A 113,185-nucleotide genomic window follows, 5' to 3' on the forward strand; every position below is an offset into this window, starting at 1 on the left:
TTTGCCGGCCAGCTTCTTTCCACGGGCCTGAAGACGCGGCCGAAGGAGGTCCTGCGCCGCATACAGATGATTTATCAAATGCCCGACAACGCCCTGAATCCGCACCAAACGGTCGAAGAAGTCATAGCTCGGCCGCTCGAATTCTACCTCGGCCTCAAGGGCGCGCGGAGGGATCGCCGGATCGGCGAACTTATGCACATGGTCGAGATGAGCGAAGATTTTCTGGAACGCCTGCCTGGCGAGCTGTCGGGTGGCCAAAAACAGCGCGTCTGCATTGCCCGCGCGTTGGCTGCCGATCCGGAGCTTATCATCTGCGACGAGATCACGTCCGCGCTCGACCAGATCGTCCAAGAGGAAATTCTCAAGCTTCTCATTCGTCTCCAACGTGAACTCGGAATAAGCTACATTTTCATCACCCATGACATTGCTACCGTGCGCGCGATAGCCGACGAAATCGTCGTCATACATCAGGGCAAAGTCGTTGAACAGGGATTGAAGAGCGAAGTTCTCACGCCACCGCACGCGGCCTACACCGAACGGCTTTTGTCCTCTGTTCCGGAAATGAATCCGGACTGGCTGACAAGGCTGCTGGCCAGTCGGAAAATCTGACTTCGCAAGGCGGACAGGAAGAGAGCGTCGTCCCGCCGCGATCTCCTCCGCATGAGTTTCGAGCGCGAAGTGGCCCGCGTCGAAGAAATGTACCCTCGCACGGGGAATATCGCGCCTGAAGGCTTCAGCGCCGCGCGGCAAGAAAAACGGATCGTCTTTCCCGAGACCGCCAGGCAGCGTGGCTTGTGAGTCCGAAAGTAATTTTGGAAAGGTCGGGTAAAGCGTGCTCTTGTAGTCGCTTAACAAATCCAGCTGAATCTCGCCCGCGCCATCGCGTGCTAAATAAAAATTGTCGAGCCTAGCTGTCCAGCATCCAGATCGCCTTGCTGGGACCATCTCCCAGAACGGCAAAGCGTACGAGGCGGGGCTGAGCGAGGGTTTTGATCCCGTTCGCACCTATTGGCAAGAGCCGTCTGCAGCAAACCGAGCGGCGCTCCGCAGCTTCCTCGCGGAGACAACTCGCTGGCAGCACACATGGTGAGCCTGATAAAGCTGTGATCTCGCCGGATGGCTATATCCGTGGCGACTCGACCTCGACTGGCGCTGGCATCAAATGGCACTGCATCTCAGCATCAATCCGGACGCTCATGCGATCCGCGAGCTCGACCAGATGCATTAGGGTGTCGAGATGGCTCGCAAGGGCGGTGTCCCTGCTAAGCGGGTCCTGAACGCGATGCGCTTGGCGGCTTTCCTTGCGCATCTCGTACGGCGCAGGCAAACGTCCTAACCTGCTTGTACGCCCAGCCTATCAGCGCAGGAGTCCATCCTTCTCAAAATCTTCCCAGCCGCGCAAACTGGAGTGCGAGTTCTCATCGGGGCCATACCCAGCTGAAGCTGCAGTTCCGCGACCGCTTCCTTGAGCGCGTTTCATAGCGGCTTTCCCCGCGGCTCGCCGCCTATTCTCTGCAACTGTCGCTGCGTCCTGTTCGCGCCAGACCGTAACTAGGTCCCGGTCAAGCACATCCTCTACGTGCTGCGGGTCGAACACGTGAAAGGTGATGTTCCTTGCCCGCCCGCGGAGTTTCACCGTTTTCGTCCCGGCGCTTTGCAAGCGACCATCTTTCAACCAGCGGTGCCGTTCAGCCGTCGAGATCGTCAGTATGTCCTCAATTTCACGGGGAATTACGGGCAGGTTTTCGATCTTCTGCATTGCTTTGGCTACGATCCCGAATGCCACCTGCACATCTGTCTCGGCGCCTTCAGACAGCCGCAGGGTAAGCACGCGGGACTCGATATGGAGCAGTTTCATGAACTCCGTTGGAAGGCGGGCGCGTATTTCGAGAAAAATACCCTTCGCTCTGACGGAAGATCCAAGCGTTGCAGCCGGGCTTAAGGGCCACTCTCCAATCAGCTTCTCTGTTGCTTTGTTTTTTCGGCGCGTGGACATGCCCCCTTATATAGGTCACCGATTGTCGGCAGCGATGAGCCGATCGCGAAGCCAACGTGAGTTCTAACCTGCCAGCGGTCTGAACACGATGTCCTACAGGCGCAACCCGTGCTTAGCACGGTCTATTCCTTGCTGGCCGACAACATTCGGCAGGCTGGCGTCGCTCAGCGACGTCCGCTCCGCAGGAATCTCGCCGTGGCTATATCCATGGCGTGCTGGGCGCAAGCGGTTGGTCGCAGAGCCGTAGTCGTGATTTGGTTTGGTCAGCGCTGGAATGACGCTGCTGTCACTTTTCCGCTTCAGAGGAAATGTGGCGTCGCCATCCTTCTCGCCCGATAAAATGCGCGGATTGGCGCTTGAGACACCGTTGTTCTTTCCGCCTTTGTGGTGCTTTTCTGATTGGCCTCGCGCGTCTGCTTCAGGCTCTTTGCCAGAACGCTTGCCAACTTTATTGTCGTCGGAATTTTTCGCCATCAGGGCTCTCCTTTGCGAAGCAATGGCAACTCTTCGGTCGGTCTGAGGTTCCGGGACCCGCCTGCTTCGCGACGACGGGAATGGCGCCGCGAAATCTATTCCGACATTTGTCACCGTCCGGAACAAACCTTCCGCCAGGAGGTTGGAGTTCATCGTCCTCTTCAGCCAAGGAACCTCAGCATGAGAATCAAACTACGCGTGGCGTCGCTGTCGATCGGCACCGCCATGGCCTTTGTACAGCCTGCCTTGTCAGCAGAAACGGCCCAGGATTTCGTCACGAAGGCCGCGATCGGCGGGATGTTCGAAGTGCAGTCCAGCAAGGTCGCTCAAGACAAGCTCCAAGATCGGACCCTCAAGGATTTCGCTCAGAAAATGATCTCCGACCATGGTGCTGCGAACGGCAAGCTCGAAACTATTGCCGGCGAACAAAAATTGCAGGTGCCCTCCGACCTCGACGCTGCCCACAAGAGCGAAGTCGACAAGTTGCAGTCAGCTGCCGCGCCAGTCGATGCACCGTATGCCGACATGCAGAAGGCGGCGCATGCCGACGCTGTAAGCCTGTTTGAAAGCTACGCCAAGGACGGCGACAATGCCGCTCTCAAGTCGTTTGCAAACGAGACGTTGCCGACGCTCAAAATGCATCAGGAGATGATCGGCAAGGTCGCGGCTGGCGCTCCTGCCGCCGATAGCACCGCGCCAGCCGTGTCCAATGCGGACACCACAAATCCTGCAGCGCCGGTGCCTGGTGCCAACAGCTTCACCGAGGACCAGGCCAAGAGCGCCATCGAGAAGGCAGGTTACTCGGACGTCTCCGCCCTGACGAAGGATGACAAGGGCATCTGGCGTGGAACCGCGAGCAAGGACGGCAAATCCGTACCAATCGCTCTCGACTTCCAAGGCAACGTCGTTGCCGGCAACAATTGATCACAACCAAGGACAAATTAGATGAAAACCGTAACAGGCCTCTTCGACAACTACGATCAAGCAAGCGACGCTGTGGGCGAGCTTGAAGCCACAGGCGTTCCGCACGACGATATCAGCATCGTGGCCAATAACTCGGGCGGCTGGCACACAGGCGAAGCGTCTAAGGCTGGCGAGGATGCGGCAGCCGGGGCTGGTGTCGGTGCTGTTATCGGCGGGGCCGGCGGCCTGCTCACCGGCCTTGGCCTGATGGCGATACCTGGTGTCGGTCCCGTGGTTGCCGCAGGCTGGCTGGCAGCTACTGCGGTGGGCGCGGTTGGCGGTGCTGCGGTTGGTGGCGCCGCTGGTGGCATCATAGGCGCGATGACGGAGTCCGGTGTGCCTGAAAACGACGCACATGTTTATGCCGAAGGCGTTCGGCGTGGCGGAACTATGGTCACAGCCAGGGTCGAAGACGATCTTGTCCCGAACGCGGAACAGATCCTGAAGCAATATGATTCCGTAGACATCGCCGGCCGGCGAAACGAATACGAAGCAGGCGGCTGGACTGGCTTCGATCCAACGGCGGATGTCTACCCAGCAGATGACCTGGAACGCGCCAGAGGTCGTCGCAACGTTTGAGTTGAAATGACAAGTTCGGCTACAGCCGCCTTGTCCTACCTTCGCGATGTGCAGCCACGCTCTCACCCAGCCGCGATCGTCCCTGAGCAGTGAGCAAGAAGTTCGCGCCCAGCTCAGGGTCGAGCCGGTTCAAAAGCGATCTGGTCGCTGCCCTGTCGGGGCTTCGAAAAGTCCGGGTCGTCCCTAATTCTTCGCGCAGATCGCGATGCAACCAAAATCAAGCTCCGTCGTTTTGTCCGGTTCGCTATGGGGGGCGTCTTGGCAGGATTGAATGAGGACACGACGACGAGCGCTGTGTCGCGCAGCGCCGGTGAAATGGCCAACCGCATCGGCTCGTTCGCGTGGAGCGAAACGGCGATCGGGCCAGCATCATCCTGGCCAACAGAGCTCAAGACACTCGTCGATCTGATCCTCAACTCTGCACAGCCCATGTTTGTCGTCTGGGGCGCTGAGCGCATCTGGCTCTACAACGATGCGTTTCTACCTATACTGGGCCGGAAGCATCCAAGTGCTCTCGGGCTTCCCAGCCAACAGGTGTGGGCTGAAGCATGGGACATGATCGGCCCGATGTTCGATCGGGTTTTTGGAGGCGAGTCCGTGCACATGGATGACCTTGCAATCCGGATCGACAAGCATGGCGCGCCGGAAGAGGCGCATTTCGCGTTTTCCTATAACCCGATCCTGGAGCCGACCGCCGGCCGGGTCGGAGGGCTTTTTGGCGTTTGCACGGAAACGACGGACCGGTTTCTTGCCGAGATGCGCGAGCGCCTTGCTGCCGAACGGCAGATCCATCTGTTCGAACAGGCGCCCGGGTTCATCATCATCATGCGGGGTCGCAACCACGTGGTGGAATTCGTGAATGACGCGCATCGTCATGTATTCAACAGTGGCGATTGGCTAGGAAAACCCATCCGAGATGCGTTTCCGAGCCTTGAAGGACAGGGGTTCTTCGAGCAGTTGGATAACGTTCTCAACGGTGGCAAGACATTTGAAGCGCAAGGCGTTCCGGTGCGCTTTCGTCGCTCCCCGGAAAGCCAGGAAGAGGCCCGCTATCTGACCTTCATCTACGCGCCGCTTTACGACGGCAGCAGCACCGTTACGGGAATACTCTGTGAGGGGTTCGACGTGACCGAGACATACCGCGCGCGAAAAAGAAGCGCTGCGCTCGCCGAACTCGGAGACGTGGTGCGTCTAATTGAAGACCCGGATGACCTTGCCTACGCCGCAGCCGAAATCATCGGTAGGGAGCTCGAGGTGAGCCGAGCCGGCTACGGCACGATTGATCTGGCGAAAGAAACCATTTCGATCGAACGCGATTGGAACGCGCCTGGCATCAAAAGCCTGGCGGGAGTGCTGCATTTTCGCGACTATGGCACCTATATCGATGACCTCAAACGAGGCATCACCGTTGTCTTCGAGGATGCGGACAAGGATCCGCGCACAAGCCATAATGCGGCAGCGCTAAAAGCAATTAGCGCCCAATCCTTGATCAACATGCCGGTCACCGAAAAGGGTGGCTTTGTGGCGCTCCTCTACCTCAACCACAACAGGCCCCGGCGCTGGTCTGAAGAAGAGATCGAGTTCGTTCGCGAGATGGCGGAGCGAACGCGTACGGCGGTTGAACGACGGCGAGCGCAGGCAGAATTGCGCCAGAACGAAAGCCGGTTGCGCTTCCTCGATGCACTGGGAAAGGAAACGTCAAAAAGTACAGACGCAGACGCGGTCCTTGAGATCACCACCAGGATGCTGGGCAAGCGTCTCGGCGTCGCGATCTGTGCATACGCCGATATGGACCCCGACCAGGACCACTTCACGATCCGGGGAGATTGGCATCGGCAAGGCTCTTCCAGCATTGTCGGTCACTATAGCCTCGAAGCCTTTGGGCAACTCGCCGTTCTCAGACTTCATCAGGGACTGCCACTGATAATCAATGACAATCGTGTCGAGCTGGCACCGGAGGAAGCGGCCACGTTCCAGAACATCGGTATTGCCGCGACCATTTGCATGCCCCTCGTCAAGGAGGGGCGTCTTACGGCATTAATGGCAATCCATGACAACGTGCCACGGGTCTGGACCCCGAATGAGCTGGCGCTTCTGACCGAGGTCACCGAACGGTCCTGGGCGCATATCGAACGCGTAAGGTCGGATCAAGGCGCTGCCGAAACTGCAGAAAGGCTGAGTCTTGCAACCCGGGCGGCCGCCATCGGGACCTGGGACTATGATCCTGTTGCCAATCATTTGCGTTGGGACACACGGTGCCGTGCGCTTTTTGGCATCGCCTCGAGCTCCGATGTTTCTTATGAGGCGTCCTTTCTCGCAGGACTACATCCAGATGACCGCGATCGCGCGGACGAAGCTGTGAGAAAGGCCCTCTCGCCCGACAGCCTCCACCCTTTCAACATTGAGTATCGAACAATTGGCTTGGAGGACGGGATCGAACGATGGGTGGCGGCAAGCGGTCACGCCATTTTCGAAGACGAAAAGGCGATTCGCTTCATCGGCACCGTGATCGATGTTTCCGACCGCAAGAAAGCCGAGCGCCATCTTAAGATCGTGAACGATACCGGTGCGGCCGTCGCGGCCGAGTTCAATCTCGACAAGATCGTCCAGATTACAACCGACGCCGGCGTCCAGCTGTGCGGAGCACAGTTCGGCGCTTTTTTCTACAATGTCCTCGATGATCAGGGCGGCAGCTACCTGCTCTATGCCCTCTCCGGTGCCCCGCGTTCGGCATTCGAGAACTACCCGATGCCGCGTGCCACGGCGGTGTTCGAACCCACGTTCCTTGGTACGGCCGTGGTTCGTTCAGACGATATTATGAAGGACCCGCGCTATGGCAAGAATTCGCCGCGAAAAGGCATGCCGGAAGGCCACCTGCCCGTGCGCTCATATTTGGCGGTGCCCGTCGTCTCGAACTCCGGTGAGGTTCTGGGCGGGCTGTTCTTCGGCCATGCCGAAATTGGAAAGTTTCTGCCTGAGCACGAGAGTGCCCTGCTAGGTATTGCCGGACATGCCGCCACGGCAATCGACAATGCAAGGCTGTTCCAGGCGGCCGAACGAGAGCTCGCTGAACGACGACGCGCGGAGGCCGCGCTGCAGACGCTCAATTCCACCCTTGAACAACGCGTGATCGAGGAGGTTGCGGAGCGGTCGAAGGCGGAGGAGCAGTTGCGACAGGTGCAGAAGATGGAGGCCGTGGGCCAGCTGACCGGCGGCATCGCCCACGACTTCAACAACATGCTTGCCGTCATCATCGGTGGGCTCAATCTGCTTCAGCGCAAACTGTCGAAAGGCGAGACGGATGTTGGCCGCTTTGTTGAAGGCGCGATGGATGGAGCACATCGCGCCGCCGCCCTGACACAGCGGTTGCTGGCCTTCTCACGACAGCAACCACTCAAGCCAGAGCCAATCAATGCAAACCGCTTGATGGGCGGCATGACCGATCTCCTTATGCGAACGCTGGGCGAGACCATCAAGGTCGAGACTGCCTTCGGCGCCGGCCTCTGGCAGGTCGAGACGGATCCCGGACAGTTGGAAAGCGCCCTTCTCAATCTCTCTGTCAACGCGCGGGATGCAATGCCGAAGGGCGGCAAGCTGACCTTCGAAACGTCAAACGCGTACGTAGACGAGCGATACGCTCGCGAGTCCGCCATCGCCGCCGGACAGTTCGTATTGATTGCTGTGACCGACACAGGCACGGGAATGTCTGCAGAAGTTCTCGCCAAGGCTTTCGACCCCTTCTACACCACCAAGAGTGTCGGCAAGGGCACGGGGCTTGGTCTGAGCCAAGTCTATGGCTTCGTGCGACAGTCCGGCGGAAACGTCAAAATCTACTCAGAACCGGACGTTGGCACGACGGTGAAGATTTACCTGCCGAGATATTACGGCAGTGCCGAGCCGGATGCCGACCAGACGCAGCCCAGATCGATCGATGGCGGCCTCGCGAGCGAGGTCGTCATGGTGGTGGAAGATGAAGATCGCGTGCGTGCGGTTTCCGCCGAAGCGCTGCGTGAGCTTGGCTACACGGTTGTTGAGGTCAGCGGACCCAGCGAGGCCATCAAGATGATCGAGGCCGGGCAGGAATTGTCGCTGTTGTTCACCGATGTCGTGATGCCGGAGATGTCCGGGCGTCAGCTTGTCGATTTGCTGCGCAAGAAGAACCCGAAGTTGAAGGTCCTCTACACCACCGGCTACACACGCAACGCCATCGTTCACAATGGCATTCTCGATCCCGGCACGCAGCTGTTGCCAAAACCCTTCAGCCTTGAAGACCTTGCCGAAAAGGTGCGGACCATTCTCGACACCCCTTCCTAGGCAGTCAGTCAGGCACGACCGCCGCAGGGCAAACCGGCGGTGCAGAGGAACGATACAAACGCAGCGTCGTTTGCCCTGAACTGAAACAGGGCTAGATAAAATGGTTTCGCCGCGTGCTGTGTGGAAGGGATTGAGAACAGCACATTGTCGACCGACGCACCACCATCATCAGGGTTGGCTTCGCCTAACCTCCGAGAGTTCTCAGGCGAGCAAGGGCAAGGTAAGGCTCGCTTGACGAGGGCCGCCTGGCAGCCAGACGGGCTCACCGCCAACTTTGAAGCTGGGACGCGTTCGAGGACGAGGAATTGTTGCGCTGACAACGAATAGGAACCTTTCGAGCCGTCTTGCGGACGAAACAGCTTGCTGGCTGGACGCGACACTCGCATTGACGCGGTCCAGTAGTAAAGTTCGTTCGGAACTCCCATCGGATGACAGCGTTCTCGCTCAATCTCTCCACCGGCTCGACGGCATCAGGGATTTTCTAATAGTTGATGCTTGCGGCAGGTGGTGCGCTACATCGCCTGCCGAAGAATTGCGACCGCCATGGTTGGAAGCAGGACGAAATGAGATCAATCGTGGCGATTCCGGCACCGCGATGACAGGAAAATCAGCAGTCATGCAAAGCGCTCAGCAGCCATGGGCTTCGGCTCGCTGGACAAGTGGTGGGTAAAGTACGGTCCCTCAGAAGTAAGCGTCCCTTCGCTCAGCTTGGCGGCGATCCTATTGCGAGTTGGGCAAGCCAGGCAGCATCTGCCTCAGCACACGATCGTGGAGGAAGACATGGTGAAAGATAGCCGCGGCGGCGTGCAGGCTGGCGAGCCATATGAGGGCATCGCCGAGCGTGCCATGGATCTCGGCAAGGGATGCGCCGGGGCCCCATGCGCCAAGGAATGGACCAAGGGCGCCGATGCCGTATACCGTGACCGGGTGGCTGCCAAACCATGCGCCGAGCATCGCCGACGCGGGGACGGCGAAGAGCAGCGCGTAGAGCGCCCAATGCGTTGTCTTTGCCGCGACGTCCATCCAGAGAGGCATGGGCGGCGACTCCGGAATACGGTCGAAAAAACGCCAGGCCAGGCGTATGACGAGCAGCACGAAAACGGTGAACCCGAGCGATTCATGAAGCTGCAGGGTGGCAGCGTTGGCCGGCGCATAGACGCGCGTTGGAGGACCGCCTTGCGAGACAAGGAAGGCTACGAGTACGAGCAGCGCGGTAAGCCAATGAATAGCCTGGGCGAGGCTGCCGTAGCGAATTCTTGTACCAGCTAGCGACATGAAAGGGCTCCGAAACGGTATCGGAGACTATTTTCTCCGAACCTGGCGTTAATGTGCCTGTGCAGCAATTGTTTATTCAAGCACAACGAAGTTTCGATGCGGCTGAGCCGACGGAGCGGCCCGAACGAGGAAGAGCGTGCTTAGTGATCGTCGATTGGCCACGTCGAGAGCGTTCAGCGGCGCGCGGGGCAGTATCCAAGAAACCTGTGGCCGTCCAAAAGCGCCCCCCAGGATGCGATCCATCAGTTGACTTCAACGAGGCGATGCCCGGCACGGTGACGCCGTTTACTACGTCGCGGACCAGACTGGACAAGAAGGTATCGTCTCGAAGCGCCGGGATAGTCTCTATCGCAGCGGCCCGACGATGAGCTGACGAAAGATCAAGTGCTACGATGAAAAGGAGATGGACATCATTGGCGTTCAGCGCGATCGGGGAGGCGGCAAGGGTTCTTATGGCTGACAACAGCCGCTATCTCGGCACCGGTAACGTCAATCTCTAGATATCGACAAGCGCTTGTGGGACCTAAAACTAATGACAATGATATTCGCCGGTCTTGTGGTTCGTATGGCACCCGTTGCTATCAGTGCCGCCACTATGCGCATAGGCATTGGTCACAAGAGCCATAGTCAAAGCGGTCAACGCGGCCATAATTGCTGTTTTCATATTCCCCTCCGAAGTAATGTCGGCACCAAAGCACTATTCGTGCGTCGGCACAACGCCTGGGGAGAACGTTTCTCGCGTTCGGCAAAAGAAGTTGGCCGGCGCCAGGGTGGGAGCTGTTGGGCTGTGCGGCGCCGGCCAAGCGGACATCAGGTCCGCCGCCCAACACACATCGACGATTCTTCCAGGCGAAGTTATGGTGTGATCACGGAAGAACAGAAGCTGCTACCTTTCGTGGGCTGATACCGCGACACCCTTCGCCGGCAGCTTTCCGAGCTAAGGGACGGTGAACAGGTGCCTGGGCGCGGTTGCGACCGCGCGATCGGTGCTTCAGTCGGCATGAAGCCCGTCAGCAGCGACAAAAGATGCTATCAACCAAACGCATAAAACTCACCGGTACATACATCGGCTACTTGGGTTTCTCCTCAGGCTTTTCATCCCCGAAAGAATTGCCTCCCAGGTGCGGCTCGATATCCGAAGCTTGACGATTCTATCCCACATCCGCCTCATGTCCGCACCCTCAGCGCCTGCTCCAGCCTGTCGGCAATCTGTGTGACGATATAGGCAATCACCATATAGATCACGACGGCAATCACGAAGGCTTCGAGGTAGTAGTAGTTCAGCGCGGCGGTCAACTGGGACTGGGCGAAGATATCGACAACCTCGATGGCGAATCCGAGAGAAAGGGCCTTCATGATGACCATCATCGAAGTCGTCAGGTCAGGAATTGCCGTGAGAGCCACCTGGGGAAATAGGATCCGTCGGAACAGTTGGCCGCCCGTATAGCCCAGCGAATGGGCTGCGTCCGACTGACCGGTGTCGAATGCATTCAGGGCTCCCTTGATAATCTCCGATTGGAACGCGGCGACACAGCCGGTAATCGCAACTACAAGGATGACCCAATTGGGGGTTTCGTGGGCGTTGAAGTTGATCCCCAGCAATGAGAACAGGAACTGGAATGCGGGCGGCAGACCGAAATAGGCGAGGAAAATAACGATGACCATCGGAACGCCCTTGAAGACGATCTTGTAAGTCATGATGAGCTCTCGCAGCACCGGTACCCGTCTGTATTCGATAAGTGCGAATATGCTGCCGACTATCGTCGACAGGACGAAAATCATGAGCGCCATTCCAATCGTCACGGGTACGGCACTCAGAATTTCCTGCGTGTCCTGGAGCAAAATATCGGTATCAAACATGGTTGAATACCCTTACGTCAGACGCTCGCGAGGAGCTGGTTCTTGATCGGGGTTGTTGGCGTCGCCTCAGGCGCTTGCATCGGTGATCGAAGCTCGAAGAAGCGCACGATGAGCCATGCGACCAGGCACATCAGCGAATAGATGACCGCCAGGACGAGATAGGTTTCGAACTGGAATTGGTTGTAGTCTCGCTCCATGATCAGATGCGCAGTCGCCATGATGTCGGCCGCCCCGATGTACATGACCAGCGCAACGTTATGGATCAGGTAGATGACGGAGTTCCCATAGCCCGGCAAAGCGAAGTGCACCGCTTGCGGGCCGACGACGCGAGTAATTTTCTGTCGGAACGTATATCCAAGGCTGTCGGCCGCATCGTGCTGGCCGCGATCGACGGCCAGGTATGCAGGCCGCATGACTTCCGACAGATAGCCGCCGTGGTAGAGGCTCAACCCCACCATGGCAGCCATCGTCGCCGAAATAAAATCTTTGGCGCCGAACAGGATCACCAACAGCGGAAGCCCATAAAACGCGACGAACAACTGCAGTACGACAGGAACGCTCCGGGCATAGGACACGTAGAGGTCCACCAGGTGACTGATGACTGGCACCCTGCGGACCCGGAGGGTTGTCGCGATGAGAGCCAGGCAGAACCCGGAAATGAGGGCTGTAAACGTGATGGCGAGCGTCAGCGGCAGTGCCGAGAGCAACTCGGGAATCATAGCAGATACATCCACTTTGAACGCTCCTTCTTGCAATTCAGCCTTGCCGCTGACTAGCGAATATGGTCGCCGACGGCCGTGCTATTTCATGTACTGGACGATGCCCTCGCCGAACCACTTCTGCGAGAGCTTTTCGATCGTGCCGTCGTCTTTCAATTCCTTGAGAACCTTGTTCACATCGTCGGCCAGAACCTTGTTCTCGTCAGATCGGTGGATCAGCATGTAGGTGTTGTTGCTGAACACTGGCTCGGACGCCACGATATCGAGTTTCTTTTGCTCGATGACGGTCTGCTCACCGAGATTCGACGGCAGGACGAGAGCGTCGAACTTGCCGTTCTGAACTTCGTCCAGCCGGTTCGGGTAGGGGATACCGGCACTCGATGCCGTGACATCGAGCTTGTATTCCGGGTTTTCTTTCTGCCAATTCATGATGAACTTGTAGGTTCCACCGCCGGCCGTGGTCGGAACGATCCTCTTGCCGACCAGGTCTTTCATTTCCTTAATGCCGCTGTCTTTCTTGCTGTAAATCTTCATCAGGCTGGCGCCCATGGGATTTTCCGGAATGAGGAACTGCTTGGAGCGTTCGGGCGACTTGTAGTAGCCACCGACCGCGATGTCGTACTTGCCCGTGGCGAGGCCGGTTTCCTGGGCAATGTCGGAGACGCCTTCCATTTCGAACTTATACTGCGGCAGCTTTGCGTTGATCGCCTTCAGAAGATCGGGCTCATAGCCTTGCGGCTCGACGCCGATCGCGCCCCATGCCAGCGGCTTGGATTCGGCAGAGGTGGCGATCTTGATCGTCCGAACGGTCTGGCCATGGCTGATCCCCGCTGTTGCAAGGGCAATTGCGATGCCGCCAGCGATGGCCAGGGCATAGCGGCGAGAAAAACTGGATGTGATTGCAGACATTTCTTAGGTTCCCTTCTTGTTGAGCTATTGAAAAGCGAGTTCCGACTGCAGGAATTGGGCAAGTCGCGGGCTGGAAGGTGCATCGAAGATTTCAGCCGGGCTGCCATCGGCGGCAACCACGCCACGATCCATGAAGACAATCCGGTTGGAGATGTTCTTTGCGAATTGCATCTCGTGGGTCACAAGCAGCGAAGTGATCCCTGACGAGGTGACATCCTTGATCACCTTTAGAACTTCACCGACGAGCTCGGGATCCAGCGATGACGTAGGCTCATCGAAGAGTATCACGTCGGGGCGAACCGCCAGGGCGCGCGCGATGCCGGTGCGCTGGAGCTGGCCGCCCGACAGTTGGGAGGGATAGCTATCTCGCTTCGGGGTGAGGCCGACCCGCTCGAGCTCCCGCAAGGCGATCTCCCGCGCCTCATCTGCGGACTTGCGCTGCACGATCACCAGGGGATCCATCAGGTTCTGCAGGACCGTCATGTTCTTGAAGACGTTGAATTGCTGAAAGACCATCGCCGTTCGCAACCGGATCGCCTGGACAGCGGTCTTGTCGGCACGCTGGTAATCCATCCGAATCTGATCGAACGCGATGGTTCCTGAGGACGGCTTGGCAAGGTAGTTGATGCATTTCAGCAACGTGGTCTTGCCGGTGCCGCTGGGGCCGATGATCGACACCACGTCACCCCGCTTTACCGAGAGATTGACGCCGTTCAGAACCTGCGTGCTTCCGTAGGACAGCTTTATATCTTTGAGTTCAAGCATTCTGGTTGGTGCCCTTCACAGTGTGGGACGGAGTGCCTTGACCGCATGCGACATCATCACCCGCTCTCCGCATGGCCGAGAACGTGCATCAGCCGGTTTGCCCAGCCGAAGATCGATATGGCGTGGATCAGATCGATGATCTCGCGGTCATCCATGCCAACTGATCGAAGCGCGGCGATGTCGTCTGCCGTCGCTTCCGACGGCGCCGCCGACAGGCGGCGGGCAAAGCTGTAGATTGCCGCATCGCGTTGGCCGAGCGCTTCAGGTTTGTCGAGATAAAGTGCGGTGACCACTTGGTCGCTCTTGGTCAACTCCGCATGCCGGCGGGCGTGGACAACGGCACAGAATTTGCAGCCATTGACGATCGAGGCCCCCAATGCGCCAAGTTCGCGGTCGGGACGGGCGAGCCCGCCTTCGACATACATGATTGCGTTGAACAGAACCGTGCGGGCAAGATAGCTCTCTGGGTCATGCGCAAGGGTGCGCACATATTCCGAAACTTTCTTGGCCGAAGGCGTAACCTTCATCGCTTCAAGCTGTTCCGGCGTGGCTTCGGATAGCTTGACCGGCGCGATGTATGGCTGCCAGTTCAGCGGCTTCAGGCGCACCGAGGAAATCATGCCGACCTCATCAATCGCAAGCCGGTCGCTACCCGCGTCTGGAAGTTGACGAAGGCAATCAGTTCGGAGAGCGCGACGATCTGAGGATTGCTCAATCCGGCCTGGGCGAGCAGGGCGATGTCGCTCGCCTCGGCCTTTTTTGGCGTCACCGTGACCAGGTCGGCGTGCCGGGCGATAGTCGCCAATGGTTCTTCCAGAGCCGTCTCGCCCTGGGCTACAGCCAGAAGCTGCTCTGTAGGATCAAGCTGATCCAGCTGAACATCATATTCGGCCACCAGGACCGGATCGGCATTCAGGGCGGCCATGCGACGGGCAAGAGCAACACGCAAATTCGGCGCCAGCCCCTGATCGTTTGCCGGGTGCAGCACCGAGAGGCGACATTCCTCGGCCCCTCGCACGAATTCGGGCCGAAACCGCCGTGCAGCGAAAAGGGCATCGTCCGGTGAAAGACCCGCTGCCTTGTCCATTGCGTCAATCACAGCGCGGCCTCCTTGTGCAACAAGGGTGTTGAATCGACCCACTCGTCGCCCAGAAGTTCGGGCGTGTCGTAGGCGATCAGATTGGCGAAGTGGGTTTCGACATCCTCGGCAAACAGCGATGCGGCAATGCCGCGCACAAGACGGTCGGCACCGGCGCTGACGGCCGGGATGTCGCCGGAGACCTTGCCGTGCGTTAGCATGGCGGCGTCGTTGAAGCAGTGGATATGTGCAAGCATCGGGCAGGAGCCGGGGACGCGTTCGCGAAACTCGAAGGCAGGACCGAGATCCGGCGCGTCCGACATGCCTGCACGACCCGGCCCCATATCCGGCCTATATCGGCCATCCGACCAGGTGCGGATATGTGGGGCGATCGCCGCGAATTCCGGGCGGCCGTTGAAGTCATTTGAAAAACCGGTTGCCGCGATCAGGAAGTCGTAGCGCATCAGCCCTTGTGTGGTTTCGATCAGCAGGCCCTCCGGATCTTCCCTTACCGCAACGATGCCGCAGTCGAGAAAGAACCGGGCATTCGCGTGGCGAGACACGCGAAGCGTGGATGAACGCGGCGGCGGCGTCTGGGTGGAGGCGGTGTAGTCGAAGAACTTCCACTTCCAGGCATCGGGCAATTCATGCATGCCGAGTACGACACCCGGGCTGCCGATGCCGGTCAGCTTGTTGATGCGCGGCATCTCCTTGCGCCGGATCAACATGTCGACAGAACCGGCGCCCGCCTCGAGTGCGGTCGCAGCATTGTCCATGGAAGAGGCACCGGCGCCGATAACTGCCACACGCTTGCCTTTCAGCGCATCGAAATCGATGTCGTCGGCAGAATGGGCCCAATAGGCGCGATCGATCCCGTTGAGGAAATCGGGTACGGCAATACCGCCCAGACCGGAGCGACCGGTGGCCAGAACCAGACGACGGGTGAGAACCCGGCCGGATTCCGCGCCTTCGATATCGATCGCAATCAGATCACCAACGGGTTCGACGGCGGTCATGCGCACGCTGTTGCGCAATGGCAGAGCCAGGACCTTGCGGTACCAGACCAGGTAATCCATCCACTGGCCCTTGGGGATTTTGTCCAGCGACCGCCAGGCCTCAACGCCCCATTGCGCCGTGAACCAGGCGCGGAACGTCAATTGCGGCAGGCCGAGCGACGGACCGTGCAGGGTTTTCGGCGACCGGAGCGTTTGCATGCGGGCAAACGTTACCCACGGCCCTTCGAGCCCTGCCGGAGCCGCGTCATAGGCGACGACATTGGTTATCCCCGTCAGCACCAGCTTTGCCGTGGCAGCAAGTCCACACATGCCGGCGCCGATCACCACGACGTCACGGACAGGGACACCATCGTGCGAACGTGCCGGGACCCATGGCCTGGCAGGCAGTTCGAGGAAGTCGAGATCCTGCGCCAGCTGTGCCTCGAGCGCGGCAAGACTTGTCAAAATTGGCGCGGTGGGGGAATGCTTCATATCCCCGTTCCGTGATTTGTGGCGGATGCAGGATCGGTCACCAGTTGGCCGGCCAAGGCCGGATCGAGTTTCTTGAAGCCGACTATCGATCGTTCAGCCACCGCTTCGACCGCCTCCATCAACGCCTGTGCGACTGGACGAAGGGGACGTTTTTCGGCAGCCACAACCCCCCAATAAAAGAGAACGGTCGCGTCAATCGGGCGGATGGCGACCCCTGGCAAGGCCACGCCATAGGCGGTGAGGGGATCAATGACAGCGGCAACGCCGGTCCGGCGCACAAGCTGCAACGCGCCATAGGCAGTATTCGTCCGGATCACTGGCCCGGTGTCGATACCCCTGGCGGCCAATGCCTTGGAGACGTGCAGTTGGAAACGCAGCGGGTTGAGCAAGGTAGCGACGCGACGGCCGGCAAAGGCCGAAAGCGGTATGACGTCGAGTTCTGCCAGCGGATCGTCCTCCCGCACAGCAGCAACATCGGGCGCCGAATAGAGCCGCAGGACATCCAGGCCGGGTGTATCGAGCGGCAGGCTTGAAAAGCCGATCTCGGCACGACCGCTGCGCACTTCCTGGGCCACGATGGAGGGAAGAAACTGTCCGAGATGTGTCTCGTGCGGAAGCTCGATACCCTTGAGCTCGGCCATGGCCGTCGGGATCAGGCCAGTGCCGATCGCGGAGGTTGTGACAATCTGCAGGATCCGACCCCGGCCGGCGGCGATCATCTTGGCCCGCGCCGCGAGTTCGGTGAAGGACATCAGCAGTCGCCGCGCTTCTTCTTCAAATGCGACACCCTCTTCAGATAGCTGCACCCGTCGACCGACCCGGTGCAGCAATTCGAAGCCAAGTTCGCCCTCAAGATCCTGAATGGTGCGTGTCACCGCAGGTTGGGAACGCCCGAGCATGTCAGCCGCCTTGGTAATGCTGCCGCTGGCAGCCACCGCAAGGAAGGTCTGAAGGTCCCGAGTTTCCATATTCTCCCTACATGTGAAATACGTATGATTGACATCGTCTCATTCATTTTTGATATATGTCAAGCGGAAACTAATGTTCTCAGCGGCGCTTGCCGGCTCAGAGCCGGAGCCCTTGATCGAAACGGCTGGGGGCAACCGAGGTGACTCCAATTCGAAACCTCGTGATGAAAAAACTTGTAGGCCGGGACTACAAGGATTCTCGAACCATAAAGCCTGCAACAGGAGGAATGTTATGCGCGTGAGTATTCTAGGCGCCGGAGCAATTGCCTATGGCCTTGCGGCCTATTTGGCACAATCGGGACACTCGCCAACACTTTGGTCACCGTCGGGACACCGCACCAGAACGTTGGCTACTGGCGAATTGTTGAAGGCGACGGGGGATATCGAGGCGACGGTGCCGGTGCGCATTGCCAAGGATTGCAGAGATGCTATCGAGCACGCGGACGTGGTGGTGATCGCGCTTCCGGCTTACGGCCACAAGATGGTGATGGACGCCGCCGTCCCTCATCTGGCAGATGGAATTCCGGTCATCATCAGTTCGCATAGTTCGTTCGGGGCTCTGTATCTCTGGAAGCGGTTGGCCGAGCGCAAGGTCAGGTTGCCGATCGTCGTTTGGGGCACAACGCTACTGACTGGCCGCCAGCTCGGATCAACCGAAGTCAATGTCACTTCCATTCGCCAGAAGCTTGATGTTGCGACGCTGCCTTTCGATGCGCTCGACCAAGGGTACGAGCTTTGCACGGCCTTGTTCGGCAATCGTTTCGTCAAGCGGGATGGTCTGCTGGCGATTGCGCTCAGCAACCTCAATCCGCAGAACCATCTGGGAATTGCCCTTCTCAATCTCACACGCATGGAAAAGGCCGAGCAGTGGAGCCAAGGGGGAAATGTCACTCCTGCCGTTGGTCGCTTGATCGAGGCTCTGGATGCCGAACGGTTGGCCATCGCTGCCCATTTCGGTATCGCGGTTCGTACGGTCCAGGAACATTTTTCATTGTCGTTTCATGTGCCCATGAGCACTGTTTCGGACATGAACCAGGAGATGGATCGTCTAGGCCGCGGCGGGTTTGGCCCGACAACCATCCAGAGCCGCTATATTCTCGAGGATGTTCCGTTCGGCCTGCTACCGACTGCCGTTCTGGGGAAGATCAGCGGAAATCCGGCGACACTCCATGAATCCGGAATTTCCATCTTGTCGGCGGCTTATGGCCGGGATCTCAAGGGAGATAATGATATTCTTCCTGCGCTCGGCATCGAGGAAATGACAAAGGCGGATCTTGAAACCCTTTGCCGCAAAGGGTTATAACAGCTTCCAGTGCGCTGTAGCCCAGCTGCAGTGAATATTCTCCCAGCCCGGCATCGGCAGGGTCCTTGGCCGCAGGCAGCGTCTCTGCACGATCAGGAAGGATGATTGAAGCGACGAGCGCGTTGCGCGATCAGGGCGCTATCCATCGGTGTTGGGTGGCATAGGCCTCATTGCCAACCATTGCTCATGCGACATCGTTGGCAGGTCAAACTGGTGGCGGGTGGTCGAATAACCGTGTCCACCCATTCTGCCGACGGCGTCTAGCGCGAGTTGATCGATATAGAAACGCTCCTGGTCAACAAGATCCTCACGAATGTGCATCCGCATAACTTGACCAAGGACAATCTCGCGCGACTTACCCAGGCCAAGCGTCAAATGTCGGCGGCATTCGAAGGCTATAGGCGCTTCGAAAATGTAGGGGCATTGGACCGTCTCACCGGGCACAGGCGTCAGTCCGGCCTCGGCCAGTTCGTCAATGTGGGAAGGAAATGGGACGGCACAGACGTTCATGGCGTCAACCAGCGCATGGTCCACGATGTTGACTGTGAATTCCTCAGTCAGTCGGATGTTGAGCGTCGTATCTTTGAAGGACATGTCATTATGGTTCTCCACACCCAGGGCTAGGATTGGAGGATCGGCCGAGAGGCAATTGAAGAAGCTGTAGGGCGCAGCATTGACAGTCCCGTCGGGGTGTCGTGTGGTCACCAGAGCGATTGGCCGAGGCACCACTGCCCCGATCAGCAGCTTGTAGCGTTCGCGTGCCGAGATGCGGGCGAAGTCGATGCTCACGCGGCTCCGCTGCCCCACCGGCTCGGGCTGGGGGTTGAGCATTATATCCTCCTGAATTTTGCCAAGCTGCTTGAGAGTTGGTCACCCTGCCTGAGCGTATGTACTCAGGATGGAGCGAACGTCGGGCTCAGTTTGATCGCTGATTTGCGCCCGAGCCTCGAGTGCCTCGAGATGGTGTTCCATCGCATGCATGGCGCGCTCGGGATTGTGTTGGCGCAGCGCCTGAATGATTTCGACGTGTTCGTCGACGCCGCACTGATCGGAGTGCGGACGGCTGTACAAGGCTAGGATCAGCGAACAGCGCGATACAATCTCGCTGACATAACGGGTCAGCGGCTTCGATCCCGTGAGTTCGGCCAGCAGAATGTGGAATTCGCCCGCCAGCCGTATCGATAATGGTCCGCTCGTGTTTACTGCGTCCCTTTCAAGTTTGACGTGGCCCTCAAGTGCCGCAAATTGAGCGGGTGTGATCTTTCGCGAAAGCCGGTCCACTACCTCGCGCTCCAGGCAGCGTCGTAGGGAAAATATATCTAACGCTTCCTCGAGCGTCGGTTCGGCGACGCAGGCTCCGCGATTATTCCTCACCTCCACCAGGCCTTCGGCACTCAGTCGGACAAGCGCGTTTCGTACGCTGGTCCGGCTAACGCCGAACTGCTCGCCGATGGCGTCTTCGGGCAATTTCATACCGGGGCGAAGCGCCTGCTCAATGATGGCGCGACGCAGCGACAAGTAGACGTTTTCGGCTCGACTCGATTTGGTCATCGCATCCCCCTAAGCTCCCGCAACTTATCGATCAAGATATATTTTTGTCAATATGGGATACGATTTATCTTGAAATAGGTATACAATTATGCGGTAGTTACGTACACGGACCTGCAGGCGCGGCCGTCGCCGTGCCGCAGACGATAGGCTGCCTCTGGGAGGAGCGCACCGCATGACAACCAATTTGTTGATTAGAAATGTGCGCCCGATGGCTGGCGCCAATGTGGATATTCTTATTGAGAATGGCCGCATTACCCGCGTCGAGCCGGAGCTTTCACCTTTGGGCGGGCTGGTGGAGGACGGCGGAGGTCGCATCGTCGTTCCGGGCTTGGTCGAAGCGCACACCCACCTCGACAAATCGATGATCGGAATGGCGTGGTATCGCAATGAAGTCGGCCCTCGCTTGATAGACAAGATCGAGACCGAGCGTGAAGCCAAGATCCGCTTGGGTATCGATCCGGTCCGCCAGTCGCGTCGACAGGCGCTTGCCTCAGTGGCGCAAGGCACCACCCATATCCGTAGCCACGTCGATATCGACACCGTGCACGGCCTTGCCGGTGTAGAGGGCGTCATGCGCACTCGTGACGAGCTACGAGACCTCGTCGATATTGAGATCGTCGCCTTTCCTCAAGGCGGTATGATGATCCGGCCTGGCACTGTCGAACTTATGCGACGGGCGTTGGAAATGGGCGCCGAGGTGGTCGGCGGGCTGGACCCTGCTGGGGTTGATCGCGATCCCAAAGGGCACCTCGATGCAATTTTCGACCTCGCTCAACGCTTTGGCCGGCCCATAGATATACATTTGCACGAAGCGGGAGAGCTTGGCGCCTTTTCGCTCGAACTCATCATCGAACGCACCCGTGCACTCGGCATGCAGGGAAGGGTGGCAGTCAGCCATGCCTTCTGTCTCGGCATGCACGATGCCGATTATGTCGGCCGACTAATCGACGAGTTGGCGGAGCTTTCGATCCATATTCTTACCACCGGGCCGGCATCGCAGCCGTCGCCTCCGGTCGCCAAATTGCGATCTGCTGGAGTGGTCGTCGGCGCCGGAAATGACGGCATCCGTGACATCTGGGGACCTTACGGCAGTGGTGACATGCTGGAACGCGCGATGTTTGTCGGCTTGCGCAACAATTTTCGCCGCGACGATGAACTCGAATGGGCCCTCGACGTCTGCACGCGCGGCGGTGCCGGAGTTCTTGCGCTGGAAAGGTACGGCCTGATGCCCGGCTGCTGGGGGGACATGGTTTTGGTGGAAGGCGAGACACTCGCCGATGCCGTCGTGTCCCACCGGCCGCGCGCGTTGGTCGTCAAGCGCGGCAAGGTCGTCGCGCGAGGCGGGGTTGCGGTGCAGACCTCACCTGCGCAAATGAGCACAAAAACTTATTAGAAGGGATACGATGTCTAAATTAAATTGTATACAATAATGTGATATGTCTATACAAAAAAGGCCCCAGTGCCTTTCGAGGCAACCTAGGCCCCAGGGAACAATAAGCAACGAGAGGAGCAATCATGTCATTCAACAGGCGTACATTTCTGCAGATCGGATCAGGGGCGTTAGGACTCGCAATAACCGATGCTACCTTCACCAAATTTGCCTTTGCCGAGGGGGCGGCGGGCACATTGCGAGTGGCGATCGCCAAACCCGCGGGCAATCTTGATCCGCAGAGCCACTACGCGATCTGGGCCATTCAGGACCTGATGTTCGAGCCGCTGGTGCGGTACGGCAAGGGCGGCCAGATCGAGCCTTGCCTTGCGACCGACTGGAAGATCGAAGAGGGGGGCAAGACGTTGCATCTTACGTTGCGCCAGGGGGTAACGTTCCAGGACGGCGCAGTGTTCGATGCAGCTAGCTGCAAGTGGAATCTGGAGCGTTGGCTAGGACTCGATCAGTTCAGCTGGATGAACTGCTCCAAGTATTTTCAATCGTTGGAAGTGATCGATGAGCACCAGATAGCCGTTCATTTCAAAGAACCGCCGCTGGCGCTCATGCAGGAGCTTTCCTACACACGGCCGCCGAGGTTCCTTAGCCCCAAATCGGTCGATGCGAATGGCAAATTTGTCGAACCCGTCGGCACCGGTCCTTGGCGTCAACTTAGCGCTGACGATACACAAAGTGTTTTCGAGCGCTACGACGGCTACTGGGGCGACAAGCCGACTTATCAGCGTCTCGAAGCCAAGGTCATCCCTGATCCGCGCGCGCGGGTTGCCGCCCTGCGCGCTGGCGAGATCGATCTCGTCGGCGGGTTTTGGATCGCGCCGCTTACCCCCGTTGAGGCAAAGCAGCTCGAGGCCGCAGGGCTCAACGTGGTCATCGATCCCGGCAACGTCACACTGGTGATGGCTTTCAATCCCGATCGCACCGAAGCGCTCAAGGATCCGCAAGTGCGCAAGGCCGTCAGCATAGGGATCGATCGCGCGGCGATTTCCCAGGCGCTCTACCAAGGCTTTGCCCGACCGGCGGGCAACCTGTTCTCCGATGCATTGCCATTTGCTGGCACCCAGCATGATGCCCCAGTTCGCGACGTTGCGGCCGCATCAGCGCTCCTGGAGAAGGCGGGTTGGACGGGTGGTCCCGTGCGTTCCAAGGACGGCACGCCACTGACGCTTGAGATTGTCGTCAGTCCCGACGCCGTTCCCGGCTCTCGCGTCGTGGCCGAAGTCATACAATCCGAGATGAAGGAAATCGGCATCAATTTGATCGTCCGCTCTGTCGACCACGCTTCTAAGCACACCGACATGCTCGAACGGAAATACGATCTCGGCTTCTTCCTGACCTACGGGGCTCCTTACGATCCGTTCGGCACGGTGGTGGCCTTGTGCCTCTCGACCTTCAAAAACGATGTCGAGGGCAAGCTGTTCACCGATCCGGCCAACCTGGACCCGCTGATCAACGCTGCGACAGCGGCAACCGGGGATCAGATCGCGCCATCGATCCAAAAGGTTTACGACTGGCTGCGTGACAACGACGCGATAGCGCCGTTGGTTTACGTTCCCAGCATCTGGGCGCACTCCAAGCGGGTCCAGGGCTTCACCAGCCCGGTCACCGAATACGATATGCCATACGAAAATATCGTGCTGGCCGAGTAGAGGGAGGGCGCGTTGATCCACTTCATCAGCAAGAGGCTGAGGCACTCCCTCGTACTGCTGTTCATGGCGTCTCTGGTTTGCTTTACCCTGGTTGTTTCGGCTCCGGGAAATGTCGCTGTTCTCATCGCTGAACTCAGAGGAGCAGTTGCAACCCCGGGTTACGTCGAAAAGGTTGCCGAAGAGATCGGACTGCATAAGCCCCTGCTGATGCGCTACGCGGGTTGGCTCGGCGATGCAGTCCGAGGAGATTTTGGCATCTCCTACAGAACGGGCCAGGAAGTCAGTGCGGACTTGCCAAAGCGCATGTTGGTCACCGGTACCCTGATCGTTGGCAGCGCCGTGGTTGCGACCCTGCTCGGCCTGGCTCTCGGATTCCTGGGTGCCTTCTGGCCCTACAGACTGCCGGACCGCGTTTCGCGCGGTTTGGCTCTTCTCGGCGCATCGACACCGACATTCTTCGTCGGGGCGCTGATGATCTATGGTTTCTCTGTCACCTTTCAGCTCTTTCCATCCTTCGGCTTCGGCGGTCCGGAAAGTTGGGTGCTGCCATGGGTCACTGTCGCGGTGCTGCCCGCCGCCGTGCTCAGCCGTGTCGTTCGTGTGGGACTGGAAGAGGCCATGGCCAGCCCCTTCGTGTTGACGGCCAAAAGCAAAGGTCTGGGACGGACCGCCATCCTGTTCCGGGACGCGCTGCCAAACATCATACCTGTGTTCATCAACGCACTGGGAACCCAGGTCGGCCTGATGACCGCAACTGCTATCATCGTTGAACCGCTGTTCGCCTGGCAGGGCGTGGGCGACTACTTTCTCCAAGGCGTGAAGTTCCGGGACTTCATGGTCGTGCAGGCCTGCCTGTTGATCTTCCTCGCCTTCTTCATCGTGGTGAATCTGATCGTCGATCTCGCAGTTCTGATGACCGATCCACGTGTCCGGCGCCAATGGAGCTGACCATGAATAGATTAAAGCCTGCATTCGCCCGGTTGAACAAGTTGCCCCGCGTGGCCTTGATCGTGATCGGCCTCTTCCTCGCCCTGGGCAGCTTCGCGCCATGGCTCGCTCCACAAGATCCCAGCGCACAGAACTTACTGGAGACCGGCCTGGGACCAACTGCCGCACATTGGCTCGGCACCGACCATCTCGGGCGCGATACGCTCAGCCGCCTGATCATTGCGGCGAATACGTCGTTGGTCAGCGTTGGCTCGGTCCTCATCATTGCAATGACGGTCGGTGTCGCCATGGGGACCATCGCTGGCTACCACCGCGGTTGGGTAGACGACCTGCTGATGCGCATCGTCGACGTCGGACTGTCCATCCCAAGCCTGATCACTGCCCTTGCCGTGATCGGGATCGTCGGGCCGGGCTACTGGACCATGGTACTGGCTCTGTCATTGGCATGGTGGCCGATGAGCGGTCGTATCAGCCGGGCCGTGGCGGTCAGCATCATGAGCAAGCCGCATATCGAAGCCCTGCGTGTGCTGGGCGCCAGCCCATGGCGCATTTACTTCGGCCATTTGCTCCCCGGCACCATCGGCGCGGTCATGGTCTATGCGACGGCGGATGCCGGGACAGCCGCTTTGGCTGTCGCAACACTCAGCTTCCTTGGTCTGGGCATTCAGCCGCCCACGCCGGAATGGGGACAGATGCTTGTTGATGCTTTGCCGTATCTCGAGTCGGATCCGCGACAGGTTATCCTGCCCGGCCTGGCCCTGACCGCTGCGGTGATCGGCTTCAACATCCTCGGCGAATCCATAGCACTTAATCGCATTCCCAAGCCGCTTTCGAGGCGGACGCTTGCCTTGCGCAGAATTGAGGTCGCCGGCTGGGCCAAGGAGAATTCGGATGCATGACGAACCCCTTTTGAACGTCAGCAATCTGACGGTCGATCTCCTGACCGCGAAGGCCGCGGTACGCCCCGTCGATGGCGTCAGCTACACCGTCCGGCAGGGAGAATGCCTTGCCATCGTCGGCGAAAGCGGCAGCGGCAAGACTGTAATGAACTTCGCGCCGCTCGGGCTAATGCCGACCGGCGTGACGACGAACTTGTCGGGATCGGTGCGCTTCGACGGGCGCGAATTGATCGGCTTGCCGGAATCCGAGATCCGTAAGATGCGAGGCAAGTCGATCGGATTCATTTTCCAGGATCCGATGAGCGCGCTGAACCCCGTCCGCCGTGTTGGAAGGCAGATCGCCGAGATGGCGGAACTCCATCTCAAGATGACCCCGCGCGCCTCGGAGGAGCGGGCGTTGGAACTCATCAAGCTGGTCGGCATCTCGGATCCAGCAGCGCGACTTCGTCAATTCCCCCACGAACTGTCGGGTGGTCTCAGGCAACGCATCGTAATTGCCATTGCGCTGGCCGGCGAGCCGAAACTTCTGATCGCGGACGAGCCTACGACCGCTCTCGATGTGACGGTCCAGGCTCAAATCCTGCGCCTGCTCAAGGACCTGCAGCGGCGGCTCAACATGGCCATGGTGCTGATTACTCACGATATGGGGGTAGTCGCCGGAGCGGCCGACAACATCGTTGTCATGTATGCGGCTCGGGCCGCCGAACGAGGTCCCGTGGACAAGGTCCTCGTGACCCCACGCCATCCGTACACGAGAGGGCTGATCAACGCGATCCCGCGGCGGGAAGACCCGATCGGTTCGGAGTTTCGCGGTCTTCCCGGGATACCGCCAACGCTGGGCGCGCCATTCAAAGGCTGTGCCTTTGCCCCGCGCTGCGAGCTCGCAATTCCCGCATGCACCGCAAGCCGCCCTCCACTTGCGCGGTCGGCCGACAGCGCTGTTGTCGTGGCCTGCGCGGTTGTCAACCAAAGGAAGGCAGCAGCATGACGCACGGTCCTGTTCTGAAAGTCGATAATCTGCAGACGCGCTTCAAAAGCGTTCAGCGAGGCAAGTTCATCCATGCCGTCGACGACGTCTCGATCGAGCTCTATCCGGGCGAGATCGTCGGTCTGGTAGGCGAGTCCGGTTGCGGAAAGTCGACGCTCGGCCGCACCATTGTGGGTCTCGAAAAGGCAAGTGCGGGACGAGTCCTGCTTGATGGAGTGGACCTCACCACACTCTCCGGTGCAGCACTGCGCGAAAGCCGCAGGGCGCTTCAATACGTGTTTCAGGATCCATATTCGTCCCTGAACGACAGACAGACGGTCGGTGAGACGATCGATGAAGCGTTGCTGATCAGCGGGTTGAAATCACAATCCGACCGCAACCATCGTACCAAGGCGCTCCTGGATCAGGTCGGACTGGCGGACGCTTTGAAGGATCGGCACACGCGGGAACTGTCCGGAGGGCAGCGCCAGCGCGTTGCGATTGCCCGATCCCTTGCCGTGAATCCAAGAGTGCTGATCTGCGATGAACCAGTTAGCGCACTGGATCTGTCCATCCGAGCCCAGGTGATGAACCTTTTCCTGCACCTGCAGAAAGATTTGGGGGTGGCGTGCCTGTTCATTGCCCACGACCTTGCGTTGGTCAGGCAGGCTGCATCGCGCGTCTACGTGATGTACCTCGGCAAGATCGTGGAGCACGGGCCATCGAAGGAACTCTACGATCACCCTGGCCATCCCTATTCGCAGATGTTGCTGGCCTCGACACCGGAGGTGGATCCGATCGCTGAAAAGCAGCGCAGGGTTCCGGTCATGATCGGGGAGGTGCCGAGCCCTACGAATCCACCATCCGGCTGCAGGTTCCGGACTCGCTGCCCCTTGGTGGTCGAAGAATGCAAACAACAGATGCCACCGGCCTTGAAGCTATCTCCTGGGCACAGTTCGGCTTGCGTGTTTGCCAAGGATCTCCATCGCGGCAAACGTTCGGCTCTGATTCCGCCAACAGCCAATGCGGCATGATCACGTTGAGACAGCCTAGCGGCGCACCAATTCACCACGCCGCCGCCCACCCGACACGAATGCTCACGGGACGGTGGTGCGCCAAACAGTGAGGTCGTGGCAATGAACAGCGCGCCACTCCGGCGCCAAACGGCGCCGGATAAGATTGACGTATCGTTCACATCATCCGTTTGATGTCGGTGTAGGCACCGTTCGTCTTCAGCGTCACGGTGACGTCGGCATCGGTGCGGTTACGCCAGAACCAACCGTGATTGCCGTCAAACGCTGCCTCAAGTACGCCCTCGTCCTCTGCAGCCCCGCGTCCCTTCTCGTATGAAATGTTTTCGCCGCCGCCGTCACCATGGGTGTCGAAGTTCACCGCCGCGCCATTGGCCGTCCAAGAGTATTTTGCCTGTGCGCCCTTGGCCATGACGAGCTTGATCTCAGCTCCTTCGCCGGGCTTCAGGGTGACCGACATTTCGTCCGTCCGGAGTTCCTGGGCAGAGGCGGAACCAATCACCAGTTCAGCGAAGACGCGCTTAAGAAGACTCGACTGCTGATCTGGGGCTGGCACTGCGGTCGGAGTGCCGTTTTGCAGTTCGCGAAGGCGGTCCTGCTCGGCCTCTTCGGCGAGTTGTGTCTTGATCTCGCCCATCTCGGTGAGCTCGAGCGCTCGCCCAACGCCGGTGGGATCGATGGCGTATTCGGCCGGCAGCACGATGGTCACAAGGATGGCAGCTGCCGCGAGAATTGCGATGACGGTAGACCGAAGGAGCTGCATGGATGTCGGCAGCTCGGCGCGGGTCGGGATGTCGGTATTATACATAGGAGAATTCCTTTTTTGTGGATCTTTACTTGGAGGTTCAGGAGACGATCCAGCCGGTGAGCTGATAGCCGATCAGCACAAACCCGGCGGTCATCATGATGGTGTTGGCGGTGTATGCGTGGCGCCAGAAACTATCGGTCCGGCGCCAGTAGCCCATGACAATGAGGATGGCAGCGAGTGCCAGAAGCTGGCCAATCTCAACGCCGACGTTGAAGGCAAGAAGATTGGGCACTAGCCCGTCGGGCGAGATGTTGTATTCGATGATCTTCGTCGACAGGCCAAAGCCGTGGAAAAAGCCGAAGATCAGGGTCGCGATCTTGGTGTTCGGCTGGAAACCGAGCCACCTCTGGAAACCGCCCATATTGTCGAGCGCCTTGTAGACGACCGACAGGCCGATGATCGCGTCGATGATGTAGCTGTTGATGCCAACGTTGAAATAGACGCCAAGCAGCATGGTCGTGGAATGGCCGAGCGCGAACAGGCTCACATAGATGCCAATGTGCTTCATCCGGTAGAGGAAGAAGATCACGCCGAACAGAAACAGGATGTGGTCGTATCCCGTCACCATGTGCTTGGCGCCGAGATAGATGAAGGGCAGCAGATTGATGCCCGTGATCTCCTGGATATAGCCCTTGTCGCCTTCGGCAACGGCATGGGCGAGGGCAGCCCCCCCAAACAATGGGAGGGTCAGGAGAGCGAGCAACACAGGTAGGGCGGGTCGCCAGCGCGCGCAAGGCGAGCACGGCAGGCCCTGATAGCAGGATCCTTGCATGAGAATTCCAATCTTCGTCGTTGAGGGTGGCCGCGCATGCGGCCGCGATCATGCGGTGAGGATCGGTCTCGGAGGGCGATCGAGCCGGGAACTTGCTTCCGGATCGGACAAGGACGGCGGATAAATCACCCAGGTCCGCCCGGCCGCAGGGACGGTCGGCGAAAAGTCCGGAAGCGTGCTCGCCGTCTCGTGCGAGTGGTCGGCGGGATTGTGGCCGTGAGAATGGCCGGATCCCTGCTCCTCGGTTGCACCGTCATCGTGGACGTGCCCGTGGGCTTCGATCTGTCCCGCCAGTTCGGCGTGACGGTCGGCCTCGGCGGCAGCGAGCGCGATGGGATCGTGCGAGACCGAACCGCCCATAGGCGACAGCAGCATGCCGAGCGCCATCGCGAAAGCGATGACGAGGCGAAAGGCTGCGCTATGGGTCCAATTCGGCATGCTTAACGATTATTCTCTAAAATCCTAACGAATGGTTGCGTGCACCAGAATCGAGGCCACTTTGAGGCTTGGAATATCCTCTCTGGGGGGATAGCATCAAGGCATGAATGAGCGTCCCCACGTCCACGAAACCCATCCTGCCATCATCAAGCGGCTGAAGCGCGCCGACGGCCATCTGCGCGGGATCGTCGAGATGATCGAGGCCGGCCGACCGTGCCTCGACATCGCCCAGCAACTTCATGCCGTGGAGAAGGCCATCGCCCAGGCGAAGAAGACGCTGATCCAAGACCACCTCAACCACTGCCTTGAGGACGTCGTCGGACCGCTGGCGCTCGAGCAGCGCCGCTCGATCGACGAGTTCAAAGATATCACCAAGTACCTGTGAGAAGCGCCATAATGGACAAAGTTCGCGATTGGTTCGGATTCGGCCCGATGACGCATGGCATGGGCGGCCACGGACATGATCACGGCGAGGGCGGCCATGGTCACACCCATGGCGTCATCGACCCGACGATCGCCACGACCACGCGCGGCATCTGGGCGATCAAATGGTCATTCGTCGTTCTGGCCATCACGGCGGCGCTTCAGCTCGTGGTCGTGTTCCTCTCCGGCAGCGTGGCACTGCTGGCCGACACGATCCACAATGTCGGCGACGCGGTCACCGCCATCCCATTGTGGGTCGCCTTCATGCTGGCCCGTCGCCAACCGAGCAAGGCGTTCACCTACGGGCTGGGCCGCGTCGAGGATCTGGCCGGAATTCTGATTGTCCTCATCATCCTGTTCAGCGCCATCGTTGCCGGCTACGAGGCGATCGACCGGTTGATCAATCCGCAGCCGATCGCATTTCTCGGCTGGGTCGCCATAGCCGGCATCATCGGTTTCATTGGGAACGAAGCCGTCGCCGTGTTCCGTATCCGGGTCGGCCGCGAGATCAACAGTGCCGCGCTGATCGCCGACGGTTATCATGCGCGCACCGACGGCTTTACCAGTCTGGCGGTTGTCCTGGGCGCTCTCGGCGTATGGCTTGGATTCCCGCTTGCCGATCCGATCATCGGGCTCCTGATCACGCTGGCGATCTTCGCGATCGTCTGGCAGTCGTCGAAAGCCGTGCTGACGCGCATGCTCGACGGTGTGGAGCCCGGCATCGTCGATGAAATCCATCATGCCGCCGAGCACGTGCCCGGTATCGAACGTGTCCAAAGCGTGCAGGCGCGCTGGATCGGCCACCGCCTGCATGCCGACGTCGCCATCAGTGTCGCCGACGCGGCGACGGCCAAGGATGTGCTGGGCGTCACCGAAGCCCTCAAGGAGGAACTGTTCGCCCACTTGCCGGCGTTGGCGGAAGCGAATGTGCGTCTGGAAAGCCCGGCCGGATCTGCCGAAAAGGGCACGGAACCCTCTCACGCTCATGGTCATCATGCGCCGGAGCCGTTCAAGGTCGACTGCGATCTGGCTGCGGGGACACTGGAGATCGTCGACACGCCTGCCGGCGAGCGGATGCGTCTGACGATCGACCGGCACGCCGACGATTTGACGGCGACGGTGATCATCGACCGGCCAGAGGGGCCGGAGACGTTGCACCTCGATCCTGTCGCCGACAATCATCATCGCCTTGAGAGCACGTTGGCCCCTGCCGAGCCGCATGAATTCGAGGCAAGACTGGTCCTGAAGGCCAAGGATCGCGAACAGGTGCTGCCGTTCAAGATGGTCGAACCCGAAGGCCACCATCACTGAGATCCGTGTGCCGGCTCGTACTCCGTCTCTGGCTCGACGAGCCGTCTCGAACTGCAAGAAAACAAAAATATGCTTCAGGTCTTGGCCAATCGCACCTACCGTCATCTCTTCCTGGCCCAGGTCATCGCCCTGATTGGCACTGGCCTTGCCACCGTGGCGCTCGGGCTGCTGGCCTATGACCTTGCCGGCGCCGATGCCGGCGCGGTGCTCGGCACGGCGCTCGCCATCAAGATGATCGCCTATGTCGGCGTGGCACCCGTTGCTGCCGCGTTCGCCGAGCGCCTGCCACGCCGTACCATGCTGGTTTCGCTCGACCTCATCAGGGCAGGGGTCGCCGTGTTCCTGCCCTTCGTCACCGAAGTCTGGCAGATATATCTTCTCATCTTCATCCTGCAGTCGGCGTCAGCAGGCTTCACCCCGACGTTCCAGGCTTCGATCCCTGACGTGCTGCCCAAAGAGAAGGACTACACACGGGCCTTGTCGCTCTCGCGACTGGCCTACGACCTGGAAAGCGTCGTCAGCCCCATCCTCGCGGCAGCGCTGCTTTCAGTCATAAGCTTCCATAGCCTGTTCGCCGGCACGGTTGTCGGGTTCCTGGCGTCAGCGGCTCTGGTCGTCTCTGTGGTTCTGCCCAGCCCGCAGCCCTCGGAGCCGCGCGGCATCTATGAACGCACGACGCGCGGGATCCGCATCTATTTGGCGACGCCGCGTTTGCGCGGCCTGCTGGCCCTTAATCTTGCCGTCGCGGCGGCCAGCGCCATGGTGATCGTCAACACGGTGGTCCTGGTGCAGGCGCAATTTGGCCTCTCCCAAACCGACACGGCGCTGGCGCTCGCAGCCTTTGGCGGTGGATCGATGATTGCAGCTCTTGCCCTGCCGCGGTTGCTTGAGAACGTACCGGACCGGGTTGCGATGCTCTCGGGCGCCGCGATACTGGTCGCCGGGGTGCTGATAGGGCCTCTCGCCAGCAGCTACTATCTGCTGCTGCCGCTCTGGTTCGTGCTCGGGCTCGGCTATTCACTGGCGCAGACGCCAACGGGCAGATTGATCAGGCGTTCCGCCGATGCCGTCGATCGGCCCGCTCTGTTTGCCGCTCAATTCGCACTGTCTCATGCCTGCTGGCTGATCACCTATCCGATTGCCGGCCGCGTCGGGGCGGCAATGGGATTGCCCTTCACATTCATTCTGCTTGGCGTCATGGGCGCCGCCGCCCTGATTGCCGCGATCTGGCTGTGGCCGAAACACGATCCGGACGTGCTTGTGCACACGCATGTCGATCTGCCCAAAGACGACCGGCACATCGGCGACGCGGTATGGTCGGAAGCAGGCTATGAGCATTCGCATGGTTACGTTGTCGATGATCGGCACCCGCAATGGCCAAAAGCAAGTTGAGCGCCCGGCATGCCTGGCGATCTCGCCGTCTATGGCGGTCTTTTTCTGACCGCGTTCGTGGCGGCTACAATCCTGCCGATGCAATCAGAAGCAGCCCTTGCGGGACTGCTTCTGACGGAAAGCTATGCTCCGGCTCTGCTCATCGTCTCCGCAAGCGCAGGCAATGTGCTCGGCTCGATCGTCAATTGGTGGCTTGGCCGGGGCGTCGATCACTTTCGCGACAGCAAATGGTTCCCGGTGAAGCCCTCCGCACTGACGCGCGCGACGCGATGGTACCAGCGCTATGGACGATGGTCACTGCTGTTGAGCTGGCTGCCCCTCGTCGGCGATCCGCTGACGATCGTGGCGGGCGTCCTGCGGGAGCCGTTCTGGAGCTTCCTCGTGATCGTCACGATCGCGAAGGTTGGCCGCTACCTAGCGCTCGCGGCGGTGACACTGAGCTGGATGTAGCGGCTCATGGCAACACATTCGCGACCATCGCTTCCGACCTTTCTCTTGAGCCGACGCAGACCGAATAAGTATAGACATATCGCATATCCGAGTTAGCATGATTCAAAATCAATCAAAAAATGGGGAACTGACATGATCACTCTCGACCGCCGCAATTTCCTTGTTTCCACCGCCGGACTTGCCTTCGCCGCTGCGCTGCCACGCAGCGCCTTTTCCGAAACCACCGACACGCTGAAGATTGCCATCGCCGCGGAGACCGGCAATCTCGATTTGCTGCAGAACGTGTCGACGCTGAGCACCTACACCATCGTCTTCGATGCGCTGATCCACTATGGCCAGAACGGCGTGCTGGAGCCGGGACTTGCAACCAAATGGACCGTCGCGGACGATCAGCTCTCGATCGCCTTCGATCTGCGTGAAGGCGTGACCTTCAGCGACGGCACGGCCTTCGACTCGGCCGCGGCCGAATGGAACCTCAAGCGCTGGATGGGGGTAAGCGATTTTTCCTGGATTGGCGTTTCCGATGCATTCGACAGCATCGTCACGGACGGACCGAACAAGTTGACTGTCAAGCTGAAGCGGCCAGTGCCGGCGGCACTGCTTGAACTCACCATCGTGCGGCCAGTCCGTTTTCTGTCGCCCAAGGCGGTCGACAAGGATGGCAAGCAGACGGCGCCAATCGGCACCGGTCCGTGGATCGTCGAAAAATACGATTCGAGCGGCACCAGCCTCGTTCGCAACGACAAATACTGGGGTGAGAAGCCGCTCTTCAGCCGCATGGAATTGAAGGTGGTTCCCGATGAGCTCGCTCGCGCCAATGGTCTGCGCTCGGGCGACCTCGATGTCATCGGTGGCGACTGGGTGGCGACGCTGTCGCCGCGCCGCGCTCGCGCGCTGGAAAGCGACGGCATGAAGGTCGTGGCCGAGCCGGGCACGGCGACGATGCTGCTCGGCTATTCGCCGAAGTCGAAGATCATCGCCGACAAGGCCGTCCGCGACGCCGTCTACGCATCGGTCGACAGGGCGGCGATCGCCAAGGTGCTGTTCGAGGGCTTTGCCGACCCGGCCGCCGATCTGTTCCCGGCAAACGTGCCGTCGTCGGGCAAGCGGCATGACGTGCCGGTGCGCGACGTGGCGGCGGCCAAGAAGATCCTCGCCGATGGCGGCTGGGTCGACAGCGGCGGCGCCTGGACCAAGGCTGGCTCTACGCTGGCCATCGACTTTCTCGTTTCCGAAGAATCCCTGCCAGGGTCGCGGCGCATCGCCGAAATGATCCAGGGTCAGTTGTCCGAGGTCGGTTTCCAGGTCCAGGTGTCCTCGGTGGACAATGCCACCATGCATGAACGGCGTCCGGCCTTCGACTACGACCTGGCTTTCTTCACCACCTATGGAGCGCCCTATGATCCGCACGGCACACTCGGCAACGCCTTCGTCTCGACCGCCGACAGCGGCCCTGACGGCAAGATCTACGTCTCCGACGCGCTCGACGGCGTCGTCAAGGCTGCGCTCGAGGCGAGCGGCGCCGAACGCGACCTGAAGATGCAGGCCCTCTACGACTGGCTCCACGACAACACCGCCATCTGTCCTCTCGTCGTCAGCCAGAGACTGTGGGCACACAATCCGCGCGCGGAGAATTTCTCGCTCCCGGCGACCGACTATGATCTGCCGTTCAAGGCGATCACGCTGAAGGCCTGAAGACTTCGAGCCCAAGCGAGGCCTGACGATGAAGCGCACGATCCTGCGACGGATGCTGCTTGCCTGCCTATTGATCCTGGCGGCATCCGCGCTGACATTCGCCCTGGTTGCGGCCGCTCCGGGCAATGTTGCGGCGCTGATTGCCGAGCGTGCGGCGGGCCCCGGCGCGGACGCCGAAATGATCGCCAAGATCGGCAACGAGCTTGGCCTTCACGACCCGCTGCCGATCCGCTATGGACGCTGGCTGGCCAGCGCGCTGGCCGGCGATTTCGGCATTTCACTGCGAACGGGAAAGCCGATTTCTCAGGAGTTTGCCGCCCGCATTCCGATGACGACGGCTCTGCTTGCCGGCGGCGGCGTTCTCGCCTTCATCCTGTCGATTATGCTTGGCATCGCTGGCGCCGTCAGCAATGGCGGCGTGATGGACAGGTTCCTGCACGCATTTTCCTTGATCGGCGCGTCGACCCCGAACTTCTTCGTGGCGGCGCTGCTGGTCATCGTGTTTTCGGTGATGCTTGGCTGGGTGCCCACCTTCGGCACCAGCGGCTTCACCTCATGGCTTCTGCCATGGGTGACGATCGCGCTGTTCCCGGCCTGCGTTCTCAGCCGCGTCGCTCGGGTCAACCTCCAGGAAGCGATGTCGCGGCCGTTTGCGACGACGGGCTTCGCCAAGGGCTACACGAGAACCCAGGTGCTGCTGCGCGAGGCGCTGCCCAATATCGCCATTCCGTTCCTGACGACGTTCGGAGCCCAGTTCACGCTGATGATCATCGGATCGATCGTCGTCGAGACGGTGTTTGCATTGCGTGGCGTCGGTGCCTTCTTCATCGAGGCCATACGCTTCCGCGACTACATCGGCATGCAGTCGGTGCTGCTGCTGTTTGTCGTCTTCTTCGTCATGGTCAATTTCATTGTCGACATGATTTGCATCGTTGTGGATCCGCGAATGCGCCGGGCGCGGGGAGCATGAGGCGATGAACATTTCCGCAATCAAGGATATCAAGGGCTGGCCGTGGCTGGTGCTGCTCCCCGTCATCGGCTTTGTGCTCGTCGGCATCTTTGCCCCGGTGATCATGCCTTACGATCCAAGCGCGCAGGATTATTCGGCGACATTGGAGGGCATGAGCTGGAGCCACTGGCTCGGCACCGACTATCTCGGCCGTGATGTCCTCAGCCGCATCGTCGGCGGCGCCCGCATTTCCCTGGTGGCGATGGTGATCGTGCTCGTCGCCGCACTGGCGATCGGCGTGACGATCGGCTCCTTTGCCGGCTACGTCGGGGGACGTGTCGAGCTTGTCCTGATCAGCCTCATCGATATTGCGCTGGCGCTTCCGAGCCTGGTGATCGCGCTGGCGCTGATCGGCATTCTGGGCACCGGCTATTGGTCGATGATCACGGCGCTCACCTTGGCGTGGTGGGCGAACTATGCCCGCATGAGCCGCGCAGTCGTCACGGCCGAGTTGCAGCAGCCTTATATCGAGGCGGCCAGGGTCATGGGCGCTGGCCATCTGTGGATTTTTGTCCGCCATATCCTGCCGCATGTACTTGCCCTGGTCGTCGTCTATGCAAGCGCCGATGCCGGCGCTCTTGTACTGGCCATCGCTACGCTCAGCTTTCTTGGACTTGGCGTCGCGCCGCCAACGCCGGAGTGGGGTCAGATGCTCGTCGACGGCATGAGCTACATCGAGGAGGTTCCACGGCTCGTGGTCCTGCCCGGCCTAGCGCTGACGCTGGTCGTGGTCAGCTTCAATCTTCTGGGCGAAGCTTTCGCATTGCAAAAGGTGCCGCGGCCGGTTCGCGGCGCGACGTTGCGTAAACGCCGAAGGGCGCGCGCTCGCGAAGAAGCCGAGCGCAACGCCGTCGAAACCGGGACGACTTCAGCATGAGTGACAATCAGCCGCTCTATGCGATCGAGAATTTGGTCATCGATCTCTACGCCACCACCGTCTCGGTGCGGGCTGTGGATGGGGTGTCGTTCAACGTCCGTCCTGGAGAAACGGTCGCGGTCGTCGGCGAAAGCGGTTCGGGAAAGACCGTCATGACGCTCGGGCCGCTCGGTCTGCTGCCCGAGGGCGTGACGGTGGATATGAAGGGGTCGGCGCAAGCGGACGGAAGCGAATTGCTCAGCATCGGCTCCCGGCAATTATCGGATCTGCGCGGACGCTATTTCGGCGTGATCTTCCAGGACCCGATGAGCGCGCTCAACCCGATGCTGAAAATCGGCCCGCAACTGGCCCGGCAGGCGCGCCGTTTCGCCGGCCTGTCGCGCGAGGCTGCGCGCAAGCAAGCGGTTTCGCTTCTGGCACGCTCCGGCATTCCGGACCCTGAGGATCGCTACAACCGCTATCCGCACGAGATGTCGGGCGGCATGTTGCAACGCGCGATGATCGCGCTGGCGCTGGCGGCCCGGCCGCGCGTGCTGATTGCCGACGAGCCGACTACAGCGCTGGACGCCACCGTCCAGGCACAAATTCTGGAGCTCATCCGCCAGATTCAGCACGAGGACGGCATCGCGGTCGTGCTGATCACGCACGACATCGGCGTGGTTGCTTCCGTCGCGGACCGCGTCATCGTGCTTTACGCCGGACAGGTGGCGGAGGAGGGGACGGCGATGGATGTGCTGACCCAGCCGGTCCATCCCTATACGCGTGGGCTGCTCGCATCGGTGCCGGATTTTCGTGCTGACGACAATGTGGCTACGCGCGAGATACCGGGCCTGCCGCCAAGCCAGATCAGGCTGGAGCCGGGTTGCCGTTTCGCCGACCGCTGCGAACTGGTCGAAGCCGGTTGCCGAAAACACCGACCTCCGCTTCAGACGATATCGATCTCGGCAAATCCGCATCGCGTGGCCTGCCCGGTCGTGCTTCGGCGAGAAGGGATTGCTGTCCATGTCTGATGTCCCGGCGATCGAGGTCAGGGGATTGAAGGTGCATTTCGCTAACCGCTCGGGCATCGGCGCGGTGCGGGCGGTCGACGGTATAGACCTGTCGGTCGCGCGCGGCGCGTTCCACGGCATTGTCGGCGAGTCCGGCTGCGGCAAGACCACGCTGGCGCGCACCATCGTCGGTTTGCAGAAGGCGAGCGAGGGCACTGTCTTGATTGGAGGAAGGGATCGCGCCGAATGGCTGAAATCGGACAGGAAGTCGTTCAGCCGCGAAGTCCAGTTCGTCTTCCAGGATCCGTTGGGGTCGATGAGCCGTCGGCAGAGCGTCTATCAGACGCTGGAGGAGCCGCTGCAGATCCATCGCCTCGGCTCGTCGGCGGAGCGCCGCCGCCGCATCGCCGAGCTTCTGGATCTGGTTGCGCTGCCCGCGACCGTGCTCGACCGTTTGCCAAGGTCGCTCTCCGGCGGCCAGCGCCAGCGCGTTTCGATTGCGCGCGCACTCGCCCTCAAACCATCCATATTGGTCTGCGACGAACCGCTCAGCGCGCTCGACGTTTCGATCCGAGCGCAGATCGTCAACCTGTTTACGTCGTTGCAGAAGCAGCTTGGTCTGACCATCGTCATTGTCGCGCATGACCTGGCGATCGTGCGCGAAGTCTGCTCGAACGTGACGGTGATGTATCTCGGCCGCATTTCGGAAGCCGGTGTGACCCGGCCGCTGTTTCGCGAGCCGGCCCACCCCTACAGCCAGGCGCTGCTGTCGGCTGTTCCTTCTCCCGATCCTCGCATCGAAGCCGGGCGCCGCCGGATCATTCTAGCCGGCGATCCGCCAAGTCCGAGCGCGCCACCTCCGGGGTGCCGGTTCAACACGCGCTGTCCAGTCGCGATTGATGTCTGCCGGGTCGAGGAACCCCTGTTGCGGATGGTGCCCCACGGCGGCGTTGCCGCCTGTCACCTTGCAGATAGCGCGCGCCGCCCGGTGATCTGAAGGAGGGTCATTGCTGGCTCTCTTGACCAAACTGCCAGAGGGTCCATCTTGATCGTGTGGATTGTTCCGTTCTCCTGACTGAGGCGCGCTGAATGTCGAAGGCATTTTTTGTCCTGGCGTTTGCGGCTGTGTGGCTGACATCGCCGCTGGCGCATGCCGATAATGTCGATCTGGCGTTGGAAGCTTTTCACGCGATTTGTCTTGCCCATGGGCCTGACTTCGAGCGAACCGCCGCTGTAGCCGGGAGACGCGGATGGACACCGCTGTCCGGCGACGCAGCGCTTGCTCCGGTCGATGACGTAGATGCTTTCCAGGGCTGGGAGGCGACTGGCGACGACCTCCCTGCCAGAACCATGATCGCGGTGACAAAAGCCACCTTGAACGGCAAGGCCGTGCAAACCTGCTCAATCAGGCTGTTCGATGTCGACCGTGCGGCTTTCGAGGAGCGTTTCTTCGCCCGGACTGATGCGGAAAAAATCGGCGAGGACAGAAACGGGGCTCACGTCTCCAAACTCTACATATTGATTGCCGGCAATCGCAAGCAGCTTGTCCATTTGACGTCGCCAAGGTCCCGGATCAAGTCGAGCATGATCATTGCAAGCTCGATAGTCGATGATTAATCGGGGTGAACAGGCGGCCGATGGCGACCAAGGGTAGTGATTCCGACGGTGCTACTCGTGGCGCCACACCTTGTAGGCCGAGATGACGAGGATAGCAGCCAACAGAGGCAGCAGCACTTTCTCTGGCACGATGCCCAACAACATGCCGCCGATCCATGTCCCGACAATCGACCCCGCAGCAATCAGGACCACGAACCATTTGTTCCTCGCAATTACGCCAAAGCTTTGGTCCTGCGAATAGCGGGTGAAACCGACCATCATCGTCGGAAGGCTCACCGCAAGCGACATGCTCCCGGCAAGCTTGATGTCGATCCCGAAAAGCAGGACGAGCGTGGGGACAAGCAGTTCCCCACCGGCTACACCAAGCAACGACGCCACGACGCCGATGGCGAAGCCGGCGATGATCCCGGCAATGATCAAGGCCGGCCCGCTGAAAGGCGGCAGGCTTGTTAAGCTCTGATCGTGGCCGAAGACTAGGACGATGGCGATTAGCAGCAGCAGTGCGGAAATCACCTTATAGAGCGTTTCGGATTTGAGCCTTGTTGCCCAACCCGCACCGAACCAGGCACCGGCTAGGCTACCGGCCAGCAGATTGAGAATGACCGGCCAATGAGCTGCGACGGTGGCTAAAGGGACGGTAGCGGCCCGGAAGGGCAGGGCAGACGCAACCACCACCAAACTGGTGGCCTTGTTCAGAATTACCGCTTCAAGAGCGGCAAACCGGAACAGCCCGATGAGGAAGGGAAGGCGGAACTCTGCCCCGCCAAGGCCAATTAGTCCGCCAAGCGAACCGACGACCGCGCCAACCACAAATGCCAGTATTCCGCGCCGTTCGGCCATGTGGACGATATGCAGCAACGGTGTGTGAAATTCCAGTCCGCAATCCTCGATGGCCCGTCACTCGCAAGAGGCGCGGATTTTTTTGCGTTTGCAAGGAACGCGCGGTAGGACCCATCCTCGGCATTGATCCGGACCAGGAAGTTGAGCGATAGGCAAAGGATCATCTGGATGATAGCGCTGGCAATCCTGCCGGCATCGCGTTGATCATGCTCAACCACTGGCTGAAGGGCGACTTTGGGTGGCCGCTCCGGTATAAGTCGCGCTGCATGGATGGCATGCAGAGAGTACGTCCTATTTCGGCCTGCTTGCAATGGCAGACGTCTTGCCTGACCCGGAAACGATGAAGTGCGAGTGAAAATGCGACTGGCAGGCATGGTATCAGGCGCGGCACTGCTGCTAGCTTCCACCGTGATGGTGAACGCCCATCCGCATGTGTTTGCCGAAGCGAAGCTGGATCTGACCGTCAGCCCAGACAAGACGGTCAAGTCGCTTCGGCATCTCTGGCGTTTCGACGATCTCTTTTCCAGCACCGTGCTGATGGAATTCGACAAGAATTCCGACCTTGTCCTTGACGCCAAGGAACTCGATGAAGTCGCTCTCACCATCCATGCGTCGCTGGCCGAGTACAACTACTTCCAGATGGTGACCTTGAACGGCAAGGACGTGACGATGGCGCCGCCGCCAAAATTCAGCGTCAGCTATGAAAACGACCAACTCGTCATCCAGTTCGAAACGCAGCCGAAGGACCCGTTGGCCCTTGCTGGAAAAGTCAGCATCGGCGTCTACGACCCGACCTTCTACACGGCGATCGATTTCACCGACGACGACAAGATTGCTGTGGCTGGCCTGCCTCAAGGCTGCTCGCGCGCCGTCGTGCGTCCGGATCCCGACACGGCGATCGCGCAGAACCAGAAGAGCCTGACAGACGCGTTCTTCACTGACCCGACGGGAACCAATCTCGGCAAGATTTTCGCGACACGCCTAGAATTGACGTGCGGTTGAGGCGGAGCCGGTTCGTCGCGCTGGCTGCCGCTACGCCGGGCCTCTCGCCGATCAGGCTCGCTGCCCCAAGATCAATCGCGGTTCAGGAATCGGAACTCTGCACACATTAGGCGCCGATACCTTTTCCCGCCATCCTCTGGAACAGGTCATCTGCCTGTGTCGGTGAAAGGTTCATGTCGGAAGCGACCCACCAGGCGAGGATCGCGAGAAATGCGCCGGCGATGAACTGAATGGCGAATTCGGCAGGCAAGCCGCGATCGCCGATCCGTTTCTCGACGAGTTCTTCCCGAACGGCTCGCCGGATACGCTCACGCAATTCGTCGTGGATCGTATCGCCGCTGCTTGCAAGCAATGCGTGGTGAAGCGGTCGGAATGCATGGGCGTGCTCGAACATGGGCAGGCTGAACTCGAACAGGCGGCTACCTGTTTCTTGACCTGCCGTCTCGCGCCTGCGGCCTATCGACCGCAGATGCGCCTCGATGGTCGCGCTGCGCAGAGCATCCTTGTCGGCATAGTGGGTATAGAAGGTCGACCTGCCGACATTGGCCCTCTGGCAAATGTCGTCGACGGTGATGGCAGCATATCCCTGCTCCGGGATCAGGGCGATGAGCGCGTCCTGCAGCAGGCCGCGCGTCCGCGCGACGCGTCGATCGATCGTGTTCCGCTCACCCGCACGTTCGATTTTCATGGTCATGGCCCTCTGCAGTGCCCGGTTTCGGACATTCGGCGGTCCGGTGTCCGACAACAGCATTTCCAGACATTGTGTCCATTATGATACGCCAAGTCCAGGAGCTCAAATCGGGTTTGGGCACGCCGCAATGAAGCAGAAGGTCGCCAGACATGCACTCATCTGATCATCACGCCGGTAACGGACCGCATTCGCGCAAGAGGGTGATAACGTTGGCCCTGCTTGCCAAACTGTCGCTGGTCGCCGGCTTCCTCGTCCTCGCCAAATTGGGCATGGGCTATGTTCAGGCCGGCGCCTGGACGGCGGCATTTCACGGCCTTGTCCTTGCGGTGATCGCGGGATTGGCGCTGTGGGGCAGCGTGCGTCACAGGGGGCTCGTTGGCAACGGTGCGCACGGCGCGAGCGACAGGGGCATCGGCATCGTCCTGCACCGGGCGGCGGCCTATGACTTGCTTGCGCGCGCTCTGACCTTCGGGCGCGAGGGCCGCTTTCGCGAGCTCATGCTTCGCCCGGCAAAGCTCCAGCCCGGCGAAGCGATGCTCGATGTCGCCTGCGGAACGGGGACCCTTGCCATTGCCGCGAAGCGGCTGGTCGGTTCGGACGGCAGCGTCACAGGCGTCGATGCGTCGGCCGAAATGATCGAGAGGGCGCTCGCCAAGGCCGAGCGGTCCGGTCTCGATCTGACTTTCGTCAAAGGGACGGCGCAGGAGCTTCCCTTCAAGGACGCGCAATTCGACATCGTCGTCGGCACGCTGATGCTGCATCATCTGTCGAAGCCCGTTCGATCGGCTTTTATCCGCGAGGCGGCACGCGTCTTGAAGCCAGCAGGCCGGTTGTTGCTCATCGATTTCGGCAGGCCGGTGCGCAAGTCCAGATTGCCCAGGCTCCACAAGCATGGTCATGTCGATATGCATTCGGTCGCCTCGTTGTTGACCGAGAGCGGATTCCAGGTCAGCGATATCGGCGCCGTCGGTACCATGAACCTGAACTATATTCGCGCGAACAAGGACCAGCCAGGCCAGGCGTCGCCGGGATCGCTGTGATCATGCTCACGCGCTGGCTGAATGGCGACCTGTTCTGAAGAAACAGCCACGTGTCGCAATTCGGCCTGCTTGCAATGCCAGCTGTCCTGCCTCAACAGCAAACCCGAAGTGAGTCTTCGCCATGCGCTTTGAATTGACCTGCGGATGAGGCCGGTTCCAGCCTGATGTTCCAAACCCTCGTCGAATTCCAGCGTACGATCTATCTGGCGCTAGGCGAGCAGATCAAGCTGCTCTCGGCCGGCGGCGGCTGGCTGGCCTTCACGGCGTTTCTGCCGATGGGCGTTCTGTTCGGCGCGGCGCATGCCCTGACGCCAGGCCATAGCAAAGCCGTGCTTGCCACCTATCTCGCAGGATCGGATGTTAGTGTCCGGCGTGGGCTTCTGGTGTCGCTGACACTTTCCTTCACGCATGTGACGATTGCCGTGCTGATCGCGGCGCTTTCGTTGCCATTGGTGTCCATTGCCCTGGGCAGTGTTGGCCGTGCGCCGCTACTGGAAGACGTCAGTCGCGGCCTGCTTGGCCTGATCGGTGTCTGGATGATCTGGCGTGCCCTCCGCCATGGCCATCATCACCACAAGCACGAAGGCGAGGCGGTGGGGGTCATGGCTGGCTTGATTCCATGCCCGCTCACGCTCTTTGCGATGACCTTCGCGATCTCCAGGGGCGTTCCGGTCGCCGGCATTCTCTTCGCGATCACCATGATGGTCGGGGTGGCGCTGACGCTGTCTTGCGTGGCGGTGTTGTCGATCCTGTTTCGGGAGCGTCTGGTGCATTTTTTCGACAGCCGGCCGCGCCTGTTCGATATCATTTCCCGCTCTATCGAAGGCGCGGCAGGCCTTGTGCTCGCCAGTGTAGCCATCTGGCAAATCTCTGCGCGCTGAAAGACGTTCAAGCAGACAGCTGGACGCAAAGCGTGAACCTTGCCGATGGATGGCGGTCTGGACGGCGCAATAGCGCCATCCGTGCGAACTCAGCGTGACTGTTTGCCCGAGCCGGGTTGCACCCTCGCCAGAGGCCGACCTAGCTCTTCTTGACCGCAACTTTGTCGAGGGCTGCGCGCAGACCTTTCGCCAGCTTCTGCGCATCGTCGTTCGCCCAGAAATGCATGAAGAAGAGCCGGGGCTGCTCATCGAGCATATGGCTATGCAGCGCGGTGATCTCGATGCCGTCGTGCTGCATGGCTTTGATAACCGGATTGACCTCCTTTGCCGTCAGCACAAAATCACCCGTGATCGCGGCCTTGCCGCCACCTGTCGATTGGAAATTGATCGCTATTGCCGAGCCCATCGCCGCCGGCACTTCCATTCCATTTTCCTCGACCGGCTCGGCGCGCGGAATGGTGAACTGGTAGACCGCGCCATTGGCCTTACCCTTGTAACCGATGGTTTGGTCGACACCGGCCGCGTCAAACTCGACCTGCGGAGCGGCTTGCGGCTGGGCGCCGCCTCCCATCGGTGTTTTGCTCAGCGCCAATCCGGCATGAAGTGCTGTTGCGAGCGTGACCGGGTCGCCTTGGCCTAAGACATGCATGTAGAGTGTCATCGGCTCCGCACGCAGCAAGTGGTTGTGCAACCCGGTGATTTCGATGCCGCTTTCTTCAAGCTTCATCATGACCGGGTTCACCTCGTCCTGTGTCAAGACGATGTCACCCATGACCATGGCCTGTTTCCCCATGGGTTCGAACGCGATCCAGCCTCCGAGCGCAAACCCTGGTTTCAGGGCCACGCCATCGAGCGATACCTTCAGGTCGGTTCGTGGCAAGCCCACCCGATAGACACCGCCAGGCATCTCGGCTCCGGATTTGCCAAGCGCCTGTGCGACTGTTTGCCAATCGGGTGCCGCCGATGCCGGTTGGAGCAGCGCCGACATCGCAATCAGGAGTGCTCCGGTCACGAGTTTTGCATGCATGGGATTTCTCCTTGTGATCTGCCCCCATTGCCCAATTTGTTATGCGGCTGCCGGCTTCGAGGCCGGCGGCCAGCTGTGCGTTTCCGCTCTGCGGCCCGAAGCCCACGCGTAGAGCGCGTCATAGATGACGAAGCCGTGCTTCAGCACCTCGTGGTCGTCAGGCGTCAGGTCCCGCAGCCCCATGGAGATCGCCAGCAACCCCGCCGACTGCGGCGTGAGATCGTGCCGATCCGTGTCGGCGCCCCGCACGATCGCGGCAATGGTTACGATGGCCGGGTCGCGCTCAAGGCCGTATTTGGAAACGAAGGTGTCGAAACTGCAGCCATCACCGACATGCGTGAATTCGACGCCGGGCACGTCATAGGGCGTCGCGCCCGTTTCCTGGGCAACACGGATCACCTGATCGGGCGGCACGAAGAGGAACTCAGATTCCTTGTCGATAAAGCGTGCAATCAGCCAAGGGCAAGCGATGCGGTCGATGACCGGACGTTCGCGGGTAACCCATTTCATGACGCAATCCTTTCTTCGCTCATCACCAGAGGGACCGTTGGCGCGCCGATCGCATGCCAGGCGGCAATACCGCCTGAAAGCGCGGTTGCATCGACGCCGCGGCGACGCAGTTCGGCGACGGCGTCGCCGCTGACCTGGAAGCCGTAGACGCAATAGACGATGACGGGTCTGCCCTTCGGCAGATCACCCGCCCAATCGGCGATCTTCTCGGGAGCTCGGAGCTTGGCCCCCGGCAGCATATCGCTGCGCTTTGCCAGATCCTCGGCGAGGCAGACGTCGAGCACCACGAGATCGTCTCCTCGATCGAGGCGCGCCCGCAGTTCCTCTGGTGCGACCGCTGGAACCGTGTCGTCCGATGCAGATCCTGTTGAAGGATCACGCTGCGCAACGGCTCGGCGGTGGCGGGCACCAACCCGCTCCCAATGGATGTTCTTCATAAAGGCATCGACATAGGCGCCGGCCTTGGCGCCGAAATCCATGTGGTAGGCATGTTCGTACATGTCGAGCGCGAGGATCGGGACGCCGCCGGCGAGACAGTTGGTGTGATCCGCTGCCCATTGGATCGTCAGCCGATCGCGGCGCTCCGACCAGGTCAGCAGGGTCCATCCCGAACCGCCGGCCTGTGCCTTCGCACAGGCCATGAACTTGGCGCGCCAGGCGGCCACGCTGCCGAAGTCGCGCTCCAGCGCGGCGGCGAGATCGTCACCGGCGTCGCCGGAGCCACCGAGCCCATCGAAATAGATTTCGTGCAGGATCGCTGAGTTGGCGGCGACCAGTTCCTCGCGCTTCAGACCGTTGATATCGAAGACTGGTGCCGCGCCCCAGTCGAGTCCATCGAGCCGCTGTTCGATGGCATTGAGGCGACGAACGGCACCGCCGTAATTGTTTTCGTAGTGGCTTGCCAACAGCCGCTCGGATAGGCCGACGAGGCGAGGCGGCTTGAACGGCAGCGGCATGATCTGGTGTGGCATCGGTTTCCCCACTCTGCGGCACGGCCCATCCGTGAGGAGGCGAACGCTATGCCTGAATGGAAAATGATACAAGTGTTGCATTTGGATTTGTTAGTGATACGGTTCACTTATGAGCGAGGGGCAATCGCAGGAGCAGCGCTGGCTGCTCCTGATCCATCAACTGCCAAGCAAACCCGCTTACTTCCGGGTGAAGATCTGGCGACGGTTGCAAGGCATCGGCGCGGTCGCAGTCAAAAGCACCGTCTACGCCCTGCCGGCCAATGCCGAGATGCAGGAGGATTTCGAATGGCTTCTCAAGGAGATCGTCGCGGGCGGCGGCGAGGCCATGATGTGCGAGGCGCGCCTTGTCGATGGTTTGTCGGACGCCCAGGTCCGGGCGCTGTTCGACGAGGCGCGTGACGCCGACTACGCCGAGATCGCCAACGACGCACGCGTTCTTGCGGCTGGGATCAAGTCGGACGCGACGTCGGAAAAGCATGCCGAGGCGCGTCCGCAACTCGGCCGCCTGCGAAAGCGGCTCGCCGAAGTCGCCGCGATCGACTTCTTCGGCGCTACCGGCCGCCTGGCGGTCGAAGGGCTGATCGCCGATCTCGAGTCACAGGTAACAGAGGACAAAGGGATGGCCATGGAACCGAAGAAGCCGATCGAGGCAAGCGATCTCAAGGGCCGGGTATGGGTCACGCGCCGGGACGTGCACGTTGACCGCATTGCCTGCAGCTGGCTGATCCGCCGCTTCATCGACCCGGATGCGGTCATCCGCTTCGTGGCGGGCAAGGGTTACGTTCCGAACGAAGGGGAACTGCGTTTCGACATGTTCGAGGGCGAAATCACCCATGAGGGTGACCGTTGCAGCTTTGAGGTGCTGCTTACCCGCGTCGGAATGAACGACTCGGCACTCCAGGCCATCGCCGAGATCGTCCATGACATCGACCTCAAGGACGGCAAGTTCGGCCGCGAGGAGGCGACGGGCATCGCCAGCCTGATCGCTGGCATTGCCATGGCGAACGAGAGCGACGAGCAACGGATCGCGCAGGGCGCTCCTGTCTTCGACAACCTCCATCAGTATTTCCGCAAGAAACGCGGATGACCGTCAGGACTCGAACAATGGCCAATCTAGCGCAGCCCATCGCGACCCAACCGTCGTCGGCCGACACTCACGACCATGGCGTTTCGTTCGCTGCCGCCATGCGCGTATGGGCTCGCGTCGCAATGCTCAGTTTCGGCGGCCCGGCCGGCCAGATCGCCATGATGCACCGGATCATCGTGGAAGAAAAACGCTGGATCGGCGAGACCAGATTCCTGCATGCGCTCAACTACTGCACCCTGCTGCCCGGTCCGGAGGCGCAGCAATTGGCCATCTATATTGGCTGGCTCATGCACAAGACCAAGGGCGGCCTCGTGGCGGGGATCCTGTTCGTGCTGCCCGGGGCGATCGCCATCATGGTGCTGAGCTGGATCTACGCGATTTTCGGCAATGTCGGCGCGGTCCAGGCGCTCTTCTTCGGCCTGAAGGCGGCGGTCTTGGCCATCGTGCTCGAAGCGGTCCTGCGGATCGGCAGGCGGGCACTGAAGAACAATGTCATGGTCGGGCTCGCCGCCGCGGCCTTCATCGCTCTGTTCTTCTTCCAGGCGCCATTCCCGCTGGTTATCCTGGCCGCGGGTGTGATCGGTTTCGTCGGAGGGCGGGCGGGCTGGGCTTCATTTCGCTCTGGTAATGGCCACGGCAAGGTCGGCGGCAAGCAGGTCGCTGATGCCGATACCGCACTTGGGGAAGGGGTGCCGGCCCACGCCCGGCCATCTTTGCGGTGGTCGCTGAAGATCGCCGCTGTATGCCTGCTCCTTTGGTTCGTGCCTGTCCTCGGGCTTCTGGTGCTGCTTGGACAAGGCAACGTTTTCACCGACATAGCCATCTTCTTCTCCAAGATGGCGATGGTCACCTTCGGCGGCGCGTATGCAGTGCTCGCCTATGTCGCTCAGCAAGGTGTCGAGCACTATGGCTGGCTCAAGCCAGGCGAGATGCTGGACGGCCTCGGTATGGCCGAGACCACGCCGGGTCCGCTGATCATGGTCACCCAGTTCGTCGGCTTTATGGGAGCTTACCGGGCGCCGGGAATGCTCAACCCGCTGGTCGCCGGAACGCTCGGCGGTCTTCTCACGACCTGGGTAACCTTCGTCCCCTGTTTCCTGTGGATATTCCTCGGCGCGCCGTTCATGGAGACGATGCGCGGCAACAAAGCCCTTTCAGCAGCACTGTCGGCGATCACGGCGGCGGTGGTGGGTGTGATCCTGAACCTGGCGGTGTGGTTCGCGCTTCATGTGTTGTTCCGCGAACTGCATGCGGTCAGCTGGCTAGGCATGAGGCTGGACGTACCGGCGCTCAGCTCCGTCAACATTCCGTCGTTGGTCCTGACGATCGGTGCTCTTCTCGCGGTGTTCCGTTTCAAGATCGGCATGATCCCGGTGCTGGCGGCATGCTCGGTCCTCGGCCTTTTCTATGGCCTCGCAACAGGATCGATCTGAGCTGTGCGGTCGGCGTAACCATCCTCAGGGCAGGAGACGTCGTTGACAGCCCAAACTCCGATCAATGTTTCGCGCGAACCAGTCAAGAAACGAAGGTTTGCGCTCCTGCCTACCGGTGCTGGGCCGGCAGCTAAGTACCTGCTGGCTTCCAGAGGACTACGGGCGTTTGGCGATGGACTCGTCAGTCTTCTGCTTCCGGCCTATTTGGCTGCGCTCGGCTTCAACGCTTTCGAGATCGGGGTCCTCGCGACGGCGACGCTCGCGGGTTCGGCGGCGCTCACCCTGGCAGTCGGGTTTGGCGCACACCATTTCTCCCGTCGCTCTCTGCTAATCGCAGCCGCCGTCCTGATGGTCGCCACGGGAGTTGCCTTCGCGCTCGTTCAGGATTTCTGGCCGCTGCTCGTGGTCGCATTCGTCGGGACGTTGAACCCATCCTCCGGCGATGTAAGCGTGTTTCTGCCACTGGAACATGCGCAGCTCGCGCACAGTGTCACGGATCGGGACCGCACCGCGCTGTTTGCCCGCTACAGCGTTGTCGGTTCCCTCATCGGGGCTGTTGGCGCTCTGGCGGCTGGCGCACCCGACCTCCTGCGGCAGCTTGTTGGCCTGGAGATCAAGCAAGCTCTCCAGCTTGCCTTCCTGCTGTATGCATTGCTTGGGGTCGGAGCGCTTTTGCTGTATCGGCGGCTGCCGGACGAATCGATGGACGAAAGTGCGGCGCCGGCGGAGCCCTTGCGCAAGTCTCGAACCATCGTCTTCACGCTTGCTGCACTCTTCTGCATGGACGCATTTGCCGGCGGGCTTGTGGTTCAGTCCCTCCTGGCACTCTGGCTTTTTCAAACCTTTGGCCTGTCCCTCGCCACAACGGGCGCAATCTTCTTCTGCACGGGCGTGCTTTCAGCCGCGTCATATCTGGTGGCTGTTCAAATCTCCAAGCGGATCGGGCTGGTGAACACCATGGTGTTCACGCACCTGCCGTCGAGCCTTTGCCTGTTGCTCATTCCGTTCATGAAGAGCCTCGCTCCGGTGATCGTCCTTCTGCTGATCCGGAGCGCATTGTCGCAGATGGATGTCCCAACCCGCACCTCCTACGTGATGGCGGTGGTCACACCTGGCGAGCGCGCCGCGGCAGCGAGTGTCACCGCCGTCCCGCGCAGCCTCGCGGCAGCGGCCAGCCCGATGCTTGCCGGCTCGCTGCTCGCTGTGTCCGGTTTCGGCTGGCCACTGCTCATCGCGGGCGGCTTGAAGATTGTCTACGACATCCTTCTGCTTGCAATGTTCCGAAAGGTTCGTCCGCCGGAGGAGCGACGGGATGGGCAGTAGCAGGTGCAAAATGCGTGCCTGACCTGGCAACGACCAGGACACAGCAAGGCGGTCCTGGCCCCGTACGTATCTGGCGGGTTCGGACGCAAAGGTTTCTCACGGCCTCCGCGGTTCTGATTGCGGTCCTTTCCTTCCCGCTTGTCTCAATCGCCCTGGAGAGCGTTGGCCGCGCTCCTCTGCTGGAAGACATCAGCCGCGGACTGCTTGGGTTGATCGGCCTATGGATGCTGTGGCGGGCACTCAGCCATGGGCATCATCACAAGCACGAAGGCGAAGCCGTCGGAGTCATGGCCGGACTGATTCCTTGTCCGCTCACGCTGTTCGTCATGACGTTTGCGATCGCGCGCGGCGTGCCGGCGGCCGGCATCCTGTTCGCTGGCCCGATGATGATTGGCGTGCCGATCACGCTATCAGCCGTCGGAATTCTGTCGATCCTACTGCGCGAACGCCTGGTGTGGTTTGTCGAAGGTAGGTCGCACCTGTTCGAAGCGATCACCCAGGGCGTTGCCGGCATTGTGCTTGCCGGCGTGGCGGTTTGGTAGATTTCATCGGCCTGAGGCTGTTTGACCTAAACAACAGCAAGCTTAGACGAGCGCCATCCCAACACGGTCAGGTTGGTGGCATTTCTGACTGGTCCGGGAAACTGATCGTCGGCGGTCCCTCGGCCTATGTACAACTGTGATGGACATATATCCCGCAGTATGCAAGGTTCTTACTGAGTTCGCTGGCGCGCATAAATGCATGGGGTGAATGCAATGCGGGACGAAATCGATGAATTCTTAGAATTATCAGCGTTGCTTACTGGTCAATACAATATTGTCATTGATCCCGAGGATGCAACATTGGCTCGCCCAATCGCTGCGGAATATCGTCGACGCCTTTTGTCAGTGCTTCCCGATGGACTAAGAGTCCTGATCGACGCCTATAAGTCTATTACATCGATCGAACCAAAACCCAAGATAGACGACCTGTTACTATCAGCGTTGAAGGCGACGCAAGGTTACAAAAATAACGAGTTCGTCGCCAAGCAGATCGTGAACATCTGGTACTTCTCGCAGTTCAAGGCTGAGGCGATGGGGGAACTCCTCGACGGCGGTTACTATGAGGAAGGCCTTGTTTGGCCTCTCATCAGGGCGCACCCTATCGGTTTTTCAAACCAGCCGCACGGGTATTGGACCAAGCAGCCTTGAGTATGGATTTGGTGCCGCCTGCCCGCGGCCGGAGATGATCATGGCAAGCGACTACGACATTGTCATCATAGGGTCTGGTGTCGCCGGTGCCCTTTGTGCTTGGAAACTCAGCCGTTCTCGTCGCTATAAGATTTTGATCATCGAGGCTGGGGATAACGGCATCACAGCCGGCCAACGGATCCAATTCCACCACACTATGGATTCTCAGGGCAGCCGCGGTGACATGTATGCGCCATACATGGACCTCGAAAGCCGAATTTTTGCGCCAGCACCAGAAAAGTCCCAGCTCAGTCTCGCAGAGCAGAGGGACCAAGGGAAGGAGAAGTACTACGACTATACGCTAGCTACCACGGATCCGTTCAAAGCCGGTTACAACCGCATGGTCGGCGGAAGCACATGGTCATGGCGAGGGAATTGCCCTCGGTTCATCCCCAGCGATTTCAAACTCAAGACTAATTTTGGCGTAGGCCGCGATTGGCCGCTCGACTACCACGAACTGGAGCCTTGGTATTGCCAAGCTGAGACGGAACTCGGCGTTTCTGGGAATCACGAAGAGTGGGACGGGCTCCACGGTGGATACCGCAGTCAACCGTTTCCCATGCGCGGCATCCCATTTGGATACAGTGATCACCTAGTCAAGAATCGCATCGAGGGAAGAACGGTGCGAGGAAGGACGGTGCAAGTCGTTACCACGCCGCAAGCTCGAAACACCGTCGAATATGATGAACGACCGGCCTGCGAGGGCCATTCAAATTGTATTCCGCTGTGTCCAATCCAAGCCAAGTATGATGCAACGGTTCATTTACGGCGGGTGCTTCAGGATCCGGGTAGTCGGGTCGAACTGAAAAAAGCTGCCGTGGTGACTCGCCTTGGTAAGGAGGAAGATGGGCGAGTGCGCCAAGTCTTTTACAAGAACTGGCGGTCTGACGATCCACAGAAGGAACGGTCCGTCAGTGCGGAGGTCGTGGTGCTCGCGGCTCACGCGATCGAGACTCCGAAGATCCTGCTGATGTCGGGCAATCTCGCTAATCGAAGCGATCAGGTGGGGCGAAATCTAATGGATCACATCCAATTTGAGGTAACCGCCCTGTTTCCCGAGCCGCTCTATCCGTTTCGAGGGCCCCAAACGATCTCCAGTATTGAAGCATTTCGGGACGGCGCCTTCCGCAGCAACCGCAGTGCCTTCCGCATGACGATCGGCAACGACGGCTGGGGACGCGCCGGTTCGCCTGCCACCGTGATCGACAAACTTCTAAGTGGCGGAAAGTTCGGTTCTGCTTTGCCGAGTGAGATTGCAAGCCAGATACCGAAGATGTTACGGTTAAGCTTTTCCACTGAGATGCTTCCAGAAAGTAAAAATCAGATTGATCTTTCATCAAAGCTTGATGCATTGGGGATTCCGAGACCTCGATTTACCTTCGATGTTGGTGATTATGTGCGATCAGCTTTGAATGAAGGCTTCGACACAGCGAAGGATCTGTTTGGTGTAATGGGCGCAACGATCGAGAACGAACAGGAAATGCCCCCGGGAAAATGGAACACCGCTGCGCACATAATGGGAACGTGCATCATGGGCGACGAGCCGACAAATTCCGTCGTCGATCGTTGGGGCCGGTCACATGACGTTCCAAACCTTTGGATCGTCGGTTCGAGCGTTTTCTCAAGTAGTGGCACAGCGAACCCAACCTTGACGCTCGCCGCGCTGAGCCTTCGTACGGCGGCGGCGATCGAGCGGCAGATGCACAGTCAGACTAGCTAGCGATCTCGAGTCACCTGACGGCGATTCCATCCACTTACTTGCCTGATCCAGATCTGATCAATCGCCTTCCGGGCGGTTAAAAGCGTACTCGGCGCTCGTGATGTTCTTGCAATATTTCAAGGCCGAACTCATCCTGTTTTAAACTAAACGAGAGGGCATGAAATGGGCGTCGTTGATATCCAAGGCAAAGTCGACGTCTTTCAATATTGGCCTCACGGTTCGTCAGACGTCGACACCTTGAAATTCATTCCCGACCTTGCGTCAGCGCAGTATGTCGGGGACGGGGCCTCGACGAATGTTGGAGCGTTTTTTGAAAGAGGTGGCACGTTTCAACCCGACGACAACAATCCAGGAGAGGAGAAATTCAAGTCAATCCTCCGCAAAGCCGGAGGAGTGTCGCTTTCCGTCCGGCTGCAGGGCATTGATGCGCCGGAAACGCACTATTCGCCCAACTATCGCGAAGGCATGTTCGACGGCGACTATGCCAAATGGATCGCCAAGCACATTGCCCGGCAGAAGTCCTATCGCCAGCCCTATGGCAAACTCTGCACCGATCTTTTCGCCAACGGCCTAAGGACGCAGCTCGGCATCGGCTCGTTCAATTCGGCCACTCCGGAAGTTCTGGTCGACGCGAAGGTCAGAATCCTGGCGGATGGGATCGGTGGAGCGGTTGATGTCTTTGGCAGAGTGCTCGGATATGTCACGCTGATCGGCAACGGCCTGGAAATCGTCTTGAACGACCATGCCCTGACGCAGGGTTTCGCCTTCTGCTCATTCTACGGCAGCATGGCCATCGACGAGATGAAGAGACTCTCCGACCTCTTTGCCACGCACGGGGAAGGCGGAGCTCAAAAGTCGCAGCTGAGAAGCAATGTCTCGGGTCAGCTTCGGGATTTCGAGTCCGAGCTGTGGACGACAAAGTCGATGCGCGACACCGATCGCGACGACAACGGCGCTGACTCCTTCCGCTCAAAATGTTTCGATCCGAAGTTGTTTCGGCGATGTATCGACTGGGTCGGACGCAAGGAAGCACTTGGGGAGTCTACCGCGCTGCTCGACTACATGCGGTCCAACGACGAGGACATCGTGTTGCTCAGTGACTTCGTCGCAGCAAAAGGCGATTGGAACAAATCCCGCAAATTCGCCCTCGGCTCTCTGATCGCAAAGGACGGTGCGTTCTCATACAAGACTGGTGAAGTGGTTTTCGAGTCGCGCCCTGTGGAGATCGTCAACGATCAGCACCAGCCGTTGCCAAAGAGCTTCCTCACGCCCTATCCGTGAGACGGTACCGGCGGAGCCATTGCGCAAGTCTCGAGCCATCGTCCTCACGCTCGCTGCGCTCTTGAGCCTCGATGCCTTTGCGGGAGGCTTCGTGGTCCAGTCATTGTTGGCTCTTTGGCTTTTCCAACAGTTCGGCCTATCGCTCGCTTTTACGGGTGCGATCTTCTTCTTGACGGCATCCTGTCGGCCGGGTCGTATCTGGTGGCAGTGCAAATCTCCAAACGGATCGGGCTCGTAAACACCATGGTGTTTACGCACCTGCCGTCCAGTCTTTGCCTTTTGCTCATTCCCTTCATGCCGAGCCTCGGTCCGGTCATCGTACTTCTGCTTATCAGGAGCGCCTTGTCGCAGATGGATGTACCGACCCGCACCTCCTACGTCATGGCGGTGGTGACGCCGGGTGAGCGAGCGGCGGCGGCGAGTGTCACTGCCGTGCCTCGCAGCCTCGCGGCGGCCGCCAGTCCGATGCTTGCCGGCTCGCTGCTGGCAATTTCCGGTTTCGGTTGGCCACTGCTCATCGCGGGCGCCCTGAAAATTGTCTACGACATCCTTCTGCTTGCAATGTTCCGTAAGGTTCGTCCGCCAGAGGAACGTCGGGATGGTTAGTGGCCGCCGCAAATGCCTTGCCTGACTTGGCAACGACAAGCGAAATGATGACAGTGCGCTGCCCGTGAGGATGTCGGCCTCCGTCGAGAATTAGGCCTGCCACGGCCACTTTGCACATTCCTTCCGAACCTGCGCAGGGCTCAGACCCAAGTCTGCCAGCTGATGGTCTTCAAGTTCGGCCAGCTGTTCCCGTTGGCGATGGATTTCGATCCAGCGCGCCACCGATGCCGTCGAGCGCACTAAATTTTCCATGACGCGTTGGGCACTTGTCCGTGGCGATGAACGCCTCGGCGTCTCAATCAGAAGGGGGTTCAACATTTCTCATCCTTCCGCAGTGCGCTGGTTGACGTGTGGTGCGGAAATGCTCCAATCTGCCCACGGGCGCAAAGCATGGTTTCTCGTGCTTGGCCCAATTTTTCTCATGACTTGGTGCGAAATTGGCCCGCCGACTGCCATCACTCAACGCCCTCAAAGCCTTCGAGGCGGCGGCACGCCACGAGAGCTTCACCAGGGCGGCGGACGAACTTTCCGTGACGCAGGGTGCGGTGAGCCATCAGGTGAAGGCGCTCGAACTCGAACTGGGCATCAGGCTGTTCGATCGCGAACGTCAAAAGCTGAGCATCACACGGGCCGGCCTCTCCTATCTGGAGGTGGTGCGCGATGCCTTCGATCGTATAGCTCTCGGCACGCAACGCATCCAGCATCTATCTCGGGCCGGAGCGCTCACGGTCAGCACGTCGCCCGACTTTGCCGCCAAGTGGTTGGTAAACCGCCTTGGCAGGTTTGCCGAGACGCATCCGGACATCGATCTCAGGATTTCCGCAACCATGCATCACGTCGACTTCGCCAGAGAGGACGTCGATCTTGCCGTGCGGCATGGCGATGGCAACTGGGCGGGGCATGATGTTGTCCGCCTGTGCTCCGAGCAACTGTTCGCGGTCTGCAGTCCCAAACTTCACCAGCGGATGCGCGAGCCGTCCGATGTGCTGAAATTTCCGTTGCTGCATCTTGATGACCGAAAGGACTGGTCGGAATGGCTCGAGGCCGCCGGCGTGGTCCATGCCGAACTCTCCCACGGACCGGTCTTGAACCGCGCCAGCATGGTCATAGACGCCGCTGTCGACGGCCAGGGTGTCGCACTCGCCCGCACCACGCTTGCGGCTTGGGACCTCATCAACGGGCGCCTCGTAAGACCATTCGCCACGGCTCTGCGATTGTCCAAGACCTACTGGATCGTCTGTCCCAAGGCCACGTCGACGCTGCCCAAAATCACGACGTTCCGCGACTGGCTGTTGGCAGAGGCCGCTGATGACGTACGTCGCCTCAAGACGCTCGTTCCATAGGCCTAAGACCGAATCGTGAAGGTCGAGCTGTCGCAAAAGTTACTCGCCAATGGCTCAATTGTTCAACGCGCCTCTGCGAAGGGCGAACGTCCGGTTGCCGGCCGCGAGAAGTAATTCGGACGAACGCCGACAAACGCAGATAAGAGTCCGCTAGCGCGCCAGCGCGACCTTCAGCATGGTGAGCCGCGATGTCCGGGGTGGCTATTCATTCTGCGTACAACGGCAGTCGGCGAGACCGGATGCTGGCTCGCATCAGGCTTCTGGTGCGCCTCGGGAGATGATGAGATGACCGATCTTCAGAAGATCATTTGGATGATAGTGCTGGCGATCCTCGCCGGGATCGCGGTGATTTTGATAAATCACTGGATCAAAGGCGACCTGTCCGCAGCGCTGCCATTGACGTTGATCACCGAGAAGCCAGTTTGAGTTCGGTCGGCAAGACCGGTTGATTTTTCTGTCCGATGTCGCCCGCCGGTTACGCCGACGGGCTTTTTGATAGAACAGGTCTCCAAAGAGGAGTTGGTCATTCTGCCTCTCATTGACCGGCAGTCAGCGACGCTACCGTGATAGCTCCGCATGATGCTCAAGGCCGAACGGCGGTTGCGCGATAGCGTCAAATACGCTTCAGAGATGACCGTAGCTTTTTCATACAGAGGATATCATGCCGGCGGACGATGGTAGTCTACGCGACATTCTTGGAATTTTGTTGGTTCTCGTACTCGTGGGCGCAAACGGCTTCTTTGTCGCCGCTGAGTTTGCCCTGGTAGCGGTTAGACGCAGCCGCGTCGACGAACTGGCTGCAACCGGGCGCTTGAACGCCGGACGGCTTCAAAGAGCTTTGGTCAATCTCGACGCCAATCTTGCCGCGACCCAGCTCGGCATCACCATTTCATCGCTGGCGCTCGGCTGGATTGGCGAACCCGCACTTGCCCATCTGATCGAACCACTCCTCTTAGGACTAATGGGGTCGCTCGCCACGGCAGCTTCGCACACGATCGCCGTCGCAATCGCCTTCATCATCATCACCGCTCTTCACATTGTCCTGGGCGAATTGGCGCCGAAAAGCCTGGCGCTCCAGCGCAGCGAGGGCACGGCACTGTGGGTCGTACGCCCGCTCGGCCTGTTTCTGTTTCTGCTGAGGCCGGCGATTTTGGCTTTGAATGGGCTCGGCAATTTGGTGCTGCGTCTCTGCGGTCTGCGCCCAGGCACAGGCGAAGAGTCCTTGCATTCGCCCGAAGAGCTGAAGCTGCTCGTCGCGGCAAGCCAGGAGGCAGGGTTGCTCCACCAGACCCAACAGGAACTTGTCGAGCGTGTCTTCAATATCGGCGATCGGCGCATTGCCGACATCATGACACCGCGACGCGATATCGACTGGATCGACGCTGACGACAGTCCAGACGAGATTCTGCGCACTATCCGCGAATGTCGCCATGAGCAGCTTCTGGTCGGCCGTGGCGGGATCGACGAACCGCTCGGCATGATCCTGAAGAAGGATCTCCTTGACCAGGTGCTTGACGGGAAAACGCTCGATCCGATGGCGGTCATCCGCGAACCCGTAATCGTTCACGAGGGAACGCCAATCTTCCGCGTGCTCGATCAGTTCAAGAGGGCGCCGGTGCGCCTGGCGATCGTCATCGACGAGTATGGCGCTCTTGAAGGGATCGTCACACAGACAGACCTGCTGGAAGCTATCGCAGGTGACCTTCCCGACATGGAGGGCGAGGACCCTGACATCGTTGAGCGTGACGATGGTGCCCTGCTGATCGACGGAATGATGCTGGCGCACGACGCATTCACTCGCCTCGGGTTTCGATCAGGGTCTGCGGAAGGTGATTTTCACACGATCGCGGGTTTCGCCCTATCTCGGCTCGGCCACCTCCCGGAAGCCGGTGAACACTTTGACTATGAGGGCTGGCGCTTCGAAATCCTCGATATGGACGGACGGCGGATCGACAAGCTTCTGGCGCGCCGCGATACCGCTACAGCCAAGCCTGCAGCCATTTGAGACCGAAAGCGCCGGTGGCCAGTATGGCGGCGGCCTTTTGCGCGCGAAATATTTCGGCCTCCCGAAACCACGGCTGGCACCAATTTGCCCCCTATCCACAAACGCCCGCCAGCCTAGGACGCGTCTCCGCTAAAGCCACAGCGGCTAATGGAACGCCCGCTGGCTAGGCTCTACGCGCCGCGCTATATCGTCGATAGAACCGTGAATTGAGGGTTGAGAATGGACGCCAAGGGTGCCTTCTTGTTGATTATTGGGGTCCTGGTGGTGCTAGTGGTGGCCTTCCTCACTGCAATGGCATTCGGGCTGATCTACACATCCTATAGGCTGGCAGTTCGAGATCGTTGACATGGGCGGGAAGCGGATCGACAAGATGCCCGCTCGCCGGGCGTCAGTCACGTCCACTGCTGCAGCCATTTGAGGCCGAAAGCGCCTGGGGCCAGTATGCCTGTCGCCCATAGGATCGCCGAGGCGACGTTGACGATCTGGAAGGTCAGGACGGGCATCTCGCAGATGCCCGCGACCAATGGCACGGATGCGCGCAGGGGGCCGAAGAAGCGCCCGAAGAACACGCCGGCCACGCCCCATCGCTCGAAGAAGAGGTGACCGCGCGGAATGAGGTTCGGATAGCGCGACAGAGGCCAGTAGTGCGAAACCCTGTTTCCCAAACGCGTACCGATCCAGAAAGACAGCCAGTCTCCCAAAGCCGCCCCGGCAGCGGCAGCAAGCCAAAGTGGCCAGAACGCGATACCGCTTTCGCCGATGAGAAAGCCGACGCCGATCAGGATCACGGTCGCAGGCAATAACAAAGAGATGAACGCAAGCGATTCCCCGAAAGCCAGCACAAGGACTAGCGGAACGCCCCACGCTTCATGCGCCCGGATAAATGCGACGGTCGCTTGAGTGATCTCGTCGAGGCTCATTCATCAATTCCGAGTTCGTCCGTGGCCGACCATAAACGCTCTCCCGCTTGAGTCTTCGTCCTTCAAAACTGCTTTGATCGCTTGGGGCAAGCACTCGGCGGCGTTCGACAAGCCGATGGCCAGGGGAACGCATCCTGATATTTAGAACCAACCCCGCCACTTGAACCACGCGGGTGGGGGTCCCGACGAGCGCGCTATCGCTCTCCTTCGGCACCGGTGCGTCGAATAGCGTATCAGCATCTTCGAGCACCATGCCCGGAAAACGATCGTTTGTAAGACACGCTGCGAATGTGACGGCGCCCGAGCATAAGCTGGAAGGTTCGGCGCGTCCCGGGTCTAGAACTCCTCGAAGTCTCCGTCAGTATACTCCACGTAGCGTGTGCAAATTGTTGCCTTCACGCCCGCAGCCTGGAGCTCGGTGTTCATCCGAGGATCGAGTATCACATCGTCCTCGGCGCCTTCGACACCCGCGACAATCTTCAGGCCAGGGCTGAGCGGTAACTCAGCCAACTTATTGCCGCGAGCGTCGTCGAAAACGAGCGTCGCACTGATTGATCGCACAGCCTTTTGAAGATTGCTTTTCAGCCGGAACGTTATGGTCGGCCCCTTTTTTGTGGGTTGGGCGGACCAGTCGAGCAAGATTAGCTTGTCCGACCTTCCGACTGCGCAACCAGCGGAAGCGGCCGGCGCCGACATCGCCGGAAGGAGCACCAGGGCCACAATCGAACATGGGATGAGCGTTCGGGCTATCATTGGCTCAGTCTTCCGGCATTTGAGCGGGCAACAGTTCGTATTATGCGGGACGGCTAGCCGTAGTGGGTTTCTTCAGCAAGAACCAACAATATCACTATCTGCTAAGGATTTTCGAACACCGAACGGTCTTCCAATTGCACTTCCACGGCAAGCGGCCGTGCCGGCCTTTGGCTGTCTCTCGCCCGGCGAGATGGTCGACGGGCTCGGCTTCGCGGAGACCAACGCCGAGGGCGTTGATCCTGGTGCTGCAGTTCGTCGGCTATATTGCGGCCTTCCGCGCGCACCAGGCGCGCTCAATCCGCTCGACGGCTTACCCGCAGTCGGGGCACGAATAGGTTGGTCAGGCGTACGGCGACTGAGCGACGGCGTTGGAACCCACCGGTTTTGGTGGACCAAGATTAGCTAATAGTCATCCCTTTTCGAACAATTGCCCCGTGCGAATGGATCCGAGGAAAGCTCCTCAGATGCGAAGCGGCACCAGGACAGACCAGAGAATGGCCACGCGTAATTCTATTTGCCGCCGGCCTTGCTAAACACAACCTTGCCGTCCGCTTTGCGAACTTCGACGGCGACGATACCGTCATTATGCTGCCGCTCGTCGAAGCTGGCTAGCGCAAAGTCCCGCGCCTCTTTCTCGGCATCGAAAGGCGTCTGTTCAACGATGCCGTGTTTCCCGTACCAGATCACCGTGTAGGCCACTCCGGCGGCGCTCCTCTAGCTGACGGATGGACGCGGGCCAAAACGGGCAGCAACTCTGCGGGTGCATCGAGCCCGCTTAGGATGGAGTGTAGTGTCGTGGTCACCGCGGCGAGGTGATCCTCTGATTTCCCATTGTCGTTTGCGGCACCGGGTTCGGGCGGCTGTTCCATGGGGCGAACTATGCGCCCTATGGCTGCGACCGTCTACAATCGTACGAACTCGCGTAGTTCAGGAGAATCCGCTGGCCTTCTGCGAACGCTAGGGCGCAGGCTTCCAACTCAAGTGACCGGCTATCTTTGTTGCTGTCTTCGACCACGCGAACAAACCATTCGCCTCAGGCTTCGATCACTTCCATAAGGGTTGGATTCTGGTTGAGCTGAACTGAGCCGTCCATCGCAATTGCCTCACACGCTACATGGGCAATGGGGGATTTGTAAGACCACCAAAAGCAGCTTTTCAAGAGCAAAATTCGCTGCATTCGCGTGCTTGGTTGCGAATGAAAAAGCCCGCTGCCGGGAGGAGGTGGCAGCGGGCTCGATTTCGATCACGGCGCGGGAGGAGGTGCACCGCTTTCGGGTTGTCGGGTCTCATCTGGGAGGAGTTAGACGGCCGACCAGCTCAAACTATCTGGTTCCGCATATGCTGCAACGCACAATCGGACATGGCTCGCATGCAGAAGTGTCTACTCGATGTGTTTTGCACCCGTGCGCCCTGCGACGAAAAGGTGCGGTGGCCGCAGCGACGGCAGACTACAGCCACCTGCCAAACCCAGGCAGCCCGCCGTCGGCCACAACTAGTGCATGCTTGAACCAAGAGGTACAACCCCACATAGAGAAGGCGGAGTCGCTGATAGGTTGCCTGCATGGCCGCGGAATGGGGCGTCTAGCAATCGCATTTGCGCTTTCACATTCCAGATGGGTACGAGGTGCCAGTGGCTTCTACTCAGACTTGAGTAAGGCTCCAGGGGGCGTCCTCTGCGATCGAAATGCACCGCAAGCCCCTGATCGACTGCGCACAACACGATGTACCGTTCGATCTGATCGTCTGATAGCTCGCAATCCGGAGCTTTGTCCCGCACCGACTGAGCTGCTGAATAAGTGGAAATGATGCGTCCGGGAGCGCAGCGGTCGAGATACCCATGCACAGCGTCTATGACGTTGTCCGGAACAGGAAAATTAAAGTGCCGCAAGTTGGTTGTGGTTGAAGCTATGATCCGGTCTAGCATTTCGCCTACAGAAAGCCCCGGCGCACGCTATCAGGTAGGCGGATACATCTGCAAGGACTGATCGAGACCGAATTCTAATATACGTTCTGGCAAGGGATTGGTGGAAGCGTCCCCTCGCCAATAAGAGGTTACGGCACTCGTGACGTGGCTTGGCTACGGAATGACTCGCTAAGCGACGGCTTAGAGCGCATCATTGAGCCGTCGCTGGCCACTGTACGGGCGCTGGCGCTTGAGAGTGTCAGCGTACTCCCCCCTTGCCGGGAGTTATGAGATGAAAGACGCTACCCCCTTCGATCCCGTGTCAGCACTCGATTTCCATGGGCTGCGAAGCGCTTTCAAGGCATCAGTCGCCGAACTGCTGATACCAGAAGCGCGATGGGCTGAACACGCCACGGCGATGGTGCGCGAACTCACGAACGACGCCCACGTTGACACCGGCATGATCCAATGGATCATTCGCAAATGAAGCCGCCACTTCTGGCAGCTGTCACCTAAATTGTAAGCGTGTAGTAGAAGAAGCGGCACACAATGGCTGGATCGTCGCCGGTGTGGCCAGTCGCGGTCGATCACCGATGACGTAGGTGAGCCCCGACTGCGCTTGACCACTATTCGAAATGCATTGACTGGCCCCGCATCATTGCCAGCGTCAGCGCGATTGCAGGATTTGCCGGCGGCTTCTCCATATGCAAGGAGCCGTCGAAATCACGCCATGCCGCCATGCGCAATTCATCACCGTCATCACTGGCCGCCGGGTCGAAAACGTGGGCATCATAGGGATCTCGGTCGATTTCGATTGTCCAGTCCTTGAGCGCCTTGCGAGCCATCTCTTCGACCTGGGCAAGGTCGCTGGTGAAGAAGGGGATACGGTCTCCATCTTCCGAAAGCGGCTCGACCCGATCCAGCGTAGGCCGCTCGGGAACCCAGCCGAGAACGAAGGCAATATCGAAATCGATCTGGCGGTCCGGGCCGGTCGTGATCTCCAGCCGCTTGACGACGTCAGGATAGAGCTGCTTCCGCTCCGGCCAGGTGTCTGGACTCGCCTCGGCTTGCAGCTTCGTGCGGGGGACATTGATCAGTTCCATGACCTGATGGTGCGGAACTTTTTCCGCCGGCCAGCCCGCGCAACATGCCGCCGTCGCAGCCTCATCCGCTTCCAACCAAACCGTGGCGGCTCGGTCCTCGTCCTCGGTCGGCTTGTCGTCTTCTGGAAAGCCTTTGATATCCCAGCCTTCCAACGCAAAAAGGCCTTCCGCGCCTTGCAAAGCCGTGATGTCGGCGCGTGCAAACACTGCTTCGGCTGCCGCGATGCCGCGTGCGAGCTCCTGGGGTGTTGCGTCCTTAATGTCCAAGCGAAGTTCCATGGTTCGCCTCCTATGGCTAATTCTGCAATAGTGAACAAAAAGAGAACACAGAGTCAAGAGCGCCCTTGACGAGAGAGGAATATGTTCCTTATTTCAGCGTGATCTGGAGCAGCAAAGGACCATGGCTCGGCGTCAATCGCGCTGGCCGGCGAAGCTATGGGAAAAACCGCGGAAGACAATTTTCGGATCGAGGTCTGGGATCGCGACGAGCAGACCCTATCCGAAACCATTTCGCGTTCCCCCGATTCAACGGTGAGTCAGGCCGCATGGCAAGCTGCCATCCGGCGCCGGCCGGGCATGTTGCTGATCCACTACAACAGCCGGCATGTGATGGAGAAAATCCTGACACCAGGCGAGGTGAAGATCCCGCCGCAGACCATCATTGATGGCAGCGTTCACGCCGGCCTGGATGTGGCGCTCGGCGATCTTCGCGAGTGGCATGTGTTGCGAGCCTGGTGCAGATCTTGTTCGCACCATGCAACGGTAAAACCTGCCGGCCTCGTCCAGCGCTATGGAAAAGGCGCTCTGTTCAGTTCGATCGAGCGAGCGCTTTTCTGCACGAGTTGTGACAGGGGAGGGCCTGTCAGGCTGGAAATTCACATGCTGCCACGCAATTGAGGAGGGTTGAAGGGATGCAAACCTGATCGATTTCTTGCAGATCAATTCGGCGCTGGTGCTGGCAAATCCAAGCGCTTTTGCGACGATCAGCAGCCGACTGTCGGGAACCGGAAATGCGCCCGATCTCAGCCGGTAGGCTTCGACGCAAACATGCGGACCGCCGCGGACGGGGACAGTCGGTCCCGCGTCCCGTCCTGCGGCCGGCGCTATGCTGACGCTCCTACGGCTGTCCCGTTCACCGCCCGCGGCGGGGGCGAATTTCCTCCGTCCTGCGCGCGACAATCGTCCGCTGTTGCGGACGCGCGCAGGACTGCGGCTTATACGCCGTTCTTTCCTTTGAGCGCCGACGGTCGCCGGCGCGGAGATGCTTGGGCGGAACCGAATCCCAGGCAGGGTATTGAATCGGACTATGTATCCGAGTTCCGCATGTCGGCTGTAGATGGCACCCTTAGCAAAAGGCGCACACGGCGCAGAGACTCAGAATCTATCCCTACATATCCGCTGCCGGAGTTTCGGTCCTTCCAGCTCTGCACGTTGACAGACGAAATACCGGTGGGCGGAGATTGGCTCTTCGAGATGAAGTTCGACGGCTATCGTGCCCAAGTCGCCATCTCCGGCTCGAACGTCGTCGTCTATACCCGCAATGGCCACGACTGGACACGACAGTTCAAGGTCATCTTGCCGCCGCTTCAGAGACTGACCAAAGGCGCGGTGCTGATCGATGGAGAGATCGTCGCCATCGACAGCCAGGGCCGTACGAACTTCTCCATGCTGAAAACCGGCATTGCCGCGGGGATGCCCCTCAAGTTCTACGCCTTCGATCTGCTTGAATTCGATGGCGAAGATCTGTCGGACCAGCCGCTCCTCGAGCGCAAGGCGCGACTTGAGTCCCTGCTGGGCGCTCGTCGCCCCGACGACAGCCTGCAATTCTCCAGCCACATCGTCGACCAGGGCAGAAGGGTGTTCGACGCCATGTGCGAGGGCGGCCACGAAGGCGTCATCGCCAAGTGCGCCGACAGCTCCTACGTCGGCGGCCGCACCTGGAGTTGGCTCAAGATCAAGTGCACGAAGCGACAGGAATTCGTCGTCGGAGGCTACCGCCCAAGTGACACAGGACGTGGCATGGCCTCGTTGATCCTCGGCACTTACGACAATGGCCAGCTCATTTATCGCGGCCGCGTCGGCACGGGGTTCACCGCGGCGATGCGCAAGGACATCCTCGCGAAGCTCGAGACGCTCCGTGTTGAGAAGCCGGCTTTCGTCTCCGTTCCGAGAGACATTGCCCGCCGTGCCCGGTGGCTGAAGCCCAAGCTTGTTGCCGATGTTACCTATGCCGAAGTGACACCGGACGGCAGCTTGCGGCATCCAAGCTTTGAGGGCATGCGCGAAGACAAGCGAGCCGACCAGGTGGTGATGGAAATGCCGAAGACGCCGGCAACTCTTGGCTCCGCCAATCTCGATCCGGCAATCGGCAAAGAGATCGCCGCAGCTGTCGGCGTCAAGCTGACGCATCCAGACAAGGTCATGTATCCCGGGACCAAGGTGACCAAGGCCACGCTCGCCGCGTACTACGCCGTGGTCGCCGAGAAGATGCTGCCGCACATCCAGGATCGGCCGCTTTCGCTGGTGCGCGATACCGATGGCGAGCTGCAGCAGACCTTTTTTCAGAAGCACAGACTGCCGGGCATGCCCAAGGCCATCCATGACGGCCAGTTGGAGAAGATGTCCGGGAAGGAAAGCCGCATCTTGTGGGTCGATGACCTGGCTGGGCTGATCGCAGGCGTCCAGATGAACGTGCTCGAATTCCACATCTGGGGAAGCCTGCGCCAACAGCCGGATCTGCCGCATCGCATGATCTTCGACATCGACCCCGACGAGGGCTTGGGCTTTGCTGCCGTCAAGCAGGCAGCCCTCGACATTCGGGGCATTCTGGAAGCGCTTGGACTGCAGTCGTGGCCGTTGCTGTCCGGCGGCAAGGGCGTTCATGTGGTCGTGCCACTCGTCCCGGAGGCAGACTGGGACGAGGTAAAGGGCTTCTGCCAAGACTTCGCCGAACTACTGGCCCGTACAGATCCGTCGCGCTTCGTCGCCAATATGAGCAAGGCGAAGCGCAAGGGCCGAATGTTTCTCGATTACCTGCGCAACGGCCAGGGCTCTACTGCAATCTGTCCCTGGTCGACTCGGGCACGCGCGGGGGCGTCGTGCGCGGTGCCCGTCAGCTGGGAGGAGTTGCCCAGCTGCGAAAGCGCCAACGGTTTCGATGTTTTCGCCGCCGCCGCGCGGGCTCAGCTGCCCGAGGCCTGGGAGGGCTATTTCGACGTCGAACAAACGCTTACCGACCGCATCCGCCACGCAGTCCGGTAGCGATAACCATACTAAATTGGTTAGCGACATTTGCCGATTTGGCGCGGACCGCCTTTGCCCAAATTCGAGAGCGTCCCTCCTTCTGCGGGAGGCCCGGCAACGCCGTCTAGAGTGAGAGTGCGGACCGGTTTGCCGTGACGGGTTGAGAGTTTGGAGGAGAGGCCTCCGCCGCCCGTCGCGGAGAACCGCGATGTCCAGAAATCACCGCAACGCTCGCGCCGGCGCGGACCGGACGAACCTTTATGACGATATCACCAGCAAGATCATCGCCGAACTGGAAGCAGGCCGCTTCCCCTGGGTTCAGCCCTGGGGCACCGTAGCAGCGAAGGCGCCGCTGGCCGTGCCGAAAAATGCCGCCACGGGCCGAGCCTACACCGGCATCAACGTGCTCCTTCTCTGGGGCGCCGTGGTCGAGCATGGCTTTCCAAGCCAGGGCTGGATCACCTTCCGGCAGGCTCTGTCGCTTGGCGGCAACGTCATGAAAGGCGAGCACGGCACGACCATCGTCTATGCTGATCGTTTTGTCCCCGACGACGAAAAGAAGCGCGCTGTGGAGGCCGGCGAGGAAGCGGCGGCAATCCCGTTCCTCAAGCGCTACACCGTCTTCAATGCCGCCCAGTGCGAGGGTTTGCCGAGGGACGTAGAGGTCCCCGCGCCACCGCCGCCGCCCGGCCAGATCGAGCCCCAGGTGGAGGCCCTCATCAAGGCGACCGGCATCGCCTTCCGCATCGGTGGCGACCGGGCGTTTTATGATCCGGCACAGGACTATGTGCGGCTGCCGCCGCCGGCCGCCTATTTCGAGCCTATCAATTGGCACCGCACGGCGCTGCACGAGATGGGGCACGCCACCGGTCATGCCTCGCGGCTCGGCCGGAATCTCGGCGGTTCGTTCGGCACCAAGAAATATGCGTTCGAGGAACTGGTCGCAGAGATGAACGCGGCCTTCTGCTGCGCCTCGCTTGGCATCGTGCCGACGGTGCGCCATGCCGACTATCTCGGCTCCTGGCTCGAGGTGCTGCGCGAGGACAACCGCGCCATCGTGCGGGCCGCCAGCCAGGCGAGCAAGGCCGCCGACTGGCTGCTTGCCTTGCTACCGCAACCTGACCGTGCAGCTAGAGCGGTTCACGGCTTGATGGAATCGAAGGGGATTCCCGATTTGTCTGTTTTGTGATTCAAGATGCTGGCTGGAGTGGAGGCCAGCATCTGATGACCCGACCTCTTTCCAATGACCTTCGCGAGCGGGTTGTGGCGGCGGTTTTGAGTGGTGAAAGCCGCCGGTCTGCCGCCAAACGGTTCGGCATTTCGGTTTCGGCCGCGGTAAAGCTGTTGCAGCGCCATGAGACGACCGGCTCGGTGGCACCGGGCAAGATGGGTGGACACCGCAAGAGAGTGCTGGAGCCGCACCGTGCCTTCATCGAGGCGCGTATACGTGAGACGCCGCATCTGACGCTGTACGGTCTGAAGGATGAGTTGGCCGGGCGCGGGGTCAAAGTCTCGCACAATGCGGTGTGGCTGTTCCTGCGCCGCGAGGGGCCTGAGCTTCAAAAAAAACGCTGTTCGCCCTTGAGCAGGCGCGCGCTGATATCGCCCGCAGGCGCCAGCGATGGCGATCCTGGCAGACCGGCCTCGATCCGCAGCGCCTGGTCTTCATCGATGAGACCTGGATCAAGACCAACATGGCTCCGCTGCGAGGTTGGGGGCCGAAGGGCAAACGGCTGCGCGGCCTGGCTCCGCACGGCCACTGGCGCACGTTGACCTTCCTTGGCGCGCTGCGCTGGGATCGGCTCGCGGCTCCTTGCGTCTTCGACGGCCCGATCAACGGCCAATGCTTCCGTGCCTATGTCGAGCAGCAGCTCGTCACCGTTCTGAAGCCTGGCGACATCGTCGTCATGGATAATCTGGGAAGTCATAAGTCGGCAGCCATCAGGCAGATGATCAAGGCTGCCGGCGCCAGGCTTTGGTATCTGCCGCCCTACTCTCCAGACCTCAATCCGATCGAGCAGGCCTTCGCCAAGATCAAACACTGGATGCGCCAGGCTCAGAAACGAACCGTCGAGGATACGTGGCGCCACATCGGCCACCTCGTCGAAACAATCGAGGCAGCCGAATGCAAGAACTACTTCGAAAACGCCGGATACGCTTCCGTCAAAACGTGAAAGGCTCTAGGGCAGGCCTGGCCGACGCCGATGAGGCCGAGATCGACAGGAGGGCGGCATGATCTCACCGAAGAACTGCGCGAGCGCCTGCTGGGCCCTGTCCCCCTCCGGATCTTCGGTGTGCGGCGCAGTCTTCAGAGTGAGAGGGCTGCGCCCGTCTTTTTTGACGGGTTTGGAGGTCGAGAGAGTCTCGGCTGCCCGTCGCGGAGATAATCCCAATGGCTACCGTCAAGCAGAAGATCACCCTCAACGCTTCGCGCGACATCCCCTTCAACAAGCTGATGCTGAGCCAGTCCAATGTCCGGCGTATCAAGCGCGGGGAAACGATAGAGGACCTCGCCGCCTCGATCGCACGGCGCGGCCTGCTCCAGAGCCTCAACGTCCGGCCAGTGCTGGATGGCGAGGGTAATGAGACCGGCATGTTTGAGGTGCCGGCTGGCGGGCGCCGCTATCGCGCGCTGGAACTGCTGGTCAAGCAGAAGCGCATGATCAAGACCGAGCCAGTTCCCTGCGTCGTCAGCGACGCCCACAGCGCGGTCCCGATCGAGGAGGATTCGCTGGCCGAGAATTTTCAGCGCGAAGATTTACATCCGCTCGATATGTTTCGCGCCTTCCAAACCCTGCATGACCAGGGCGCCAGCCATGAGGAGATTGCGGCACGCTTCTTCGTCTCCGCAGCGTTCGTGCAGCAGCGCCTGAGGCTGGCCAGGGTTTCGGCCAAGCTACAGGAGGTTTACGAGCAGGATGGCATGAAGCTCGAGCAACTCATGGCCTTTACCGTGACCGACGATCACGCCCGTCAGGAGGAGGTCTGGGAGGCACTCGAAAACTCCTGGTCGAAGGAGCCGCAGCAGATCCGGCGCCTGCTGACGGAGACCACTGTGCGGGCAAGCGATCGCCGGGCGCTGTTCGTCGGTGTCGACGCGTATGTCGCTGCCGGCGGCGTGGTGCTGCGTGACCTGTTCGAGGCCGACAATGGCGGATGGCTGCAGGACCCCGCTCTGCTCGACCGCTTGGTTCGCGACAGGCTGAAGTCGATCGCCGACGAGATCGCGGCGGAGGGCTGGAAGTGGATCGTGGTCGATGCCGATCTGCCTTATGGCCATAATCACGGTCTGCGGGCACTGGCCGGCACCCCCGTCGATCTGACCGACGCGGAGCGGGCGGAACGCGAAGCCCTGCGGGCGGAGTACGATCGGCTGGAAGCCGAGTATGGCGAATCCGACGAACTCCCCGACGATGTCGATCAGCGCCTCGGTCAGATCGAGACTGCGCTTGAGGCCTTCGAGAGCCGGCCGATGAACTACGATCGGGCCGAGATCGCCCGCGCCGGTGCCTTCATCAGCATCGATCGTGATGGCGATCTCGTCGTCGATCGGGGCCATGTGCGCCCCGATGACGAAGCCATGCAGGCGGTCGACCGCGACTCCGCCGAGCCAGGCAACGCAACCGAGAGCGAGGATGGCAGGGACGATCCTTCGGTTCGCCGCGCCACCATCACCATCGGCGCGCAAACGTCCGAGCCCGATGAGGACGAGGGTGACGGCATCAAGCCGCTGCCCGAGCGCCTGATGGTCGAGCTCACCGCGCATCGAACGCTGGCGTTGCGCAATGCCGTGGCCGAGAACCCGCATGTGGCCATCACGGCGCTGCTGCATCGGCTGGTCCTAGACACCTTCGGTCATAGGTCTTCGACCGGCTGCGTCGAGGCGTTCGTCCGGCATATCCACCTGCCAGTTCAGGACGCCGGCCTCAAGGACAGCCCTGCGGCCAAGGCGGTCGACGATCGCCACGAGGCATGGAAGGGCGGCATTCCACTGGGTGATGACGCGACCCTATGGGCTTGGCTCGATGGTCTCGATGAAGCCGGCCGGCAGGCGGTGCTGGCGCATTGCGTCAGCTATGGGATCAACGCGCTGTTCGAGCGGCCTAACCCCTACGGCAGCGGCGTTTCCCAGCACGGGCTGGAGCAGCGCTTGCGCGAAGCCGACCGGCTCTCCCACGCCACCGGGCTCGACATGGTGGGTGCGGGTTGGCGTCCGACGGTCGAGAACTATCTCGGCCGGGTCACCAAGTCCCGCATCCTCGAAGCCATACGTGAGGGCGTCGGCGAGCAGGCTGCTCAACTAATTGACCACCTCAAGAAGGGCGACATGGCCAAGGAGGCCGAACGCCTCCTTGCCGATAGTGGCTGGCTACCCGAACCGCTCCGTCTGATCGATCAGGACGCACCGCCCGCGCAGCCGGGCGAGGGCGAAGAACCTGACCTGCCCGAATTCCTCGCCGGCGATGACGAAGACGACTCCTCTGCAGCCGATGAGGTCATCGCTCACGCGGTCGCTGCCGAATAGCACCCATCGACGGGGCGGCTCCGGTCGCCCCTTTCCCCTTCACCTCACGGCCCGGCTCCCCGCCGGGCCTTTTTCATTTCAGGAGACATCGATGTCCGCCCACATCGTCTATGACAACGCCCCGCTCGGTTCGCTGATCCGCTATTCCGACGGCACGCCCAAACCGCCGGCGCGCTTTACCCGCAAGCTCGCGGACTGGGAGCGTCGCAACGGCCTCGGCCGCCTGGTCCGCAAGGCACCTCCGCGCGACCGTCCGACCTATAGCGCACCGGCCGCGATCACGCTCAACGAAGGGAACTTCTCCTCCGGCGGCATCATCCTCGTGACCGTTATGCGCACCCACTCGGTCGACAGCGACCTCTGCTTCAAGATCGTCGAGCAGCCCAGTATCGGCATGGTTCGGGTCTTGCAGCAGATCGGCGACGATGACGAGTTGCTGTACCTCGCCGAGAGCCGGGAGGCGGCGGCACTCTGGTTGGCCAAGACCGGATATTGCAATGCGCGTCTTGAAGACGTCACCGCCGACGAGGTCGGCGCCGATGTCGTCGAGGGGAGGGCGGCAGCGTGAGCCGCATAGCGTCACACCCGCGCGCATAGAGCAAACCCTCAAAACACCAAGGTCCCGGCTCGGAGGCGAGTGCCGGGCCATTGTTTTTCAGGAGCGGCACGATGCCCGAATTTACCATCGAGACCACCTACCATCTGCCGGTCTTCCGGCAATCAACCTATTCGGCCGACACGCCTGAGGCCGCCTGCCGGCTCGCCATCGAGGACAATGACTGGTCCGGTCAGAAGGAGGACTACGAGTCCTCCGGCGAATCCCATGTCACCGGCATCTGGGAAGGAGCCGAGGCCGCCTATCGCGGACAGGCCATTCCGGTTCCTGCACATTTTGGGGAAGCGGTGCAGCGCAAGGCCGCACAATTCGAACTCATGCTGGGCTTGCTCAAGATCATTGTCGGCGATGCTAAGGCCCGCCGACCGACGCCGCTGGGGTGGCTCGGCAAGGCAGAATGGGCGATCGCGCGCGGCGAAGCGATCCTCGCGGGCGCCCGCGATCCAGTTGAACCCGGAGATGCGAAGGACTTGCCATGAGCATTCCCGACCATGCCCGCAGCAACTTCCAGACGCTGCTTCGTGCCGCCAGCGACGGCAACCTCGCGTTGATGGAATGCGCCGACGCGGCGACCGGGCAGCGGCGTTATGTAATCTGCGCGGTCGGGCGGGAGGGCGCGGACTACGTGTTCACGCCGTTCGGTCATCTTGCCGACGGCAATCCCTATGATGCCTACCTACCGCCCGATCCCGACGACGCCAAAGGTTTCCTACAGAAGTCGGAGCCTGACGGCGGAATATGATCGAGATCGGTTGATACCGGCAAGCGCTCCACCTCATGGCGGGGCGCTTGTTTCATTTTAGCTTCGGCGGGACCTGAGAGGGAGAGGCGGGCCGGGATGGGTTTGAATCCGTGCGGTCCAGAGAGAGCGCCGCGCCGCTCCCGCTCGCCCAAACCCGTGCAGCCGGCGCTATCTTCGCCGCCGCCGGCCTGCTGCTTCCCCGTCTCGAACGCGGCGGGTGCATCGACGCGACAAAGCTGCGCTCGGCGATGGAAGCCGCATTCGGCGCCTCCGACGCCGCCGGCGCCTGGGACTGGAAGCAGGCCTACGATGCCTGCGAGGCCGCAACGGTCCTTTTCCTCCGCAAGTACGGAAAGGCGCTCTTCCGCAAAGCCGAATCTCCGGCTGCACGGCTGTCCGCTTTGTCGAAGATCGCAGGGCTCATGCCGACGCATACGCGCCGGTCCGAAGAAGCACAGACCTTCCAGCAGTTCTCGACGCCGATTCCGCTCGGCCTGGTCGCCGCAACGGCCGCCGCCATCACGCCCGGCGACCGTGTGCTGGAGCCTTCCGCCGGCACCGGGCTGCTCGCCATCCTGGCCGAGATAGCCGGCGCCTCGCTCATCCTCAACGAGCTTGCCGAGACGCGCGCGGCACTTCTCTCGTGTCTCTTTCCGGGCGTCTCCGCCAGCCGCTTCGACGCCGCCCAAATCGACGACCATCTCGATCCCGGCGCCGTGCCGAGCGTGGTGCTGATGAACCCGCCCTTTTCGGTCCTGGCCAAAGTCGAGGGCCGCATGGCCGACGCGGCCTTGCGGCACATCGCCTCGGCGCTGGCGCGCCTTGCGCCCGGTGGGCGGCTGGTGACGATCACTGGGGCGAGCTTCGCGGCCGACAGTCCGGCCTGGACCCCGGCCTTCACTCGCCTGCAGGAACGTGGCCGCGTCGTCTTCTCCGCCGCCATCGACGGCTCGGCCTACGCCAAGCATGGCACGACCTTTCCGACACGCCTCACCGTCATCGACAAGCTGCCGGCGGACGATCCCACCGTCTTCCCGGATGCTCCCGGCATCGCTCCGGATGCGGCAACGCTCCTCACGTGGATTGAGGAGCGCCTTCCCGCGCGGCCGCCGGTCGTGATGGCCGCCGTTTCGAGCGCGGCATCGGCGGTCGCCGCTCCCCGCACCGTGCACGGCTATCTCAAACGCTCGGCGAGAACCACGCCACGCATGTCGATCGCCGAACCGGAAGCCATCGACCTCGCCTATGAGGCTGTCGACTGGCAGGCGGCCGAGGGGGGTCAGATCAGCGACGCCATCTATGAGGCCTACCAGCTTCAGGCGATCCGCATCCCCGGCTCGCGGGCTCACCCCACCCAGCTCGTTCAATCGGCGGCCATGGCCTCGGTGGCGCCACCCAAGCCGAGCTACCGGCCGCGCCTGCCGAAGAACGTCCTTGACCTGCTCTCCGACGCGCAGCTCGAGACCGTCATCTATGCCGGCGAGGCTCATGCCGAGTATCTCGCCGGCGCCTGGACGTTCGACGATACCTTTGACGTGGTTAGCGCCGCGGCCGATGACACCGCGGGTGCCGTGCGCTTCCGGCAAGGCTTCATGATCGGCGACGGTACGGGGGTAGGCAAGGGCCGCGAATCCGCCGCCGTAATCCTAGACAATTGGATGCAGGGCCGTCGTAAGGCGGTCTGGATCTCCAAGTCCGACAAGCTCATCGAGGATGCGCAGCGTGACTGGTCCGCGCTCGGCATGGAGCGCTTGCTGGTCACCCCGCTCTCCCGCTTCCCGCAAGGCAGGCCGGTCACGCTGGCGGAAGGCATCCTATTCACCACCTATGCCACGCTACGCTCAGACGATCGCGGCGAGAAGGTTTCGCGGGTCAAACAAATCGTCGAATGGTTGGGTCCGCATTTCGATGGGGTCATCATTTTCGACGAGGCGCACGCCATGCAAAACGCCGGTGGCGGCAAGGGCGAACGCGGCGACGCCGCTCCCTCCCATCAAGGCCGTGCCGGCCTGAGGCTACAGCACGCCCTGCCGAATGCCCGCATCGTCTATGTGTCGGCGACTGGCGCCACCACCGTGCACAATCTCGCCTATGCCCAGCGGCTCGGCCTCTGGGGCGGCGAGCATTTTCCATTCTCGACCCGCGCCGAGTTCGTCGAGGCGATCGAGGCCGGCGGCGTGGCGGCGATGGAAGTGCTGGCACGCGACCTCAGGGCACTCGGCCTCTATACGGCCCGCTCGCTCTCTTTCAACGGCGTCGAATACGAACTGCTCGAGCATGAGCTGACGCCCGAACAGGTCCGCATCTATGACGCGTACGCTGGGGCCTTCGGCGTCATCCACAACAATCTCGATGCGGCGATGCAGGCGGCCAACATCACTGGCAGCACCGGCACGCTCAATGCCCAGGCCAAGTCGGCCGCGCGCAGCGCTTTTGAAAGCGCCAAGCAGCGCTTCTTCGGTCATTTGTTGACCAGCATGAAGACGCCGACCCTGATCCGCTCCATCACCCGCGATCTGGAGGAGGGCCATGCGGCCGTTGTCCAGATCGTCTCGACGGGCGAGGCGCTCATGGAACGGCGGCTGGCCGAGCTGCCGACTGAGGAATGGAACGACGTCCGAGTCGACATCACGCCGCGCGAATACGTCCTCGACTATCTCGCCCATTCCTTCCCGGTGCAGCTCTATGAGCCCTTCACCGACTCCGAAGGCAATCTGTCGTCGCGCCCGGTCTACTGCGATGGCCAGCCCGTCGAGAGCCGCGAGGCGGTCGCCCGGCGCGACGAGCTGATCGCCAAACTCGCCAGCTTGACGCCTGTCCCCGGCGCGCTCGACCAGATCGTCCAGTATTTCGGCACGGACATCGTGGCCGAAGTCACAGGCCGCTCGCGGCGCATTGTCCGCAAGGGCGAGCGCCTGATCGTAGAGAACCGCGCCGGCTCGGCCAACCTAGCCGAGGCACAGGCCCTCATGGACGATCACAAGCGCGTTCTGGTCTTCTCCGATGCCGGTGGCACCGGCAGGTCGTACCATGCCGACCTCTCGGCCCGGAACAGGCGCCTGCGCGTGCACTACCTGCTCGAAGCCGGCTGGAAGGCCGACACCGCCATTCAGGGCCTGGGCCGCTCGCACCGCACCAATCAGGCGCAGCCGCCGCTATTCCGGCCGATCTCAACCAATGTGAAGGCGGAAAAGCGCTTCCTCTCGACGATCGCGCGGAGGCTCGATACGCTCGGCGCAATCACGCGCGGCCAGCGCCAGGCGGGCGGCCAGGGCCTGTTCCGACCAGAGGACAATCTGGAAAGCCACTATGCCCGCGATGCGCTACGGCAACTCTATCTGCTGATCGTACGCGGCAAGGTCGAGGGCTGCTCGCTCGAGCGTTTCGAAGCGGCGACGGGTCTCAAGCTGATGGATGCCAATGGCATCAAGGACGAGTTGCCGCCGATCACCACCTTCCTCAATCGCCTGCTCGCACTGACCATCGAGTTGCAGGGCGTGCTGTTCGGTGCCTTCGAGCAACTGCTGGCGGCGCGCATCGAGGGCGCGATCGCGTCAGGCACCTACGATGCCGGGCTGGAGACCCTGCAGGCCGAAAACTTCGTCGTCACCGATCGGCAGGTGATCTACACCCATCCGCGCACCGGCGCCGAAACGCGCCTTCTCACGATCACCGAACGCAAGCGCAATCGGCCAGTCACAATCGATGCGGCGCTCCATCACCTTCGCGATCCGCGTGCCTTACTGCTCATCAACGAGCAATCGGGCCGCGCCGCCGTGCAGATCCCGACCCCCAGCGTCATGCTCGACGATGGCGAGGTTGAGCGACGTGTCCGCCTGATCCGGCCGATGGAAGGCCAGAACATGCCGCTTAAGGCCATGGCCGAAACACGCTGGGTAGAGGCCGACCGCGAGGCGTTCATAACTGCCTGGACGGCCGAAATCGCCGGGGTGCCGGAGTTTTCGGACTCGGTCTTGCACATGGTCACCGGCCTGCTGCTGCCGATCTGGAAGCGCCTGCCCAGCGAGTCGACCCGCGTTTATCGACTTCAGACCGACGAGGGCGAGCGCCTCATCGGCCGCCGCGTCTCGCCGGCATGGGCCGCCAACGCCTCTGCGACGAACGTGGTTGCGCTATCGCCGGAGCAGGCGTTTGCGGCTCTGATGGACGGCTCGACCATCCTCGATCTTGCCGAGGATCTCCAGCTTCGCCGCAGCCGCGTCATGGGCGCATGGCGCATCGAATTGTCCGGCTTCACCGACATGATGCGCGAACGCCTCACCGGCTACGGTCTCTTCCACGAGATCATTTCGTGGAAGCTCAGGATGTTCGTGCCGATCGACGCCAACGGGCTCGCCGTGCTGGAGCGCGTGCTCGACCGCTTCCCAATCGAGCGGGTCAGTGAGCGGGAGGCTGCATGATTCCGCGTCATGCTGCATCCGACCTCGCACACCGCCTCGGCGAATATGCCGAGGCGGTGTGCCGCCACTACCTCTCCAATGGCCGTCGCCAGGGCAACTATTGGACCGTCGGCGACGTCCGCAATGCGCCGGGCCGCTCGATGTTCGTGCGTCTGCAGCCATCCCCGAAGGGACCGCCAGGCAAATGGACCGACGCCGCTACCGGCGAGCATGGCGACCTGCTCGATGTCATCCGTGAATCCTTGGCTCTCGTCGACTTCAAGGACGTGGTCGGCGAGGCGCGGGCCTTCCTCGCCATACCGCCTTCTGAGCCACTACGGCCTAAAGAGGCGACGACGCGCCTGCCAACTCCGATCGGATCTCCGGAAGCAGCTCGCCGACTGCTCGCCATGTCGAAGCCCATTATCGGAACCCTCGTAGAAACGTATTTGCTGGGACGTGGCATTACGACTTTGCACGGAACCGCAGCCTTGCAGTTCCATCCACACTGCTACTACCGGCCAGACGATCGTGGACCGACCGAGACCATGCCGGCGATGATCGCCGCTGTCACCGACCTCGATGGACATCTGACCGGCGCGCACCGCACCTGGCTCGCACCGGACGGCACGGGCAAGGCACTCGTCGACACACCGCGTCGGGCAATGGGCGACCTTCTCGGTCATGCCGTCCGCTTCGGCGTACCCGGCAGCGTTATGGCGGCAGGCGAAGGCATCGAGACGACGCTATCTCTCAGATGCGCCTTGCCCGACATGGCGATGGCGGCAGCACTCTCGGCAGCCCATCTTGCTGCCATCCTGTTCCCTCCGAACCTGCAGCGGCTCTATGTCATCCGCGACAACGATCCGGCCGGTGACGGTGCCCGAGACAACCTGCTCGAGCGCGCGACGGACGCCGGAATCGAGGCAATCGTGCTGTCGCCGGAGACGGAGGACTTCAACGAAGACCTCCGCCATTTCGGACTTGCCGACTTCCGGGCCTCGATTGCGGACCAGCTCATGCGCAAAGATCGTATCCGCTATCTGACACAGGCGGCATGAGCCGTGAGGGGAAGCGCGCGGCGCACGGTGCCGGTGCGGCGCATGGATGCGTAGCCCGCCGGCAGAGAACCGCGACCCGGCCTTCGAGAGGGCGATCGGGCCCACGAACTGGCCGGCCAGGCAATGGCGGCGGCCGACTATTTTCCGGCGGCGCACGACTACTCGCGAATGGCAGCGATTGGGCGCGACGCCTTTCCATCGCGATGCAAAATAGCCGGCCGCCGCCATCCTCCGCTGCGCTCCGGCCCTCCGCTTCGCTTCGGGTGTCGGGCCAACCCGCCCGTGGGCTCTCGTCGCCATGAAGGCCGCGAGGGTCGCGGTCAAACCGACGGGAGCATCCCCATGAGCGAGCACGACGACATTGAACCGCACCACGCCGCTTCTCCGACCGATCACATCCTCACCGAGCTCCAGCTCTATGGCTGGCGCCCATTTGCGGACGAGCCCGATCCGCGACCGCTCCCCGGTGGCGACCACGTGGCCGGAGCCGTGGCCGACATCTTTGACGCCCTCATCGGCACCCTGGCCGACACGCGCCTCGAACCCGACCTTGATGACCTGCTCTGGTCCGTCACCAATGTCTTCCACCGAGCTGCACAACGGATCGAGCGGCAACTGGACGACAATGAGCAGGCCCAGCGCCGCCTGCAGCGCGAACAGGACGGCAGCGAGATCAAGGCGGTTGAACTCGAGACACTCACCGCCCAGGGCCAGACCATGATCGAACGGCGCGATGCCTTCGAGCTGATGCGTGACCAGGCCGCCGACCACTACGATCAGTACACCGGCTCGGCCTGGCGACCGCGCACGGGATCGATGATCAACCACCACCATCTCACCGCCGCAATGATCGATAGCCGCGACTTCCTCGCGGCCAGGCGGCGCGCGGAAACCGAGGTCATGTTACCCGCCGGCCCCAAGATCGCCTTCTCCGGCGGCGATACCGCCGATCACGAGTTGATCTGGGCAAAGCTCGACCAAATCCGCGCCAAGCACCCCGACATGGTGCTGATGCACGGCGGATCACCGAAAGGCGCCGAAAAGATCGCCGCCCGCTGGGCCGATCATCGCAGGGTGCCGCAGGTCGCCTTCAAGCCCGACTGGAGCAAACATGCTAAGGCCGCTCCCTTTAAGCGCAACGACCAGATGCTGGCGGTCATGCCGATCGGTGTCATCATCTTTCCGGGCACCGGCATTCAGGAGAACCTCGCGGACAAGGCCCGCAAGCTCGGCATCCCGGTCTATCGGCTCGGCAACTCGTGAGTGCCGCCTTTTTGACCCACGCAAACGCCAAGCAGGTTTGGCCCGCCCTATTTGCAATGTCTTCTTTCTCGCTCAAGAGGAAATACATCTTTCACGACGCAAACGGCAAGTTTACGCGATTGCCATGGCGCCCCGCGTGCAATAGGCCTTTGCCGGAAAAGCGCAGGGGAGGATTGCCGTGACAGGAACAGCCCAGACATGGCGCGTCGGCATCCTTTTTTCGCGCAGCGGCATCACTTCGGTCACCGAAAGCGAGCATTTCTACGGGACTGCGCTTGCCATCGAGGAGATCAATGCCGGCGGTGGCGTGCTGGGGCGGCAGATCGAGCCCATAGCCTACGACCCGGGTAGCGACCCCGAGGCGTTTCGGTCGCTGGCCCGCAAGCTTTTGACCGAGGACGACGTCAACGTCATTTTTGGCTGTTCGATGTCGGGCAGCCGCAAGGCGGTGCTGCCGATCGTCGAGCGCTACAACGGCTTGCTCTGGTATCCCTCGATCTACGAGGGTTTCGAATATTCCGAAAACGTCCTCTACACCGGCGCCACGCTCAACCAGAACACCTTCGCGCTGGCCGACTTCATCCTGCAACGCTACGGGCCGCGCGTGTTCATGGCCGGGTCCGACTACATTTACCCGCATGAATCCAACCGGGTGATGCGCGACCTGCTGGAATGCAAGGGCGGCACCATTGTCGAGGAACAATATGTGCCGCTCGATGCCGACGAAGGCCGGATCCACCGGCTGATGGCCGACATCGAGAAGGCCGCGCCGGACGCCGTCTTCTCGACGGTGATCGGGCGCAGTGCGCAAATCCTCTACAGGCTCTATGCCGAGGCCGGTATCGACCGGACAAAGCGGCCGATCGCCAGCCTGACCTTGGCCGAAGGGGAGATCCGGGTGATCGGCGCCGAGCACTGCACCGGTCATGTGCTGGCGGCGCCTTATCTGGCGAGTGTCGACAGCGACGAGAACCAGCGCTTTGTCGGTGACCTGGCCCGCCGCTTTGGCGACCGCACAACCGCGACCATGTGGTCGCAAACCGCGTATACGCAAGTGCATCTGTTTGCCCGCGCGCTGGCGAAGGCCGGAACCCTCGACACCTTCCGCCTCAGCCAGGCAGCACTTGAAGTCGACTATGCGTCGCCGGAGGGACGGATGATGTTCGACCAGGAAAACCGCCACGTCTGGTCGACGCCGCGTATCGGCATCGCCAACGCTGCCGGCCAGTTCGACATCGCCTGGCAGTCGCAGGTCGCGATCCGGCCTGACCCCTATCTCGCCTCGACCCATTTCGAAGAGCCGTGGCTGTAAAACCATGACGGCAACGCTCAAACGCATCCTCAACGATCTCAGGCAAGCGAAGATCCTCGTCATCCATCCCAAGGACGAGGACGGCGCGGCACTTGTCGATCACTTGCGGCGCCTCGGCTGCGAGGTCCGGGCGGCATGGCCGCCGCCGGCGTCGATCCCGGGCGATATCGACACGGTGTTCGTGCAGGTGGGCGAAGCGCCGACCGATGCGATGGTGTCACTGATCGAAGGCGTCAGTGCAGCCGTCGTCGCCATCGTCACCTACGAAAGCCCGACTTCGATCAAGGCGATCATCGACCTCAACGCCCATGGCGTCATCACCAAGCCGCTCCGGCAGCTGGGCGTACTGACGCAATTTGCGCTGGCCCGCTATCGCTACGGCTATGAAGGGCGGCTGGCCAACAAGGTGCGCAAGCTGGAGGATACACTGAAAGGTCGACGGACGATCGAGAAGGCGGTCAAGGTGCTGGTCGAGATGAACGGCGTCGACGAGGAGACTGCCTACAAATTGATCCGCGACCAGGCGACATCGAAGCGCATCGCGCTGGTTTCCGTGGCCGATGGCATCCTCGCCGCGCAGGAAGCGATGCGGGCTTTCGGCTTCGGGATTTCCGCACAGGGCAATCAGAAGCAGCCGAACGATCGATAGGATGCCGGCGGCAAGTCGCAGCAGAAACTTTTCATAACCAGCTGATTTAACTTATATAAATTGAACTCTTCACCGTCGTTTGGTGCCGGAATCTTAGGCTCTTGACGCAGTCTCGCGTCCGTGCAACTTCTTAAAGCACGAGCAGGTTTGCTCTTCGGCAGGAATGCCGTTTCACATTGATGGCTATGTAGCCCTTGGCTCGCGGATGACTTCCGCGCCCAGGGGTTTTTTGCGTTTGGAGACAGGCTTTGGCACTATTGGCGACAGCATCCACGGACCTCCGTCTGGCCTGCATCCAGTTCCAACCGGCGATCGGCCGGCTGGACAGGAATCTCAGATCGATGGAGCGGCTGATCCGCCAGGCTGCCGGTCTCGGCGCCTCGGTGGTGGTGCTGCCGGAACTCGCCGACAGCGGCTATGTCTTCGACAGCCGGGAAGAGCTCGCCGAACTCGCAGCGCCCATTCCGGAGGGACGCAGTGCAGCGCTGCTGTGCTCGCTGGCCAGCGAACTCGGCCTCCACATCGTCAGCGGTCTTGCCGAGCGCGATGGCGACCGGTTCTTCAACGCCGCCATGCTGTGCGGGCCATCGGGTCCTATCGGCACCTATCGCAAGCTGCATCTGTGGAACCGCGAAAAACTCTACTTCCAGCCGGGCAATCTCGGCCTGCCGGTGTTCGAGACCGCGATCGGCAGGATCGGCGTGGCGATCTGCTATGACGGCTGGTTCCCGGAAACCTACCGGCAGCTGGCGCTGAAGGGTGCTGAGCTGGTCTGCGTGCCGACCAACTGGGTGCCGATGCCCGCTCAGGGCGATCACCCGGAGCCGATGGCCAACATCCTGCACAAGGCGGCCGCCCACAGCAACGGCATCTACATCGCCTGCGCCGACCGTGTCGGCATCGAGCGCGGCCAGCCCTTTGTCGGCAGAAGCCTGATCGTCGGCCCGACCGGCTGGCCGATCGCCGGGCCGGCCAGCGAAGCCGACGAGGAAATCCTAATCGCCACGATCAACCTCGGCGAGGTCGCCAGGGCCCGCGCGCTGAGCGAGCGCAACGACGCTATCGGCGACCGCCGCGCAGACGTCTACGGATAACCAAGAAGAAGCCGGCACTACCCGGTACGATCAACCAGAGAAAGGGGAATACCATGAAGAACAGAGCAGTGATCCTTGCCTTCGCCGGCGCCGCCCTGACCAGCGCCGCCTTCGCCGCGGACGGCCCGATCAAGATCGGCATCCCGGTCGGTCTCTCCGGCGCCAACAGCGTCGTCGCACCGTCGGTCGTCCAATCGGCCGAACTCGCGGTCGCCGAGATCAATGCCGCCGGCGGCGTGCTCGGACGCCAGCTTGCGCTGGAGATCGCCGACGATGCCTCGGGTGCGGCCGGCGCGCAAAAAGCCTTCGATTCGCTGGTCTTCCAGAAGGAGGTCAACGCCGTCATCACCATGGAGACCAGTGCTGCCCGCAATGCCGGCCTGCCGATCATCTCCAAGGGCGACATCCCCTACATCTACACCTCGTTCTACGAGGGCAAATCCTGCAACGCCAACCTGTTCGTCAATGCCTGGGTGCCGGAGCAGCAGGTGCCGCCGATCGTCGACAATTTCATCAAGACGCAAGGCGCCAAGAAGTTCTTCCTGATCGGCTCGGATTATTCATTCGGCCGCGGCATGCTGGAATTCGCCAAGGCCTATATCGAGAAGTCGGGCGCCAGCGTCGTCGGCGAGGAGTATCTGCCGATGGAAGGGAGTGACTGGACGGCGATCATCTCCAATCTGAAGAGCTCGGGCGCCGATGCGGTGATCACCTCGACGGCGGGCGGCGCGCCGAACGTCACCTTGACCAAGCAGCTGCGCGGCGCCGGTGTTACCATCCCCTATGGCAACCTCGCGGTCGACGAGGGGACCGCAAAGAGCATGGGCGCGGACGCGGCTGGCATCTTCATTTCAGCTTCCTACGTCACCAGCATCGACAGCGACGCCAACAAGAGCTTCCTTACAGCGATCGAGAAGAAGTTCGGTGCGGATCTGCGCACCCCCAACGACCTCTCGGTGCCTGAATATGAAGGCATCTACCTCTACAAGGCCGCGGTCGAGAAAGCCGGGTCGACCGACACTGCAGCTGTGCTTGCGGCACTCGCCGAGGTATCCTTCACCGGCCCGCGTGGCACGGTCTCGATGAACAAGCAGCACCACGCTCCGCTGACCATGTATCTCGGCCAGGTAAAGGCGGACGGTTCGGTTTCCGTCGTCGACACCTTCAAGGATGTCGACCCCGGCGAGCAGTGCCCGAAGCTGTAGTCGCGTCTGTATCAGCAATGGGGCGGCGGTTCCGCGCCGCCCCGTTCCACACGAACGGGAACTTGCCATGACGCTTCTGCTGGACATGGTGACGACGGCGGCGATCCTGTTCATCGTCGCTGCCGGCCTGCTGGCGATCTTCGGCGTGCTGAAGATCATCAATTTCGCCCACGGCGCATGGCTGACCATCGGCGCCTATTGCGCGGTGGCGACGGCCGGCCTCGGGCTCAATCCCTGGGCAGCGCTGCCGATCGCCTTTGCCGTCGGCGCAATCCTTGGCGGCATCACCGAACTGGTGATCGTGCGGCCACTCTATCGCCGGCCGCTCGACGCCATTCTGGCGACCTGGGGTCTCGGCATCGTCATCGGCCAGTTGATCACGCTGTGGTTCGGGCGCGACGTGCAATTCACCCCCAATCTCCTCTCGGGAACGGTCGATGTCTTTGGCGTCGGCTATTCGCTCTACCGGCTGTTCGCGGTCGCTGCCGCGCTGGTCATCGGGCTTGCCTTCACCTTCCTGCTCGAAGGCACGCGGCTCGGCCTGTCGGCGCAAGCGGTGATTATGAACGAGATGCTGGCCCGTGCGCTCGGCATCGACACGGCGCGCGTGCGTCTGGCCACCTTCATGGTCGGCACCGGACTGGCGGCACTCGCCGGCGTGCTTCTGACGCCGCTGACCAGCGTCGATCCGAATATGGGCGTCGCCTGGCTGATCGGCTCGTTCATGCTGGTCATGGTCGCCGGCTCGTCCTTCTCGACGCTGGCCATCGCCTGCCTCGTCTTCGGTGGCGCCCAGGTTCTGGTCAGCACCTTCGTCAGCCCCATTCTTGGCGGCATCACGGTGGCGGTCCTGTGCGCCCTGGTGCTGCGCATCAGCCCGAAGGGATTTGCCCGTGCCTGAAAGCCGTTCCATCCCGCCGCGGGCCTGGCTGTTTGCAGCCCTTGCGCTTGCAACGGCGGTCGTCGTCATCATCGGCCCTGCGCTGTTCGACCGCTTCACGCTCAACGTGCTGACCCGCTCGATGATCTACGCCATGCTGGCGGTGACCGTCGACATTCTGTGGGGCTACACCGGCATCCTGACTTTTGGCCAGGCGGCGTTCTTCGGCACCGGCGCCTATGCCAGCGCCATGGTGCTCAGCCATCTCGGCTCGACGCCCGCCTTTCTGGCACTGGCGCTGGCCCTGGCGATCCTCGTGCCGGTGCTGCTCGGCGCCTTCGTCGGCTGGCTGTCGTTCGGCCATGGCTCGACACCGCTCTATGCGACCGTGATCTCGCTGGTTGTGCCGATCGTGGTGACGCAGCTGGTGTTTTCCGGCGGCGTGTGGACAGGATCGAGCAGCGGGCTGGTCGGCTATTCCGGCCTGCCGCTCGGCCTGCCGGGCTATTTCCGGCTGACCGGCATCTGCCTGATTGTCACCACTGTCGTCGCCCTGGTCTTCACCCGCTCCGATGCCGGCAAGCTGCTCGTCGCCATTCGCGACAATGAAGCGCGCTGCGCCTATCTCGGCCTCGATCCGCAACGGCTGAAGATCGTGCTGACAACGATCCTCGCCGGCGTCGCCGGCATTGCCGGCTTCCTCTACGCCAATGCGTCGGGCGTGGTGGCGCCGGAAAACACCGGCTTCGTCTTCGGCACCGAGATCGTCATCTGGACGGCCCTTGGCGGCCGCGGCACCATCATCGGACCGGTGATGGGTGCGATCGGCATCGACTACCTCAGCGCCCAGCTGTCGGGCGATTTGCCCTTCCTGTGGAACCTGGTCGTCGGAACCCTGTTTGTGGTCATGATTATCCTGTTGCCGAACGGGCTGGCGCAATTGTTCGCAATGTTGCTACCGCGCCGCAATGCGGCTCAAACCAACACCGCCGGGAGCCCGGCCATCGCCGTCGCGCAGGCTGGCAACGGCAGCGCTGGCGACAACCGCGTGCTCTCCGTCAGCGGCCTCGGCAAATCCTTCGGTAGCCTGCAGGTGCTGCAAGGCATCGACCTCGACGTGCGCCCTGGCGAACTGGTCAGCCTCGTCGGCCCGAATGGCGCCGGCAAGACGACGCTGATGCGGTGTCTCAGTGACGGCACCGAAGCCACCACCGGAAGCGTCAGCATCGCCGGCCAGGACATCATCGGCATGACGCCGGACGAAATCGTGGCGCTTGGCGTCGGGCGAAAATTCCAGGTGGCGAGCGTCTTCGACAGCCTGACCGTCGCCGACTGCCTGCGCATGGCACGCGCCTCGCACCAGGCGCCAAGCCCGCTGCGCCGCTCCGCCACGCTTGGATTGCCCGCAACTGCCGCCGACATCTTGCGCTCCACCGGTCTCGACCAGATGCTCGGCCGGCCGGTGTCGCTGCTGTCGCATGGGCAGAAGCAGAGCCTCGAGCTTGCCATGGTCGTCGCGCTCGAGCCAAAACTCATCCTGCTCGACGAACCGACGGCAGGGCTGACCAAGGTAGAGCGCACCACCATCGGCGCCACGCTGCAGAAGCTGACCGGCGAGCTCGGCTTCGCCGCCATCCTGGTCGAGCACGATCTCGATTTCGTCCGCGACATCTCGACCAGGATCGTCGTTCTCCACCAGGGCAGGCTTGTGCTCGACGGCAGCGTCGCCGAGGTCGTCAATTCCGAGGTGGTCAGGACGATCTACTCGGGAGCCGCTCATGCTTGAGACCAGAGAGGCCAAAACCACCGTGCCGAAACTCTCACTGTCGAACGTTTCGAGTGGCTATGGGCCGGTTGCCATCATCGAGGCGCTGTCGCTCGCCATCGCGCCCGGGCAGATTTTTGCGCTGATGGGCAAGAACGGCATGGGCAAGACCACGGTGCTCAAAACCATTCTCGGTTTCGTCGCGCTGCGTTCGGGCGATATCCGCCTTGACGGTATGTCGATGTCAGGCGTTTCCCAGGCTTCGCTGATTGCATCGGGCGTCGGCTATGCGCCGCAGGAACAGGCCCTGTTCCAGGATCTCAGCGTCCGCGACAATCTGCGGCTCGCTCTGCGTTCGGATCGCGGTTTTGCGCAAGCCGTCGAGCGGGTCTACGGGCATTTTCCGTTCCTCAGGGAGCGGCTGTCGCAACGCGCCGGAACGCTGTCCGGCGGCGAGCAGAAGATGCTGATCCTCGGCCGCGCGCTGATGCTGCAGCCAAAGCTGCTTTTGATCGACGAGATTTCCGAGGGCCTGCAGCCCTCCGTCGTCGAACGCATCGCCACAGCTCTTAGGGAAGAACGCCGGGCCAACGGCACGACGATCCTGATCGTCGAACAGAACCTGCCCTTCGCGCTTGGCATAGCTGACAGCTGGGCGGTGCTGAAGCTCGGCCGCATCGACGATGCGGGCGAGGTTGGGGAGGGAACTGCGGACAAGGTTCTTCAGCACCTGAAGATCTAAGAGGCACGTATCCGGCATAATGGCGCCAACCACATCGCGCGGCAGCTCGTTCAGAATCTCCTGGAGCTAGTGGGTCGCGCCAACGGCACCACTCCTGACTTGAAGATGCCCGCACCCCGCGATCCATTGCGCTGATCCTTGGTCCAGCCGACGGCCTGAGGCCATCAACCCGCAAGGGGTCGGACTACGCGAAGCGTGCCGCCGCTCCGGCTTCGCCTTCGCGGTGATTGCGGCCATCGGCCGAACACATCGGGCGCCTGTCAGCGGGGGAGGGTCCTCCGCTTCAAACAGGAGCCGGATCGATGTCCCTCGCCGACGCGCATGCCTTCGCCTTCAGCCTCGCCGCCACCCTCATGGTAGCCATCGTCATCTTTCGTGCCGGCGACGGCACTCTCTCGGTCGTGCCCGCGAACGAGTATGACGGCGACGACACCGCCATCATCGGCGAAATCGACCCGTTCACCCCATGACGGGGCGAACATTGCCGCTGGCGAAACAGAGCTTTGGCAGTTTTCGCCTGCGGTTTTCGTTGCTATGCTCTGCGCTGCGCCGAGGTGGTGGTGGAAGGCGCAATCGCCAGAGCTATTCTCTCGGAGACACCACCATGATCATCCTCGGCATGTTCGTTTGTATCGCGGCCATCGGTATCCTGTGCTGGTTGCTCTTCACGCTTGCTATCTTCGCCCTTCCGTTGTTCGTCGGGGTCAGCGCAGGCACGTGGGCATTCAACACCGGTGCCGGCTGGCTTGGCGCGATCCTCGTTGGTAGCCTCGCAGCCGGGTTGACGCTCGGCGTCGGCCAAATCCTCCTCAGCGTTATCAGCCCCATGTGGGCCAAGCTGGCGATCACGCTGGTCTTCATCGCGCCTGCGATCGTTGCCGGCTACCATGCCTCCCATGGCATCGCGAAGCACATGATGCCTTCGGAAACCTGGCAGATCGTCTTTTCCATCATTGGCGCGACCGCCGTCGGCGTCACGGCATATCTCCGGGTCGCGGGCATGACAGCCGCCGACCAATCCGGCAGGGACGTGGTTCGAGGCTAGACCCGCGCGGGCGAGGCGGATGGACCAGACCGACGAAGGCCTAGCCTCCTCACTATCGGTGGTTGGAGCAATCGGGCTACATGCCAAGGATCGAGCAACGGCCACGTGCCGGCGCGGCCCCGTCTGTGGACCTGGACTTTCTTCGGTCGATGTCGCAAGGCAGGCCGACCAGTCGGTGGCAGGACGGCAGCGCGACCGGTCGCCGCGTCGTTGGAGGTGCGCGGGATCCGATGCCTGGAATGTGTACGCGATGCCAGTGAAGCTCGTAGCGATCCGCTGGCTGCGCGTTGGGTACCAGTGTCTCCGTTGCCAATCCGTCCCAAGAGCGCTCCAAACGGCCTCTTCAATGGGCTGATCTGCCCGAAGGACGGCTGAAGCCTCGACCGCCTGAGCCGCAACGGCGCGTCTCGACTTTCTTCCCCTGCCGGCTCCCACCCCATGCCGCAAGCGCATGGGGACCCCGAGCGCCGCCATTCCTCGCGAGACAAGAAAGCCGTTCCTGCGCCGTCCTCCGCGTTGCTCCGGTCGCAAGCGATGCGTCGTCGGTCGCCTCCGGCCAAGTGATCGCCATCGAGGCCGCATGGTGCGGGCTCGGGAACAGAAAACGGAGACTTACAATGGCTACCATCGGCACCTTCAAGAAGACCACCGCGAACGAATTCACCGGCGAAATCGTCACCCTCAGCGTCCAGGCCAAGAACGTGCGCATCGTTCCAGACACACGCGCCACTGGCGAGAACGCTCCCAGCCACCGGGTGCTGGTCGGCCGCGCCGAGATCGGCGCCGCATGGTCGAAGACCTCCAACGAAGGCCGCGACTACCTGGGTCTCAAGCTCGACGATCCGAGCTTCAACGCCCCGATCTACGCCAACCTCTTCGACGACGAGGAAGGTGAGGGTTTCTCGCTCATCTGGTCCCGCCCGAACGCGCGGCGGGGTGACTAGGGACCCGCGCAGGCCCCGGCCGGAAGGCCGGGGCCTTCTTTCGCGGACGTCCGGTTCGGTTCACTCAAGCCGAGAGCGATGCCGAAACCGCATCGCCTGATGCTGATCAACCATCCTCCGCTGGCAAAATTGTTTCTATAAAATGCAGGCTCACTCTGTGAAGACGAGGCAAGCGATGATCGAGCCGTTTGACGAAACCGCGCCGACCAGTGACGAACTCACCGAATACGATCGGGAACACGTCAAGCTCTATGTGCGCCTGCTTGACGCCGCCGACGACGGCGCGGACTGGCGCGAGGTGGTCGAAATCCTCTTCGGCATTGATCTGAGGAAGGAGCCACAACGCGCCCGGCGCATCCACGACAGCCATCTGGCGCGAGCGCGCTGGATGGCGCGTGCAGGCTACCGTCATCTCTTGCGTCGACCCGGCAACTAGCACCACAGCGCCCGTGGTTCGCGGGTGATGCCGAAGTGGCATCACCCGATGCCCGGCAAGGGTCTTCCGCCAATCGCTACAACCCGGAATCGTTTGGAGGCGGGGTCTACGCGTTGTTTGCGAGGAGCTCTTGGATGAGGCCGGATACGTCGCATTGGCGAGACAATGACAGCTACGACTATTTCGATACTTTACCAATCGAAGGGCTCGCCTGGGAGTGCCTGCGACGTCACGAACCCTATCAACGGCACTACCGAGCGCTCCTGACCACAAGAGCCGAGAAAGCACCATTCCGGCCTGAGGCACAGCGGCTGTGGGGGTTACGATTTCCCGGCTAGGCCGGATTTGTCCGCCTTGGCGCAAGACGTTCTGTGGTCGCCTGACGTCGATCCAGCTGTGGTTTCTCTCGTGCCGGCGCCGGAATTCCTGTCGTCCTTGCGATCGGCGCCGTTGACCGGCCTGGGCGTGGTCCACGACAGCCCGGAAGGACGTCACAGTGTCCATAGTGCAGGTGTCGCGACCCAACTTCTCCTTCTGCCCGGCAGTGACCCGCACGGCCACCTGGCGGCGCTGATCCCCTTGGATGCAGAAACGTTGGGACGCATCGAAGCACTCACCCGTTTCTGGCGTTCCTGGCAAAAGCGCCCAACAGCTTCGGACACGCGGATGACACCACAGCAGCGACGCCGCTTTCGTCTGATGATGCAGGCCGCTGACGGCCACTCGAATGGCGCGAGCTACCGCGACATTGCCGTCGCCATTTATGGGTCTAAGCGCGTCGCTGCCGATCCCTGGAAGACCTCCGCGCTGCGCGACGCGGTGATCGGCCTCGTCGAAGGCGCCACCGCCATGATTGGCGGTGGCTATTTGCAGATCCTGCGTCATCGCCGTCGATCATAGCGGTTCTGGCCCCGGACAAGGGGTGGGATTTTAGCCCCCCTCAACTTCCCCATCCCTTGCGAAGCCCATTCTCCGCCACCGTGGTCGCCGTCCACCGCTGAACGCCAGCGGCTGCCCAAAAACCCCACGGAGGTTCGACCCATGCGACCCGATATCGCCGTTTTGCCGCCGCGCTTCCTGCGCACCAAGGAAGCCGCGGATTTCCTCAGCCTGTCCGCCCGCACGCTCGAAAAGCACCGTACCTATGGCACTGGTCCTTCCTATCGCAAGCTCGGCGGCCGTGTCGTCTATGCCGTCGACGATCTTCAGGCTTGGGCCGAACGCGGCGCTGTCACCTCTACATCCGATCCGCGTGGGTCGGTCCTGCCGGCCAAGCGTCACACGCCGACGCCGCCGACGCACGGCGGACGATACGCACGCTGACCGCGCGCGGATTTCCAAATGGCGGCACGAAACCAATCCCTTTCGGAGCGCGGGCAGCTCGACCTGTTCAGGGCGCTGCCTGGCGACTTCGCCCCACGAGATGCGCAGGATCTCATGGCCTATCCGTTCTTCTCCCTCTCCAAGACCCATCGCGTCGCGCCAATCAACTTCACGGCCGGCAACGTCACGATCCGGGTCGAAGCCGTACCCGATCATGGCATGGCGACCATCTGGGACGCCGACATCCTGATCTGGGCCGCGAGCCAGATCGTCGAGGCGCGCGATGCCGGCCTTCGCACCTCGCGCCTGATGGCCGCCACGCCCTATGAGATTCTGACCTTCGTCGGCCGCGGCAAGAGCCTGCGCGACTATCAGCGCCTGAAGGCGGGGCTTGACCGGCTGCAGTCGACCACCGTCTCGACGACGATTCGTCAGCCCGCCGAAGGCCGGCGTCACCGCTTCTCATGGATCAATGAGTGGCAGGAGCGCATCGATCGCCATGGCAAACCCGCGGGGATCGAGTTGATCGTCCCCGACTGGTTCTACCAGGCAGTCCTCGATGACGCGCTCGTGCTCACGATCGATCGCGCCTATTTCGACCTGACTGGCGGGCTGGAGCGCTGGCTCTATCGGCTGGTGCGCAAGCATGGCGGACGCCAGCCCGACGGCTGGCGCTTCGACTTCCGTCACCTTCACCAGAAATCCGGCAGCCTGTCGCCCCACAAGCGCTTTGCCTTCGAGCTGCGCGAAATCATCCGCCGCCAGCCGCTGCCCGGCTACACGCTCTTCCTCGAAGTGGAGATGGGCGGCCGGACGCTGCTCGCTTTCGAGCGGATCGCCTCCTGTGGAAAGCCTGTGGACGGCATCGTGCTATCGGGAACCGGACCTATCGTGCCATCGGGAACCGCAGGCTCGTGCTATCAGGAACCCAAACTGGGCCTAACCCTAGGAAAGCAAAGCCGAAATCGCGCCCTTAACTTAGACTCTAACCCAGAATCTAACCTTGAAGTGCGTACGCGCGATGTGCAGAGGCTCGTCCGGCGAGCCAGCCACGCACTCAGCGTAACCACCAACAAGACCCCGAACACGTCGACGGTTTCTGGCGGTCGCAACACGGCAACCAGCGTCTCCGAAGCCCCGAATCCGCCTCTTGATCCGCGCTCGGGAGCCACCCGATGATCGCCGCACTCCTCAATCAAAAGAGCCGTGTCGGCAAGGCAACTTTGACGCTGCCTCTCGCCGGTGAATTGACCTGCAAGGGAAATCAGTTCGCGACCCTCGTCGTGCGCCCGACCACCGACATGACGACTCAGGAGCGCGACCGCATCGCCGCTTTCCGCGACGGCGTCATCGTCGCCAACACGCTGCGCGAGATGCTCGCGCGCAAATTCCCAGCAACATCAGGAGAACCTTCATGACCGGCATCGCGGCTCCCCGCATGCGCGGCGCGTTCCCGGCCACGCACCACGCTACCGACAATCTCATCCATGTCGAACTGACCTGGGTCGAGAAGAGGATCGAGAACTGGATACGGTTCGGCACGCACGCCCACGAACAGATTGTTGATCGTCGCCGGCGCATCCTGTTCTATCGCCCCGGCACGGTCTTTGCGTTCGTGCGCTGGGCCGCGAACGATTTTGGAACGATCATCTCGCGCATCGATATCGTGCGTGCGGTAGCACCTGGCGACGCCTATCAGACACTGCCCTTCGTGCGCCCCGGCGGCGATATCCTGCTGAAGGTCGAGAGCTGGCCCAATGTCGAACGCGTGCTGCAGGCGATCGACGCCATCCAGCGCCTCGACATCGAGCCCGAGTTGGTGTCGCCCGATCATTGGCGGCACATCCACAACCGGATAACCGCCGGCCACACGCCGCGCAGCTACACACTCGACCAACATCGCGCCTTCCTGCTGCGCAAGAGGACCGAGCCGTGACGCGCGCCGGGATCATCCTCGCTAGCGTTCTCGCAACCATGGGGGTCGGCTATCCCGGCCTCACTTCGATGCCCACGAAGCTCATCTGGAATGCGTCAGCCAGCGCACCGATCGGCTTCTACACGATCGACTTCGACGGACCCTTCGAGGTCACCGATCTTGTCGCCGTCGACGCCCCCGAGCCAATCGCGGCGTTCCTCGCTGATCGCGGCTATCTGCCGAGGGGCGTGCCACTCTTGAAGCGCATCCGTGGCGTTTCCGGGCAACGTGTCTGTCGCTCGAACCTCACCATCACTGTCGATGGTATCGAGGCGGGCGCGGCGCTCGAGCGTGATCGGGCCGGCCGAGACCTGCCGGTCTGGAAGGGCTGCCGCCGCGTCTCGACCGGGGAAGTCTTCCTGATGAACTGGCAGGTCCGCGACAGCCTCGACGGACGTTACTTCGGCCTCCTCTCCACCAGCCAGATCATCGGCCGCGCCGTCCCACTGTGGACAGACGAGGACGGCAACGGCCGCTTCGAATGGCGCGCGCCAACGCGGTGAGCGCGCGACCGGCGGCGCGCGTCGTGCCGCCAGCCTTCATCACCGCACTACTGAAAACAGGAGCCTGACATGCAACAGATCGGGGAATTCACGCGCCAGAAGACTGGCTATAGCGGGCGCATCCACACGCTCAGCCTCAACCTGGATATCGCCATTGTGGCGGCAGAGGCGAGCGAAACGGAGAATGCGCCTGACTACCGCGTTCACGCCGGAAGCGAGGACGGCCCCGAGATTGGTGCCGGCTGGAAACGCTCCAGCGAAAAGGCCGGCGACTATGTCTCGATCCAGCTCGACGACCCGACCTTCGCGCAGCCGATACGCGCGAACCTCTTTCGCAATGGCGACGACAAAACGTCCTGGTCGCTGCACTGGGCGCGCCCGCGCGACCGTAGCGAGAAGGATTGAACGATGCGCGCTCGCCGTCCGTCGACGAGCCATCGCGGTGCGCCCGGGCCGTTTCGTGCTGCCCGGCGCATGGCTCTGCTCCTCCTTTGCGGCCTGTCCATCGCGACCGTCATGCCGGCGGCTACAGTGGCGCAGGACTTGGCCGTCCCACGGTCGTCCAAACGCGATCCGTTCGGCGCGCATATCGCAGAAGCCTCGCACCGCTTCGGCGTTCCGACCGCGTTGATACGCGCCGTCATGGGCAAGGAGAGCGCGGGCGATGTGCGCGCCGTCTCCAGCGCAGGCGCCCGCGGCTTGATGCAGATCATGCCCGGTACATGGGACTATCTGCGCGCCCGATGGTCGCTTGGCCGCGATCCATTCGATCCCCGGGACAACATCCTGGCCGGAACGGCGTACCTGCGCGAACTGCACGACCGCTTTGGTTCGCCGGGATTTCTGGCCGCCTACAATGCGGGACCATCGCGTTACGAAGCCTATCTTGCCGGGCGTCCGCTGCCGGCGGAGACCCGCGCCTACGTAGCGGCGCTAGCCACCGTGATCGGCGAATGCGAGGGCAAGCGCCCTTTCGCCGTCACGTCTGTCGAGGCTATTCCCTGGACAAAGGCTCCGCTGTTCGAAAGCAAGCCAGATCGCAAACAAACTGCCGCCCTCCAGCCGGTCGGGCGCCTGCCAAATGACACTACCTCTGCATCCCCGGTGCACGACGTCGGTGCCATCGTGCCACTGTCCACGGGCCTCTTCGTGACCCGGCAAGAGGCGGGAATCCAGCCATGAAGGCAAATTGGCTTTATCGTACAATCGGCCGCCCCAGCGCATCGCTGCGTATGCGGAGACGGTGGGTCTGCAAAACAACCGGGCGATGGCGAGATAAAAGGCCGCGAGGTGCGGAGTCGTTCGGTCGTGTTGTTTCAAAGGCTTATGCATCATTTTCGCGAGGTGCGAGGCGTTCACGCACCTCGCCAGAACGCCATTTTACCCGCAGTTTCCGTGACTTGACGCGATGTGTGAGGTCTTCGCCATGATCGGCGACGATGATTTCCACATCCGCCCAGGCCGCATCCGCCCGTCTGGCGCCCAGCGCGCCAGGCCCTTCATCGCGCAGGCGCTTGCCGCCGCCCAGAAAGCCGGCGCCCGTATCTCTCGCTCTGGCCGGATCGGTCCGGGCAATCGCTCGACCTTCGGGCGTGGCCGTTCGGCGAGCGTCCGCGCCAATCGTCTCCTCACTGGCCGCTCGCGCTCCGTGATCATCAAGACACGGCTGGTGCGCCATCACGCGCGCGCCGCGCTGCTTGCGGCCCATCTCACCTATCTGCGCCGCGAGGGCGTCACCCGTGACGGGGAGAAGGCAAGGCTGTTCGGGCCGCAGGCCGATGCGGTGGACGGCGGTGCTTTTGCTGAGCGGTGCAACGATGATCGGCACCACTTCCGCTTCATCGTCTCGCCGGAAGATGCCGTCGACTTGGCGGACCTCAAATCCTTCGCCCGCGATCTGATGGGGCAGATGGAAAAGGACCTTGGCACGAAGCTCGATTGGGCGGGCGTCGATCACTGGAACACCGACAATCCGCACCTTCATATCATTTTGCGCGGTCACACTGATGACGGGCAGGATCTCGTGATCTCCCGCGATTACATCAAGGAGGGGATGCGCGCCCGCGCCGCCGATCTCGTTACCCAGGAACTCGGCCCGCGCACCGATCTCGACATCCGCCGCAATCTGCAGCGTCAGGTCGAGGCCGAACGCTGGACCCAGCTTGACCGCCAACTTGTTCGCGACGGCCGCGACACAGGTGTCATCGACCTTGCCTGCTCCGAAAACGCTCAGCCCGATGAGTATCACGTGCTGAAGGTCGGGCGGGTGCGCAAGCTCGAAACCCTTGGCCTTGCCGAACAGGTCGGCCCGGGGCAATGGATGATCGACGACAAGGCCGAGGCGACGCTGCGCGAGCTTGGCGAACGCGGTGACATCATCAAGCGGATGCACCGCGCCTTGACAGAACAGGGCATCGAGCGCGGCACGGCGAATTATGTGCTGGCGGCGGAGCGCCTCGACACGCCGATCGTCGGTCGGCTGGTCGACCGCGGTCTCGATGATGAGCTGAAGGGCAGCGCTTACGCCGTGGTCGATGGCATCGACGGCCGCACCCATCACATCAAGCTGTCCGATCTCGATGCCGCCGGCGACAGCGCTCCGGGTTCCATCGTTGAGCTGCGCAAGTTCCATGACGCGCAGGGACATGGGCGCGCAGCACTCGCTGTCCGTTCCGATCTCGATATTGAGCGGCAGGTTACCGCCGCCGGCGCGACTTGGCTTGACCGCCAGAATATTGCCCGCGAACCGATTGCGCTGTCGGAAGGGGGCTTTGGCGCCGAGGTACGGCAGGCGATGGAGCGCCGTGCCGACCACCTCGTACAACAGGGCCTGGGCGAGCGGCATGGCCAACGCATAAGCTTCACGCGCAACCTGATCGACACGCTGCGTCGCCGCGAACTGGAGGCGCTCGGCGAAAAGCTCTCGGCCGAAACCGGCCAGCCTTTCAACCGCGCCCGCGGCGGCGACTATGTCACCGGTTCCTACCGGCAGCGCTTCACGCTCGCGTCGGGCCGCTTCGCCATGATCGATGACGGCCTCGGTTTCCAACTGGTGCCCTGGACGCCGTCTCTCGAAAAGCATCTTGGCCGCCACGTCTCGGGCGTCGCTCGCGATGACGGCGGCATCGACTGGAGCTTCGCCCGCAAGCGGACCCTCGGTCTCTAACCTCATTGTGAAGAAAGGACCGCTTCTATGTCCGCCACCAAAATACTCTGGGGCCAGATCCTCGCGGTCTTGATGATCGTGCTGATCACCACCTGGAGCGCGACGCAATGGGTGGCCTGGCGCCTGGCGTTCCAGCCCCAGCTCGGCAGGCCATGGTTCCATGTCCTGGGCTTTCCGTTTTACCTTCCGCCGTCCTTCTTCTGGTGGTGGTATGGCTTCGATGCCTACGCGCCGTCGATCTTCGTGGAGGGAGCCTTTATCGCGGCTTCCGGCGGTTTCGCCTGCGTCGCCGTCGCCATAGGCATGTCGGTCTGGCGGGCACGCGAGGCCAAGAAGGTCGAGACCTACGGCTCCGCCCGCTGGGCCGACAAGCAGGAGATCAAGGCAACGGGCCTTCTCGGCTCCGATGGAGTGGTGCTTGGGCGGTTTGACGGCGCCTATCTGCGCCACGATGGACCGGAGCATGTGCTGTGCTTCGCGCCCACACGTTCGGGCAAGGGTGTCGGCCTCGTCGTCCCGTCATTGCTGACCTGGCCGAGCTCAGCCGTCGTTCACGATATCAAGGGCGAGAATTGGCAGCTCACCGCAGGCTTCCGCGCCAGGCATGGCCGTGTCCTGCTGTTCGATCCAACCAATCCGAAATCCTCATCCTACAACCCGCTGCTTGAGGTGCGTCGCGGCGAATGGGAAGTCCGCGACGTTCAAAACATCGCCGACATCCTGGTCGATCCCGAAGGCTCGCTCGAGCGGCGAAACCATTGGGAGAAAACCAGCCATGCCCTGCTGGTCGGCGCGATCTTGCATGTCCTTTACGCCGAGCAGGACAAGACGCTTGCCGGCGTTGCTGGTTTCCTCTCTGATCCAAGGCGTCCGATCGAATCGACGCTGTCCGCGATGATGAAAACGGCGCATTTGGGTGAAGCGGGTCCGCACCCGGTCATCGCCAGCGCCGCGCGAGAGCTCTTGAACAAATCCGACAACGAGCGCTCTGGCGTGCTGTCCACCGCCATGTCGTTTCTTGGCCTCTATCGCGATCCTGTCGTGGCCGAGGTCACGCGCCGCTGCGACTGGCGCATCACCGATCTTGTCGACGACAAGCATCCGACGACACTCTACCTTGTCGTGCCGCCGTCCGACATCAACCGGACCAAGCCGCTCATTCGCCTGATCCTCAATCAGATCGGTCGCCGGCTGACCGAAGATCTGCAGGTGAGGGCGCAAGGGCACCGGCTGCTCCTGATGCTCGACGAGTTCCCGGCGCTTGGCCGTCTCGACTTCTTCGAGTCGGCGCTCGCCTTCATGGCCGGCTACGGCCTGAAAAGCTTCCTGATCGCTCAATCCCTCAATCAGATCGAGAGGGCGTACGGCGCCAACAACTCGATCCTCGACAACTGCCACGTCCGGGTAAGCTTTGCCACCAATGATGAGCGCACCGCCAAGCGCGTGTCCGACGCGCTGGGAACAGCGACCGAGATGAGGGCCATGAGGAACTATGCCGGCCACCGGCTTTCGCCGTGGCTCGGTCATCTCATGGTCTCCCGCTCGGAGACGGCTCGCCCTCTGCTCACGCCGGGTGAAGTGATGCAACTGCCGTCAACCGACGAGATTGTCATGGTCTCGGGTGCGCCGCCGATCCGCGCCAAAAAGGCGCGCTATCATGAAGATGCTCGCTTCCGGGAGCGTATCCTGCCGCCGCCGGTGCTGGCGGCGGCGGCGGAGGAGGGGAGGCCCGACGACTGGACGAAACTACCTGTGCCTTCCAGTCCCCAGATTGCTGAAGCCATGTCGGCGCCGTCGGCCACGGATGACGACACGACTGATTCCGAGCGTCGTCGGCAACCCGAGCTCAGTCGCGTCGAGCTGGTCGTGAAGCCTTCGACCGAGAACGAATTCGAGATCGATCACCTGGACGACGTGGAGGACGAGGTTGCCCGCAACCGTCGACTGACGCGCCTCATGCAGGGCATTGCGCGGCAGGCGTCGCTCGACCCCGGTGACGGCGTGGATATGTGAGGCTCCCATGGTAAAGCCACCCCGCAAACAACGCCTGTCCGTCTATCTCGATCCGAAGGTCATGAGCAGGCTGGCCGAACATGCGGCGCGCCGTGATTTTTCACGGTCGCTCGTCGCGGAGGCGGCCATCGAATCGTTCCTCTCACCCGATGCCGCCGAGCGGCAGGAGGCGGCGATCACCAAGCGGCTAGACCAGCTAGATCGCCGTATGACGCGCCAGGAGCGCGATGTCGCGATTGCCGTGGAGACGCTCGCTGTTTTCGTCCGCTTCTGGCTGGCGACAACACCAGCGTTGCCCGAGCCTGCGGTGCAGGCAGCCCACGCCAAGGCTGGCGAGCGCTATGATGCCTTCGTCACCGCGCTCGGCCGGCGCCTGGCGAAAGGTCCAAAGCTCCGACAGGAAATCTCCGAGGACATCGATGGCGGTCTGGACACACACCAGCCCGGCATACCCGTGCGCTAAATGGACTGGCGGACTGAGATTTTGTAAGCATCGATATGTCAAAACATATCAAAGCGTTGGAACGATATGTTGTCCTAAAACGCGCTTTGCCAACCTGTCGAGTTTGGCAGAAGAGAACTAGACAGCCGCAGGGTGGGGTCGCTGATACGGGAACCATGTTGGGCGCGAAATCCGCAATTTAAGATCCGTGATTGCATGAGGGACCACGCCTTTATGAGCTTCTATGATCACCTGGAAAAAACAGCCGTCTGAGCCGAACCAGTTATTTTCAGTGGCTAGGCGGTGTCAGGATTTTTCGTTGAAAATTATAGTCTGTATGCTATAAGGCAAAGGGCGAATGAGAAACCAAAAGCCCACGGTATGGATGGGGTCGTCGAAGGACGACCTGCGCGAGTTTCCGGTCGATGTTCGCCGGTTGATGGGTGTCGCAATCAACGACGCCCAGAATGGTGAGGAGCACCCGGCTGTCAAAGCCCTGAAAGGGTTTGGGGGCCGCAGCATCCTCGAGGTGGTCGACGACTTCGACGGAGATACCTACCGGGCCGTCTATGCGGTGCGCTTTGCCGGGGTGATCTACGTGCTTCATTGCTTCCAGAAGAAGTCGAAGAAGGGCAGGGAGACACCCAGGCACGAAATCGATGTCGTGACAGTGCGATTGAAGGCGGCCGAGGCGCACTACCGCGAAAACTATGCGAAAGGAACAAAGTCATGACAGAAGACATCACCGCCGAAGTGAGCAGCGGTAACGTGTTTGCGGACCTCGGCTTTGACAATCCCGAAGAGGAATTGCTCAAGGCCAAGCTGGCCCGCGAGATCCGCGCCATTATCAAGCGCCGGCGCCTGACCCAGGCGAAGTCGGCTGAACTGCTCGGAATGAAACAGCCCGACGTCTCCGCGATCGCCACCGGGCGCACGGGTAAGTTTTCAATAGACAGGCTGGTTCGCTGTCTGGACCGGCTCGACTACAAGGTCGACGTGGTGGTTCGCCACAAGCCTCGACGGTCAACTCGTGCTGAAGCCGCTTGATCAGACGGCTTGCCGACGAGCGTACAATTGACGGCGAGCGCCGCCCTTGCCTGAAGATCGCCGCCTTGATTACAGGTCGGCACCGCCAATCTCCTGTATTTGCACGCTACGCCACTACGCCTCGAAATAGGTGTTGAAACCTCTCGAGATGCGGCTCTCTTAATCATCCCCGTCCAGGGGCCGTCCATGTTCCCCCGGATCGAAACGGGGACCGGATGGCAGCTTCGCATCACAATTCAGAAGGTCTCGCGCGCGGCGCACGCATGCTGCGCACGGCGCTCGGACCCGCGATCGCGAGCTATCTCGACGACGCCGGCATCGTCGAAGTGATGCTCAATCCCGATGGGCGTTTGTGGATCGATCGCCTGTCCGAGGGGTTGTCCGACACAGGAGAGCGCCTGTCGGCGGCGGATGGCGAACGCATCGTTCGCCTCGTCGCTCATCATGTGGGCGCCGAAGTCCATGCCGGCGCCCCACGTGTCTCGGCCGAGCTGCCCGAGACCGGGGAGAGGTTCGAGGGACTTCTTCCTCCCGTCGTCGCGGCGCCCGCCTTCGCGATCCGCAAGCCCGCCGTCGCCATCTTCACCCTTGAAGACTATGTCGCGACCGGGATCATGTCGGCGTGCCAGGCGGACGCACTTCGGTTGGGCGTTGCCGGCCGCGCGAACATTCTCGTCGCTGGCGGCACATCCACGGGCAAGACCACGCTGATCAACGCGCTGCTCGCTGAAGTGTCCAAGACCGCCGATCGCGTCGTCATCATCGAGGATACGCGCGAACTGCAATGCGCCGCGCCCAATCTCGTGGCGATGCGCACGAAAGACGGTGTCGCGTCGCTATCCGATCTTGTTCGCTCATCGCTGCGCCTGCGACCCGACCGCATTCCGGTCGGCGAGGTGCGCGGGGCCGAGGCGCTCGAACTGCTCAAAGCCTGGGGCACCGGCCACCCCGGCGGCCTCGGCACGATCCACGCCGGCAGCGCCATCGGCGCGCTCCGGCGGATGGAGCAACTCATCCAGGAAGCCGTCGTTACCGTCCCGCGCGCTCTGATCGCCGAGACGATCGACCTGGTTGCCGTCCTTTCCGGCCGCGGCTCCGCGCGCCGGCTGTCCGAACTCGCCCGTGTCGATGGCCTTCGCCCGGACGGTGATTACCGGGTCGCGCCAGCCGTCCTCGCGAGCGGCGACAGCTCGACCTTGCTCATCCAAAGCCCTGAAGGAGAAAACCCGTGATCCAACGCCTGCGCCTCGCGCGCCATCGTCTCGCCATGACAGTTTCGGTTGCCACGCTTTCGCTCGTGATGGCCGCGCCCGCTTTTGCCTCCGGCTCGTCAATGCCATGGGAACAGCCGCTGCAACAGATCCTGCAGTCGATCGAAGGCCCGGTCGCCAAGATCATGGCGGTGATCATTATCATCGTAACCGGCCTGACGCTCGCCTTCGGCGACACGTCGGGCGGATTCCGCCGGCTCATCCAGATCGTGTTCGGCCTGTCCATCGCTTTCGCGGCGTCGAGCTTTTTCCTGTCGTTCTTCTCGTTCGGCGGCGGGGCGCTGGTCTGATGGCGGGTTCGGTCGAACAGAGCGGGTCAATGCGGGACTACGCAGTGCCGGGTTATGCGGTCCTCGTGCACCGGGCGCTGACCGAGCCGATCCTGCTCGGTGGCGCCCCGCGCGCCATTGCCATCATGAACGGGACGCTCGCCGGCGCCGTGGGGCTGGGACTGCGTCTGTGGCTCGTCGGCCTCGCAATCTGGGCGATCGGACATGTTGCCGCCGTCTGGGCCGCCAAGCGTGATCCGCTCTTCGTCGACGTTGTTCGCCGGCATCTGCGCATCCCCGCGCATCTCACGGTCTAAGCGAGGTCGCGCCAATGATGAACCTTGCAGAATATCGCAACCGGAGCAGCCGGCTCGCCGACTTCCTGCCCTGGGTGGCATTGGTCGGCGCCGGCGTCGTCCTCAACAAGGACGGCAGCTTCCAGCGCACCGCGCGCTTTCGCGGTCCCGATCTCGACAGCGCCGTTCCGGCCGAACTGGTCGCCGTCGCAGGCCGGCTCAACAATGCCTTCCGCCGCCTCGGCTCCGGCTGGGCGATCTTCGTCGAGGCGCAGCGCCATCCCTCGACCCGCTATCCCGACAGCAGCTTTCCGGATACGGCCTCCACGCTGGTCGATGCGGAACGAAAAGCGGGCTTCGAGGAGGCCGGCGCGCATTTCGAGTCCAGCTACTTTCTGACGCTCACCTACCTTGCGCCCGCCGAAGACACTGCGCGCGCGGAAAGCTGGCTCTATGAAGGGCGCGCGAAGAACGGCCTGGACCCCAATGAGGTGCTCACCGGGTTCACTGACCGCAGCGACCGCGTGCTGCGCCTTGTCGAAGCCTTCATGCCGGAGTGCCGCTGGCTCGACGACGCCGAGACGCTGACCTATCTGCATGGCTGCGTCTCGACCAATCGCCACCGTGTCCGCGTTCCCGAAACGCCGATGTATCTCGACGCCATGCTGGCCGACCAGCCGCTGACCGGCGGGCTTGAGCCGCGGCTTGGCGCGTCGCATCTGCGCATTCTAACGGTCACGGGGTTCCCGACCGCGACCACGCCGGGTCTGCTCGACGAACTGAACCGGCTGGCCTTCCCGTATCGCTGGTCGACACGCGCGATCCTGCTCGACAAGACCGATGCCACCAGGCTGCTGACAAAGATCCGGCGTCAATGGTTCGCGAAGCGAAAATCGGTCGCCGCGATCCTCAAGGAGGTGATGACCAACGAGGCGTCCGTCCTCGTGGACACCGACGCCGCAAACAAGGCCGCCGATGCCGACTTGGCGCTGCAGGAGCTCGGCGCCGACTATGCCGGCATGGCTTATGTCACTGCGACGGTGACGGTTTGGGACGATGATCCCGGCATCGCCGACGAGAAACTGCGCCTGGTCGAAAAGGTCATCCAGGGCCGCGATTTCACAGCAATCATCGAAACCATCAACGCCGTCGACGCCTGGCTCGGCAGCCTGCCGGGGCACGTTTACGCCAACGTCCGTCAACCTCCCATCTCCACCCTCAATCTCGCCCACATCATCCCGCTTTCCGCGGTGTGGGCGGGGCCGGAACGGGACGAGCATTTTGCAGCGCCCCCTCTGCTCTTCGGCAAGACCGAAGGCTCGACCCCGTTCCGGCTTTCGCTTCACGTCGGTGACGTCGGCCATACGCTGATCGTCGGCCCGACCGGAGCCGGCAAGTCCGTGCTGCTGGCACTGATGGCGCTCCAGTTCCGCCGCTATCCAGGGTCACAGGTTTTCGCCTTTGATTTCGGCGGCTCGATCCGCGCGGCGGCACTCGCCATGGGCGGCGACTGGCATGATCTCGGCGGCGATCTCAGCGATGGGGCGTCCGATAGCGTCAGCCTTCAGCCGTTCGCGCGTATTCATGATGTCCCCGAGCGCGCCTGGGCCGCCGACTGGATCGTCGCGATCCTGATCCGCGAGGGGATGACGATCACGCCTGAGATCAAGGAGCATATCTGGACGGCGTTGAGTTCTCTGGCGTCCGCGCCTGTCGAGGAGCGCACCATCACCGGCCTGATCGTGCTGCTGCAATCAAACGATCTCAAGCAGGCATTGCGCCCCTATTGCGTCGGAGGTCCCTATGGCCGCCTGCTCGATGCCGAGCACGAGCATCTCGGATCGGCGTCGGTCCTGGCATTCGAAACCGAGGGGCTGATCGGAACGGGTGCTGCGCCCGCGGTGCTATCCTATCTCTTCCATCGCATCGAGGACCGGCTCGATGGCTCGCCAACGCTTCTCATCATCGACGAAGGCTGGCTTGCGCTGGACGATGACGGTTTTGCCGGCCAGCTCCGCGAATGGCTGAAGACGCTGCGCAAGAAGAACGCCAGCGTCATCTTCGCCACGCAGTCGCTCAGCGACATTGACGGCTCGGCGATCGCGCCCGCGATCATCGAGAGTTGCCAGACCCGGCTTCTGCTGCCCAACGAGCGCGCCATCGAGCCACAGATCACGGCGATCTATCGTCGCTTCGGCCTCAACGACCGGCAGATCGAGATCATCGCGCGGGCGATGCCGAAGCGCGACTACTACTGCCAGTCCCGTCGCGGCAACCGGCTGTTCGAGCTCGGTCTGTCGGATGTGGCACTCGCGCTTTGCGCTGTATCCGCGAAGACCGACCAGACGGCGATCGCCCGCATCTTCGTCGAGCACGGCCGCGACGGTTTCCTCGCTGCCTGGCTGACCCACCGCAATTTGAGTTGGGCCGCTAAACTCGTTCCCACCCTAACCAGCAAGGAGAAGTCCCCATGAAACTGCGCCGCTCCCTTGGCATGCGGTTGGCCGCCGCAGTGCTTGTCGCGCCCGTCGCGCTCTCGCCCATCCTGGCGACGCCGGCACACGCCTTCATCGTTTTCGATCCGTCGAACTATTCGCAAAACGTCCTGACCGCAGCGCGCTCGCTCGAGCAGATAACCAACCAGATCACCTCGCTTCAGAACGAAGCGCAGATGCTCATCAACCAGGCCCGCAATCTCGCGAGCCTGCCGTTCTCCTCGCTGCAACAGCTCCAGCAGTCCGTGCAGCGTACGCAGCAACTGCTCGGTCAGGCGCAGAACGTTGCCTATGACGTCCAGCAGATCGATCAGGCTTTCCAGCAGAAATACGGCAACGTCTCGCTGTCGGCTTCGGATCAGCAACTCGTCGCCGACGCGCGCTCGCGCTGGGGCAACACGGTTGGTGGCCTTCAGGACGCTATGCGTGTGCAGGCGGGCGTCGTCGGCAACATCGACACCAATCGCAGTGAGATGTCGGCGTTGGTCGGCCAGAGCCAGGGTGCGACCGGCGCGCTTCAGGCAGCACAGGCCGGCAACCAGCTCCTCGCGCTTCAGGCCCAGCAGCTTGCCGATCTCACCGCTGTCGTCGCCGCGAACGGGCGGGCGCAGGCGTTGCAATCGGCCGAACAGGCCACCGCCGCCGACCAGGGCCGCGAGCAGCGCCGGCGCTTCCTGACGCAGGGCTCGGGCTACCAGCCCGGCAGTGCGCAGATGTTCTATGGCAAGAACTGAGGTCGGCGCGATGGAAGGCAAGCTCCTCGCTCGCATCGGCGCGGTCATCTTCATCGCGGTCGCCTTGACAGTGACCGCAATCGAGATGAGCAGCAAGGACGATGAGCCTGACGCCCTTGCGACGCGGGACCGTCCCATCGCGCCACAAGACCCACTCGCGGCCGAATTGCGTCGCTGTTCCGGGATCGGCGAGGCCGGTCCTCGCGATTCCGGTTGTCTGAAAGCGTGGGCAGCCAGCCGGCGCCGGTTTCTCGCTCCACGTGACTCGGCAACGGCGCCTGCTGCCGTTGCCCCGAAAACGTTATTCCCTGATGTGCCGGCATCAGCCAACCGGAGAGAAGGAGAGCGGCCGGATGTGACCGCTCCCGCGATGCAGGTCGAGCCGCCCCGGCCGGAGATTCGCTGACATGGGCGGCATGGGCGTCATCGACCATTTCCTCGAAGTCTTCACGCGCTACATCGACGGCGGCTTCGGCCTGCTCGGCGGCGAGGTCGGCTTCATCGCCACAACCCTGATCGTTATTGACGTGACGTTGGCTGCGCTCTTCTGGTCCTGGGGTGCGGACGACGACATCATGGCGCGCCTCGTCAAGAAAACGCTGTTCGTCGGCGTCTTCGCCTATCTCATCTCCAACTGGAACAATCTCGCCCGCATCGTCTTCGAAAGCTTCGCCGGGCTTGGCCTGAAGGCCTCGGGTACCGGTTTTGCCGTCAACGATCTCATGCGCCCGGGCAAGGTGGCGCAGACCGGGCTCGACGCCGGCCGGCCGTTGCTGGACTCGATCTCGAACCTGATGGGCTATTGGTCCTTCTTCGAGAACTTCATCCAGATCGCCTGCATGTTCTTCGCCTGGGCGCTGGTGCTGCTGGCCTTCTTCATCCTCGCGATCCAGCTCTTCGTCACCCTGATCGAGTTCAAGCTGACGACGCTCGCCGGTTTCGTGCTGATCCCCTTCGGTCTGTTCGGCAAATCCGCCTTCATGGCCGAGCGCGTGCTTGGCAACGTCATCTCGTCCGGCATCAAGGTGCTGGTGCTCGCCGTCGTCATCGGTATCGGTTCGACTCTTTTCTCCGAGTTCACCGCAGGCTTCAGCGGCAACACGCCGTCGATCGACGACGCCATGGCGATCGTGCTGGCCGCGCTGTCGTTGCTCGGCCTTGGCATATTTGGACCTGGCATTGCCAACGGTCTCGTCTCCGGCGGCCCGCAACTCGGCGCGGGCGCGGCGGTCGGCACCGGGCTCGCCGCCGGCGGCATGGCAGCAGTGGGCGCCGCGGCCGCCGGCACCGTCGTGTCCGGCGGCGCGGCTGTCAGCGGCGGTGCAGCAGCGGCCGCCCGTGGCGGTGCCGCCACCGCGGGCAGGGCATCCACAGCCTACAATCTCGGCGCGGCCGGAGAGTCTGGCTTTTCCGGCGTCGCATCCGGGCTCGGCGGTGTCATCAGCGCCGGCGCCCAGGGTGCCGTCTCACCGCTCAAGCGCGCGGCCAATAATGCGGCAGGCAGCATGAAGCATAGCTACCAGTCCGGCGCTCGCGCTGCCTTCGAGACGACGGGCGGATCGTCCACCGCTGGCACAATCGGCGCGAACGCCCCCGAAGCCGGCTCCGCTCCCGTCGCGTCCTCCGCAACCGAAAGTCAGCCTGCCTGGGCGAAGCGCATGAAGCGCTCGCAACAGATGACCCATGGCGTCCAGGCCGCCGCTCACGCCGTTCGCAGTGGCGACAGCCATGGCGGCGGCTCCTCGATCAACCTCTCTGAAAGTGACTGAGCATGTTCAAACGACCGTCCACACACTACGGCAGATCCCCACAACCCGAGACGCCCTACCAGCGTGCTGCCCAGGTCTGGGACGAGCGCATCGGTTCGGCTCGCGTGCAGGCGCGCAATTGGCGGTACATGGCCTTCAGTTCCCTGGCGCTCGCCGCGGGCTTCTCCGCAGCACTCGTCTGGCAATCCGCCAACGGCTCGATCGTGCCTTGGGTGGTGCAGGTCGATCGTCTCGGCCAGGCCCAGGCCGTCGCCCCTGCGGTCGGCGACTACCAGCCGAACGATCCGCAGATTGCCTTCTACCTGGCGCACTTCATCGAACAGGTGAGGTCGATCCCCGCTGATCCGGTCATCGTGCGGCAGAATTGGCTGCGCGCCTATGACTTCGCGACGCAGGGCGGGGCGCTGGCGCTCAACGACTATGCGCGCGCCAATGACCCGTTCACCAAGGTCGGCAAACAGCAGGTTGCCGTCGACGTGTCTTCGGTCATCCGCGCATCGCCGGCGAGCTTCCGCATCGCCTGGGTCGAACGCCGCTATCAGGATGGCTCACTCGCTTCCACGGAGCGCTGGTCCGCCATTCTCACCATTGTCGTCCAGCCCCCTCGCGACGCCGACACGCTGAGGAAGAACCCGCTTGGCATCTACATCAACGCCGTCAACTGGTCGAAGGAGCTTGGACAATGACGCCCGCATCCTGCAAAGCCGCCCCCTGGGGGCGCCCGGTTTTCCTCATCCACGCAATGCCGGTCTTCCGCAAAATGGCCTTTCCAGCACTTCTGCTTTGCGCTTCGGCGCTTGCGGGCTGTGCCACCAGGCAGAAGCCGCCGGAGATATCCTATGACGATCCGGTCGCGGCCGTGCATGCCGTCGATCCGCCCGCGCCCGTCAAGGTGGTGGAGCTGTCAAAGCCGCTGCCGCTTCCCGGCCAGCTGAAGCCGCTCGGCAAGGACACAAAGCTTGAGCCGGAACCGACCGATCCGACCGCGCGCGTGAACCTGGCCAATGCCGCCGCGCGCGTCCAGCCTGTGCGCAACGGTTTCATCAACTCGATGCAGGTCTATCCGTTCGTCGATGGCGCGCTCTATCAGGTCTATGCCTCGCCGGGGCAGATCACCGACATCGCGCTCCAGCCCGGCGAGCAACTCGTCGGCTCCGGCCCTGTCGCCGCCGGCGACACCGTGCGCTGGATCATCGGCGATACCGAGAGCGGTACAGGCGGGGCCAAGCAAGTCCACATCCTCGTCAAGCCGACGCGCGCCGACCTTCTCACCAATCTCGTCATCAATACCGATCGGCGTACCTATCACATGGAACTGCGCTCGACGCCGTCTACCTATATGGCGTCGGTTTCCTGGCAATACCCGCAGGACCAACTCATCGCCTTGCGCCGGCAGAACCAGCAGGCCGAGGCTGCACAGCCGGTCTCGACAGGCATCGATCTTTCTCGCGTCAATTTCCGCTACGACGTGACTGGCGATCGCGCACCATGGCGGCCGCTGCGCGCCTTCGACGATGGCAAGCAGGTGTTCATCGAGTTCCCGCGAGGCATCGGCCAGGGCGAGATGCCGCCACTCTTCGTGGTCGGGCCGGAAGGCGACACGTCCGAGCTGGTCAACTATCGCGTGCACGGCAACTACATGATCGTCGACCGGCTGTTTGCCGCCGCCGAGTTGCGCTTCGGGGCCGGCAAGAACCAGAGGCGCGTCCGCGTCTCCCGCACCGATGGGGTAAGGAGCAGTCGATTTTCATGGATGCGTGGCCCTCGTGAGACCCCGCCAGCGACGTACCTCCGAACAGACAGGGGAGGGTCGTCATCATGAGCGACAAAATGGATCCCGGGACGGAAGAAGGCCGGGGGCCGATAAATGACGCAGAAAGGGTGGAGCCAGCCGAAGATCACGCCCGTCCGTTGACAGGCGAGCCGGCCGCGGCCATGCGGCTACGCGCCGAGCCGCCGCGCGTAACACGTCTGTCCCGCAAGGCGCTGGCCGCATTGGGGCTCACCGCAAGCCTCACTGTAGGCGGGGCGCTGATTTATGCGCTGCAGAACCGTCAGCAAGGCCAGGGTCAGGAGCTCTATTCAACCGATAATCGTTCGACGCCCGACGGGCTCGCCGGCCTGCCAAAGGACTATGCGGGCGTTCCAAAGCTTGGCCCACCGCTTCCCGGCGATCTTGGCCGCCCGATCCTGAACGCGCAGAATGGCGGCACCGCGCCATTGTCAGGCCCTGTTGGACCGGACGCTGAGGAGCAGCGCCGGGAGCAGGAACTGGAGGCAGCGAGGACCGCGCGTCTGTTTGCATCGACGCAAACGCGGCCCGCAAGTGAGGCGACTGTCTCGACGACAGACGCCACGCCACAGGCTGATCTTGCCAGCCTTGGCCTCGCACCGCAGCCAGCGACGCCCTCGGCGCAGGACCGCCAACTCGCGTTCCTCAATCAGCCGCCGGACAAGCGCACCGTCTCGTCGGATCGTGTTGCGGCACCAGCGTCGACGAACGTTCTGCAGGCCGGCGCGGTCATCGCAGCCGCCCTCATCACTGGCATTCGCTCAGACCTGCCCGGTCAGATTACCGCGCAGGTAACGGAAAATGTCTATGACAGCCCCACCGGCCACATCCTTCTCGTTCCGCAGGGGACGCGCCTCATCGGCCAGTATGACAATGGCGTCGGCTTCGGCCAGCGCCGCGTGTTGCTGGTCTGGACCAGGCTGATTTTTCCAGACGGCCGCTCCATCGTTCTGGAACGTGAGCCTGGCGCAGACGCCGAGGGCTATGTCGGCCTCGAGGACGGCGTCGACTATCATTGGGGCGAGCTCTTCAAGGCTGCAGCACTTTCCACGGTTCTGAGCATCGGGGCGCAAGCCGGCTCATCGGGCCAGGAGAGCGACATCATGCGCGCTCTTCGCCAGGGCGCCTCGGACAGCATCAGCCAGACAGGCCAGCAGATTGTCCAGCGGCAGCTCAACATAGCGCCGACGCTCACCATCCGACCGGGATTCCCGGTGCGCGTGATCGTCACACGCGATCTCGTGCTCGAACCTTACGGAGGCTGAAATGGCCAAGCTGAAACTGGGGCCGATCGCCGACGACAAACCCGTCAAGGTCATGGTGGAACTCCCAGCGGCACTGCACCGCGATCTGAGCGCTTATGCCGAGATCCTCGGCCGCGAAGCGGGGCAACGGCCCGCCGATGCGCCGCGCCTCATCGTTGCGATGTTGGAGCGGTTCATTGCGACGGATCGGGGCTTTGCCAGGGCAAAGCGCTCGGAGGGTGGTTAAAAGCCGGACGACTGAAGTCAAACCGGGTCAGTCGCGCCTCCCATTCATGACGTGATTTGAGAAATCGCGCTGCGGCGTTCCGTACTTCCTGCATTGTCAGGAGTGGGCCCTGGTCGCGTTGCGGCCACCAGGTTACTTGCGGTCCCAACCAGCCGCAGAAGCGCACGCTTTGGGTTCGATTCCAGCCACACCGCCTTGATCGAACTGATGCTGTTCTGACCGTCGATGGGTTTCCACACCGTAGCGTCGATGGCGACGGTCCTGGCAAAACCTTCGCCCGCCAGAGTAACGCCTTGACCGAGTTGCACCTTGAGGATGACCGTCGCTTCGCTCGCGCGACATATTTGAATAGCGGGGCCACCATCCGCGGCAATCTTTTCCAGCAAAAGCGGATCCTGCGGCGATCCGACCGAAACCAGCAGGCAGGTATCTGCAAGATCTGCCCATCTGACCGCAGGCCTTTCAGCAAGCGGATGGCCACCGGGCAGGAGAACGAACAAGCGCTCGTGCCCAAATAGCTCGCTGCGGCATAAGGCGCCGTTCTCGAGCCCGTGCGTGAAGACGATGTCAAGGCGCCGGCGACGTATTGCCGCCAGACACTGTTCATGGGGAACGTCCTCGATGGCGATGCTCACGTCCGGATGTAAGCTGCGAAATCGATCGACAAGGCGCGCCACGAACGCCCGGCCTATCTGGCCGCACAACCCAATCTTGACGGTCTTGGCATCCTCCTGGTCGCCGCGACCACCTTCGGCCAGGGCATCGTGCAAGCCTTCATAGTGAGCCCGGACGAGGTTAGTCCAGGCCCGGCCTGCTTCGGTCAGCCGAACGCCATGGACGTCGCGGTCAAACAACTGCATGTCCAGCAATTGCTCAAGAGCAACGATGTTGCGGCTGACACAGGATTCCCTCACTCTGAGAACTCTTGCGGCCTGCCTGAGGCTGCCATGGTCGACAGCTGCGAAGACATGGTCCAGACGGCGCAACGTGTTGTTGACCTGTCTCAAGGCTCAGGAGCCTATTCCTGCGCGGCGACGCTAACCGGCAGGGTCGGATACAAGCTGGTTTCGTAGACATACTCGTGCGGAATGGCTGGAGTGGCCATCTCGGAAAGGTACCGGTTCAGGTTTTCCTCGCTATTGCTCGCCGCGAGGCTACAGAAATTTCCGCTGTTCCACGTCAGGGCGCAGTAGTTGAAATGCGCGCGTATTGCGTCGGCCATCTGTGCCAAAGTCACCTCATTGCCAAACATTGTATTCAGAACGAGGGTTTGCTTTTTCTCGATTTCGTCTGGGGGGAAATAGCGCGCCTTGAACCCGAAATCCTTCTGGTATTCGCGACGCCTGTAGTCCGGCTCCTCTGTAGCCCGGAACTTCTCGACGAAGACGAAGATTCCGTCCGGCTTGAGGTGCTGGGTCACGAACTCGATCTGGCTTGCTCTGTTTGGCGAGTACATCTGAAAGGTCGTATCTTCCAGAATAATATCGAAACCGGGGGCGAAACTTGCCAGTCGCGGATCCGAGCTCAGGACGTCCTTGGTCAACTTATGGAAGGGGCCGATGAAGAAGTCGGCGTGCGGCGGTTCGCCATAGGCCATGAAGCATTTGTAATTCTCCGCGTTCGGGCTGCACGACAGTGAGCGTACCTGTCCATCGGACAGTTCCGACAGTGTTCTCGCCATCGTGCCTTCCGCTGTTCCAAGGCTGTATAGCGCAAGCGGAGCGCCACGCTGCCGTGCGTATTTCAGCACTGCGTAGGCCATCCGGCACTCTTCCTCCAATCTGTAGGGAATGCTGCCGTGATAGTGCTGGTCAAAAAAGCCTTGGCGAGTGGCGTGCAGGGCAACCAGATCGCATAGAAGGTCATCGCTCGGCAGAAGGCGGGCGTCGGCGACGGGCTTGCGGATTGGCATCCCGCTCTTTCCAGCGGCGGTCGCGGCGAAAAAGCCGGCTAGTCCGTTGATCCGTGGGCCATGGTCGCACTCAGCCAGGAAGTCGTCGAGTCCACGCATCGCAGTATGCCTCCAGCACCGTTCCGTTGTTGAGATGCCGATACGTCGATGGGGGAAATTCCACTAAGATAAGTGGGGTCTAATATTTCGCCGGGCTCAAGTATTGGCTGAGCCAACTCGTAGGCCTGCCGGATACAGGCGGCTTTCACTCGTTTGCCATTTTTTCGCTAAAGTCACATCTTCTACCAATCCAGAGTTATTTGCGTGTTGTTCAGCAACCCATGGTTCGCCACATCATGCGACGACTGGCCACTCGCCAGTAAGGAGGCTGTGGATACGTGAATACTCTTGTCCTCGACCCGACCGAGAATCGCCGTTCACGGCACCAATCGCTTGCCCACAAGTTTGAGAGTTGGGGGAGCGTGCGGGCGGACGTAATCAAAAGAACCGGGCTTGAGCGTCAGGAGACAAGACTCCTCCAGCCAAACCATGTGTTCTTGATGAACCTGAAGGGCACGGCGGCCCGCGGAGAAGACATTGTGGATGGGCGCCGGATTGCCTTTTTGCCGCGCCGGGCCGGTTCAATCATCTTCATGCCCGCAGGCAGTGATTGGAACGGGTGGGACGAGGGGGACGCGACCGCTTCCTACCTCCTGGTCTCGATTGAAAAAGGGTTCGCCGACGATGTGTTTGCGGGAATGGCTCGCCATCGCCCGGCGGTGCTGCCGCCTTCGATCGGATTTCGGGACGGCACTGTAGAGTTGGCGTTGCAGAGGATTGCCTTGGAGCTCAAGCAGCCTGACCCCATCAGCGCAACGATGGTGGAGTGCCAGGCCACGCAATTGCTCGGGCAAATGTTAAGGTTGAACGGCGTCCACCAGGAACCGGCAAAAGGCGGTTTGTCATCGTTCGATCTCAAGCGGGCGGTGGGAATGATCGAGGCGTTGGCGGACGGCAGACCTACGCTCGCCGATCTGGCAAAGGAGGTTGGGGTTAGCCGGTTCCATTTCTGGAGGGCCTTCAAGCAGTCGACAGGCATGACGCCGCATGCATTCATTGCGCAGCGACGGTTGGAGCAATCCGCGGACATGCTGCGATCGACCAATCTGTCGGCGACGGAAATCGCGATGGAATGTGGTTTCGGCAGTTCGAGCCATTTCACGACCGCCTTTAAGCGGGCCTTCGGCGCGGTCCCCACGGAATTTCGTCGTAACTGCAGAATCTAGGCCGCCGCTTGTCGGTTCTCAGCAAGTATCGGAAAACCCCAACATCACAGTAAAGCAGGCTTGGCGGAAGAAGGTATCCATCGGCGGTCAGCCGGATACGCCGCTCATGTCAAACCTGGTTCGAATTTATCATGGCAAAGGACGGCCCAGCCGGGCCAAACCCTGCCTCGGATTTCTGGCCAGCACGCTATCGGCGGCTGTTGCCCGAAACGGCTACTACATCGCATCCGCCTGGATTCTCGTCGAGCGAGGGTACGGAGCCGCCGGCGTGGCGACGTTCCTTGCGATCGCAAGCATTGTCGAATTCATCGCGAGCCCTCTGGCCGGCGTAGCGGCGGATCGATTTGACAGGCGATGCTTGAACGTTGCGGCAGACCTCAGCCGCTTCGTCGTTATGCTGGCTACCGCTTGCGCGCTTCTCTACATGGAAGTGTTTCTGATTATCTGTCTGTCAGCAGCCCTCTTTTCGTTTTGCGACCGTGTCGCGCTTACGAGCTCTCAATCAATGATCCCCGTGATAGCTGACGGCCGCGATCTTGTAGCCTCGAATTCCGCCGTCTTCTTCGTCATGCAGATCGGCAATCTCGGCGCAGCTCTGCTTGCAGGTCCTTTGCTGCACGAGCGCTCCCCAGCCCTGCCATTCACCGTTCTTGCTACCTTCTTTTTGTTTTCAGCGGGCTGCCTAGCCTTGATGCGGCTGGAACCCGTTTCGCGTGATGTCAACATCGCCAAAATCTTTGCGGCACAAATCGATCTGAGCCTGCGTCGTCTCATTGTCGTCTACGCGCTTCTCTACACAAGCGCGGTGCTTGTCAGCGTCATGGGATCGAGCTTCGTCTTCCAGGAGCAGAAAGGTACTGCCGTGGATTTCG

113 protein-coding genes and 3 pseudogenes (1 of these 116 cut by a window edge) are annotated in these 113,185 nt (G+C 61.6%); 86 read left to right on the forward strand and 30 right to left on the reverse strand.

What is annotated here, in order from left to right:
- Positions 1–609 (forward strand): ABC transporter ATP-binding protein (locus tag NKI66_RS02865; protein WP_352750729.1); only part of this gene is annotated, 609 nt, incomplete at its 5' end.
- A gap of 21 nt (positions 610–630) precedes the next feature.
- Here the strand turns inward: NKI66_RS02865 and NKI66_RS02870 are convergent.
- The 3 genes and pseudogenes from NKI66_RS02870 to NKI66_RS02885 all read right to left on the reverse strand — a co-directional run.
- Positions 631–906: pseudogene (locus NKI66_RS02870) on the reverse strand (alpha/beta fold hydrolase); the annotation flags it as partial.
- Between the two features lie 451 nt (positions 907–1,357).
- The gene (locus NKI66_RS02880; protein ID WP_352678996.1) at positions 1,358–1,996 is read right to left on the reverse strand and encodes a hypothetical protein; all 639 of its coding nucleotides are present in this window, start codon (positions 1,994–1,996) and stop codon (positions 1,358–1,360) included.
- 93 nt (positions 1,997–2,089) lie between these two features.
- Entirely contained in the window at positions 2,090–2,470 is a 381-nt protein-coding gene (locus tag NKI66_RS02885; RefSeq protein ID WP_352750731.1) for a hypothetical protein, read from the reverse strand.
- A gap of 180 nt (positions 2,471–2,650) precedes the next feature.
- On the opposite strand from NKI66_RS02885, the gene NKI66_RS02890 reads away from it, so the two are divergent.
- From NKI66_RS02890 to NKI66_RS02900, 3 genes are all read left to right on the forward strand, one after another.
- On the forward strand, positions 2,651–3,394 hold the full coding sequence (locus NKI66_RS02890; protein WP_352751091.1) for a DUF4142 domain-containing protein: 744 nt from the start codon (positions 2,651–2,653) through the stop codon (positions 3,392–3,394).
- Between the two features lie 21 nt (positions 3,395–3,415).
- Positions 3,416–4,012 carry a hypothetical protein gene (locus NKI66_RS02895; protein ID WP_352750733.1) on the forward strand — a complete coding sequence of 199 codons (597 nt, stop codon included), beginning with the start codon at positions 3,416–3,418 and terminating at the stop codon, positions 4,010–4,012.
- Positions 4,013–4,258: 246 nt separating this feature from the next.
- Positions 4,259–8,326: a GAF domain-containing protein gene (locus tag NKI66_RS02900; protein WP_352750735.1), complete on the forward strand. Its 4,068-nt coding sequence runs from the start codon at positions 4,259–4,261 to the stop codon at positions 8,324–8,326.
- Positions 8,327–9,046: 720 nt separating this feature from the next.
- Here the strand turns inward: NKI66_RS02900 and NKI66_RS02905 are convergent.
- The 10 genes from NKI66_RS02905 to NKI66_RS02950 form a co-directional block, all read right to left on the reverse strand.
- The gene (locus tag NKI66_RS02905) at positions 9,047–9,601 is read right to left on the reverse strand and encodes a cytochrome b (RefSeq protein ID WP_352750736.1); all 555 of its coding nucleotides are present in this window, start codon (positions 9,599–9,601) and stop codon (positions 9,047–9,049) included.
- 529 nt (positions 9,602–10,130) lie between these two features.
- Complete coding sequence (locus tag NKI66_RS02910) at positions 10,131–10,265, reverse strand: YHYH domain-containing protein (protein ID WP_352679009.1); 135 nt, start codon at positions 10,263–10,265, stop codon at positions 10,131–10,133.
- 503 nt (positions 10,266–10,768) lie between these two features.
- A complete protein-coding gene (locus tag NKI66_RS02915; protein WP_023809599.1) occupies positions 10,769–11,461 on the reverse strand; it encodes an amino acid ABC transporter permease in 693 nt (230 codons plus the stop codon).
- A gap of 17 nt (positions 11,462–11,478) precedes the next feature.
- The gene (locus NKI66_RS02920; protein ID WP_352442493.1) at positions 11,479–12,195 is read right to left on the reverse strand and encodes an amino acid ABC transporter permease; all 717 of its coding nucleotides are present in this window, start codon (positions 12,193–12,195) and stop codon (positions 11,479–11,481) included.
- A gap of 66 nt (positions 12,196–12,261) precedes the next feature.
- Positions 12,262–13,089 (reverse strand): transporter substrate-binding domain-containing protein, encoded by an 828-nt coding sequence (locus tag NKI66_RS02925; protein WP_023809597.1) that lies wholly within the window; start codon positions 13,087–13,089, stop codon positions 12,262–12,264.
- A 24-nt stretch (positions 13,090–13,113) separates the two neighbouring features.
- Positions 13,114–13,854 (reverse strand): amino acid ABC transporter ATP-binding protein, encoded by a 741-nt coding sequence (locus NKI66_RS02930; protein ID WP_352750738.1) that lies wholly within the window; start codon positions 13,852–13,854, stop codon positions 13,114–13,116.
- Between the two features lie 56 nt (positions 13,855–13,910).
- The gene (locus tag NKI66_RS02935; protein WP_023809595.1) at positions 13,911–14,474 is read right to left on the reverse strand and encodes a peroxidase-related enzyme; all 564 of its coding nucleotides are present in this window, start codon (positions 14,472–14,474) and stop codon (positions 13,911–13,913) included.
- A complete protein-coding gene (locus NKI66_RS02940) occupies positions 14,471–14,941 on the reverse strand; it encodes a CMD domain-containing protein (RefSeq protein WP_206535270.1) in 471 nt (156 codons plus the stop codon). Before NKI66_RS02940 ends, NKI66_RS02935 begins: the two co-directional genes overlap by 4 nt.
- 8 nt (positions 14,942–14,949) lie before the next feature.
- Positions 14,950–16,419, reverse strand: a complete 1,470-nt coding sequence (locus NKI66_RS02945) for an NAD(P)-binding domain-containing protein (RefSeq protein ID WP_352442494.1) — start codon at positions 16,417–16,419, stop codon at positions 14,950–14,952.
- On the reverse strand, positions 16,416–17,387 hold the full coding sequence (locus tag NKI66_RS02950) for a LysR family transcriptional regulator (protein ID WP_127291977.1): 972 nt from the start codon (positions 17,385–17,387) through the stop codon (positions 16,416–16,418). Before NKI66_RS02950 ends, NKI66_RS02945 begins: the two co-directional genes overlap by 4 nt.
- A 232-nt stretch (positions 17,388–17,619) precedes the next feature.
- Between NKI66_RS02950 and NKI66_RS02955 the strand changes: the two genes are divergently transcribed.
- A complete protein-coding gene (locus NKI66_RS02955; protein ID WP_127291980.1) occupies positions 17,620–18,690 on the forward strand; it encodes an NAD/NADP octopine/nopaline dehydrogenase family protein in 1,071 nt (356 codons plus the stop codon).
- A 138-nt stretch (positions 18,691–18,828) separates the two neighbouring features.
- Here NKI66_RS02955 and NKI66_RS02960 read toward each other — a convergent pair whose 3' ends face one another.
- A complete protein-coding gene (locus NKI66_RS02960; protein ID WP_127291983.1) occupies positions 18,829–19,521 on the reverse strand; it encodes a flavin reductase family protein in 693 nt (230 codons plus the stop codon).
- 39 nt (positions 19,522–19,560) lie between these two features.
- Positions 19,561–20,241 (reverse strand): GntR family transcriptional regulator, encoded by a 681-nt coding sequence (locus NKI66_RS02965; protein ID WP_352442495.1) that lies wholly within the window; start codon positions 20,239–20,241, stop codon positions 19,561–19,563.
- 172 nt (positions 20,242–20,413) lie between these two features.
- Here NKI66_RS02965 and NKI66_RS02970 point away from each other — a divergent pair, with 172 nt between their 5' ends.
- From NKI66_RS02970 to NKI66_RS02995, 6 genes are all read left to right on the forward strand, one after another.
- Positions 20,414–21,634 (forward strand): amidohydrolase family protein, encoded by a 1,221-nt coding sequence (locus NKI66_RS02970; protein WP_023809588.1) that lies wholly within the window; start codon positions 20,414–20,416, stop codon positions 21,632–21,634.
- A gap of 122 nt (positions 21,635–21,756) precedes the next feature.
- Positions 21,757–23,334, forward strand: coding sequence for a nickel ABC transporter substrate-binding protein (locus NKI66_RS02975; RefSeq protein WP_127291988.1), 1,578 nt, complete (start codon positions 21,757–21,759; stop codon positions 23,332–23,334).
- Between the two features lie 12 nt (positions 23,335–23,346).
- On the forward strand, positions 23,347–24,282 hold the full coding sequence (locus tag NKI66_RS02980; RefSeq protein WP_023809586.1) for an ABC transporter permease: 936 nt from the start codon (positions 23,347–23,349) through the stop codon (positions 24,280–24,282).
- Positions 24,273–25,181 (forward strand): ABC transporter permease subunit, encoded by a 909-nt coding sequence (locus tag NKI66_RS02985; protein WP_031212634.1) that lies wholly within the window; start codon positions 24,273–24,275, stop codon positions 25,179–25,181. The genes NKI66_RS02980 and NKI66_RS02985 overlap by 10 nt, the downstream gene beginning before the upstream one ends.
- Entirely contained in the window at positions 25,174–26,169 is a 996-nt protein-coding gene (locus NKI66_RS02990) for an ABC transporter ATP-binding protein (RefSeq protein WP_352750741.1), read from the forward strand. Before NKI66_RS02985 ends, NKI66_RS02990 begins: the two co-directional genes overlap by 8 nt.
- Entirely contained in the window at positions 26,166–27,182 is a 1,017-nt protein-coding gene (locus NKI66_RS02995; RefSeq protein WP_352750743.1) for an ABC transporter ATP-binding protein, read from the forward strand. The genes NKI66_RS02990 and NKI66_RS02995 overlap by 4 nt, the downstream gene beginning before the upstream one ends.
- Before the next feature lie 157 nt (positions 27,183–27,339).
- On the opposite strand, the gene NKI66_RS03000 is transcribed toward NKI66_RS02995, so the two are convergent.
- The 3 genes from NKI66_RS03000 to NKI66_RS03010 all read right to left on the reverse strand — a co-directional run bounded on the left by NKI66_RS03000 (position 27,340) and on the right by NKI66_RS03010 (position 29,197).
- On the reverse strand, positions 27,340–27,987 hold the full coding sequence (locus NKI66_RS03000; RefSeq protein ID WP_352750745.1) for a transmembrane anchor protein: 648 nt from the start codon (positions 27,985–27,987) through the stop codon (positions 27,340–27,342).
- Positions 27,988–28,024: 37 nt separating this feature from the next.
- On the reverse strand, positions 28,025–28,693 hold the full coding sequence (locus tag NKI66_RS03005) for a HupE/UreJ family protein (protein ID WP_502900914.1): 669 nt from the start codon (positions 28,691–28,693) through the stop codon (positions 28,025–28,027).
- 114 nt (positions 28,694–28,807) lie between these two features.
- Positions 28,808–29,197 (reverse strand): hypothetical protein, encoded by a 390-nt coding sequence (locus tag NKI66_RS03010; RefSeq protein ID WP_352552249.1) that lies wholly within the window; start codon positions 29,195–29,197, stop codon positions 28,808–28,810.
- Positions 29,198–29,300: 103 nt separating this feature from the next.
- Here NKI66_RS03010 and NKI66_RS03015 point away from each other — a divergent pair, with 103 nt between their 5' ends.
- The 10 genes from NKI66_RS03015 (at position 29,301) to NKI66_RS03060 (ending at position 38,960) form a co-directional block, all read left to right on the forward strand.
- Positions 29,301–29,582: a metal-sensing transcriptional repressor gene (locus tag NKI66_RS03015; protein ID WP_023669876.1), complete on the forward strand. Its 282-nt coding sequence runs from the start codon at positions 29,301–29,303 to the stop codon at positions 29,580–29,582.
- Between the two features lie 11 nt (positions 29,583–29,593).
- Positions 29,594–30,931 (forward strand): cation diffusion facilitator family transporter, encoded by a 1,338-nt coding sequence (locus tag NKI66_RS03020; RefSeq protein ID WP_502900915.1) that lies wholly within the window; start codon positions 29,594–29,596, stop codon positions 30,929–30,931.
- A 69-nt stretch (positions 30,932–31,000) separates the two neighbouring features.
- Positions 31,001–32,323 (forward strand): MFS transporter, encoded by a 1,323-nt coding sequence (locus NKI66_RS03025; RefSeq protein ID WP_023708305.1) that lies wholly within the window; start codon positions 31,001–31,003, stop codon positions 32,321–32,323.
- 9 nt (positions 32,324–32,332) lie between these two features.
- Positions 32,333–32,773, forward strand: coding sequence for a YqaA family protein (locus tag NKI66_RS03030; protein ID WP_352750748.1), 441 nt, complete (start codon positions 32,333–32,335; stop codon positions 32,771–32,773).
- A gap of 132 nt (positions 32,774–32,905) precedes the next feature.
- Complete coding sequence (locus tag NKI66_RS03035; protein WP_352552246.1) at positions 32,906–34,468, forward strand: ABC transporter substrate-binding protein; 1,563 nt, start codon at positions 32,906–32,908, stop codon at positions 34,466–34,468.
- Positions 34,469–34,496: 28 nt separating this feature from the next.
- Complete coding sequence (locus NKI66_RS03040; protein ID WP_352552244.1) at positions 34,497–35,438, forward strand: ABC transporter permease; 942 nt, start codon at positions 34,497–34,499, stop codon at positions 35,436–35,438.
- 4 nt (positions 35,439–35,442) lie between these two features.
- Complete coding sequence (locus NKI66_RS03045; RefSeq protein ID WP_352552243.1) at positions 35,443–36,354, forward strand: ABC transporter permease; 912 nt, start codon at positions 35,443–35,445, stop codon at positions 36,352–36,354.
- Positions 36,351–37,364, forward strand: coding sequence for an ABC transporter ATP-binding protein (locus NKI66_RS03050; RefSeq protein ID WP_352679064.1), 1,014 nt, complete (start codon positions 36,351–36,353; stop codon positions 37,362–37,364). Before NKI66_RS03045 ends, NKI66_RS03050 begins: the two co-directional genes overlap by 4 nt.
- Complete coding sequence (locus NKI66_RS03055; protein ID WP_352552240.1) at positions 37,357–38,340, forward strand: ABC transporter ATP-binding protein; 984 nt, start codon at positions 37,357–37,359, stop codon at positions 38,338–38,340. Before NKI66_RS03050 ends, NKI66_RS03055 begins: the two co-directional genes overlap by 8 nt.
- 92 nt (positions 38,341–38,432) lie before the next feature.
- On the forward strand, positions 38,433–38,960 hold the full coding sequence (locus NKI66_RS03060) for a hypothetical protein (RefSeq protein ID WP_352552239.1): 528 nt from the start codon (positions 38,433–38,435) through the stop codon (positions 38,958–38,960).
- A 51-nt stretch (positions 38,961–39,011) separates the two neighbouring features.
- Here the strand turns inward: NKI66_RS03060 and NKI66_RS03065 are convergent, their stop codons facing one another.
- A complete protein-coding gene (locus tag NKI66_RS03065; RefSeq protein ID WP_352751095.1) occupies positions 39,012–39,800 on the reverse strand; it encodes a sulfite exporter TauE/SafE family protein in 789 nt (262 codons plus the stop codon).
- Positions 39,801–40,172: 372 nt separating this feature from the next.
- Here NKI66_RS03065 and NKI66_RS03070 point away from each other — a divergent pair, with 372 nt between their 5' ends.
- On the forward strand, positions 40,173–40,802 hold the full coding sequence (locus tag NKI66_RS03070; RefSeq protein ID WP_352751097.1) for a DUF1007 family protein: 630 nt from the start codon (positions 40,173–40,175) through the stop codon (positions 40,800–40,802).
- A gap of 106 nt (positions 40,803–40,908) precedes the next feature.
- Here the strand turns inward: NKI66_RS03070 and NKI66_RS03075 are convergent, their stop codons facing one another.
- Positions 40,909–41,496, reverse strand: coding sequence for a TetR/AcrR family transcriptional regulator (locus NKI66_RS03075; protein WP_352750751.1), 588 nt, complete (start codon positions 41,494–41,496; stop codon positions 40,909–40,911).
- Positions 41,497–41,702: 206 nt separating this feature from the next.
- Here NKI66_RS03075 and NKI66_RS03080 point away from each other — a divergent pair, with 206 nt between their 5' ends.
- Positions 41,703–42,533 carry a class I SAM-dependent methyltransferase gene (locus tag NKI66_RS03080; protein ID WP_352750752.1) on the forward strand — a complete coding sequence of 277 codons (831 nt, stop codon included), beginning with the start codon at positions 41,703–41,705 and terminating at the stop codon, positions 42,531–42,533.
- A gap of 164 nt (positions 42,534–42,697) precedes the next feature.
- The gene (locus NKI66_RS03085) at positions 42,698–43,414 is read left to right on the forward strand and encodes a HoxN/HupN/NixA family nickel/cobalt transporter (RefSeq protein ID WP_352750753.1); all 717 of its coding nucleotides are present in this window, start codon (positions 42,698–42,700) and stop codon (positions 43,412–43,414) included.
- A 139-nt stretch (positions 43,415–43,553) separates the two neighbouring features.
- Here NKI66_RS03085 and NKI66_RS03090 read toward each other — a convergent pair whose 3' ends face one another.
- From NKI66_RS03090 to NKI66_RS03100, 3 genes are read right to left on the reverse strand one after another with little or no spacing between them, the layout of a single operon-like run.
- Entirely contained in the window at positions 43,554–44,441 is an 888-nt protein-coding gene (locus tag NKI66_RS03090) for a DUF1259 domain-containing protein (protein ID WP_352750754.1), read from the reverse strand.
- A gap of 39 nt (positions 44,442–44,480) precedes the next feature.
- Complete coding sequence (locus NKI66_RS03095; RefSeq protein ID WP_352750756.1) at positions 44,481–44,951, reverse strand: chromate resistance protein ChrB domain-containing protein; 471 nt, start codon at positions 44,949–44,951, stop codon at positions 44,481–44,483.
- On the reverse strand, positions 44,948–45,922 hold the full coding sequence (locus NKI66_RS03100) for a Fe-Mn family superoxide dismutase (protein WP_352750758.1): 975 nt from the start codon (positions 45,920–45,922) through the stop codon (positions 44,948–44,950). The genes NKI66_RS03095 and NKI66_RS03100 overlap by 4 nt, the downstream gene beginning before the upstream one ends.
- A 109-nt stretch (positions 45,923–46,031) precedes the next feature.
- On the opposite strand from NKI66_RS03100, the gene NKI66_RS03105 reads away from it, so the two are divergent.
- The 8 genes and pseudogenes from NKI66_RS03105 to NKI66_RS03140 form a co-directional block, all read left to right on the forward strand.
- Complete coding sequence (locus NKI66_RS03105) at positions 46,032–47,009, forward strand: chromate resistance protein ChrB domain-containing protein (RefSeq protein WP_352750760.1); 978 nt, start codon at positions 46,032–46,034, stop codon at positions 47,007–47,009.
- 17 nt (positions 47,010–47,026) lie between these two features.
- Positions 47,027–48,442, forward strand: coding sequence for a chromate efflux transporter (gene chrA / locus NKI66_RS03110; RefSeq protein WP_352750762.1), 1,416 nt, complete (start codon positions 47,027–47,029; stop codon positions 48,440–48,442).
- Between the two features lie 105 nt (positions 48,443–48,547).
- On the forward strand, positions 48,548–49,765 hold the full coding sequence (locus NKI66_RS03115) for an MFS transporter (RefSeq protein WP_352751100.1): 1,218 nt from the start codon (positions 48,548–48,550) through the stop codon (positions 49,763–49,765).
- 14 nt (positions 49,766–49,779) lie between these two features.
- Positions 49,780–50,307, forward strand: coding sequence for an urease accessory protein UreH domain-containing protein (locus NKI66_RS03120; RefSeq protein ID WP_352750763.1), 528 nt, complete (start codon positions 49,780–49,782; stop codon positions 50,305–50,307).
- Positions 50,308–50,520: 213 nt separating this feature from the next.
- Entirely contained in the window at positions 50,521–50,955 is a 435-nt protein-coding gene (locus NKI66_RS03125) for a hypothetical protein (RefSeq protein WP_352750765.1), read from the forward strand.
- A 40-nt stretch (positions 50,956–50,995) separates the two neighbouring features.
- On the forward strand, positions 50,996–52,714 hold the full coding sequence (locus NKI66_RS03130; protein WP_352750767.1) for a GMC family oxidoreductase: 1,719 nt from the start codon (positions 50,996–50,998) through the stop codon (positions 52,712–52,714).
- A gap of 162 nt (positions 52,715–52,876) precedes the next feature.
- Entirely contained in the window at positions 52,877–53,995 is a 1,119-nt protein-coding gene (locus tag NKI66_RS03135; protein WP_352750768.1) for a hypothetical protein, read from the forward strand.
- 19 nt (positions 53,996–54,014) lie between these two features.
- Positions 54,015–54,601 (forward strand): annotated as a pseudogene (locus tag NKI66_RS03140) (MFS transporter); the annotation flags it as partial.
- A 90-nt stretch (positions 54,602–54,691) separates the two neighbouring features.
- Here NKI66_RS03140 and NKI66_RS03145 read toward each other — a convergent pair.
- The gene (locus NKI66_RS03145; protein ID WP_352750770.1) at positions 54,692–54,919 is read right to left on the reverse strand and encodes a DUF1127 domain-containing protein; all 228 of its coding nucleotides are present in this window, start codon (positions 54,917–54,919) and stop codon (positions 54,692–54,694) included.
- Between the two features lie 119 nt (positions 54,920–55,038).
- Here NKI66_RS03145 and NKI66_RS03150 point away from each other — a divergent pair, with 119 nt between their 5' ends.
- From NKI66_RS03150 to NKI66_RS03160, 3 genes are all read left to right on the forward strand, one after another.
- Complete coding sequence (locus NKI66_RS03150; RefSeq protein ID WP_352750771.1) at positions 55,039–55,944, forward strand: transcriptional regulator GcvA; 906 nt, start codon at positions 55,039–55,041, stop codon at positions 55,942–55,944.
- A 285-nt stretch (positions 55,945–56,229) separates the two neighbouring features.
- On the forward strand, positions 56,230–56,370 hold the full coding sequence (locus tag NKI66_RS03155; RefSeq protein WP_352750773.1) for a hypothetical protein: 141 nt from the start codon (positions 56,230–56,232) through the stop codon (positions 56,368–56,370).
- 235 nt (positions 56,371–56,605) lie between these two features.
- Positions 56,606–57,949 carry a hemolysin family protein gene (locus NKI66_RS03160; protein WP_352750775.1) on the forward strand — a complete coding sequence of 448 codons (1,344 nt, stop codon included), beginning with the start codon at positions 56,606–56,608 and terminating at the stop codon, positions 57,947–57,949.
- A 392-nt stretch (positions 57,950–58,341) separates the two neighbouring features.
- Here the strand turns inward: NKI66_RS03160 and NKI66_RS03165 are convergent, their stop codons facing one another.
- Both NKI66_RS03165 and NKI66_RS03170 read right to left on the reverse strand, forming a co-directional pair.
- On the reverse strand, positions 58,342–58,869 hold the full coding sequence (locus NKI66_RS03165) for a DedA family protein (RefSeq protein WP_352750777.1): 528 nt from the start codon (positions 58,867–58,869) through the stop codon (positions 58,342–58,344).
- Between the two features lie 336 nt (positions 58,870–59,205).
- Entirely contained in the window at positions 59,206–59,508 is a 303-nt protein-coding gene (locus tag NKI66_RS03170; RefSeq protein ID WP_352750779.1) for a hypothetical protein, read from the reverse strand.
- A gap of 259 nt (positions 59,509–59,767) precedes the next feature.
- Between NKI66_RS03170 and NKI66_RS03175 the strand changes: the two are divergent.
- Positions 59,768–59,926, forward strand: a pseudogene (locus NKI66_RS03175) (chromate transporter); the annotation flags it as partial.
- Positions 59,927–60,132: 206 nt separating this feature from the next.
- Here the strand turns inward: NKI66_RS03175 and NKI66_RS03180 are convergent.
- Positions 60,133–60,321: a hypothetical protein gene (locus NKI66_RS03180; RefSeq protein WP_352750780.1), complete on the reverse strand. Its 189-nt coding sequence runs from the start codon at positions 60,319–60,321 to the stop codon at positions 60,133–60,135.
- A 1,496-nt stretch (positions 60,322–61,817) separates the two neighbouring features.
- Between NKI66_RS03180 and NKI66_RS03185 the strand changes: the two genes are divergently transcribed.
- Positions 61,818–62,012, forward strand: coding sequence for a hypothetical protein (locus NKI66_RS03185; protein WP_352750782.1), 195 nt, complete (start codon positions 61,818–61,820; stop codon positions 62,010–62,012).
- A 139-nt stretch (positions 62,013–62,151) separates the two neighbouring features.
- Here the strand turns inward: NKI66_RS03185 and NKI66_RS03190 are convergent, their stop codons facing one another.
- On the reverse strand, positions 62,152–62,907 hold the full coding sequence (locus tag NKI66_RS03190; protein WP_352750784.1) for a hypothetical protein: 756 nt from the start codon (positions 62,905–62,907) through the stop codon (positions 62,152–62,154).
- 156 nt (positions 62,908–63,063) lie between these two features.
- Here NKI66_RS03190 and NKI66_RS03195 point away from each other — a divergent pair, with 156 nt between their 5' ends.
- The 47 genes from NKI66_RS03195 to NKI66_RS03425 all read left to right on the forward strand — a co-directional run bounded on the left by NKI66_RS03195 (position 63,064) and on the right by NKI66_RS03425 (position 109,136).
- Positions 63,064–63,525, forward strand: coding sequence for a hypothetical protein (locus NKI66_RS03195; RefSeq protein ID WP_352750785.1), 462 nt, complete (start codon positions 63,064–63,066; stop codon positions 63,523–63,525).
- A gap of 336 nt (positions 63,526–63,861) precedes the next feature.
- On the forward strand, positions 63,862–65,889 hold the full coding sequence (ligD, locus tag NKI66_RS03200) for a DNA ligase D (protein ID WP_352750787.1): 2,028 nt from the start codon (positions 63,862–63,864) through the stop codon (positions 65,887–65,889).
- Between the two features lie 190 nt (positions 65,890–66,079).
- Positions 66,080–67,060 carry an ArdC family protein gene (locus NKI66_RS03205; RefSeq protein WP_352750789.1) on the forward strand — a complete coding sequence of 327 codons (981 nt, stop codon included), beginning with the start codon at positions 66,080–66,082 and terminating at the stop codon, positions 67,058–67,060.
- A gap of 35 nt (positions 67,061–67,095) precedes the next feature.
- Positions 67,096–68,045, forward strand: a protein-coding gene (locus tag NKI66_RS03210) for an IS630 family transposase (protein ID WP_352750790.1) whose coding sequence is annotated in 2 segments (ribosomal slippage) — positions 67,096–67,431 and positions 67,434–68,045 — 948 coding nt in all. Because the reading frame shifts where the segments join, the coding sequence is not laid out codon by codon here.
- A 218-nt stretch (positions 68,046–68,263) separates the two neighbouring features.
- Positions 68,264–70,396: a ParB/RepB/Spo0J family partition protein gene (locus NKI66_RS03215; protein WP_352750791.1), complete on the forward strand. Its 2,133-nt coding sequence runs from the start codon at positions 68,264–68,266 to the stop codon at positions 70,394–70,396.
- Positions 70,397–70,487: 91 nt separating this feature from the next.
- Positions 70,488–70,964, forward strand: coding sequence for a UCP036055 family protein (locus tag NKI66_RS03220; RefSeq protein ID WP_352750793.1), 477 nt, complete (start codon positions 70,488–70,490; stop codon positions 70,962–70,964).
- An 80-nt stretch (positions 70,965–71,044) separates the two neighbouring features.
- Positions 71,045–71,491 carry a hypothetical protein gene (locus tag NKI66_RS03225; RefSeq protein WP_352750795.1) on the forward strand — a complete coding sequence of 149 codons (447 nt, stop codon included), beginning with the start codon at positions 71,045–71,047 and terminating at the stop codon, positions 71,489–71,491.
- Positions 71,488–71,754 (forward strand): DUF6117 family protein, encoded by a 267-nt coding sequence (locus NKI66_RS03230; protein ID WP_352447728.1) that lies wholly within the window; start codon positions 71,488–71,490, stop codon positions 71,752–71,754. The genes NKI66_RS03225 and NKI66_RS03230 overlap by 4 nt, the downstream gene beginning before the upstream one ends.
- Before the next feature lie 110 nt (positions 71,755–71,864).
- Entirely contained in the window at positions 71,865–76,175 is a 4,311-nt protein-coding gene (locus NKI66_RS03235; RefSeq protein ID WP_352750797.1) for a strawberry notch-like NTP hydrolase domain-containing protein, read from the forward strand.
- Positions 76,175–77,215: a DUF7146 domain-containing protein gene (locus NKI66_RS03240; protein WP_502900922.1), complete on the forward strand. Its 1,041-nt coding sequence runs from the start codon at positions 76,175–76,177 to the stop codon at positions 77,213–77,215. The genes NKI66_RS03235 and NKI66_RS03240 overlap by 1 nt, the downstream gene beginning before the upstream one ends.
- A 342-nt stretch (positions 77,216–77,557) precedes the next feature.
- The gene (locus tag NKI66_RS03245; protein ID WP_352750803.1) at positions 77,558–78,478 is read left to right on the forward strand and encodes a DUF2493 domain-containing protein; all 921 of its coding nucleotides are present in this window, start codon (positions 77,558–77,560) and stop codon (positions 78,476–78,478) included.
- A 178-nt stretch (positions 78,479–78,656) separates the two neighbouring features.
- The gene (locus tag NKI66_RS03250; protein WP_352750806.1) at positions 78,657–79,790 is read left to right on the forward strand and encodes a transporter substrate-binding domain-containing protein; all 1,134 of its coding nucleotides are present in this window, start codon (positions 78,657–78,659) and stop codon (positions 79,788–79,790) included.
- A gap of 4 nt (positions 79,791–79,794) precedes the next feature.
- The gene (locus NKI66_RS03255; RefSeq protein ID WP_352750809.1) at positions 79,795–80,439 is read left to right on the forward strand and encodes an ANTAR domain-containing response regulator; all 645 of its coding nucleotides are present in this window, start codon (positions 79,795–79,797) and stop codon (positions 80,437–80,439) included.
- Between the two features lie 248 nt (positions 80,440–80,687).
- Positions 80,688–81,533, forward strand: a complete 846-nt coding sequence (locus NKI66_RS03260) for a nitrilase family protein (RefSeq protein ID WP_352750812.1) — start codon at positions 80,688–80,690, stop codon at positions 81,531–81,533.
- A gap of 53 nt (positions 81,534–81,586) precedes the next feature.
- A complete protein-coding gene (locus tag NKI66_RS03265) occupies positions 81,587–82,738 on the forward strand; it encodes a substrate-binding protein (RefSeq protein ID WP_352703771.1) in 1,152 nt (383 codons plus the stop codon).
- 67 nt (positions 82,739–82,805) lie between these two features.
- Positions 82,806–83,639, forward strand: coding sequence for a branched-chain amino acid ABC transporter permease (locus NKI66_RS03270; protein ID WP_352750816.1), 834 nt, complete (start codon positions 82,806–82,808; stop codon positions 83,637–83,639).
- Positions 83,626–85,404: a branched-chain amino acid ABC transporter ATP-binding protein/permease gene (locus tag NKI66_RS03275; protein ID WP_352750819.1), complete on the forward strand. Its 1,779-nt coding sequence runs from the start codon at positions 83,626–83,628 to the stop codon at positions 85,402–85,404. The genes NKI66_RS03270 and NKI66_RS03275 overlap by 14 nt, the downstream gene beginning before the upstream one ends.
- Positions 85,397–86,125 (forward strand): ABC transporter ATP-binding protein, encoded by a 729-nt coding sequence (locus NKI66_RS03280; protein WP_352703777.1) that lies wholly within the window; start codon positions 85,397–85,399, stop codon positions 86,123–86,125. Before NKI66_RS03275 ends, NKI66_RS03280 begins: the two co-directional genes overlap by 8 nt.
- A gap of 302 nt (positions 86,126–86,427) precedes the next feature.
- Positions 86,428–86,595, forward strand: a complete 168-nt coding sequence (locus NKI66_RS03285) for a hypothetical protein (protein ID WP_352703779.1) — start codon at positions 86,428–86,430, stop codon at positions 86,593–86,595.
- A gap of 134 nt (positions 86,596–86,729) precedes the next feature.
- Entirely contained in the window at positions 86,730–87,170 is a 441-nt protein-coding gene (locus tag NKI66_RS03290; RefSeq protein ID WP_352750822.1) for a hypothetical protein, read from the forward strand.
- A 617-nt stretch (positions 87,171–87,787) separates the two neighbouring features.
- Complete coding sequence (locus tag NKI66_RS03295; RefSeq protein WP_352547069.1) at positions 87,788–88,114, forward strand: DUF736 domain-containing protein; 327 nt, start codon at positions 87,788–87,790, stop codon at positions 88,112–88,114.
- Positions 88,115–88,289: 175 nt separating this feature from the next.
- Entirely contained in the window at positions 88,290–88,550 is a 261-nt protein-coding gene (locus tag NKI66_RS03300) for a DNA -binding domain-containing protein (RefSeq protein ID WP_352750825.1), read from the forward strand.
- 134 nt (positions 88,551–88,684) lie between these two features.
- Positions 88,685–88,888 carry a transcriptional regulator domain-containing protein gene (locus NKI66_RS03305; protein WP_245266190.1) on the forward strand — a complete coding sequence of 68 codons (204 nt, stop codon included), beginning with the start codon at positions 88,685–88,687 and terminating at the stop codon, positions 88,886–88,888.
- Positions 88,889–88,904: 16 nt separating this feature from the next.
- Positions 88,905–89,450: a DUF2285 domain-containing protein gene (locus NKI66_RS03310; protein ID WP_352750828.1), complete on the forward strand. Its 546-nt coding sequence runs from the start codon at positions 88,905–88,907 to the stop codon at positions 89,448–89,450.
- 141 nt (positions 89,451–89,591) lie between these two features.
- Positions 89,592–89,873: a helix-turn-helix transcriptional regulator gene (locus tag NKI66_RS03315; RefSeq protein ID WP_023690466.1), complete on the forward strand. Its 282-nt coding sequence runs from the start codon at positions 89,592–89,594 to the stop codon at positions 89,871–89,873.
- A gap of 18 nt (positions 89,874–89,891) precedes the next feature.
- Complete coding sequence (locus NKI66_RS03320) at positions 89,892–91,052, forward strand: replication initiator protein A (protein WP_352750830.1); 1,161 nt, start codon at positions 89,892–89,894, stop codon at positions 91,050–91,052.
- Positions 91,049–91,291 (forward strand): hypothetical protein, encoded by a 243-nt coding sequence (locus tag NKI66_RS03325; RefSeq protein WP_352750833.1) that lies wholly within the window; start codon positions 91,049–91,051, stop codon positions 91,289–91,291. The genes NKI66_RS03320 and NKI66_RS03325 overlap by 4 nt, the downstream gene beginning before the upstream one ends.
- Positions 91,288–91,809 carry a DUF2840 domain-containing protein gene (locus NKI66_RS03330; protein WP_352750836.1) on the forward strand — a complete coding sequence of 174 codons (522 nt, stop codon included), beginning with the start codon at positions 91,288–91,290 and terminating at the stop codon, positions 91,807–91,809. Before NKI66_RS03325 ends, NKI66_RS03330 begins: the two co-directional genes overlap by 4 nt.
- On the forward strand, positions 91,806–92,351 hold the full coding sequence (locus NKI66_RS03335) for a S26 family signal peptidase (protein ID WP_352750838.1): 546 nt from the start codon (positions 91,806–91,808) through the stop codon (positions 92,349–92,351). The genes NKI66_RS03330 and NKI66_RS03335 overlap by 4 nt, the downstream gene beginning before the upstream one ends.
- Positions 92,352–92,420: 69 nt before the next feature.
- A complete protein-coding gene (locus tag NKI66_RS03340) occupies positions 92,421–92,756 on the forward strand; it encodes a DUF736 domain-containing protein (RefSeq protein ID WP_352677194.1) in 336 nt (111 codons plus the stop codon).
- Positions 92,757–92,759: 3 nt separating this feature from the next.
- Positions 92,760–93,533: a lytic transglycosylase domain-containing protein gene (locus NKI66_RS03345; RefSeq protein ID WP_352750841.1), complete on the forward strand. Its 774-nt coding sequence runs from the start codon at positions 92,760–92,762 to the stop codon at positions 93,531–93,533.
- Between the two features lie 244 nt (positions 93,534–93,777).
- Positions 93,778–95,517, forward strand: coding sequence for a relaxase/mobilization nuclease domain-containing protein (locus tag NKI66_RS03350; RefSeq protein ID WP_352750843.1), 1,740 nt, complete (start codon positions 93,778–93,780; stop codon positions 95,515–95,517).
- A 27-nt stretch (positions 95,518–95,544) separates the two neighbouring features.
- Positions 95,545–97,530 carry a conjugal transfer protein TraG gene (locus NKI66_RS03355; protein ID WP_352750846.1) on the forward strand — a complete coding sequence of 662 codons (1,986 nt, stop codon included), beginning with the start codon at positions 95,545–95,547 and terminating at the stop codon, positions 97,528–97,530.
- 7 nt (positions 97,531–97,537) lie between these two features.
- A complete protein-coding gene (locus NKI66_RS03360) occupies positions 97,538–97,993 on the forward strand; it encodes a ribbon-helix-helix domain-containing protein (RefSeq protein ID WP_352750849.1) in 456 nt (151 codons plus the stop codon).
- A 337-nt stretch (positions 97,994–98,330) separates the two neighbouring features.
- The gene (locus NKI66_RS03365; protein ID WP_352750852.1) at positions 98,331–98,705 is read left to right on the forward strand and encodes a type II toxin-antitoxin system RelE/ParE family toxin; all 375 of its coding nucleotides are present in this window, start codon (positions 98,331–98,333) and stop codon (positions 98,703–98,705) included.
- The gene (locus tag NKI66_RS03370; RefSeq protein WP_006338687.1) at positions 98,702–99,019 is read left to right on the forward strand and encodes a helix-turn-helix domain-containing protein; all 318 of its coding nucleotides are present in this window, start codon (positions 98,702–98,704) and stop codon (positions 99,017–99,019) included. The genes NKI66_RS03365 and NKI66_RS03370 overlap by 4 nt, the downstream gene beginning before the upstream one ends.
- 215 nt (positions 99,020–99,234) lie before the next feature.
- Positions 99,235–100,251 (forward strand): P-type conjugative transfer ATPase TrbB, encoded by a 1,017-nt coding sequence (gene trbB / locus NKI66_RS03375; protein ID WP_352750855.1) that lies wholly within the window; start codon positions 99,235–99,237, stop codon positions 100,249–100,251.
- 35 nt (positions 100,252–100,286) lie between these two features.
- Complete coding sequence (locus tag NKI66_RS03380; protein ID WP_352751102.1) at positions 100,287–100,580, forward strand: TrbC/VirB2 family type IV secretion system protein; 294 nt, start codon at positions 100,287–100,289, stop codon at positions 100,578–100,580.
- 29 nt (positions 100,581–100,609) lie between these two features.
- A complete protein-coding gene (locus NKI66_RS03385; RefSeq protein WP_502900917.1) occupies positions 100,610–100,876 on the forward strand; it encodes a VirB3 family type IV secretion system protein in 267 nt (88 codons plus the stop codon).
- Positions 100,877–100,890: 14 nt separating this feature from the next.
- Entirely contained in the window at positions 100,891–103,329 is a 2,439-nt protein-coding gene (trbE, locus tag NKI66_RS03390) for a conjugal transfer protein TrbE (protein WP_352750860.1), read from the forward strand.
- The gene (gene trbJ, locus NKI66_RS03395) at positions 103,326–104,084 is read left to right on the forward strand and encodes a P-type conjugative transfer protein TrbJ (RefSeq protein WP_352750863.1); all 759 of its coding nucleotides are present in this window, start codon (positions 103,326–103,328) and stop codon (positions 104,082–104,084) included. Before trbE ends, trbJ begins: the two co-directional genes overlap by 4 nt.
- Before the next feature lie 10 nt (positions 104,085–104,094).
- Positions 104,095–104,490, forward strand: coding sequence for a putative entry exclusion protein TrbK-alt (gene trbK-alt / locus NKI66_RS03400; RefSeq protein WP_352750866.1), 396 nt, complete (start codon positions 104,095–104,097; stop codon positions 104,488–104,490).
- Between the two features lies 1 nt (position 104,491).
- The gene (gene trbL / locus NKI66_RS03405) at positions 104,492–105,853 is read left to right on the forward strand and encodes a P-type conjugative transfer protein TrbL (RefSeq protein WP_352750869.1); all 1,362 of its coding nucleotides are present in this window, start codon (positions 104,492–104,494) and stop codon (positions 105,851–105,853) included.
- A 2-nt stretch (positions 105,854–105,855) separates the two neighbouring features.
- A complete protein-coding gene (trbF, locus tag NKI66_RS03410; RefSeq protein WP_352750872.1) occupies positions 105,856–106,539 on the forward strand; it encodes a conjugal transfer protein TrbF in 684 nt (227 codons plus the stop codon).
- On the forward strand, positions 106,536–107,675 hold the full coding sequence (gene trbG / locus NKI66_RS03415; protein WP_352750875.1) for a P-type conjugative transfer protein TrbG: 1,140 nt from the start codon (positions 106,536–106,538) through the stop codon (positions 107,673–107,675). The genes trbF and trbG overlap by 4 nt, the downstream gene beginning before the upstream one ends.
- Positions 107,672–108,910, forward strand: a complete 1,239-nt coding sequence (locus tag NKI66_RS03420) for a TraB/TrbI/VirB10 family type IV secretion system protein (protein WP_352750878.1) — start codon at positions 107,672–107,674, stop codon at positions 108,908–108,910. Before trbG ends, NKI66_RS03420 begins: the two co-directional genes overlap by 4 nt.
- 1 nt (position 108,911) lies before the next feature.
- Entirely contained in the window at positions 108,912–109,136 is a 225-nt protein-coding gene (locus tag NKI66_RS03425; protein ID WP_352750881.1) for a DUF2274 domain-containing protein, read from the forward strand.
- A gap of 44 nt (positions 109,137–109,180) precedes the next feature.
- Here NKI66_RS03425 and NKI66_RS03430 read toward each other — a convergent pair whose 3' ends face one another.
- Together NKI66_RS03430 and NKI66_RS03435 are read right to left on the reverse strand one after the other, a co-directional pair.
- Positions 109,181–110,143 carry a LysR family transcriptional regulator gene (locus NKI66_RS03430; RefSeq protein WP_352750884.1) on the reverse strand — a complete coding sequence of 321 codons (963 nt, stop codon included), beginning with the start codon at positions 110,141–110,143 and terminating at the stop codon, positions 109,181–109,183.
- A gap of 11 nt (positions 110,144–110,154) precedes the next feature.
- Positions 110,155–111,147 (reverse strand): class I SAM-dependent methyltransferase, encoded by a 993-nt coding sequence (locus NKI66_RS03435; RefSeq protein WP_352750887.1) that lies wholly within the window; start codon positions 111,145–111,147, stop codon positions 110,155–110,157.
- Positions 111,148–111,425: 278 nt separating this feature from the next.
- On the opposite strand from NKI66_RS03435, the gene NKI66_RS03440 reads away from it, so the two are divergent.
- Both NKI66_RS03440 and NKI66_RS03445 read left to right on the forward strand, forming a co-directional pair.
- On the forward strand, positions 111,426–112,313 hold the full coding sequence (locus NKI66_RS03440) for a helix-turn-helix transcriptional regulator (protein WP_352750890.1): 888 nt from the start codon (positions 111,426–111,428) through the stop codon (positions 112,311–112,313).
- 106 nt (positions 112,314–112,419) lie between these two features.
- On the forward strand, positions 112,420–113,185 hold the 5' portion of the coding sequence (locus tag NKI66_RS03445; RefSeq protein WP_352750893.1) for an MFS transporter. It continues 434 nt past the right edge of the window; 766 of the gene's 1,200 nt are visible here — the first part of the coding sequence; its start codon is at positions 112,420–112,422; its stop codon lies beyond the right edge, outside the window.

Source organism: Mesorhizobium sp. M0518, from assembly GCF_040321125.1.
Lineage (GTDB): Bacteria > Pseudomonadota > Alphaproteobacteria > Rhizobiales > Rhizobiaceae > Mesorhizobium.

Excerpts from the sequence above, each read along its gene's own strand:
- NKI66_RS02880 (WP_352678996.1), bottom strand. The coding sequence starts at position 1,996 with ATGTCCACGCGCCGAAAAAACAAAGCAACAGAGAAGCTGATTGGAGAG.
- NKI66_RS02885 (WP_352750731.1), bottom strand. The coding sequence starts at position 2,470 with ATGGCGAAAAATTCCGACGACAATAAAGTTGGCAAGCGTTCTGGCAAA.
- NKI66_RS02890 (WP_352751091.1), top strand. The coding sequence starts at position 2,651 with ATGAGAATCAAACTACGCGTGGCGTCGCTGTCGATCGGCACCGCCATG.
- NKI66_RS02895 (WP_352750733.1), top strand. The coding sequence starts at position 3,416 with ATGAAAACCGTAACAGGCCTCTTCGACAACTACGATCAAGCAAGCGAC.
- NKI66_RS02900 (WP_352750735.1), top strand. The coding sequence starts at position 4,259 with ATGGGGGGCGTCTTGGCAGGATTGAATGAGGACACGACGACGAGCGCT.
- NKI66_RS02905 (WP_352750736.1), bottom strand. The coding sequence starts at position 9,601 with ATGTCGCTAGCTGGTACAAGAATTCGCTACGGCAGCCTCGCCCAGGCT.
- NKI66_RS02910 (WP_352679009.1), bottom strand. The coding sequence starts at position 10,265 with ATGAAAACAGCAATTATGGCCGCGTTGACCGCTTTGACTATGGCTCTT.
- NKI66_RS02915 (WP_023809599.1), bottom strand. The coding sequence starts at position 11,461 with ATGTTTGATACCGATATTTTGCTCCAGGACACGCAGGAAATTCTGAGT.
- NKI66_RS02925 (WP_023809597.1), bottom strand. The coding sequence starts at position 13,089 with ATGTCTGCAATCACATCCAGTTTTTCTCGCCGCTATGCCCTGGCCATC.
- NKI66_RS02930 (WP_352750738.1), bottom strand. The coding sequence starts at position 13,854 with ATGCTTGAACTCAAAGATATAAAGCTGTCCTACGGAAGCACGCAGGTT.
- NKI66_RS02935 (WP_023809595.1), bottom strand. The coding sequence starts at position 14,474 with ATGATTTCCTCGGTGCGCCTGAAGCCGCTGAACTGGCAGCCATACATC.
- NKI66_RS02940 (WP_206535270.1), bottom strand. The coding sequence starts at position 14,941 with ATGGACAAGGCAGCGGGTCTTTCACCGGACGATGCCCTTTTCGCTGCA.
- NKI66_RS02945 (WP_352442494.1), bottom strand. The coding sequence starts at position 16,419 with ATGAAGCATTCCCCCACCGCGCCAATTTTGACAAGTCTTGCCGCGCTC.
- NKI66_RS02950 (WP_127291977.1), bottom strand. The coding sequence starts at position 17,387 with ATGGAAACTCGGGACCTTCAGACCTTCCTTGCGGTGGCTGCCAGCGGC.
- NKI66_RS02955 (WP_127291980.1), top strand. The coding sequence starts at position 17,620 with ATGCGCGTGAGTATTCTAGGCGCCGGAGCAATTGCCTATGGCCTTGCG.
- NKI66_RS02960 (WP_127291983.1), bottom strand. The coding sequence starts at position 19,521 with ATGCTCAACCCCCAGCCCGAGCCGGTGGGGCAGCGGAGCCGCGTGAGC.
- NKI66_RS02965 (WP_352442495.1), bottom strand. The coding sequence starts at position 20,241 with ATGACCAAATCGAGTCGAGCCGAAAACGTCTACTTGTCGCTGCGTCGC.
- NKI66_RS02970 (WP_023809588.1), top strand. The coding sequence starts at position 20,414 with ATGACAACCAATTTGTTGATTAGAAATGTGCGCCCGATGGCTGGCGCC.
- NKI66_RS02975 (WP_127291988.1), top strand. The coding sequence starts at position 21,757 with ATGTCATTCAACAGGCGTACATTTCTGCAGATCGGATCAGGGGCGTTA.
- NKI66_RS02985 (WP_031212634.1), top strand. The coding sequence starts at position 24,273 with ATGGAGCTGACCATGAATAGATTAAAGCCTGCATTCGCCCGGTTGAAC.
- NKI66_RS02990 (WP_352750741.1), top strand. The coding sequence starts at position 25,174 with ATGCATGACGAACCCCTTTTGAACGTCAGCAATCTGACGGTCGATCTC.
- NKI66_RS02995 (WP_352750743.1), top strand. The coding sequence starts at position 26,166 with ATGACGCACGGTCCTGTTCTGAAAGTCGATAATCTGCAGACGCGCTTC.
- NKI66_RS03000 (WP_352750745.1), bottom strand. The coding sequence starts at position 27,987 with ATGTATAATACCGACATCCCGACCCGCGCCGAGCTGCCGACATCCATG.
- NKI66_RS03010 (WP_352552249.1), bottom strand. The coding sequence starts at position 29,197 with ATGCCGAATTGGACCCATAGCGCAGCCTTTCGCCTCGTCATCGCTTTC.
- NKI66_RS03015 (WP_023669876.1), top strand. The coding sequence starts at position 29,301 with ATGAATGAGCGTCCCCACGTCCACGAAACCCATCCTGCCATCATCAAG.
- NKI66_RS03020 (WP_502900915.1), top strand. The coding sequence starts at position 29,594 with ATGGACAAAGTTCGCGATTGGTTCGGATTCGGCCCGATGACGCATGGC.
- NKI66_RS03025 (WP_023708305.1), top strand. The coding sequence starts at position 31,001 with ATGCTTCAGGTCTTGGCCAATCGCACCTACCGTCATCTCTTCCTGGCC.
- NKI66_RS03030 (WP_352750748.1), top strand. The coding sequence starts at position 32,333 with ATGCCTGGCGATCTCGCCGTCTATGGCGGTCTTTTTCTGACCGCGTTC.
- NKI66_RS03035 (WP_352552246.1), top strand. The coding sequence starts at position 32,906 with ATGATCACTCTCGACCGCCGCAATTTCCTTGTTTCCACCGCCGGACTT.
- NKI66_RS03040 (WP_352552244.1), top strand. The coding sequence starts at position 34,497 with ATGAAGCGCACGATCCTGCGACGGATGCTGCTTGCCTGCCTATTGATC.
- NKI66_RS03045 (WP_352552243.1), top strand. The coding sequence starts at position 35,443 with ATGAACATTTCCGCAATCAAGGATATCAAGGGCTGGCCGTGGCTGGTG.
- NKI66_RS03050 (WP_352679064.1), top strand. The coding sequence starts at position 36,351 with ATGAGTGACAATCAGCCGCTCTATGCGATCGAGAATTTGGTCATCGAT.
- NKI66_RS03055 (WP_352552240.1), top strand. The coding sequence starts at position 37,357 with ATGTCTGATGTCCCGGCGATCGAGGTCAGGGGATTGAAGGTGCATTTC.
- NKI66_RS03060 (WP_352552239.1), top strand. The coding sequence starts at position 38,433 with ATGTCGAAGGCATTTTTTGTCCTGGCGTTTGCGGCTGTGTGGCTGACA.
- NKI66_RS03065 (WP_352751095.1), bottom strand. The coding sequence starts at position 39,800 with ATGGCCGAACGGCGCGGAATACTGGCATTTGTGGTTGGCGCGGTCGTC.
- NKI66_RS03070 (WP_352751097.1), top strand. The coding sequence starts at position 40,173 with ATGGTATCAGGCGCGGCACTGCTGCTAGCTTCCACCGTGATGGTGAAC.
- NKI66_RS03075 (WP_352750751.1), bottom strand. The coding sequence starts at position 41,496 with ATGACCATGAAAATCGAACGTGCGGGTGAGCGGAACACGATCGATCGA.
- NKI66_RS03085 (WP_352750753.1), top strand. The coding sequence starts at position 42,698 with ATGTTCCAAACCCTCGTCGAATTCCAGCGTACGATCTATCTGGCGCTA.
- NKI66_RS03090 (WP_352750754.1), bottom strand. The coding sequence starts at position 44,441 with ATGCATGCAAAACTCGTGACCGGAGCACTCCTGATTGCGATGTCGGCG.
- NKI66_RS03095 (WP_352750756.1), bottom strand. The coding sequence starts at position 44,951 with ATGAAATGGGTTACCCGCGAACGTCCGGTCATCGACCGCATCGCTTGC.
- NKI66_RS03100 (WP_352750758.1), bottom strand. The coding sequence starts at position 45,922 with ATGCCACACCAGATCATGCCGCTGCCGTTCAAGCCGCCTCGCCTCGTC.
- NKI66_RS03105 (WP_352750760.1), top strand. The coding sequence starts at position 46,032 with ATGAGCGAGGGGCAATCGCAGGAGCAGCGCTGGCTGCTCCTGATCCAT.
- chrA (WP_352750762.1), top strand. The coding sequence starts at position 47,027 with ATGGCCAATCTAGCGCAGCCCATCGCGACCCAACCGTCGTCGGCCGAC.
- NKI66_RS03125 (WP_352750765.1), top strand. The coding sequence starts at position 50,521 with ATGCGGGACGAAATCGATGAATTCTTAGAATTATCAGCGTTGCTTACT.
- NKI66_RS03130 (WP_352750767.1), top strand. The coding sequence starts at position 50,996 with ATGGCAAGCGACTACGACATTGTCATCATAGGGTCTGGTGTCGCCGGT.
- NKI66_RS03135 (WP_352750768.1), top strand. The coding sequence starts at position 52,877 with ATGGGCGTCGTTGATATCCAAGGCAAAGTCGACGTCTTTCAATATTGG.
- NKI66_RS03145 (WP_352750770.1), bottom strand. The coding sequence starts at position 54,919 with ATGTTGAACCCCCTTCTGATTGAGACGCCGAGGCGTTCATCGCCACGG.
- NKI66_RS03155 (WP_352750773.1), top strand. The coding sequence starts at position 56,230 with ATGACCGATCTTCAGAAGATCATTTGGATGATAGTGCTGGCGATCCTC.
- NKI66_RS03160 (WP_352750775.1), top strand. The coding sequence starts at position 56,606 with ATGCCGGCGGACGATGGTAGTCTACGCGACATTCTTGGAATTTTGTTG.
- NKI66_RS03165 (WP_352750777.1), bottom strand. The coding sequence starts at position 58,869 with ATGAGCCTCGACGAGATCACTCAAGCGACCGTCGCATTTATCCGGGCG.
- NKI66_RS03185 (WP_352750782.1), top strand. The coding sequence starts at position 61,818 with ATGAAAGACGCTACCCCCTTCGATCCCGTGTCAGCACTCGATTTCCAT.
- NKI66_RS03190 (WP_352750784.1), bottom strand. The coding sequence starts at position 62,907 with ATGGAACTTCGCTTGGACATTAAGGACGCAACACCCCAGGAGCTCGCA.
- NKI66_RS03195 (WP_352750785.1), top strand. The coding sequence starts at position 63,064 with ATGGGAAAAACCGCGGAAGACAATTTTCGGATCGAGGTCTGGGATCGC.
- NKI66_RS03205 (WP_352750789.1), top strand. The coding sequence starts at position 66,080 with ATGTCCAGAAATCACCGCAACGCTCGCGCCGGCGCGGACCGGACGAAC.
- NKI66_RS03215 (WP_352750791.1), top strand. The coding sequence starts at position 68,264 with ATGGCTACCGTCAAGCAGAAGATCACCCTCAACGCTTCGCGCGACATC.
- NKI66_RS03220 (WP_352750793.1), top strand. The coding sequence starts at position 70,488 with ATGTCCGCCCACATCGTCTATGACAACGCCCCGCTCGGTTCGCTGATC.
- NKI66_RS03230 (WP_352447728.1), top strand. The coding sequence starts at position 71,488 with ATGAGCATTCCCGACCATGCCCGCAGCAACTTCCAGACGCTGCTTCGT.
- NKI66_RS03245 (WP_352750803.1), top strand. The coding sequence starts at position 77,558 with ATGAGCGAGCACGACGACATTGAACCGCACCACGCCGCTTCTCCGACC.
- NKI66_RS03255 (WP_352750809.1), top strand. The coding sequence starts at position 79,795 with ATGACGGCAACGCTCAAACGCATCCTCAACGATCTCAGGCAAGCGAAG.
- NKI66_RS03265 (WP_352703771.1), top strand. The coding sequence starts at position 81,587 with ATGAAGAACAGAGCAGTGATCCTTGCCTTCGCCGGCGCCGCCCTGACC.
- NKI66_RS03270 (WP_352750816.1), top strand. The coding sequence starts at position 82,806 with ATGACGCTTCTGCTGGACATGGTGACGACGGCGGCGATCCTGTTCATC.
- NKI66_RS03280 (WP_352703777.1), top strand. The coding sequence starts at position 85,397 with ATGCTTGAGACCAGAGAGGCCAAAACCACCGTGCCGAAACTCTCACTG.
- NKI66_RS03285 (WP_352703779.1), top strand. The coding sequence starts at position 86,428 with ATGTCCCTCGCCGACGCGCATGCCTTCGCCTTCAGCCTCGCCGCCACC.
- NKI66_RS03290 (WP_352750822.1), top strand. The coding sequence starts at position 86,730 with ATGATCATCCTCGGCATGTTCGTTTGTATCGCGGCCATCGGTATCCTG.
- NKI66_RS03295 (WP_352547069.1), top strand. The coding sequence starts at position 87,788 with ATGGCTACCATCGGCACCTTCAAGAAGACCACCGCGAACGAATTCACC.
- NKI66_RS03300 (WP_352750825.1), top strand. The coding sequence starts at position 88,290 with ATGATCGAGCCGTTTGACGAAACCGCGCCGACCAGTGACGAACTCACC.
- NKI66_RS03305 (WP_245266190.1), top strand. The coding sequence starts at position 88,685 with ATGAGGCCGGATACGTCGCATTGGCGAGACAATGACAGCTACGACTAT.
- NKI66_RS03315 (WP_023690466.1), top strand. The coding sequence starts at position 89,592 with ATGCGACCCGATATCGCCGTTTTGCCGCCGCGCTTCCTGCGCACCAAG.
- NKI66_RS03320 (WP_352750830.1), top strand. The coding sequence starts at position 89,892 with ATGGCGGCACGAAACCAATCCCTTTCGGAGCGCGGGCAGCTCGACCTG.
- NKI66_RS03325 (WP_352750833.1), top strand. The coding sequence starts at position 91,049 with ATGATCGCCGCACTCCTCAATCAAAAGAGCCGTGTCGGCAAGGCAACT.
- NKI66_RS03330 (WP_352750836.1), top strand. The coding sequence starts at position 91,288 with ATGACCGGCATCGCGGCTCCCCGCATGCGCGGCGCGTTCCCGGCCACG.
- NKI66_RS03340 (WP_352677194.1), top strand. The coding sequence starts at position 92,421 with ATGCAACAGATCGGGGAATTCACGCGCCAGAAGACTGGCTATAGCGGG.
- NKI66_RS03345 (WP_352750841.1), top strand. The coding sequence starts at position 92,760 with ATGCGCGCTCGCCGTCCGTCGACGAGCCATCGCGGTGCGCCCGGGCCG.
- NKI66_RS03350 (WP_352750843.1), top strand. The coding sequence starts at position 93,778 with ATGATCGGCGACGATGATTTCCACATCCGCCCAGGCCGCATCCGCCCG.
- NKI66_RS03355 (WP_352750846.1), top strand. The coding sequence starts at position 95,545 with ATGTCCGCCACCAAAATACTCTGGGGCCAGATCCTCGCGGTCTTGATG.
- NKI66_RS03360 (WP_352750849.1), top strand. The coding sequence starts at position 97,538 with ATGGTAAAGCCACCCCGCAAACAACGCCTGTCCGTCTATCTCGATCCG.
- NKI66_RS03365 (WP_352750852.1), top strand. The coding sequence starts at position 98,331 with ATGAGAAACCAAAAGCCCACGGTATGGATGGGGTCGTCGAAGGACGAC.
- NKI66_RS03370 (WP_006338687.1), top strand. The coding sequence starts at position 98,702 with ATGACAGAAGACATCACCGCCGAAGTGAGCAGCGGTAACGTGTTTGCG.
- trbB (WP_352750855.1), top strand. The coding sequence starts at position 99,235 with ATGGCAGCTTCGCATCACAATTCAGAAGGTCTCGCGCGCGGCGCACGC.
- NKI66_RS03380 (WP_352751102.1), top strand. The coding sequence starts at position 100,287 with ATGACAGTTTCGGTTGCCACGCTTTCGCTCGTGATGGCCGCGCCCGCT.
- NKI66_RS03385 (WP_502900917.1), top strand. The coding sequence starts at position 100,610 with ATGCGGGACTACGCAGTGCCGGGTTATGCGGTCCTCGTGCACCGGGCG.
- trbE (WP_352750860.1), top strand. The coding sequence starts at position 100,891 with ATGATGAACCTTGCAGAATATCGCAACCGGAGCAGCCGGCTCGCCGAC.
- trbJ (WP_352750863.1), top strand. The coding sequence starts at position 103,326 with ATGAAACTGCGCCGCTCCCTTGGCATGCGGTTGGCCGCCGCAGTGCTT.
- trbK-alt (WP_352750866.1), top strand. The coding sequence starts at position 104,095 with ATGGAAGGCAAGCTCCTCGCTCGCATCGGCGCGGTCATCTTCATCGCG.
- trbL (WP_352750869.1), top strand. The coding sequence starts at position 104,492 with ATGGGCGGCATGGGCGTCATCGACCATTTCCTCGAAGTCTTCACGCGC.
- trbF (WP_352750872.1), top strand. The coding sequence starts at position 105,856 with ATGTTCAAACGACCGTCCACACACTACGGCAGATCCCCACAACCCGAG.
- trbG (WP_352750875.1), top strand. The coding sequence starts at position 106,536 with ATGACGCCCGCATCCTGCAAAGCCGCCCCCTGGGGGCGCCCGGTTTTC.
- NKI66_RS03420 (WP_352750878.1), top strand. The coding sequence starts at position 107,672 with ATGAGCGACAAAATGGATCCCGGGACGGAAGAAGGCCGGGGGCCGATA.
- NKI66_RS03425 (WP_352750881.1), top strand. The coding sequence starts at position 108,912 with ATGGCCAAGCTGAAACTGGGGCCGATCGCCGACGACAAACCCGTCAAG.
- NKI66_RS03435 (WP_352750887.1), bottom strand. The coding sequence starts at position 111,147 with ATGCGTGGACTCGACGACTTCCTGGCTGAGTGCGACCATGGCCCACGG.